Annotated in this window: 107 protein-coding genes (1 of these 107 only partly in view); 55 read left to right on the forward strand and 52 right to left on the reverse strand. The window is 66.0% G+C overall.

All coding sequences use genetic code 11. From position 1 onward, the window contains the following. The first annotated feature begins 1,320 nt into the window (after nt 1–1,320). Nucleotides 1,321–2,559 carry an efflux RND transporter periplasmic adaptor subunit gene (locus tag ACQR1X_RS15745; protein ID WP_410051987.1) on the forward strand — a complete coding sequence of 413 codons (1,239 nt, stop codon included), beginning with the start codon at nt 1,321–1,323 and terminating at the stop codon, nt 2,557–2,559. Between the two features lie 42 nt (nt 2,560–2,601). After that, nucleotides 2,602–5,724, forward strand: a complete 3,123-nt coding sequence (locus tag ACQR1X_RS15750) for an efflux RND transporter permease subunit (RefSeq protein ID WP_434899184.1) — start codon at nt 2,602–2,604, stop codon at nt 5,722–5,724. On the opposite strand, the gene ACQR1X_RS15755 is transcribed toward ACQR1X_RS15750, so the two are convergent. The 7 genes from ACQR1X_RS15755 to ACQR1X_RS15785 form a co-directional block, all read right to left on the reverse strand. Further along, nucleotides 5,721–6,422, reverse strand: coding sequence for a branched-chain amino acid ABC transporter ATP-binding protein (locus tag ACQR1X_RS15755; RefSeq protein ID WP_434899185.1), 702 nt, complete (start codon nt 6,420–6,422; stop codon nt 5,721–5,723). The two genes, ACQR1X_RS15750 and ACQR1X_RS15755, sit on opposite strands and share 4 nt — an antisense overlap. After that, a complete protein-coding gene (locus tag ACQR1X_RS15760; protein ID WP_434892329.1) occupies nt 6,419–8,182 on the reverse strand; it encodes a branched-chain amino acid ABC transporter ATP-binding protein/permease in 1,764 nt (587 codons plus the stop codon). The genes ACQR1X_RS15755 and ACQR1X_RS15760 overlap by 4 nt, the downstream gene beginning before the upstream one ends. Nucleotides 8,183–8,225: 43 nt before the next feature. Next, nucleotides 8,226–9,062, reverse strand: coding sequence for a branched-chain amino acid ABC transporter permease (locus tag ACQR1X_RS15765; protein WP_315801235.1), 837 nt, complete (start codon nt 9,060–9,062; stop codon nt 8,226–8,228). A 62-nt stretch (nt 9,063–9,124) separates the two neighbouring features. After that, entirely contained in the window at nt 9,125–10,288 is a 1,164-nt protein-coding gene (locus ACQR1X_RS15770; protein WP_316215918.1) for a substrate-binding protein, read from the reverse strand. A 46-nt stretch (nt 10,289–10,334) separates the two neighbouring features. After that, nucleotides 10,335–11,210, reverse strand: a complete 876-nt coding sequence (locus ACQR1X_RS15775) for a nitrilase family protein (RefSeq protein ID WP_315801233.1) — start codon at nt 11,208–11,210, stop codon at nt 10,335–10,337. Nucleotides 11,211–11,450: 240 nt separating this feature from the next. Beyond that, nucleotides 11,451–12,074, reverse strand: coding sequence for an ANTAR domain-containing response regulator (locus ACQR1X_RS15780; RefSeq protein WP_315801232.1), 624 nt, complete (start codon nt 12,072–12,074; stop codon nt 11,451–11,453). A 14-nt stretch (nt 12,075–12,088) separates the two neighbouring features. Beyond that, nucleotides 12,089–13,264, reverse strand: coding sequence for a transporter substrate-binding domain-containing protein (locus ACQR1X_RS15785; protein WP_315801231.1), 1,176 nt, complete (start codon nt 13,262–13,264; stop codon nt 12,089–12,091). Between the two features lie 1,007 nt (nt 13,265–14,271). Between ACQR1X_RS15785 and ACQR1X_RS15790 the strand changes: the two genes are divergently transcribed. The 3 genes from ACQR1X_RS15790 (at nt 14,272) to ACQR1X_RS15800 (ending at nt 18,021) form a co-directional block, all read left to right on the forward strand. Continuing rightward, nucleotides 14,272–14,838 carry a DUF6998 domain-containing protein gene (locus tag ACQR1X_RS15790; protein WP_434892330.1) on the forward strand — a complete coding sequence of 189 codons (567 nt, stop codon included), beginning with the start codon at nt 14,272–14,274 and terminating at the stop codon, nt 14,836–14,838. A gap of 446 nt (nt 14,839–15,284) precedes the next feature. After that, nucleotides 15,285–16,367, forward strand: a complete 1,083-nt coding sequence (locus tag ACQR1X_RS15795) for an AI-2E family transporter (RefSeq protein WP_316238789.1) — start codon at nt 15,285–15,287, stop codon at nt 16,365–16,367. Nucleotides 16,368–16,992: 625 nt separating this feature from the next. After that, nucleotides 16,993–18,021 carry a fatty acid desaturase gene (locus tag ACQR1X_RS15800; protein ID WP_434899273.1) on the forward strand — a complete coding sequence of 343 codons (1,029 nt, stop codon included), beginning with the start codon at nt 16,993–16,995 and terminating at the stop codon, nt 18,019–18,021. A gap of 105 nt (nt 18,022–18,126) precedes the next feature. Here the strand turns inward: ACQR1X_RS15800 and ACQR1X_RS15805 are convergent, their stop codons facing one another. Together ACQR1X_RS15805 and ilvD are read right to left on the reverse strand one after the other, a co-directional pair. Beyond that, nucleotides 18,127–18,648, reverse strand: a complete 522-nt coding sequence (locus ACQR1X_RS15805; RefSeq protein WP_434892332.1) for a hypothetical protein — start codon at nt 18,646–18,648, stop codon at nt 18,127–18,129. 286 nt (nt 18,649–18,934) lie between these two features. Further along, nucleotides 18,935–20,776 (reverse strand): dihydroxy-acid dehydratase, encoded by a 1,842-nt coding sequence (ilvD, locus tag ACQR1X_RS15810; protein WP_316183065.1) that lies wholly within the window; start codon nt 20,774–20,776, stop codon nt 18,935–18,937. 313 nt (nt 20,777–21,089) lie between these two features. On the opposite strand from ilvD, the gene ACQR1X_RS15815 reads away from it, so the two are divergent. After that, complete coding sequence (locus ACQR1X_RS15815; protein WP_434899186.1) at nt 21,090–21,455, forward strand: copper resistance CopC family protein; 366 nt, start codon at nt 21,090–21,092, stop codon at nt 21,453–21,455. A 2-nt stretch (nt 21,456–21,457) separates the two neighbouring features. Further along, the gene (locus ACQR1X_RS15820; protein WP_434899187.1) at nt 21,458–23,113 is read left to right on the forward strand and encodes a copper resistance D family protein; all 1,656 of its coding nucleotides are present in this window, start codon (nt 21,458–21,460) and stop codon (nt 23,111–23,113) included. Nucleotides 23,114–23,119: 6 nt separating this feature from the next. Here the strand turns inward: ACQR1X_RS15820 and ACQR1X_RS15825 are convergent, their stop codons facing one another. Then, entirely contained in the window at nt 23,120–23,626 is a 507-nt protein-coding gene (locus tag ACQR1X_RS15825) for a DUF3455 domain-containing protein (protein ID WP_316183068.1), read from the reverse strand. A gap of 99 nt (nt 23,627–23,725) precedes the next feature. After that, the gene (locus ACQR1X_RS15830; protein ID WP_316215922.1) at nt 23,726–24,940 is read right to left on the reverse strand and encodes an NADP-dependent isocitrate dehydrogenase; all 1,215 of its coding nucleotides are present in this window, start codon (nt 24,938–24,940) and stop codon (nt 23,726–23,728) included. A gap of 301 nt (nt 24,941–25,241) precedes the next feature. Between ACQR1X_RS15830 and ACQR1X_RS15835 the strand changes: the two genes are divergently transcribed. The 4 genes from ACQR1X_RS15835 (at nt 25,242) to ACQR1X_RS15850 (ending at nt 29,072) form a co-directional block, all read left to right on the forward strand. Then, a complete protein-coding gene (locus ACQR1X_RS15835; RefSeq protein ID WP_316238796.1) occupies nt 25,242–26,441 on the forward strand; it encodes a TrmJ/YjtD family RNA methyltransferase in 1,200 nt (399 codons plus the stop codon). 295 nt (nt 26,442–26,736) lie between these two features. Beyond that, nucleotides 26,737–27,543, forward strand: coding sequence for a hypothetical protein (locus ACQR1X_RS15840; RefSeq protein ID WP_315801220.1), 807 nt, complete (start codon nt 26,737–26,739; stop codon nt 27,541–27,543). Nucleotides 27,544–27,698: 155 nt separating this feature from the next. Continuing rightward, entirely contained in the window at nt 27,699–28,817 is a 1,119-nt protein-coding gene (locus tag ACQR1X_RS15845; RefSeq protein WP_316183072.1) for a DUF2336 domain-containing protein, read from the forward strand. Between the two features lie 30 nt (nt 28,818–28,847). Next, the gene (locus tag ACQR1X_RS15850) at nt 28,848–29,072 is read left to right on the forward strand and encodes a hypothetical protein (protein ID WP_434899188.1); all 225 of its coding nucleotides are present in this window, start codon (nt 28,848–28,850) and stop codon (nt 29,070–29,072) included. 30 nt (nt 29,073–29,102) lie between these two features. On the opposite strand, the gene ACQR1X_RS15855 is transcribed toward ACQR1X_RS15850, so the two are convergent. Continuing rightward, nucleotides 29,103–29,783, reverse strand: a complete 681-nt coding sequence (locus ACQR1X_RS15855; protein ID WP_315801217.1) for a TetR/AcrR family transcriptional regulator — start codon at nt 29,781–29,783, stop codon at nt 29,103–29,105. 257 nt (nt 29,784–30,040) lie between these two features. Between ACQR1X_RS15855 and ACQR1X_RS15860 the strand changes: the two genes are divergently transcribed. The 7 genes from ACQR1X_RS15860 (at nt 30,041) to cynS (ending at nt 36,854) form a co-directional block, all read left to right on the forward strand. Then, nucleotides 30,041–30,583 carry an OsmC family protein gene (locus ACQR1X_RS15860; RefSeq protein ID WP_315801216.1) on the forward strand — a complete coding sequence of 181 codons (543 nt, stop codon included), beginning with the start codon at nt 30,041–30,043 and terminating at the stop codon, nt 30,581–30,583. A gap of 34 nt (nt 30,584–30,617) precedes the next feature. After that, complete coding sequence (locus ACQR1X_RS15865) at nt 30,618–31,739, forward strand: acyl-CoA dehydrogenase family protein (protein ID WP_434899189.1); 1,122 nt, start codon at nt 30,618–30,620, stop codon at nt 31,737–31,739. 47 nt (nt 31,740–31,786) lie between these two features. After that, nucleotides 31,787–32,662 (forward strand): sulfurtransferase, encoded by an 876-nt coding sequence (locus ACQR1X_RS15870; RefSeq protein ID WP_434880736.1) that lies wholly within the window; start codon nt 31,787–31,789, stop codon nt 32,660–32,662. A 96-nt stretch (nt 32,663–32,758) separates the two neighbouring features. Then, nucleotides 32,759–34,144 carry a CmpA/NrtA family ABC transporter substrate-binding protein gene (locus ACQR1X_RS15875; protein ID WP_316183075.1) on the forward strand — a complete coding sequence of 462 codons (1,386 nt, stop codon included), beginning with the start codon at nt 32,759–32,761 and terminating at the stop codon, nt 34,142–34,144. A 178-nt stretch (nt 34,145–34,322) separates the two neighbouring features. Further along, the gene (ntrB, locus tag ACQR1X_RS15880) at nt 34,323–35,162 is read left to right on the forward strand and encodes a nitrate ABC transporter permease (RefSeq protein WP_316215927.1); all 840 of its coding nucleotides are present in this window, start codon (nt 34,323–34,325) and stop codon (nt 35,160–35,162) included. 246 nt (nt 35,163–35,408) lie between these two features. Next, the gene (locus ACQR1X_RS15885; RefSeq protein ID WP_316183077.1) at nt 35,409–36,314 is read left to right on the forward strand and encodes an ABC transporter ATP-binding protein; all 906 of its coding nucleotides are present in this window, start codon (nt 35,409–35,411) and stop codon (nt 36,312–36,314) included. Nucleotides 36,315–36,365: 51 nt separating this feature from the next. Beyond that, a complete protein-coding gene (cynS, locus tag ACQR1X_RS15890) occupies nt 36,366–36,854 on the forward strand; it encodes a cyanase (RefSeq protein ID WP_315779742.1) in 489 nt (162 codons plus the stop codon). Between the two features lie 67 nt (nt 36,855–36,921). Here the strand turns inward: cynS and ACQR1X_RS15895 are convergent, their stop codons facing one another. Beyond that, nucleotides 36,922–37,245 (reverse strand): DUF1476 domain-containing protein, encoded by a 324-nt coding sequence (locus tag ACQR1X_RS15895; protein WP_316183078.1) that lies wholly within the window; start codon nt 37,243–37,245, stop codon nt 36,922–36,924. Nucleotides 37,246–37,555: 310 nt separating this feature from the next. Here ACQR1X_RS15895 and purC point away from each other — a divergent pair, with 310 nt between their 5' ends. From purC to ACQR1X_RS15925, 6 genes are all read left to right on the forward strand, one after another. Then, nucleotides 37,556–38,323, forward strand: a complete 768-nt coding sequence (gene purC, locus ACQR1X_RS15900; protein ID WP_016843454.1) for a phosphoribosylaminoimidazolesuccinocarboxamide synthase — start codon at nt 37,556–37,558, stop codon at nt 38,321–38,323. Nucleotides 38,324–38,336: 13 nt separating this feature from the next. Beyond that, complete coding sequence (gene purS, locus ACQR1X_RS15905; RefSeq protein ID WP_315801208.1) at nt 38,337–38,579, forward strand: phosphoribosylformylglycinamidine synthase subunit PurS; 243 nt, start codon at nt 38,337–38,339, stop codon at nt 38,577–38,579. A 17-nt stretch (nt 38,580–38,596) separates the two neighbouring features. After that, entirely contained in the window at nt 38,597–39,013 is a 417-nt protein-coding gene (locus tag ACQR1X_RS15910) for a hypothetical protein (protein ID WP_434899190.1), read from the forward strand. Nucleotides 39,014–39,022: 9 nt separating this feature from the next. Next, nucleotides 39,023–39,724 carry a phosphoribosylformylglycinamidine synthase subunit PurQ gene (purQ, locus tag ACQR1X_RS15915; protein ID WP_315801206.1) on the forward strand — a complete coding sequence of 234 codons (702 nt, stop codon included), beginning with the start codon at nt 39,023–39,025 and terminating at the stop codon, nt 39,722–39,724. A gap of 196 nt (nt 39,725–39,920) precedes the next feature. After that, a complete protein-coding gene (locus ACQR1X_RS15920) occupies nt 39,921–41,168 on the forward strand; it encodes a DUF1236 domain-containing protein (protein WP_316216113.1) in 1,248 nt (415 codons plus the stop codon). A gap of 236 nt (nt 41,169–41,404) precedes the next feature. After that, nucleotides 41,405–42,142: a tetratricopeptide repeat protein gene (locus ACQR1X_RS15925; RefSeq protein WP_434885263.1), complete on the forward strand. Its 738-nt coding sequence runs from the start codon at nt 41,405–41,407 to the stop codon at nt 42,140–42,142. A gap of 100 nt (nt 42,143–42,242) precedes the next feature. Here ACQR1X_RS15925 and ACQR1X_RS15930 read toward each other — a convergent pair whose 3' ends face one another. Next, nucleotides 42,243–42,725 (reverse strand): PaaI family thioesterase, encoded by a 483-nt coding sequence (locus ACQR1X_RS15930; protein WP_315801205.1) that lies wholly within the window; start codon nt 42,723–42,725, stop codon nt 42,243–42,245. 198 nt (nt 42,726–42,923) lie between these two features. On the opposite strand from ACQR1X_RS15930, the gene purL reads away from it, so the two are divergent. Further along, nucleotides 42,924–45,134: a phosphoribosylformylglycinamidine synthase subunit PurL gene (gene purL, locus ACQR1X_RS15935; RefSeq protein WP_434899191.1), complete on the forward strand. Its 2,211-nt coding sequence runs from the start codon at nt 42,924–42,926 to the stop codon at nt 45,132–45,134. 293 nt (nt 45,135–45,427) lie between these two features. Here purL and ACQR1X_RS15940 read toward each other — a convergent pair whose 3' ends face one another. After that, nucleotides 45,428–46,624: an acyltransferase family protein gene (locus ACQR1X_RS15940; RefSeq protein WP_316183080.1), complete on the reverse strand. Its 1,197-nt coding sequence runs from the start codon at nt 46,622–46,624 to the stop codon at nt 45,428–45,430. A gap of 429 nt (nt 46,625–47,053) precedes the next feature. Between ACQR1X_RS15940 and ACQR1X_RS15945 the strand changes: the two genes are divergently transcribed. Further along, nucleotides 47,054–47,227, forward strand: coding sequence for a DUF1328 domain-containing protein (locus ACQR1X_RS15945; RefSeq protein WP_009031962.1), 174 nt, complete (start codon nt 47,054–47,056; stop codon nt 47,225–47,227). A gap of 80 nt (nt 47,228–47,307) precedes the next feature. Here the strand turns inward: ACQR1X_RS15945 and ACQR1X_RS15950 are convergent, their stop codons facing one another. Then, nucleotides 47,308–47,673: a DUF427 domain-containing protein gene (locus ACQR1X_RS15950; protein ID WP_316183081.1), complete on the reverse strand. Its 366-nt coding sequence runs from the start codon at nt 47,671–47,673 to the stop codon at nt 47,308–47,310. 255 nt (nt 47,674–47,928) lie between these two features. On the opposite strand from ACQR1X_RS15950, the gene ACQR1X_RS15955 reads away from it, so the two are divergent. Further along, nucleotides 47,929–48,168 (forward strand): BolA family protein, encoded by a 240-nt coding sequence (locus ACQR1X_RS15955; RefSeq protein ID WP_315714834.1) that lies wholly within the window; start codon nt 47,929–47,931, stop codon nt 48,166–48,168. A 38-nt stretch (nt 48,169–48,206) separates the two neighbouring features. Next, nucleotides 48,207–49,409: a low temperature requirement protein A gene (locus ACQR1X_RS15960; RefSeq protein ID WP_315801200.1), complete on the forward strand. Its 1,203-nt coding sequence runs from the start codon at nt 48,207–48,209 to the stop codon at nt 49,407–49,409. Here ACQR1X_RS15960 and egtD read toward each other — a convergent pair. Both egtD and egtB read right to left on the reverse strand, forming a co-directional pair. After that, nucleotides 49,385–50,356: an L-histidine N(alpha)-methyltransferase gene (egtD, locus tag ACQR1X_RS15965; RefSeq protein ID WP_315801199.1), complete on the reverse strand. Its 972-nt coding sequence runs from the start codon at nt 50,354–50,356 to the stop codon at nt 49,385–49,387. The genes ACQR1X_RS15960 and egtD overlap by 25 nt on opposite strands. Nucleotides 50,357–50,410: 54 nt before the next feature. Further along, entirely contained in the window at nt 50,411–51,661 is a 1,251-nt protein-coding gene (egtB, locus tag ACQR1X_RS15970) for an ergothioneine biosynthesis protein EgtB (RefSeq protein WP_315801198.1), read from the reverse strand. A 305-nt stretch (nt 51,662–51,966) separates the two neighbouring features. On the opposite strand from egtB, the gene grxD reads away from it, so the two are divergent. Both grxD and ACQR1X_RS15980 read left to right on the forward strand, forming a co-directional pair. Further along, on the forward strand, nt 51,967–52,305 hold the full coding sequence (grxD, locus tag ACQR1X_RS15975) for a Grx4 family monothiol glutaredoxin (RefSeq protein WP_006609190.1): 339 nt from the start codon (nt 51,967–51,969) through the stop codon (nt 52,303–52,305). Beyond that, on the forward strand, nt 52,302–52,871 hold the full coding sequence (locus ACQR1X_RS15980) for an O-acetyl-ADP-ribose deacetylase (protein WP_315801381.1): 570 nt from the start codon (nt 52,302–52,304) through the stop codon (nt 52,869–52,871). The genes grxD and ACQR1X_RS15980 overlap by 4 nt, the downstream gene beginning before the upstream one ends. 52 nt (nt 52,872–52,923) lie before the next feature. On the opposite strand, the gene ACQR1X_RS15985 is transcribed toward ACQR1X_RS15980, so the two are convergent. The 6 genes from ACQR1X_RS15985 to murI all read right to left on the reverse strand — a co-directional run bounded on the left by ACQR1X_RS15985 (nt 52,924) and on the right by murI (nt 58,285). After that, the gene (locus tag ACQR1X_RS15985; RefSeq protein ID WP_315801197.1) at nt 52,924–53,991 is read right to left on the reverse strand and encodes a threonine aldolase family protein; all 1,068 of its coding nucleotides are present in this window, start codon (nt 53,989–53,991) and stop codon (nt 52,924–52,926) included. Between the two features lie 77 nt (nt 53,992–54,068). Next, nucleotides 54,069–54,623, reverse strand: a complete 555-nt coding sequence (locus tag ACQR1X_RS15990) for a hypothetical protein (protein WP_315801196.1) — start codon at nt 54,621–54,623, stop codon at nt 54,069–54,071. A 200-nt stretch (nt 54,624–54,823) separates the two neighbouring features. Beyond that, nucleotides 54,824–55,441 carry a 30S ribosomal protein S4 gene (gene rpsD / locus ACQR1X_RS15995; protein ID WP_315801195.1) on the reverse strand — a complete coding sequence of 206 codons (618 nt, stop codon included), beginning with the start codon at nt 55,439–55,441 and terminating at the stop codon, nt 54,824–54,826. Nucleotides 55,442–55,658: 217 nt separating this feature from the next. Then, entirely contained in the window at nt 55,659–56,483 is an 825-nt protein-coding gene (locus ACQR1X_RS16000) for an acyltransferase (protein ID WP_315801194.1), read from the reverse strand. Between the two features lie 218 nt (nt 56,484–56,701). Continuing rightward, nucleotides 56,702–57,475: an HpcH/HpaI aldolase family protein gene (locus ACQR1X_RS16005; protein WP_315801193.1), complete on the reverse strand. Its 774-nt coding sequence runs from the start codon at nt 57,473–57,475 to the stop codon at nt 56,702–56,704. A 12-nt stretch (nt 57,476–57,487) separates the two neighbouring features. After that, nucleotides 57,488–58,285 carry a glutamate racemase gene (gene murI / locus ACQR1X_RS16010; RefSeq protein ID WP_315801192.1) on the reverse strand — a complete coding sequence of 266 codons (798 nt, stop codon included), beginning with the start codon at nt 58,283–58,285 and terminating at the stop codon, nt 57,488–57,490. A 1,014-nt stretch (nt 58,286–59,299) separates the two neighbouring features. Between murI and ACQR1X_RS16015 the strand changes: the two genes are divergently transcribed. The 8 genes from ACQR1X_RS16015 (at nt 59,300) to ACQR1X_RS16050 (ending at nt 66,060) form a co-directional block, all read left to right on the forward strand. Next, entirely contained in the window at nt 59,300–59,629 is a 330-nt protein-coding gene (locus tag ACQR1X_RS16015) for an ArsR/SmtB family transcription factor (protein ID WP_315801191.1), read from the forward strand. Next, on the forward strand, nt 59,626–60,105 hold the full coding sequence (locus ACQR1X_RS16020; RefSeq protein WP_315801190.1) for an SRPBCC family protein: 480 nt from the start codon (nt 59,626–59,628) through the stop codon (nt 60,103–60,105). Before ACQR1X_RS16015 ends, ACQR1X_RS16020 begins: the two co-directional genes overlap by 4 nt. A 10-nt stretch (nt 60,106–60,115) precedes the next feature. Beyond that, a complete protein-coding gene (locus ACQR1X_RS16025; protein ID WP_315801189.1) occupies nt 60,116–60,529 on the forward strand; it encodes a GFA family protein in 414 nt (137 codons plus the stop codon). A gap of 339 nt (nt 60,530–60,868) precedes the next feature. Next, entirely contained in the window at nt 60,869–61,273 is a 405-nt protein-coding gene (locus tag ACQR1X_RS16030; protein WP_315801188.1) for a thiol-disulfide oxidoreductase DCC family protein, read from the forward strand. A 20-nt stretch (nt 61,274–61,293) separates the two neighbouring features. Continuing rightward, nucleotides 61,294–61,572, forward strand: coding sequence for a hypothetical protein (locus ACQR1X_RS16035; RefSeq protein ID WP_315801380.1), 279 nt, complete (start codon nt 61,294–61,296; stop codon nt 61,570–61,572). 164 nt (nt 61,573–61,736) lie between these two features. Further along, on the forward strand, nt 61,737–62,498 hold the full coding sequence (locus ACQR1X_RS16040; protein ID WP_315801187.1) for an ABC transporter ATP-binding protein: 762 nt from the start codon (nt 61,737–61,739) through the stop codon (nt 62,496–62,498). Next, nucleotides 62,492–64,858, forward strand: a complete 2,367-nt coding sequence (locus ACQR1X_RS16045) for an ABC transporter permease (RefSeq protein WP_434899192.1) — start codon at nt 62,492–62,494, stop codon at nt 64,856–64,858. Before ACQR1X_RS16040 ends, ACQR1X_RS16045 begins: the two co-directional genes overlap by 7 nt. Nucleotides 64,859–64,860: 2 nt before the next feature. Then, complete coding sequence (locus ACQR1X_RS16050; RefSeq protein ID WP_316215938.1) at nt 64,861–66,060, forward strand: efflux RND transporter periplasmic adaptor subunit; 1,200 nt, start codon at nt 64,861–64,863, stop codon at nt 66,058–66,060. A 25-nt stretch (nt 66,061–66,085) separates the two neighbouring features. On the opposite strand, the gene ACQR1X_RS16055 is transcribed toward ACQR1X_RS16050, so the two are convergent. The 4 genes from ACQR1X_RS16055 to ACQR1X_RS16070 form a co-directional block, all read right to left on the reverse strand. Next, the gene (locus tag ACQR1X_RS16055) at nt 66,086–67,183 is read right to left on the reverse strand and encodes a D-alanine--D-alanine ligase family protein (protein WP_434899193.1); all 1,098 of its coding nucleotides are present in this window, start codon (nt 67,181–67,183) and stop codon (nt 66,086–66,088) included. Between the two features lie 99 nt (nt 67,184–67,282). Next, nucleotides 67,283–67,819, reverse strand: a complete 537-nt coding sequence (locus ACQR1X_RS16060; protein WP_315801379.1) for a thermonuclease family protein — start codon at nt 67,817–67,819, stop codon at nt 67,283–67,285. A 152-nt stretch (nt 67,820–67,971) separates the two neighbouring features. After that, nucleotides 67,972–68,154 carry a hypothetical protein gene (locus ACQR1X_RS16065; protein ID WP_409997892.1) on the reverse strand — a complete coding sequence of 61 codons (183 nt, stop codon included), beginning with the start codon at nt 68,152–68,154 and terminating at the stop codon, nt 67,972–67,974. Between the two features lie 165 nt (nt 68,155–68,319). Next, the gene (locus tag ACQR1X_RS16070) at nt 68,320–68,733 is read right to left on the reverse strand and encodes a hypothetical protein (protein ID WP_315801182.1); all 414 of its coding nucleotides are present in this window, start codon (nt 68,731–68,733) and stop codon (nt 68,320–68,322) included. Between the two features lie 409 nt (nt 68,734–69,142). On the opposite strand from ACQR1X_RS16070, the gene ACQR1X_RS16075 reads away from it, so the two are divergent. Both ACQR1X_RS16075 and ACQR1X_RS16080 read left to right on the forward strand, forming a co-directional pair. Beyond that, a complete protein-coding gene (locus ACQR1X_RS16075) occupies nt 69,143–70,090 on the forward strand; it encodes a sensor histidine kinase (protein ID WP_315801181.1) in 948 nt (315 codons plus the stop codon). A gap of 339 nt (nt 70,091–70,429) precedes the next feature. After that, on the forward strand, nt 70,430–71,443 hold the full coding sequence (locus ACQR1X_RS16080; RefSeq protein WP_315801180.1) for a zinc-dependent alcohol dehydrogenase family protein: 1,014 nt from the start codon (nt 70,430–70,432) through the stop codon (nt 71,441–71,443). Between the two features lie 84 nt (nt 71,444–71,527). Here ACQR1X_RS16080 and ACQR1X_RS16085 read toward each other — a convergent pair whose 3' ends face one another. The 6 genes from ACQR1X_RS16085 to ACQR1X_RS16110 form a co-directional block, all read right to left on the reverse strand. Further along, nucleotides 71,528–72,442, reverse strand: a complete 915-nt coding sequence (locus tag ACQR1X_RS16085) for a DMT family transporter (RefSeq protein ID WP_434899194.1) — start codon at nt 72,440–72,442, stop codon at nt 71,528–71,530. Nucleotides 72,443–72,810: 368 nt separating this feature from the next. Then, a complete protein-coding gene (locus ACQR1X_RS16090) occupies nt 72,811–73,983 on the reverse strand; it encodes a M20 aminoacylase family protein (protein WP_315801178.1) in 1,173 nt (390 codons plus the stop codon). A gap of 193 nt (nt 73,984–74,176) precedes the next feature. Continuing rightward, complete coding sequence (locus ACQR1X_RS16095) at nt 74,177–74,389, reverse strand: hypothetical protein (protein WP_315801177.1); 213 nt, start codon at nt 74,387–74,389, stop codon at nt 74,177–74,179. Between the two features lie 84 nt (nt 74,390–74,473). Beyond that, nucleotides 74,474–76,219, reverse strand: a complete 1,746-nt coding sequence (locus ACQR1X_RS16100) for a CHAD domain-containing protein (RefSeq protein WP_434880720.1) — start codon at nt 76,217–76,219, stop codon at nt 74,474–74,476. Nucleotides 76,220–76,459: 240 nt separating this feature from the next. After that, nucleotides 76,460–77,413 carry an exopolysaccharide biosynthesis protein gene (locus ACQR1X_RS16105; protein ID WP_434899195.1) on the reverse strand — a complete coding sequence of 318 codons (954 nt, stop codon included), beginning with the start codon at nt 77,411–77,413 and terminating at the stop codon, nt 76,460–76,462. Nucleotides 77,414–77,441: 28 nt separating this feature from the next. Next, entirely contained in the window at nt 77,442–78,419 is a 978-nt protein-coding gene (locus ACQR1X_RS16110; protein ID WP_316183096.1) for a TerC family protein, read from the reverse strand. A gap of 556 nt (nt 78,420–78,975) precedes the next feature. On the opposite strand from ACQR1X_RS16110, the gene ACQR1X_RS16115 reads away from it, so the two are divergent. Then, nucleotides 78,976–79,929, forward strand: a complete 954-nt coding sequence (locus ACQR1X_RS16115) for a lipid kinase (protein ID WP_315801173.1) — start codon at nt 78,976–78,978, stop codon at nt 79,927–79,929. A gap of 66 nt (nt 79,930–79,995) precedes the next feature. After that, a complete protein-coding gene (gene ftsH / locus ACQR1X_RS16120) occupies nt 79,996–81,843 on the forward strand; it encodes an ATP-dependent zinc metalloprotease FtsH (RefSeq protein WP_315801172.1) in 1,848 nt (615 codons plus the stop codon). Between the two features lie 279 nt (nt 81,844–82,122). On the opposite strand, the gene ACQR1X_RS16125 is transcribed toward ftsH, so the two are convergent. After that, nucleotides 82,123–82,665 carry a cytochrome b gene (locus ACQR1X_RS16125; protein WP_434899196.1) on the reverse strand — a complete coding sequence of 181 codons (543 nt, stop codon included), beginning with the start codon at nt 82,663–82,665 and terminating at the stop codon, nt 82,123–82,125. A gap of 275 nt (nt 82,666–82,940) precedes the next feature. Here ACQR1X_RS16125 and ACQR1X_RS16130 point away from each other — a divergent pair, with 275 nt between their 5' ends. Then, on the forward strand, nt 82,941–85,373 hold the full coding sequence (locus ACQR1X_RS16130) for a DUF2235 domain-containing protein (protein ID WP_434899197.1): 2,433 nt from the start codon (nt 82,941–82,943) through the stop codon (nt 85,371–85,373). 132 nt (nt 85,374–85,505) lie between these two features. Continuing rightward, nucleotides 85,506–86,270 (forward strand): hypothetical protein, encoded by a 765-nt coding sequence (locus ACQR1X_RS16135; protein WP_434899198.1) that lies wholly within the window; start codon nt 85,506–85,508, stop codon nt 86,268–86,270. Between the two features lie 27 nt (nt 86,271–86,297). Here the strand turns inward: ACQR1X_RS16135 and purB are convergent, their stop codons facing one another. Beyond that, nucleotides 86,298–87,605: an adenylosuccinate lyase gene (gene purB, locus ACQR1X_RS16140; protein WP_434886567.1), complete on the reverse strand. Its 1,308-nt coding sequence runs from the start codon at nt 87,603–87,605 to the stop codon at nt 86,298–86,300. Nucleotides 87,606–87,886: 281 nt separating this feature from the next. On the opposite strand from purB, the gene ACQR1X_RS16145 reads away from it, so the two are divergent. Both ACQR1X_RS16145 and ACQR1X_RS16150 read left to right on the forward strand, forming a co-directional pair. Beyond that, nucleotides 87,887–88,060, forward strand: a complete 174-nt coding sequence (locus ACQR1X_RS16145; RefSeq protein ID WP_315801167.1) for a hypothetical protein — start codon at nt 87,887–87,889, stop codon at nt 88,058–88,060. Beyond that, the gene (locus ACQR1X_RS16150; protein ID WP_316183102.1) at nt 88,057–88,644 is read left to right on the forward strand and encodes a TetR family transcriptional regulator; all 588 of its coding nucleotides are present in this window, start codon (nt 88,057–88,059) and stop codon (nt 88,642–88,644) included. The genes ACQR1X_RS16145 and ACQR1X_RS16150 overlap by 4 nt, the downstream gene beginning before the upstream one ends. A 78-nt stretch (nt 88,645–88,722) precedes the next feature. Here the strand turns inward: ACQR1X_RS16150 and ACQR1X_RS16155 are convergent, their stop codons facing one another. Both ACQR1X_RS16155 and ACQR1X_RS16160 read right to left on the reverse strand, forming a co-directional pair. Continuing rightward, on the reverse strand, nt 88,723–89,370 hold the full coding sequence (locus ACQR1X_RS16155; RefSeq protein WP_316183103.1) for a response regulator transcription factor: 648 nt from the start codon (nt 89,368–89,370) through the stop codon (nt 88,723–88,725). A gap of 10 nt (nt 89,371–89,380) precedes the next feature. Beyond that, nucleotides 89,381–90,739, reverse strand: a complete 1,359-nt coding sequence (locus tag ACQR1X_RS16160; RefSeq protein ID WP_434899199.1) for a histidine kinase — start codon at nt 90,737–90,739, stop codon at nt 89,381–89,383. Nucleotides 90,740–90,934: 195 nt separating this feature from the next. Here ACQR1X_RS16160 and ACQR1X_RS16165 point away from each other — a divergent pair, with 195 nt between their 5' ends. The 4 genes from ACQR1X_RS16165 to ACQR1X_RS16180 all read left to right on the forward strand — a co-directional run bounded on the left by ACQR1X_RS16165 (nt 90,935) and on the right by ACQR1X_RS16180 (nt 94,185). Continuing rightward, nucleotides 90,935–91,714: a MotA/TolQ/ExbB proton channel family protein gene (locus ACQR1X_RS16165; RefSeq protein WP_316183105.1), complete on the forward strand. Its 780-nt coding sequence runs from the start codon at nt 90,935–90,937 to the stop codon at nt 91,712–91,714. Continuing rightward, entirely contained in the window at nt 91,711–92,382 is a 672-nt protein-coding gene (locus ACQR1X_RS16170; RefSeq protein WP_316183106.1) for a hypothetical protein, read from the forward strand. Before ACQR1X_RS16165 ends, ACQR1X_RS16170 begins: the two co-directional genes overlap by 4 nt. After that, on the forward strand, nt 92,379–92,987 hold the full coding sequence (locus ACQR1X_RS16175) for a hypothetical protein (protein WP_316183107.1): 609 nt from the start codon (nt 92,379–92,381) through the stop codon (nt 92,985–92,987). Before ACQR1X_RS16170 ends, ACQR1X_RS16175 begins: the two co-directional genes overlap by 4 nt. A 259-nt stretch (nt 92,988–93,246) precedes the next feature. Next, nucleotides 93,247–94,185 carry a S1/P1 nuclease gene (locus ACQR1X_RS16180; RefSeq protein ID WP_434873140.1) on the forward strand — a complete coding sequence of 313 codons (939 nt, stop codon included), beginning with the start codon at nt 93,247–93,249 and terminating at the stop codon, nt 94,183–94,185. Nucleotides 94,186–94,198: 13 nt separating this feature from the next. Here ACQR1X_RS16180 and ACQR1X_RS16185 read toward each other — a convergent pair whose 3' ends face one another. Next, on the reverse strand, nt 94,199–94,918 hold the full coding sequence (locus tag ACQR1X_RS16185) for an SDR family oxidoreductase (RefSeq protein ID WP_434899200.1): 720 nt from the start codon (nt 94,916–94,918) through the stop codon (nt 94,199–94,201). A gap of 99 nt (nt 94,919–95,017) precedes the next feature. On the opposite strand from ACQR1X_RS16185, the gene ACQR1X_RS16190 reads away from it, so the two are divergent. Then, nucleotides 95,018–95,908, forward strand: coding sequence for a LysR family transcriptional regulator (locus ACQR1X_RS16190; protein WP_434886573.1), 891 nt, complete (start codon nt 95,018–95,020; stop codon nt 95,906–95,908). A gap of 111 nt (nt 95,909–96,019) precedes the next feature. Here the strand turns inward: ACQR1X_RS16190 and ACQR1X_RS16195 are convergent, their stop codons facing one another. Next, a complete protein-coding gene (locus ACQR1X_RS16195; protein ID WP_315801156.1) occupies nt 96,020–96,250 on the reverse strand; it encodes a hypothetical protein in 231 nt (76 codons plus the stop codon). 609 nt (nt 96,251–96,859) lie between these two features. On the opposite strand from ACQR1X_RS16195, the gene ACQR1X_RS16200 reads away from it, so the two are divergent. Both ACQR1X_RS16200 and ACQR1X_RS16205 read left to right on the forward strand, forming a co-directional pair. After that, nucleotides 96,860–97,600 (forward strand): metallophosphoesterase family protein, encoded by a 741-nt coding sequence (locus tag ACQR1X_RS16200; protein WP_434892364.1) that lies wholly within the window; start codon nt 96,860–96,862, stop codon nt 97,598–97,600. 3 nt (nt 97,601–97,603) lie between these two features. Next, nucleotides 97,604–99,061, forward strand: coding sequence for a protein kinase domain-containing protein (locus tag ACQR1X_RS16205; RefSeq protein WP_434899201.1), 1,458 nt, complete (start codon nt 97,604–97,606; stop codon nt 99,059–99,061). An 86-nt stretch (nt 99,062–99,147) separates the two neighbouring features. Here the strand turns inward: ACQR1X_RS16205 and ACQR1X_RS16210 are convergent, their stop codons facing one another. Genes ACQR1X_RS16210 through rpe form a run of 3 tightly spaced genes read right to left on the reverse strand, consistent with a single transcriptional unit; the run spans nt 99,148 to nt 101,226 of the window. Next, complete coding sequence (locus tag ACQR1X_RS16210) at nt 99,148–99,978, reverse strand: bifunctional allantoicase/(S)-ureidoglycine aminohydrolase (RefSeq protein WP_434899202.1); 831 nt, start codon at nt 99,976–99,978, stop codon at nt 99,148–99,150. A gap of 45 nt (nt 99,979–100,023) precedes the next feature. Continuing rightward, entirely contained in the window at nt 100,024–100,509 is a 486-nt protein-coding gene (locus ACQR1X_RS16215) for an ureidoglycolate lyase (protein ID WP_434846362.1), read from the reverse strand. A gap of 15 nt (nt 100,510–100,524) precedes the next feature. Beyond that, nucleotides 100,525–101,226, reverse strand: a complete 702-nt coding sequence (rpe, locus tag ACQR1X_RS16220; protein ID WP_434846361.1) for a ribulose-phosphate 3-epimerase — start codon at nt 101,224–101,226, stop codon at nt 100,525–100,527. A gap of 229 nt (nt 101,227–101,455) precedes the next feature. On the opposite strand from rpe, the gene ACQR1X_RS16225 reads away from it, so the two are divergent. Next, nucleotides 101,456–102,229 (forward strand): EF-hand domain-containing protein, encoded by a 774-nt coding sequence (locus tag ACQR1X_RS16225; RefSeq protein WP_434899203.1) that lies wholly within the window; start codon nt 101,456–101,458, stop codon nt 102,227–102,229. 2 nt (nt 102,230–102,231) lie between these two features. Here the strand turns inward: ACQR1X_RS16225 and ACQR1X_RS16230 are convergent, their stop codons facing one another. Next, nucleotides 102,232–103,230, reverse strand: a complete 999-nt coding sequence (locus ACQR1X_RS16230; RefSeq protein ID WP_315801149.1) for a P1 family peptidase — start codon at nt 103,228–103,230, stop codon at nt 102,232–102,234. A gap of 77 nt (nt 103,231–103,307) precedes the next feature. Next, the gene (locus ACQR1X_RS16235) at nt 103,308–106,082 is read right to left on the reverse strand and encodes a PAS domain S-box protein (RefSeq protein WP_315801148.1); all 2,775 of its coding nucleotides are present in this window, start codon (nt 106,080–106,082) and stop codon (nt 103,308–103,310) included. Between the two features lie 236 nt (nt 106,083–106,318). Here ACQR1X_RS16235 and ACQR1X_RS16240 point away from each other — a divergent pair, with 236 nt between their 5' ends. Continuing rightward, nucleotides 106,319–106,720 (forward strand): response regulator, encoded by a 402-nt coding sequence (locus ACQR1X_RS16240; RefSeq protein WP_315801147.1) that lies wholly within the window; start codon nt 106,319–106,321, stop codon nt 106,718–106,720. 124 nt (nt 106,721–106,844) lie between these two features. On the opposite strand, the gene ACQR1X_RS16245 is transcribed toward ACQR1X_RS16240, so the two are convergent. The 7 genes from ACQR1X_RS16245 to ACQR1X_RS16275 all read right to left on the reverse strand — a co-directional run. Continuing rightward, nucleotides 106,845–107,963: a branched-chain amino acid ABC transporter substrate-binding protein gene (locus ACQR1X_RS16245; RefSeq protein WP_315714776.1), complete on the reverse strand. Its 1,119-nt coding sequence runs from the start codon at nt 107,961–107,963 to the stop codon at nt 106,845–106,847. A gap of 157 nt (nt 107,964–108,120) precedes the next feature. After that, complete coding sequence (locus ACQR1X_RS16250; protein WP_434892370.1) at nt 108,121–108,852, reverse strand: ABC transporter ATP-binding protein; 732 nt, start codon at nt 108,850–108,852, stop codon at nt 108,121–108,123. Next, nucleotides 108,849–109,682: an ABC transporter ATP-binding protein gene (locus tag ACQR1X_RS16255; RefSeq protein ID WP_315801145.1), complete on the reverse strand. Its 834-nt coding sequence runs from the start codon at nt 109,680–109,682 to the stop codon at nt 108,849–108,851. The genes ACQR1X_RS16250 and ACQR1X_RS16255 overlap by 4 nt, the downstream gene beginning before the upstream one ends. Then, nucleotides 109,679–111,007, reverse strand: a complete 1,329-nt coding sequence (gene livM, locus ACQR1X_RS16260; protein ID WP_315801144.1) for a high-affinity branched-chain amino acid ABC transporter permease LivM — start codon at nt 111,005–111,007, stop codon at nt 109,679–109,681. The genes ACQR1X_RS16255 and livM overlap by 4 nt, the downstream gene beginning before the upstream one ends. A 13-nt stretch (nt 111,008–111,020) precedes the next feature. Beyond that, on the reverse strand, nt 111,021–111,938 hold the full coding sequence (locus tag ACQR1X_RS16265) for an ABC transporter permease subunit (RefSeq protein WP_434873148.1): 918 nt from the start codon (nt 111,936–111,938) through the stop codon (nt 111,021–111,023). A 296-nt stretch (nt 111,939–112,234) separates the two neighbouring features. Next, entirely contained in the window at nt 112,235–113,347 is a 1,113-nt protein-coding gene (locus tag ACQR1X_RS16270) for a hypothetical protein (RefSeq protein WP_434838426.1), read from the reverse strand. A gap of 10 nt (nt 113,348–113,357) precedes the next feature. Beyond that, a protein-coding gene (locus ACQR1X_RS16275; RefSeq protein WP_434899204.1) for a glycosyltransferase crosses the window boundary here: on the reverse strand, nt 113,358–113,493 show its final stretch. Its footprint extends 1,835 nt past the window's final position; only the last 136 of its 1,971 coding nucleotides appear in the window; its start codon lies off the right edge, out of view — the gene reads right to left on this strand; its stop codon occupies nt 113,358–113,360.

Here is a 113,493-nt window from a genome sequence, read left to right on the forward strand (position 1 = left end):
GCGTGAAGAACGGCGTCTGGCGCCTATTGCGCTTGATCGTCGAGGCCCTCGTCGACGCCGTCATCCCCAAACCCGACTTGCAAACGTTGCGGGCCGCTGCGCGGAACATTCAACGCCATCTCCAAGAGCCGCCAAGAAAACGAGAATACCAAGCGTTAATTTGGTAAGTTAGCGCCAATGGGGGTCTGTCTCCACGGTCGTTGCTTTCGGAGAGATACCCCTCACCCAATCGCGTTTGTGGACAGGTCGGAGATGCCCTCTCACACAAGGGGAGAGGGCGCTGTATCTCACAGCGCATCCAGGACCTAACTTAAGCTGATAACGGCGCTGCGCGACCTGCCCACCGGCAGAGGTCGCATCATTGGAATTCAGAAATCCGGAAAACTTCGCTCCACTCCAAAATTCCTCTTTCATTTTTTCAGAAATCATGCTCTATTCCGCGCATCCCGCTCCATGAAGAAGGGGCGTAGCGCGCGATCGTCACGACACGCGGGGCGGGGAGCGATGGCTGTGTTCATGCCGCAGCGTAGCTTGGCTACGCGGACGAACGGCGTGGCACGGACGGGAAGGCGTGTGGTCCTGGCGCCCCGACGCTGGCGCTAAGTCCGCGGGTGATGATCCCGCCGACGACGGTGGCTATCAAGCCGGACACCGGGGAGAGCGCGCTATAACCGTGAAAACCATCGCGCAGGGAAGGCCGGGCGTTCTCGGCTGCACCTGTGGTACCTGCCGCCTGCATTCTTTTCGCAGGCGGGCCGCAGGCGCCAGCCGGCGCCTGGCCTTCCCTGCGCCCTCTTCACGAGAGGGTGAAGCGATCGGCAAGAAAATCAGCAAGACTCGGACGCATCTGCGCCGCGAGACTGCGTCTTCATGTGCGCGTCCCAGTCACCTGATCGAGGCTGCCATCGATGATCGCATGGCCGTCAGCCATCGCAGGGCCATGGAAACCATGACTCGATTTTCGCGAACACGCACGACGTTGCGATCTCGCCCGAGCCGGAGCACAAAAGGTGAGGCCGGAGTAGAGGCGTACCCGCGGAGGTTGGCTCATCGACCGGCGACACCGTCCCGGCGATCCGCGGCGCCGTCGATGCGTCCATGGTGCGCCGCGGTGCAACCGCGATTGCCCGGAACGAGCTGAATGCAAGCTGAACGGCTGTCGTTGAACTTTCAAATTTTTAAAGCAAAACAGGGACGAGTTGGGCGATTTTTAGGTTGTTTAAAGCTCCAGTTCCGCACTATTAGCGCCACGATGAGACCGCCAGAGCCGGAATCGTCGACAGATAAAGCGAGCCTATCTGACCAGCCATGGCGTCTGACATGAACCCATCCCCGCAGATGCTCAGCACCAAGCGGCTGCTGATCGGCCTGGCTGCCCTGGCGGTGGCCGGCGCGGGCGGCTATGGCTATACGCAATTCCAGTCGGGATCGGCTGCGAAAGACAATATCGAGCTCTCCAGCCAGTCCAAGCGCAACGGCACCACTTTCACGCCATCGGCGGCGGAATGGGCGACGCTGACGATCGAGCCGGTCTGCGACAAGATTTTCCGTGCCGAGCACGTCACCGAGGGCAAGGTTGCCGTCGACGAGGACCGCTCGACGCCGGTGTTCTCGCCCTATGCCGGCCGCGTCACCAAGCTGTTGGCCCGCCCGGGCGACAACGTCAAGCAGGGCCAGCCGCTGTTCGTGATCGAGGCCGCCGACACGGTGCAGGCCCAGAACGATTTCATTGCGGCCATCACCTCGATGAACAAGGCGAAGTCCGCGCTCGATCTCGCCGACATCCAGTACAAGCGCGCCAAGGACCTGTTTGAAGGCAGGGCCATCCCGCTGAAGGATTTCCAGCAGGCGGAGGCGACCTCCGTTCAGGCCCAGAATGACATGCGGTCGTCACAAACGGCGCTGGAGGCCGCCCGCAACAAGCTGCGCATCCTCGGCTTCACGGATGCCGCGATCACCGATTTCCAGAGCAAGGGCGTGATCGACCGCGAGATCACGATCTATTCGCCGATCGCCGGCACGGTCGTGCAGCGCAAGGTCGGCCCCGGACAATACGTCAACTCCGGCGCGAGCGACCCGGTGTTCGTGATCGGCGATCTCTCCACCGTCTGGCTGACCGCGTTCGTCCGTGAGAGCGATGCGGCGCTGGTGAACATCGGCGAGGAAATCCTCGTCAACGTGCTGGCGCTGCCCGGCCGGCCGCTCAAGGCCAGCATCAACTACGTCGCCGCTTCGATCGACCCGGCGAGCCGTCGGCTGCTCGTCCGGGCGACCATCGACAACAAGGACGGCCTGCTGAAGCCGGAGATGTTCGCCAATGTGACGATCTATTCGCCAGGCGAGCAACCCGCCGTCGCGGTGCCCCGACAGGCGCTGATCTACGAAGGCAACCAGGTTCGCGTCTGGGTCGCCCGTCCCGACAAGTCGATCGAGCTGCGCAAGATCAAGACCGGTCTGATCAATGGCGATCAGGTCGCCGTCGAAAGCAATCTGAGCGCAGGCGAGCAGATCGTCACCAAGGGCAGCCTGTTCATCGATCGCGCAGCCTCGGGCAGCTGAGATGCGCGCCTCCCGCCTGCCTTCCTGAAAGTGCCGATCTGAATGGACCGCCTCGTCGCCATCGCCGTCCAGCGGCGCTTCCTGATGGTCGGAATGTTCGTCGCCGTCCTGATCGGCGGCCTGATCGCGTTCCGCCAGCTCAACATCGAAGCCTATCCCGATCCGACCCCGCCGATGGTTGACATCGTGACGCAGAGCCCGGGTCTCTCGGCCGAGGAGATCGAGCGCTACATCACGATCCCGATCGAAACCCAGGTTGCGGGCATCAAGAACCTGCGCACGATCAGAACGATCTCGTTGTACGGCCTGTCCGACGTCAAGCTGCAGTTTTCGTTCGACTACACCTACGACGAAGCTTTGCAGCAGGTGCTGAACCGGCTGTCGCAGCTGTCACCACTGCCGGGCAACGTCACGCCGCAGATCTCGCCCTTGAGCGCGGTCGGCGAAATCTATCGCTACCGGCTGCGTGGTCCGCCCGGCTACAGCGTGCTCGACCTCAAGACCTTGCAGGACTGGGTGCTGCAGCGGCGCTTCCGCGCCGTGCCTGGCGTCATCGACGTCACCGGCTGGGGCGGCAAGACCAAGACCTATGAGATCCAGGTCGATTTCAACAAGCTGGTCGCCAACGGTCTGACCCTGCCGCAGCTCTTGCAGGCGGTCGGCAACTCCAACATCAATGTCGGCGGCAACACGGTCGAGATCGGCACGCAGTCGGCGGTCGTGCGCGGCGTCGGCCTGATCCGCTCGATGGACGACCTTGCCAATACCATGGTGTCGCAGAGCGGCGGCAATCCGGTGCTGGTGAAGGACGTCGCCAACGTCACGGTGGCGGAGAAGCCGCGGCTCGGCATCGCCGGCCTCAACAACAACGACGATATCGTCCAGGGCATCGTGCTGATGCGGCGCGGCGAGCAGAGTTCGCCGACGATCGCGCGGGTCGAGCAACTGGTCGACCAGATCAACAACTCGACGATCCTGCCGCCGGGCGTGCGCATCGAGCGCATCTACGACCGCAAGGACCTGATCGACACCACGACCCACACCGTGCTGCACAACATGGTGGTCGGCATCGGTCTGATCGTGCTGTTGCAGTGGATCTTCCTCGGCAATCTGCGCAGCGCGCTGATCGTCGGCGCCACGATTCCGTTCGCGCTGTTCTTCGCCGTCATCATCCTGGTGCTGCGCGGCGAGTCGGCGAACCTGCTGTCGGTCGGCGCGATCGATTTCGGCCTGATCGTCGATGCCACCGTCATCATGGTCGAGGCGATCTTCCGCCGGCTGACGCAGACCACGCCATTGTCCGAGGCCGAGGAGAGTCACATCTCGCCAGAGACGATGATGGGCATGAAGAGCCACGCGATCCTGTCGGCGGCCGCCGACGTGTCGCGCTCGATCTTCTTTGCCGCCGCGATCATCATCGCCGCGTTCCTGCCGCTGTTCACCCTGAGCGGCGTCGAGGGCAACATCTTCGGGCCGATGGCGCGCACCTATGCCTATGCGCTCGCCGGCGGTCTGCTTGCGACCTTCACCGTGACGCCGGCGCTGAGCGCGATCATCCTGCCCGCACATGTCGAGGAGACCGAGACCCGGCTGATGCGGCTGCTGCACGCGATCTATTCGCCGGTGCTGCGCTGGGCGGTCGGCAACCGCAATCTGGTGATGATCGGCGCGATCGGTCTCGTGCTGCTGACCGTGGTGGTCGGCCGGCTGCTCGGGCTCGAATTCCTGCCCAAGCTGGAGGAGGGCAATCTCTGGATCCGTGCGACCCTGCCGCCGACGATTTCGCTGCAGGAGGGCAACGCCTACGTCAACGAGATGCGCAAGATCATCCGCGCGCGGCCCGAGGTCGATGCGGTGGTCTCGCAGCACGGCCGTCCCGACGACGGCACCGATGCCGCGGGCTTCTTCAATGCCGAGTTCTTCGCGCCGCTGAAGCCGGTGAAGGACTGGCCCGGCACCAAGGACAAGGATCAGCTTACCGCGGAGTTGCTGAAGCAGCTCGACGACCGCTTCCCCGGCGTCGAGTTCAATTTCTCGCAATATCTGCAGGACAACGTCTCCGAAGCCGTCTCCGGCGTGAAAGGCGAGAACTCGATCAAGCTCTATGGCAATGATCTGCAGGCGCTGACGGATACCGCCAACAAGATCAAGCAGGTGCTGTCGACGGTGCAGGGCATCACCGATCTCGCGGTGTTCACCTCGCTCGGACAGCCGACCGTGCAGATCGACATCGACCGCGCCAAGGCGGCGCGCTACGGGCTCGCGCCTGGCGACATCAACGCCACCATCAAGGTCGCGATCGGCGGCGACACCGCGGGCGATCTCTACGAGCCCGGCTCCGACCGGCATTTCCCGATCATCGTTCGTCTGGCGCCGGAATATCGCAAGAGCGCGGAGGCGATCGAGAATCTGCGCATCGGTGCGCAGGGGCCGAACGGCATTACGCAAATTCCGCTGAGCGAGGTCGCCACCATCAAGCTGGTGTCGGGCGCGGCCTATATCTATCGCGAGCAGCAGGAGCGCTATCTGCCGATCAAGTTCTCGGTGCGCGAGCGCGACCTCGGCAGCGCGATCCAGGAGGCGCAGCAGAAGGTCGCCGAGCAGGTGCAGTTGCCGCCCGGCTCGCATGTCGAGTGGGTCGGCGAGTTCGGCAATCTGCAGGATGCGATCAAGCGGCTGTCGATCGTGGTGCCGATCAGCCTCGCGCTGATCGGCGTGCTCCTGTGGTTCAATTTCGGCTCGATGGCCGATACCTTGCTCGCCATGAGCGTGATCCCGATGGCGATCTTCGGCGGCGTGGTCGGCCTCGTCTTGACCGGAATCCCGTTCAGCGTCTCGGCGGCGATCGGCTTCATCGCCTTGTTCGGCATCGCCGTGATGGACGGCATCATCATCCTGTCGCAGTTCAACCAGCTGATCGACGAGGGTGTCGACCGCATCGAGGCCGTCATCCGCACCGGCGAATTGCAGTTGCGTCCGGTGCTGATGACCTGCGTCGTCGCCGGCATCGGCCTGATGCCGGCCGCGGTGTCGACCGGCATCGGCTCGCAGGTGCAGAAGCCGCTCGCGATCGTCGTGGTCACCGGCATGATGCTGGCCCCGATGGTCATCCTGATCACGCTGCCGGTGCTGATCTCGCTGTTCTCCCGCCGAGGCGTTCGCTAGATCCGCATGTGCTCGTCGATGCGCGCGGCGGAGTCACGGTCGACCGCGGCGGCATCGACGATCTCGCCGCGCTTGAACACGAGGTATCTGTCGCTGATCGAGAGCGCGAACGGCAGATGCTGCTCGACCACGATCATGGAGGTGCCGATCTCGCGCCGGACGCGCACCAGCACCTCGGACAGCCGGTCGACGACGGACGGCTGCAGGCCTTCCGTGACCTCGTCGAGCAGCAGCACGTCGGGCTTCGCCATCAACGCGCGGGCGACGATCAGCATCTTCTGCTCGCCGCCGGACAGCGTGCCGGCCCGTTGGCTCAGCCGCTTGGTCAGCACCGGAAACCAGCCGCCGACCTGCTCGAAACGCGCGGTCATGTCATCGTCCGTGAGCACGCCAAGCCTGAGATTGTCGCGGACCGACAGGTCCTGGAACAGCGCATGCTCCTGCGGCACATAGACCAGCCCCATCTTCCGCTTCAGATGCGGCGCTATCCGCGTCACGTCCTTGCCTGCAAGTCTCACTCGGCCGCGCCAGGCCGGCAGGAAGCCGACGATGGCCTTGAGCAGCGAGGTCTTGCCCATGCCGTTCTTGCCCACGATGGCGAGGGTTTCGGCTTTGCCGAGCGCAAAACCGACATTGCTGATCACCTCCGACGAGCCGTAGCCGCTTGCCAGCTCGTGAACATCCAGAACGCTGCTCATGCGAGGGCCTCCGCATGCGGAACATGCTGTCCGGTGTATATTTCGCGCACCAGCTCGCTGTTCACGACCTCGTCGACCGAGCCGTCGAGCGCGAGGCGCCCCTGGTGCAGCACGATGATGCGCGAGGAGATCTCGCGCACGAAATCGAGATCGTGCTCGACCAGGAGAATGCAGAGCCGGTCGCGGCGGGCGAGGGCGGTGAGGATGTCGGCGAAGCTCTGCCGTTCCGCGCGCGTCAGTCCGGCGGTTGGCTCATCCAGCAGCAGCACGTCGGGCTCGAGCGACAGCACCATCGCGAGCTCGAGTGCCTGCTTGAGCCCGTGGCTCAGATTGCGCGCTTCCTCATCGAGCCGCTCGCTGAGCCCGGAGCGTTCGACGACCGACATGGCTGCAGGCGGCAGCGCCAGCGTCACCGCGCGCGACGTCAGTGCGGGAGGATCAGCATGTGTCCGCGCGACGCGCAGGCATTCTGCGACGGTCAGCGTCTCGAACACCGATGCCGTCTGGAACTTGCGTCCCAGGCCAAACCGAACGACGCGATCCGGCGGCAGCCGTACGATGTCGTGGCCGGCGATCGCGACGTCGCCGGTCGAGCGTTCGCGGCCGTCGGACAGGCAGCGGATCAAGGTGGTCTTGCCAGCCCCGTTGGGACCGACGAGGCTCAGCAATTCGCCGCGATATGCCGTGAACTGCACGCCATCCAGCACTGCGAGACTGCCATAATGCTTGCCGAGCGCGCGAACTTCGATGGCAACGGCGTCCGGATTGCTGACCGCCGTGGCGGCAGCGGCCGGGCGCAGCGTCGTCGCAGTGCGCCGTCCCGAACCGCCGCGCTTGACCAGGCGCATCACAGCGCCAAGCAGGCCGTCCGGGAAGACAAGGATCACGATGATCAGCGCAAGCCCGACGATCAGCTCCCACACATAGGGGAGGCTATTGGCAAGGTAGGCGCTCGCCACCTCGATGCACAGCGCGCCGATCACCGGACCGATCACGGTGCCGCGGCCGCCGAGCGCGACCATGATCACGAGGTTGGTTCCGAAGCTGAAGCTCGCGTTTTCGGGCGCGGCGATACCGCCGAATCCGGCATAAAAGAATCCGGCCAGCGCGGAGACGATCGCGGACAATACCAGCACCGTGATACGCAGCCGCGACGTGTCGATGCCGAGATAGGTGCAGCGTGCGTCGTTGTCGCGCAGCGCCGCCAGCAGACGTCCGGTGTCACTGCGCATCACGACGAGCGCGAGCGTCGCCGTCGCCAGCAATCCGAAACCAGCGAGTCGCAGCCAGGTCTCGATCTCCAGATCGAAGCTTTCGAAGCCGACAAGTCCGCTCGACGAGCCGGTGAATGTGCCGCCGGAATAGAGGATCTGCACCAGCACGATCGGCACCACCAGCGAGATCACGGAGGCGTAGAGCGGCGTCGAGCCAGGGTAGAACGACAGCCAGCCAGTGAAGGCGGCGACAGCGGCCGCCACCACCACGGCTCCGCCGATCGCGGCGCAGATCTGCCAGGGGCCGAAGCCATATTCGGTGAACATGATCGCGAGCGCATAGGCGCCGATGCCGAAGAAGGCGGACTGGCCGAACGTCAGCGTGCCGCAATAGCCCCACATGATGTCGACGGTGATCGCCGCGATGGCGACGAAGCAGGCGCGCACCAGGATGTTCACGAGGTAGGTATCGAGCAGCAGCGGCGCCACGACGATCACGCCGGCGGCGAGCGCGACCAGCAACGCGGGGACGATCAGGAGCGGCATCGCGCGCTTCGTTGGGGACACAGGAGAGGCGAGGGGGCGCGCATCAGGCACGGGCAAAACCCTCCGGGCGGATCCGCAGCACGACGGCGGCGCAGATCGCGATGGTGAGACCGCCGAGGATCGGATTGACGAAGGTCGAAACCAGGACCTGAAGGGTGCCGAGGACCGCGCAGGAGCCGGCCAGCGCCAGCAGCGAGCCGCCGGACACCATGACCAGCATGAACGCACCGATCAGCCAGGGCACGCCCATGTTCGGGTCGACGCTCGACAGCGGCGTGATCAGTGCGCCCGACAGCGCGGCGAGCCCGCTGCCGAGTGCGAAGGTGATCAGCCTGACCCGTGAGGAGTCGACGCCGAGGCCCTGCGCCAGCATCTCGTTCATGATCACGGCCTTGGTCGACAGACCAAGCCGCGTGCCGTTGAGAAGAGCGGTGAACAGCAGGCCGACGATGATGGCCGCGGCGATCATCACCAGCCGGTAGGCCGAATAATCGGCGCCGAACAGATGCACCGTTCCCGAGATCGGCGCTTGCACAAACTGCACCTCGCGGCCGAACATCAGCGTGATGAGCTGCCCGAGCACGATGCCGAGGCCCCAGGTGGCGAGGATCGCATCGAGCGGACGCTTGTAGAGCCGGCGGACGATCACGATCTCCGTCACGCCGCCGCAGACCGCGCCGGCGACGAAGGCGAGCGGCAGGATCAGAAACCACGGCAGGCCCAGTTGCGCGCCGACCAGGGCTGCATAAGCGCCCACGGTCAGGAAGGCGGCATGGGCGAAGTTGATGATCTTCATCACGCCGAACACGATCAGAAGGCCGGCGGCGATGATGAAGAGCATGGCGGCCGTCGTGACGGCATCGAGGGCGACGGTCAGCATGGTCATTCCCGGTCGAGAGGTTGCGGGGCGGACGCGCGTCCGCCCCGCGGGAGCATACGCGATCAGGACTTGCCCGGGCACTGCGCTCCGGGATCGACGTTCGCAAAGCTCTGGATCACCTTGACGCTGCCGTCGGCCTGGACCTGGCCGAGATACATCGTCAGCGGCGCATGGCGCTGCTTGTCCATCTTGATCGTGCCGCGCGGGCCGTCGACCGAGACCTCGGCCAGCGCCTTCAGCACCTTGTCCTGGTCGGTGCTGCCGGCCTTCTCGACCGCCGCCTTGTAGGCGTACACCGCCTCATACTCCGGAACCGACAGATCGTTCGGCGTCTTCAGCTCGGCACCAAACTTCTTGGCCATCGCCGCCAAAAAGGTCTTGTTGGCGGGGGTGTCGATGCCCGTGACGTACGAGGCCGACAGATAGATGCCGGCGGCATCAGCACCCATGCCCTTGGCGGTGCCCTCGTCGACGGCGAGGTTGCCGTAAGGCAGATTCACGCCGGCGGCGCGCAGTTGCTTGGTCAGGGTCACGTTCGGCGCGCCGCCCGCCGTCGAGGTGATCAGCGCGTCAGCCCCGGAAGTCTTGAGCTTGGAGATGATCGAGGTCCAGTCCGAGCCGTCCATCGGCAGATATTCCTCGCCGACCACCTTGCCGCCGGTCTTCTCGATGTAGCTCTTGGTGAAGCCGAGCATGCCGCGGCCGAAGGCGTAGTCGGAGCCGATCAGGAAATAGTTCTTCGCCTTCTTCTCCTTGTTGAAGTAGTCGACGATCGGCGGCACCTGCTGGTCCGGCACCCAGGCGTTGACATACAGATAGGGGCTGCAGGACTTCCCCTCGTAGAACGAGGTGTAGATGTAGGGCGTCTTGCCGCGGGCGACGATCGGCAGGCCGGCGTTGCGGGCCGCGCTGGTCTCCATCGAGATCAGCACGTTGACCTTCTTCTGAAAGATCAGCGCGTCGAATGCCTTCTGGGCGCCGGCCGCGCCCGAGGCGTCATCGGCGACCTCGAGCGCGAGCTTGCGGCCGAGCACGCCGCCCTTGGCGTTGATCTCCTCCACCGCGAGCTCGGCGGATTGCACCACCGACGGTGCAACGACGGAGTTGGCGCCCGACAGGCCGACGGGAACGCCGATCTTGATCGGATCGGCGGCCAGAGCAGGCGAGAGTGCCGTTCCCGCCGCAAGGGCGAGCGCCAGCGAGGTGGTGATCAAACGCGACGTCATCGATTGTCCTCCGTGAATGGTCGAGATGAAAATTGCCGTGGAGCAGTCAGTACCACCCCCGTTTGACCTCGCTGCCGAGCATCTCGTCATAGACATCGGAGCGGCGGTCGCGCAGGACCTGGTTGAAGGCGTTCCAGTTGCGGGCGCGGCGGGCCTCGCCGAGCGAGACGTCGGCGACCACGATCTCCTCCTTGTCCCGGCTCGCGGGACCGGCGACAGGCCAGCCGGTGTAGCTGACGATCAGGCTCTGACCCTCGAACGGCTGGCCGCGCTCGATGCCGACACGGTCGGCGCAGGCGATGAAGATCGAGTTGGAATGTGCGGCGGCCATGGCGAGAATGTTGGCCATCGCCTCGCGGCCCGGCGCCTGGCCGGGGATCGGCACCCAGTTGGTCGGCACGCAGACGATGTCGGCGCCCTGCAGCGCATTGAGACGATAGCTCTCCGGGAACCAGCCGTCGTAGCAGATCGCCATGCCGATGCGGCCGATCTCGGTGTGGTAGACGGGGAAGCCGAGATTGCCGGGCTCGAAATACAGGTTCTCCTCGTTCCACAGGTGCACCTTGCGGAACGTGCCGATATAGCCGTTCGGTCCGATCAGCACGGCGCTGTTGTAGAGCTTGGCGCCGTCGCGCTCGCAGATCCCTGCCACGAGATGCAGGCCGTGCTCGGCGGCGATCTCGCTCCAGGCGGTCACTGCGGGACCGCCTGGAATGGTCTCGGAGGCGGCGAAGGCCTCCTCGCGCGATTTGAATACGTAGCCGGAGGAGGCGAGCTCGGGGAGCACCACGAGCCTGGCGCCTTGCGCCACGGCCTGGTGAATCAGGTCGAGGCTGTGGGCGAGGTTGGTTGCCAACTCGCCGACCATCGGCTGCATCTGGATGCAGGCGATCCGCACTTTGCTGTCGTCATCCGTCGTCAAGGCACGAGTCTCCGTTGCGTTCGCGAGGGTCGCGCGCGCCAAACAAAAAGCCCCCGACTGCGCCTTGCGGCGCAATGCGAGGGCTGCATAGCCTGATGTGAAATGGCCGACCGGCCATTGGCGGACATCCGATGTCCGCGACGTCCTCAAGTAATTCCCATGCTTGATACGAAGTCAACGCCATCGGCTGCAAAAATTTCGGGCCGCGGCTGCCCAGCGCATGAGCGCGGAAACACCCGCTCAGCGCGAGGTCGGCGCATCCAGCACACCCAATCCGCCGAGCGTCTCCTGCGCATTGATGATCGAGATCGCGATATCCGCCATCGCGACGCGCTTCTGCGTCGCCTGCGCGCGGATCAGCTCATAGGCCTCGACCTCGCCGACCTGCTTCAGCCCCATCAGGATCTTCACCGCCTTGTCGACGTCGCGCCGCGCCTTCAAGGTCTCCTCCAGCTTCTGCACCTTGCCCTCGAGCCTGCGCGTGTAGCCGCGCAGCGAGCGCGCGAGCACCAGCGACGACAAGATGCCGAACGAGCGGATCGGCTTGTTGACGACGCCATGCGCGTTGCTGTCGAGCAGCCGCTTCAGGATGGTCGGATTCTCGTAGTCGACGATGGCGATGAAGGTGAGGGGATGCTCGCTGGTGCCTTCCGGAAAGATCATCTCCTCCGAGGTCTCGATCAGCTGGAACACGGTGTCGATGTCGTGCGGGATCGCGGCCGGCGGCGGCCACACGCCGCGCACGTTGCAGCCGATGCGCTTGAGCTGGTCGATCAGCGCATCGCCCTCGGCATCGCGCGGATGGATCACCAGCACGCGCGCGCCGCGCAGCTCCTCGATCAGCCGGCGCACCCCCGGCTTCATGCGGTCATCCGGCCTCATGCTGAGAGCGCCTCTTCGCTCAGCCAGCGGCCACCGATCGGCGAGACTGAAAGATACGGGTCCGGCTTGATCGGGCTTTTACTCTCCCAGACGATGTCGAACTGCCCGTCGGCGCGCACGCGCCCGATGCGCGGCGTGGTCCAGACGTGGTTGTTGTCGGGATCGATCCGCATCGGTCCCTCCGGCGCCTCCAGGCTGAGGCCGAGCGCGGCTTCGACCAGCTTCTGGGTATCGAGGCTGCCCGCCTGCGCCAACGCCAGCGCGAACAGCTTGATCTGCGCATAGGCCGAGGCGCTCCACATGCTGACCGGCTTGTCGGCGCCGAAGGCGGCCGCGAACGCCGCCTTGAAGCGGTCGTTGCTGTCGCGCGCGAGCGTACCGAAATAGCTCGCCGCAGTGAGGTGGCCGGCGCAATATTCGGGACCGATGGCGCGGACCTCGCCCTCGGCCATCGTGAGACTGGCGATAGGCAGCCGCTTCGGGTCGAAGCCGGCCTGCGCATACATCCGATAGAAGCGCTGTGCGGTGCGGCCGACGATGGTCGAGAACACGACGTCGGGCGCGGCATCCCTGATGGCATCGAGGCCGCGCGAGAGCTCGGCATCGGTCGCCTCCATCGCCACATATTGCTCGCCGACGACGCGGCCCGCATAGGACTCGACGAGGTCGCGCATGATGCGGTTGGATTCGCGCGGATAGATGTAGTCCGAGCCGATCAGGTAGACCCGCGGGCCATGCTTGCGCACGATGTATTCGGCAAGCTGGAACGCGTTCTGGTTCGGCGCCGGCCCGGTGTAGATCACGTTCGGCGAATATTCAAAACCCTCGTAGAGCGAGGGATACCACAGCAGGCCGTTACGACGCTCGATCGCCGGCAGCACCGCCTTGCGCTCGGCCGAGGTCGAGCAGCCGAAGATGACGGAGGCGCCGTCCTCGGTCAGCAGCCGATCGGCGAGCTTGCGGAACGTCTCTGGCTGCGAGCCCGGATCATAGGCGATGACCTCGATCTCGCGGCCGAGCACGCCGCCATCCCGGTTGATCTCCTGGATCGCCAGCGCGGTGCCGAAGAAATGCTCGGACTCCGTGACCTCCATCAGGCCGCTGCGCGAGAACAGCACGCCGACGCGCCAGACATCCTTGTCGGATGATTTTGCGGTCGGTCTCGTCGTCATCATCATGCCTCCAGGTCGACGGGCCGGTCGCGCCGGCTCGGAAGCGCTGTTTATTGCGACTCATCGCGCGGTTGGCAACCGGGGCGGAGGCCGCAGACGAGGATCCGGATCAGGACGAGCCGCAGCATCGCCGCGACGCCCAGTGCGTCCGGGTCATGCGATAGGCGGGCCCTCGTGACATGATGAGGGCGCAGGGAATGCCGGGCGCTGGCCGCACCCATGGCCCGCCTGCAGAAAAAAAGCAGGCGGCAGTCACCACAGGTCAGCCGAGACATCCCGGCATTCCCTGCGCGGAGGTTTTAACGCTTATACGCGCTCTCCTCGGTGCACCGGGCTTGTTGGCCACCGTACGCGACGACGCGCTTCTCGCACGCCGCCGCGGGGACACCAGCTTCGGGGTGTCAGGACCACGCGACTTCACGTCCGCAAGTGCATCGTTCGTCCGCACATGATGCGCGCCGATGCCCTCACGTCCACCGCATTGCCGGCCCAACGTATCGTGACGACGCGTACGTCCCTCATCCGGACCGGAACGCGGGCAGCATACGCCTGATTTGCTGATTTTCGGAAGCGATTTATTTTTCGCAAATGCTCTTGAAATCGGCTTAGTCGCTGAGCTTATGGGCGAAATCCGCGCTTCGGCCTACGATCTGGCCGCCCAGCATTTGTCATTTCGGGGCAACCGCGCTGGCGGCTGACCCAGAAATCCACAACCACGAACTGCGGCCGTCGGGCGAGGTCGTCCCAAATTCGTTTTCGATGAACCGATTTGCCAGGGCGCGCTAACTTTCCTATTATCTAATTTTATCGAGTGTTGAGCGTCGCCTAGGTGCGAGCCGGAAGGTGCGAACTCACCATGGACGAGACACGGCCGACATTAAGTCAGGTTCAAATCATTCAATCGCTTGCGGAGGCGCTATCGTGGTTTGAGAAGGAATTGAACTGGGGCGTGGCTCCTGGGGGAGCTGAATCATCTGACTGGAAGGATTGGCGAACTCTATGCCGCGATGATCAACCGCGGACAGATGGCTCTTGATACTAATCAGCGCGGCTACGATGTCGTTTCCGCACTCAATGAGCGTATTTCTGTCAAGACAGTCACCACATCAAATCATGTGTCATTTAATTCGACCACGTTTGATCAGGTTGACCGGATCATCATTTTGCGAGTGAACGTGGATGAAGAAAACGGCATTTCTGTTGAGGAGATTCTTGACGAAGCAGCCGATCTCGCCAGGTCAAGAATGCGCCCCACCGGATCAAGGTTGATTTACGCAATTCCGCAGTCATCCAACCGCCAACGGAGGCCGGTTGAGGAATTGCGGATAACTGCCCGCGCGCACTACTCGGATTTCGAAATTGTCAGATATGAGAGCGGCGCTATCGGTATTTTGCGAGACGGAGTTGCCCAGCCTATCGTTGTTAAGGAGTTCCTTAAGCCCATAGCCGCGGACGTCGGAGTCGAAATAGTCAATGCTCGCGGGGGAAGTAAGAACACTCGGGCTCTGGGAGCCGATGTAATCCGTGCCCTGAATGCCCGAGCAGGCTCTGGAACAAAGTTGAATGAGGCTTGATCGAGCAATGTTTACAGCGCGTCAGTTGGCCGAGGCTGGATCAGCTCGCAACTTTCTAACGAAATTGAATTTAGGTTTGCTCTCATTCCGGGGTAGCCGGGCCAGCGGCTGAGCCCGGAGTCAATATTCATGAACAGCAGTCGCAGGGCGAGGTAAGGGGCACACACAGTTCGCTTCCTCTCGATCGGTCGTGGCTATCGATTCCGGCCTCACGCTGTGCGCGCCCGACCGTGACGAGGCAGCAGGCGTCCCTGACACCGCGCGTGATATGGACTGCGACGCGATGATGGATGTCATGCAACGTGCCGCATCGATCTCGCGACCAGCTTGGAGCCCGAATGGCGCGTTCGCGCGTTGACCCCTGTTGGATTCGGCGATAGCCGACTCGCGATGCTCGAAAGACCACGGCACGCGTCCAGATGTCGCGGCCAGACTGGAAAGTTGACATGCGCAGCTTCGAAGACCGAGTTCTGTTGTTCCTGCTCGTGGTGATCACGCTGATGCTCGGCTGGATCCTGCTGCCATTCTACCCCGCCGTGCTGTGGGGAGTCGTGGGAGCCATCGTGTTTTCTCCCCTCCACCGCCGATTGTCGCGGTCGATGCACGGCAGAGATGGGCTTGCCGCAGCCGTCGCCGTACTGCTGGTCGTCCTGATCGTCATTCTGCCGCTGTCGCTGATCGGGGCGGCGCTGGCGCAGCAGGCCTCCGGTGTCTACGGCCAGGCGCAGTCGGGCCAGTTGGACCTCGGGCAGTATTTCCAGAAGATGCTGGAGGCGCTTCCGACATGGGTGGTCGATCTCCTCAACCGTTTTGGACTTGGCAGCCTGGCCGGACTGAAGGACAGGCTGTCGGCCGGCCTGCTGAAAGGCAGCCAGATGATTGCGGGCCAGGCGCTGAACATCGGCCAAGGGACCTTCGAGTTCTTCGTCAATCTGTTCCTCATGCTGTATCTGCTGTTCTTCCTGCTTCGCGACCAGGAGGCGTTGTCGGCGCGTATCGCCAACGCCATTCCGCTGCGCGCGGAGCAGCGGCACGCGCTGCTGGGCAAGTTCACGGTCGTCATTCGCGCGACGGTGAAGGGCAATCTGGTCGTGGCGCTGGCGCAGGGCGCTCTGGGCGGTCTGATCTTCTGGTTCCTCGGCATCACCGCGCCGCTGCTATGGGCCGTCGTGATGGCGTTTCTGTCGCTGCTTCCGGCTGTCGGAGCAGGGCTGGTGTGGTTTCCGGTCGCGCTCTATCTGCTGGCCACCGGATCGGTCTGGCATGGCGTGATACTGATCGCCTATGGCGCCCTGGTGATCGGGCTTGTCGACAATCTGCTGCGTCCCCTCCTGGTCGGCCAGGACACCAAGATGCCCGACTATGTCGTGCTGATCTCGACCCTCGGCGGGATCGAGGCGTTCGGTCTGAACGGCTTCATCATCGGGCCGGTCATCGCCGCAATGTTCATCGCGATCTGGAACATGTTCTCCGACGCGCGCGGCGATGGGGCGTTCGTGCACGACACCACGCAGGGTACTGGACGATGAGGCACGTCACGATGGGCCGATGACCGCCACCGTGAGGATGACTCGAATTCTGCTCCCGTCATTCCCGGGCAGAAGCGCCAGGGACCGGCCCGGATTCATGACCACCAAAAGGCCGTCATTGGCGGGATCATCGCTGCGCTCGTCTCATCTCGTGCAGTGGTGGCTACGAAGCCCGGGCCCACCCCGCAATAACCCGGAGAAAACAGCGCAGCGCCATATCGGCGCGGCAAACAAGAGGGAATTAACGGATCGTAATCCGCCATCTCCTAGCAATGCGGAGTCCGGCGGGTTACGTTGTACGATCTGTCCTGCGCGCCCTTGACCTCTCTCCTGCGGGCATGTCTCAGACTGCTCTTCCAGACCGGCTCATCGTCGGGCGCACGATGAATCATTTGGCTTCGACCCCCGGTTGAATCCGCGAAAGCTCTGGTTTCGAACACCTGCGGCGGTCCGCAGGGGTCCATTTGGCCGCGGTCGCGCCATGCGCGATCGCCAAGAACACAAGGTGGAGACGACATTGCAGTTCGATCAGCCAGTCGCGATGGCGACTGTGCCGCCCAAGGACCGCGCCACGCTGCGCGCCGGCGACGACGAGGGCCGCGCGGCGGCCGACGCAAGGTACTGGATGCAGATTCTCAGCAGCTATCGCACGCCAAACCGCCTGCGCAGCGTGACCGAGCTGGTGATCACGGCCGTGCCGCTGGTGGCGCTGTGGACGGCCGCCTGGTTCGCGTTCTCGCTCGGCCATGCCTGGGCGTCGTTGCTCATCGCGATTCCTGCCGGCGCCTTTCTGGTGCGTCTGTTCATGATCCAGCACGATTGCGGCCACGGCACCTTCTTCGCCGGGCGTCAGGCGAACGACTGGGTCGGCCGCATCCTGGGCGTGCTGACCCTGACGCCTTACGACTGGTGGCGGCGCACGCATGCGATCCACCACGCCAGCAGCGGCAACCTCGACAGGCGCGGCATCGGCGATATCGATACGTTGACCGTGCGGGAATATCAGGCGCGGTCGAGCTGGGCGCGGCTGCGCTACCGGCTTTACCGCCATCCCCTGGTCATGTTCGTGGCCGGTCCCGCTTACCTGTTCTTCCTGCAGCACCGTCTTCCGTTCGGTCTCATGCGGGCTGGCTGGTCGCCCTGGGTCAGCACGATGGCCACCAATCTCGGCATCGCCCTGGTGGTCGCCGGGCTGATGTGGCTGATCGGCATCCAGGCGTTCCTGGTCGTGCATCTCCCGATCATGCTGCTCGCCGCCATGGCCGGGGTGTGGCTGTTCTACGTCCAGCATCAGTTCGAGCACACCGTCTGGGAGCGGGGCGAGCGCTGGACGCAGCAGCAGGCTGCGCTCTACGGCAGCTCACATTACGACCTGCCGGCATGGCTGCACTGGCTCACCGCCAACATCGGCATCCACCACGTCCACCATCTCTCGAGCCGAATTCCCTATTACCGGCTGCCGGTGGTGCTGCGCGATCATCCCGAACTGCGCGAGATCGGCCGCATCACGCTGCCCGAGAGCCTGCGCTGCGTCCGACTGGTGCTGTGGGACGAACAGCAGCGCCGGCTGGTGTCGTTCCGCGACGCCGGAGCGGGAGCCGGAGCATTGGAGCTTCGGACAAGGACACCGAAGCTCACTGGGTCACAGCCATAGTACGTAGATTAGGCAGGGGCGCGCGAGCGACCTGCCCACATACAAGTTCTGAGCCGGCGGGTTGAGCCGTCAGATGGAAACCCAGGCGCGCCGACCGCGCGCGTCTCAGGCCGCGCCGCTTTGTTTGGCCGGTGCCTGTCGTTGGGCCGGTGCCTGTCGTTGGGCCGCCGACCAGGATGCGTGGAACCAGCCGCCGAGCCCCCAGGGGTGAGTCCGTTCCAACCAGATGAACGGTCCCATCGGCGTTTCAAACTTGCCGGGCTGGGGCCCGACCACACCCCGACCATGCAGCAACTCGCCCTGCCAGCCTTCGTTCTTGGAGCCTTCCGCGCCGACATGAAGCCGGTAGGCCCAGGGCTCGGTGTCCATGATGACGTTGCCCTGCGCCGTCTTCATCCAGGCAATGGTGTCGGCGTGGATCGCACCAAAGGGATGGAAAGGACGGTCCTCGGGGACGCCGACGAACACGCCGACGCCGGTCTTGACCGTCGCGCCGGCGGCGATCGTCACAGGCTCGCCCTTCTGATCGTACAGCACGCCGTGCCAGTTCTGCGATTTCGTGCCCGGCGCAGTGACGATGATCTGGTAGGCGAGGCGCGGCTCGTCGAGGAGTGGCTGTTGTGACATGATCGTCTCCCATCCATGCGGGCCGGACGTGACGGCCGGGACGCGTGCGGCCCTATGCTGACACAGTATCGGCACGGCGCTAGATCGGGCGTTGACCTGAATCAACCATCACGAGTTGAATGCAATTTCAGATTGAGTAAAAGGCTGGTGCGGAGTGTCAGTGGACGCGCCGTGCCCACCGCCCGTCGGTCGTAGTAATCGGCCTCATAGTAGGACGGCAGGCACGCATCTGCCTTCACTCTGCCGAGCGAAGGCAGATGCTTTCTCCGTCCTGCGGGCTAGAGGCTCAATCCCTCACCACGCGCACGGCGCCCTTCGCGGCGCTTGAGGCGAACGCGGCGTAGGCCTTCAGCGCGGTCGAGACCTTGCGGGCGCGCTTGGCCGGCTTCCAGGCCTGGTCCCCCCGGGCCTCCATCGCGGCGCGGCGCCGGGCGAGCTCCTCATCCGACACTGCGAGATGGATGGTGCGGTTGGGGATGTCGATCTCGATGCGGTCGCCGTCCTGCACCAGGCCGATCAGGCCGCCCTCGGCGGCTTCCGGCGAGACATGGCCGATCGACAGCCCCGAGGTGCCGCCGGAGAAGCGGCCATCGGTGATCAGTGCACAGGCCTTGCCGAGGCCTTTCGACTTCAGATAGCTGGTCGGATACAGCATCTCCTGCATGCCGGGGCCGCCGCGCGGGCCCTCATAGATGATGACGACGATGTCGCCGGCCTTGATCTTGTTGGTGAGGATCGCTTCGACCGCTGCGTCCTGGCTCTCCATCACGCGCGCAGGACCCGAGAACTTCAGGATCGAGGCATCGACGCCCGCGGTCTTCACGATGCAGCCGTCGCGCGCGATGTTGCCGGTCAGCACGGCCAAGCCGCCATCCTTGGAATAGGCATGCGCGAGGTCGCGGATGCAGCCCTTCTCGCGGTCGAGATCGAGCTCCTGGTAGCGGCGGTCCTGGCTGAACGCGACCTGCGTCGGCACGCCGCCGGGGGCGGCCATGTAGAAGTTCTTGACGCTCTCGCTCGCCGTGCTGCGGATGTCCCAGCGCTCCAGCGCTGATGCCAGCGAGGCCGAATGGACGCTCGGCAATTCGGTGTGCAGCAGGCCGGCGCGGGCGAGCTCGCCGAGGATGCCCATCACGCCGCCGGCGCGGTGCACGTCCTCCATGTGCACGTCGGCCACGGCGGGCGCGACCTTGCACAGGCAGGGGACCTTGCGCGACAGGCGATCGATGTCGGTCATCGTGAACGGAATCTCGCCCTCATGCGCGGCGGCGAGCAGATGCAGCACGGTGTTGGTCGAGCCGCCCATCGCGATGTCCATGCTCATCGCGTTCTCGAACGCCTTGAAGTTGGCGATCGAGCGCGGGAGCACCGACGCATCGTCCTGCTCGTAATAGCGGCGGGCGAGATCGACGATCAGGTGACCGGCCTCGACGAACAGGCCGCGGCGGTCGGCATGCGTCGCCAGCACCGAGCCGTTGCCGGGCAGCGACAGGCCGAGCGCCTCGGTCAGGCAGTTCATGGAGTTGGCCGTGAACATGCCGGAGCAGGAGCCGCAGGTCGGGCAGGCCGAGCGCTCCATCACCTCGACGTCGGCGTCCGAGACCTTGTCGTCGGCGGCCACGATCATCGCATCGATCAGATCGACCTTGCGCAGCTTGCCCTCGATGTTGACCTTGCCGGCCTCCATCGGGCCGCCCGAGACGAACACCGCGGGGATGTTGAGGCGCATCGCGGCCATCAGCATGCCGGGCGTGATCTTGTCGCAGTTGGAGATGCAGACCATGGCGTCGGCGCAATGCGCGTTGACCATGTATTCGGTGCTGTCGGCGATCAGCTCGCGCGACGGCAGGCTGTAGAGCATGCCGTCATGGCCCATCGCGATGCCGTCATCGACCGCGATCGTGTTGAACTCCTTGGCGACGCCGCCGGCCTTCTCGATCTCGCGGGCGACCAGCTGGCCGAGGTCCTTGAGGTGGACATGGCCCGGCACGAACTGGGTGAAGGAGTTGACGACGGCGATGATCGGCTTGCCGAAATCCTCGTTGGTCATGCCGGTGGCGCGCCACAGGCCGCGGGCGCCGGCCATGTTGCGGCCATGGGTGGAGGTGCGGGAGCGATAGGCGGGCATGACGGGTTTCCTCAGGCGTTCCTCGAAAGGCAATGTTGGTCCGCGGGCCGGCAGGCCGGGCCGGACAGACGGCAATGATGCGGCGAGGCATACAGCGAAGTGCTTGATGATTCGACCCTAAATTTCGCCGTTCCGGGATGCTCCGCGGGCAGGGCCGGCGCGCGGCTGTCCACAGCCGCAGGTCCCCGTTCGGCGCAGTCACGACTTTGTGGCTACGCGGGGAACAGGAAGGGCGCTTAGATTTGAACGGTAGAGTTTTGTTCGACCCGGTCCAGCCCGAACGTTCCCGCCGCAGCCTCCGCCCGCGCGTCCCATGTCGTCCGTCATCCGATTCCGTCACCTGCCGACCCTTGCCGCGCTGCTTCTGGCCGCCCCCGGCGCCGCCTCGGCCCATGCTATCATCGTCTCGTCGCAGCCCGCGGCGGGCGGGACCATCGAGAAGCAGCCGACACTGATCCGGCTGCGCTTCAACAGCCGCATCGATCACGCCCGCTCGCGGCTGAAGCTGCGCGCGCCCGACGGCGCCGAGCAGGCGCTCACGCCGGCCGCCGACGCGCCGGCCGACGAGATCGACGCCGAGGCCAGGGCGCTCAGCCCCGGCACCTGGCATCTGCAATGGCAGGTGCTCAGCGTCGATGGCCACATCACCCGTGGCGACATTCCTTTCAACGTGCGCTAGCCGTGGCGCTCTTCCTCGACATCTTCGGCTATCTCTCGGTGGTGCTGCGCGGCCTGACCCTGCTGGCACAATGCTTCACCGTGGGCGGCCTGGCGTTTCTGCTGTTGCTGCTTCGCCCGCTACAGCAAAGGCTGTCCGCCGACGCGATCGTCGTGGGGAAGCGCAGCCAGCGCTTCCTGCGCCGAAGCGCGTTCGGCTGGTTCGCGGTCGTGCTGGCCTCGCTCGCGGTCAACATGGCGGCGCTGATCGGGACGCTCGACCTGTCGCTCGGCGCGGCGGCGGGCGCCGACTTCGCGCGCTCCGGCATGGCCGTTGCCGCCTGCGCGCTCGGCATCGCGGCGCTCGCTCGGACCGGCAGGGCCGCCTGGCGCGTCGTGGCTCTGGCCGTGCTGGCTGGTGCCGCGCTGCTGCTGCAGCTCAACCTGACGCACGCGGCGAGCCGGCTCGAGGTGCGCTGGCCGCTGCTCGCCGCTGACTTCCTGCACATGCTCGGCGCCGGAATCTGGATCGGCGGCCTGCCGTACTTCCTGATGGCGCTGCACGGCTGCAAGGCGGATGACGATCAGCGCCTGATCGGACGGCGCTACTCGCTGATGTCGATGGTCTCGGTGGCGGCGATCGTGCTCGGCGGCATTGTGATGGCGATCGCCTATCTCGGCTCGTTCGCGGCGATCTACGGCACCGCCTATGGCGTGATGATGTCGGCCAAGGTCGCGATGCTGCTGATGCTGCTCGCGCTCGGCGCCGGCAACTTCTTCGCCGTCGAACGTTTGCGCCGCGGTGATCCCGCAGCACCGCTCTCGCGCATGAAGCGCTTCGTCGAGGTCGAGCTCGGCATCGGGCTGACGGCGCTCCTGACGGCGGGCTCGCTGACCTCGCTGCCGCCCGGCATCGATCTCAGCCAGGACCGGCTGAGCTTAAGCGAGATCGTCGAGCGCGCTGCGCCGCAATGGCCGCGGCTGACGAGCCCCTCGGTCGACCAGCTCACGATCTCGCAGCTGCAGGCGAGGATCGACGCCGCCGACGCGCAGCGCCTGACGGCGCCGCAAGCCTATGTGCCGGGCGAGGGCGTGATCCTGCCGCGCAGCGCCGCCGACATCGCCTGGTCGGAATACAACCACCATTGGGCCGGCATCTTCGTCGTGCTGATCGGCCTGCTCGCGCTGATCGAGCGCTTTGCCTGGGGCGGCTTCGCGCGGCACTGGCCGCTGTTGTTCCTGGTGATGGCGGCGTTCCTGTTCCTGCGCGCCGACGAGATGGCCTGGCCGCTCGGCCCGATCGGTTTCTGGGCCTCGTGGCGCGATCCGGAAGTAGCGCAGCACCGGCTGTTCGTGGTGCTGATCATCCTGTTCGGCCTGTTCGAATGGCGGGTGCGGCTGCGCGGGCAGCAGGCGGGGCGGGCGGCGCTGGTGTTTCCGCTGACGGTCGCCGCCGGCGGCGCGCTGCTGCTGACGCACTCGCACGCCATCGCCAACATCAAGGACCAGCTCCTGATCGAGATGAGCCACACGCCGCTGGCGCTGTGCGGCATCACCGCCGGCTGGGCGCGCTGGCTGGAGCTGCGCATGGACGGCCGCATCAGCCGCGTCGCCGCCTGGGTCTGGCCGGTGGCGTTCGTGCTGGTGGGATTGATCCTGCTGGATTATCGCGAAGCGTGAGGCGCCTTACTGCTTCCGCAGGAACACGTAGTCCGCGGAATAGGCGACGCTGCGGAGTTGCCCGGCGGCGTCGCAGGCGCCTGCCAGCTTGCCGCCGGCCGTGTTGATCCGCTGCACGGTGGTCACATCCGAGAGCACGCCCTTCGCGCCACGATGGGAGACGACCTCGAGCTTCAGCCAGGGGATGTCGTTGTCGGTGGCGCCGACCGCGGTGCCCTGCACGCGGCCGCCGACGATCGAGCCGTCCTGATGCTCCCAGCTCGGGCCGGCGTAGTGCCGGCCGACGGTCTTGCCGTCCTCGAACAGACTGGCGATCGGTTCGCGAAAGGTCCAGGCGAGCTTGCCGTCCTTGTCGGCCTTGCAGTCGTAGACCTGCGCGCCTTCGGCATGCAGCGTCAGCACGGCCTTTTCGCCGGCGGCGACCAGCGCGTCGGGAATCGTGGTCTCTGCGGCGTGGGAGGAGCCGATCTGGGCACCGAGCACCAGCAGAGCGAGCGATGAGGTCAAGCGCATGATCAGGTTCCTCGACGGCAGGAGTGAAACGAAAACGGGCCGCGCTGGCGGCGCGGCCCGTTGATAGGTGACGAAACCAGAAGGCGAAAGTGGGGAAACTTACGCCGCCATCGCCTTGGTCAGGTTCTCGGCGATCTTGTCGAGGAAGCCGGTGGTCGAGAGCCAGCGCTGGTCGGCGCCGACCAGCAGCGCGAGGTCCTTGGTCATGTAGCCGGACTCGACGGTGTCGACGCAGACCTTCTCCAGGGTCGAGGCGAACTTCGCCAGCTCGGCATTGTTGTCGAGCTTGGCGCGATGCGACAGGCCGCGGGTCCAGGCGAAGATCGAGGCGATCGAGTTGGTCGAGGTCTCCTTGCCCTTCTGGTGCTCGCGGAAGTGACGGGTCACCGTGCCGTGGGCGGCCTCAGCCTCGACGGTCTGGCCGTCCGGGGTCATCAGCACCGAGGTCATCAGGCCGAGCGAGCCGTAGCCCTGGGCCACCGTGTCGGACTGCACGTCGCCGTCATAGTTCTTGCAGGCCCAAACATAGCCGCCCGACCACTTCAGCGCCGCGGCGACCATGTCGTCGATCAGGCGGTGCTCATAGGTGATCTTCTTGGCCTCGAACTTGTCCTTGAACTCCTTGTCGTACACCTCCTGGAAGATGTCCTTGAAGCGGCCGTCATAGACCTTCAGGATGGTGTTCTTGGTCGACAGGTAGACCGAGTAGTTCTTGGCGAGGCCCATGTTGAGCGAGGCGCGGGCGAAGTCGTAGATCGACTCGTCGAGGTTGTACATCTCCATCGCGACGCCGGCGCCGGGCGCCCTGAAGACTTCCTTCTCGATCACGGTGCCGTCGTCGCCGACGAATTTCATCGTCAGCACGCCCTTGCCGGGGAACTTGAAGTCGGTGGCGCGGTACTGGTCGCCATAGGCGTGGCGGCCGATGATGATCGGCTTGGTCCAGCCGGGGACCAGGCGCGGCACGTTCTTGCAGATGATCGGCTCGCGGAACACGACGCCGCCGAGGATGTTGCGGATGGTGCCGTTCGGCGACTTCCACATCTCCTTGAGGCCGAACTCCTTCACGCGGGCTTCGTCGGGGGTGATGGTGGCGCACTTGACGCCGACGCCGACCTTCTTGATGGCGTTGGCGGCATCGATCGTGATCTGGTCGTTGGTCTTGTCGCGGCTCTCCATCCCCAGGTCGAAATACTGCAGATCGATGTCAAGGAACGGGTTGATCAGCTTGTCCTTGATGTACTGCCAGATGATCCGCGTCATCTCGTCGCCGTCGAGCTCGACGACCGGGTTGGTCACCTTGATTTTTGCCATGATCGATGGGGCCTTCTTGGGAACAGCGCGCCAGGAATGGAAAGCGCTTGTGAAATCAAGCGCGTCATAGCACTGCTGCACCGCGGGCGGAAGCGCACCCGGTATGCGTCCGGTGCTGATTTTCGCAGCCCGCTCATGCGCTGGGCAGCGGCGGCGAGGCGGCCGGCTGCGGTTTCGCGCAAACCGTAAAATTCTTGGCTAAGCCGATTATTTTGCTTGAGAATTCTCGCCAGCCGGGCCAACGGAGCGGGCAGGGCGCGCGGGCGCGCGCTTCAACCGGATCTGGAAGTCGAGGATTGACGTGTCGGGCACCGACAAAACGAAGGCGGGACTGGAGATCGCGGGCCCGGTGGTGATCCTGGTCGAGCCGCAGCTCGGCGAGAACATCGGCATGGCCGCGCGCGCCATGGGCAATTTTGCGTTGTCCGAGCTGCGACTGGTCAACCCGCGCGACGGCTGGCCGAACATCGCCGCCCAGCGGGCCGCCGCCGGGGCCGACCACATCATCGATCACGTCCGGCTGTTCGACACCCTGCCGGAGGCGATCGCCGACCTCGACCTGGTGTTTGCCACCACCGCCCGCGCCCACGACCAGGCCAAGCCGGTGATGGGCCCGGAGGCGGCCGCGCGGGAGATGCAGGGCCAGATTGCCGCCGGCGGCCGCGCCGGCATCCTGTTCGGCCGCGAGCGGGCGGGGCTGACCAACGAGGAGGTCGCCCGCGCCAACCGCATCATCACCTATCCGGTCAATCCGGGCTTCGCCTCGCTCAACCTCGCCCAGGCGGTGCTGCTGATGGGTTATGAGTGGTTCAAGCTGGTGACATCCGGCGCGCTGCCCTTCGCCATGCCCGAACGCTCGGAGCGCGCCAGCCAGGGGCAGATGGAGGCGTTCTTCGAGAACCTGGTGCGCGAGCTCGACCGGGTCGAATTCCTGCGCCCGCCGGAGAAGCGCGAGACCATGCTGGTCAATTTGCGCAACATCTTCTTCCGCATGGAGCCGTCGCGGCAGGACATCCACACCCTGCACGGCGTGGTCATGGCGATCGCCGAGGGGCGCAAGGGGCCGGCCAAGGGCGGCGTGCTCGACAGCGAGCAGGCGACGCGCCTGCGCGCGCTGATCGCCGAGCAGGGCACTGTCGCCAACCTGCCGGATTCGCGCGGCTCGCTGCGCGGGCTGGCGCGGCTGCTCCGCCGCAACCCGACCGACGCCGAGCGCGCGCTGTGGCACGCGCTGTCGCGCGACCGCCGCTTCGCCGGCCAGTTCAAGCGCCAGACCCCGGTCGGTCGCCACATCCCCGATTTCGTCTCCTTCATCCACCGTCTGGCCATCGAGCTCGTCGGCCCCGACGAGAGCGAGGGCGTCGTCGCCGACCGCAGCGCACGGCGGGCGTGGCTGGAAAGTCGCGACTATCGCGTCACCGAGGTGAAGGCCGCGGATGTCGAGGCGAATCTGGAAGCCGAGCTGGTGCGGCTGCAGGCGCTGATCGGCGCAGCCAAGTAGTCGCCGACGGTCGCATCGCGTGCCGCGTGGCGGCTATCAATGGCTTCGCGCATCCGTCCATCGCGCGCAATTGCCGATTGAGTTGTCGCGCGGCTCACACGGCCCTGGCAATTCATCCGCGCCCCGGCGGGCCTCGAGTCTGCGATCCCGTTTACACCGGCTGAACGATGATTTGCGAACGCAATTCCAGATTGTGGTTCGTCCGATCGGTTCTGGTTAGATCGCAGCACAAAGAGCAAGACCTAAGGGGGCATTCATGGCTACGCGACGATGGCGCTCGTTTTTGAGTTGTGCGTTGATCACCGGTTCGATCTTCGGCTTGTCGGCGAGCGCCGAGGCGGCGGCACCGAAGCGGTGTACGACCGCGGCCGATCTCGGCGCCGACGAGCGCATCGCCGGCTGCACTGTCGTGATCGAGCACGGCAAGCCGGCGACGCCGCAGGTGATCGAAGCCCGTTTCGCACGCGCCGGCGCCTATTTCCGCAAGGGAGATGTCGAGCATGCGATCGACGACTACAAGATCGTCATCGAGCAGTCCTCGGCCGGTCTTCTTGCCGCATTCGATCGCGCCGGCCCCGATCTGCGCGAGAGCGAGCCGCAGCCGGGGTCGGGTTTCGGGCGGGCGTTCGGTCGCAATGGCTACCGCGCGCAAGCCTATCGCGCGCTGGGGATCGCAAGCTTCCAGGCGGGTCTCCTGGAGCAGTCGCAGGACGACTTCCGATGGCTCAGCGAGATCGATCCCAACAATGCCGATGCGGCCTTGTGGCTGGACCTGGCGCGCCGCCGTGCCGGGCTCGCGAGCGAGCTTGCCGACCACGCCAAGCGGCTCGACATGGGCAAATGGCCGGCGCCGATCGTCCGCCTGTTTCTCGGCCAGGAAACGCCAGAGGCCGTGCTTGCGGCGGCGGACCGCGGTGCTCCCGCCACGCGCCAGGCACGGCGCTGCGAGGCGAGCTTCTTCGCCGGCGAGTTGATGCTCCACCAGGGTCGCGAGGGCGACGCCATGCAGCTGATCGACCGGGCTCTCGCCGAGTGCCGGTGGACGTCGCGCGAACGGTCGGTCGCCGAGGCCGAGGCGCGCGCGCTCCACGTCATGCCGTAGACAGCATGCGCGTGCGCGCATGCTTAACGCGCACGCGCGCATTTGAGTGAAAATGCCCGGTCAAATCCGCACGCGGCGGGTTACGGAACGCTCGGGTTCGAACGGTATGATCTGCGCATTGCCCTTCCATTGTTGCAGCGGTGCGGCCTTTCATCATGAACGAAACCAGATCGGTGTTGCGGGACCTCGAGGATGCGATCGCGCGGGGGACCGCCGACAGCCGGGAGCGCGCGCTGTGGCATGCGACCGACCTGCTGATCGCGGGACGGTATTGCGAGGAGGAGATCGCCACCTTCGGCGAGGTCATCGGCCGGCTGGCTGACGAGATCGAGGTCGAAGCGCGCGCCAAACTCGCCGATCGCCTCGCCAGGATCGAATATTCACCGGCCAGCGTCATCCGCAAGCTCGCCTTCGACGACGAGATCTGGGTCGCCGGCCCGGTGCTGCGCGAATCCGAGCGGCTCGATGACGCCACGCTGGTCGAGAACGCCAGCACCAAGAGCCAGGACCATCTGCTCGCGATCGCCGAACGCCGAACGCTGAGCCCGGCGGTGACCGATGTGCTGGCGACGCGCGGCAACCGCGCCGTCGCCACGGCGGTGGCGCGCAACCAGGGCGCCCAGTTCTCCGGCGCCGGATTCCTTCACATGGTCAAGCGCGCCGAGAACGACTCGATCCTCGCCGAGCATCTCGGCCGCCGGCTCGACATCCCGCGCCATCTGTTCCAGCAGCTCATCGCCAAGGCCTCGGACGATGTCGGCAAGCGGCTGGCCGGCGAGCGCCCTGAACTGCTCGGTGAAATCAACAGCTCGGTCGCCAACATCGCCGGCGACCTGCAGTCGAAGTTCGGGCCCGGCTCGCGCAACTACTTCGTTGCCAAGCGCACCGTGACGATCCAGCACCGCCTCGGCAATCTGCACGAGAGCACCATCGCCAGCTATGCGACGGCGCACAAGGTCGAGGAGGTGACGATCGGCCTCGCGCTGCTGTCGGGACTGCCGGTCGACGTCGTCGAGCGCGCCTTGTTCGACCGTAACCGAGAGATGCTGCTGATGCTCGCCAAGGCGCTCGGCTTCACCTGGGATACGATGATGGCGCTCGCCTTCCTCGGCGCCCGCGAACATCGCATCACGGCCGGTGAATTGCAGGAGCTGGAGCGTGACTATGCCAAGCTCCAGTCGCAGACGTCGCGCAGCGTGCTCGAATTCTATCAGTCCCGCAAGAATCCGGGCAAAGGCGGCAAGGCGTCCACGCCGCGCGCGGCGGCGTATTGAACCTGCAGCGACGGACGGAGGTGATCGCGGATGAACGGCACGGAACTCCCTCTTCGCAGAGAGCAGCGGATCGGCCATCGCGAGACGCCTGCGGACCGCGCGGCGGCCGATGCGGCCTGGCATGTACTCGAAGCGGCCAACGAGCTCGGTGATGAGGCTGCGGTCGCGGCCTGCCGCCGCGTCATCGATGCCAGCCTCAACGGCGCGTGCGCAGACCGGACCGACCTGAAGCTGGTGACGGAGTATTTCCGCTAATCCAGACGCTCGGTCGCGGAGCAGGGCGGCTCACGCCGTCGCGAGCTGCGGGTTCGCCTTGCTGTTGCGCTGTGCCGCCTTCAGCTTCGCCGGCTCGATCAGCGCCTTCGCGGCCAGGCCGGCCGTGTCCGCGACCTCGGGATTGCGTGACACCATGGCCGCCACGATCGCGCCGTCGATCAGCAATGCGAGCTGATGCGAGAAGCTCTCCGGCTCGGCGGCGCCCATCTCGCGGGCGAGCCTCTCGATATGCGCCAGCACCACCTTCTTGTGGCGCATCGCGATGGTGCGAAACTGCTTCTGATCCTTGTCGTGCTCGCCGACCGCATTGATGAAGGGGCAGCCGTAGAAGCGCTCTTCGCCGAACCAGCTCTTCAGCGCCGGAAAGATGCGTGCCAGCTTGGTCTCGGCGTCACCGCCGCCGCTCTCCATTTCCGCGATGAACCATTCGCGCCACTGTTTGCCTTCGCTTTCGAGCACGGCGGTGACCAGCGCGGTCTTCGAGCCGAACAGCTTGTAGAGCGTGGTCTTCGCGGTGCCGGCCTCGCTGATGATCGCATCGATGCCGGTGGCATTGATGCCGTTCTTGCAGAACAGCCGCGTGGCGGCGCCGAGCAGACGGCCGCGCGCGGATTCGTCATCGCCGGCCGCGATCGTCCTCGCGATCGCCTGCTTCTTGCCGGTTTGTTTGCCCGCAACTGACTTTGCCATGCCTGCAAGCTTAATCGCTGTGCGCGTGAGTCAGCAAGACCGCTGACGTGCGCGAGGCAGCGTTGCGCGCAATTTGGTCTCCGAGGGCGGCATTCTGCACCGCGCTTGGGCAACGGAGGGGACGCAGCGGGTCGCCGCTTGCCGCGATGATCGCGTAAGCCGCGAGGATCACTCCGGCTTTTGATTTTCGGCCTCTCTGGCACGCTTCGTGCAGGATACAGACCGTTCGGTATCCTCATCCCAGGGAGAGAAATGAGATGACCGCTGTGGTTCAGAAGACGGCGCTGACGGGCTGCCTCGCGCCCATCGACAGAGGTGGGCTCGAGCAGCTCATCGTCAACGGCAAGGCCAACCCCAAGGTCATCAAGACCCTGAAGTGCAAGACCGTCGCCGAGGGCAAGTTCCGCCACGCCAACTACATCCGCAACCTCGCGCCCTACATCGTCGACGAGCCGCCGGGGCTGCTCGGTGACGACACCGCGCCCAACCCGTCGGAAGCCTCGCTCGCCGCGCTCGGCTCGTGCCTGGCCGTCGGCCTGCACGCCAATGCGGTGCATCGCGGCTGGATCGTCAACAAGCTCGAGCTGGAGCTCGAGGGCGATCTCAACATCACCGCAGTCTGGGGCACCGGCGACGTCAGCGAGAAGCCGGTCGGCTTCACCGACGTCCGCGTCAAGGTCGACATGGAGTGCGAGGGCATTCCGCAGGAGGAGGTCAAGGCGCTGATCGATCACGTCAAGAAGTGGTCGCCGGTCGCCAACACGTTTACCCGCCCCGTCAATCTCGAAGTCGGAATCTGATCGGCCCGGGGGCCTGCGAGTAGCGGAGGACGTCATGGGTTCACTCGGACAGCATCTGGCAGTCGACAGCGCGGGCGTGATGCCCGTGCCGTCGACCGTGGAGCAGGTCACGGCGATCGCGCGCAAGGAGCTCGCGCCGCTGGCCTCTGGCATCGACGCCGGGACGGTGTACCCGGCCGACGTGCTCCGCCGCTTCGGCGAGGTCGGCGCGTGGAGCAGCCACGTGCCGGACAATGGCGCGGCGGATCTCAACTGCGCGATCGACGCCATCGGCGCGATCGGCGAGGTCTGCGGCGCCTCTGCCTTCATGGCGTGGTGCCAGAACACGCTGGTCTGGTACATCGCCAACTCGCCCAACAAGGCGCTCGTCGACCGTCTGCTCGACGACGCCGCGAGCGGCCGGTTGCTCGGTGGCACCGGCTTGTCGAACCCGATGAAGAGCTTCTTCGGCATCGAGAAGCTCAAGCTGAAGGGCCGCAAGGTCGAGGGCGGCTACGTCGTGCGCGGCGTGCTGCCCTGGGTCTCGAACCTCGGACCGGACCACATGTTCGGCACCATCTTCGAGCGAGAGGACGCGCCGGGCGAGATCGTGATGTTCATCGCCGACTGTTCCGATCCGGCGGTGACCCTGCAGCCATGCCAGCCGTTCCTGGCGATGGATGGCACCGGCACCTATGGCATCCAGTTTCGCGACCTGTTCGTGCCGGACGAGCTGATCCTGGCCGATCCCGCCGGTCCTTTCGTCAAGAAGATCCGCGCCGGATTCATCCTGCTGCAGGCCGGCATGGCGCTCGGCCTGATCAAGGACTGCATCAAGATCATGCAGGAGGTCGAGGCGCCGCTCGGTCACGTCAACCGCTATCTGCCGCAGCAGCCGGTCGATTTCAGCGCGCTCGCCGATGAGCTCGCAAAGGAAACTTCGGAGCTCGCCAGCGATCCGTTCAACACCGACGAGACCTATTGGCGCAAGGTCGTCGCGCTGCGCCTGCGGGCCGGCGAGGCCAGCGTCGCTGCGGCTCATGCCGCGATGCTCCATTGCGGAGCCCGCGGCTACCTCAAGGGCAATCGCGCCGAACGTCGCCTGCGCGAGGCCTATTTCGTCGCGATCGTGACCCCCGCGACCAAGCAGCTCCGCAAGATGCTCGCCGACGGCTGACGCCGGCGAGAACGGCAACCAACAAATCCTACCAGGAGAGGCCTGCCATGACGGACGTTCTGATTACTGCCGGTGAACTCGCCGAGTTCATCAAGACCGAGCCGTGTGTCGTGATCGACACCCGCAATCCCGATGCCTATGCCGCGGGACATCTTCCCGGCGCGGTCAACGTCCACGAGATCTTCACCTATCTCGCGACCTCCACGCCGGAAGGCATCACGGAGCTGAAGACGAAGTTTGCCGATGCGTTCGGCGCCGCCGGCCTGTCGGGTGCGGAGACCGCCGTGGTCTACGAGCAGTCGATGAACTCCGGCTTCGGCCAGTCGTGCCGCGGCTATTTCCTGCTCACGATGCTCGGCTATCCCAAGATCAAGGTGCTGCATGGCGGCTACGACGCCTGGGTCGCCGCCGGCATGCCCGTGACGACCGACGTGCCGTCGCCGGCGAAGGCATCGTTCAGCATCGTTCCGGAGGCGGGGAGCATCCTGATCGACGCCAAGGCGATGCTGGCCGCCGTCGGCAATCCCGCGATCGCGATCCTCGACGTCCGCGATGTCGACGAATGGATCGGCGATTCCTCCTCGCCCTACGGCAAGGATTTCTGTCCGCGCAAGGGCCGCATCCCCGGTGCCGTCTGGCTCGAATGGTACCGCATGATGAAGCCGACCGGAGAGGGGCCGCGCTTCAAGTCGAAGGACGAGATCCTCGCCGAATGCGCCACCGTCGGCATCACCGTCGACACGCCGGTGTATCTCTACTGCTTCAAGGGCGCGCGGGCCTCGAACACCTTCCTGGCGCTGAAGAACGCCGGCGTGAAGGATGTGCGGATGTACTTCGGCTCGTGGAACGAGTGGTCGCGCGATCCGTCGCTGCCGATCGAGGAAGGTCTTCCGATGCCGGCGATGACCAGCAAGGCGGCATAGAAGCTGCATGTTGAGCACGTCCGGCCGCTGAAAAACGCGGCCGGATGAGCAGTTCGAAGGCGCTGATAGCGCAGGTGTGACAAAGGGGCGCAGCACATGTCGATTTTCGATGATCCGTTCGATGCCGATTCACGCGTGAATGCCGGTTGTATCTGCGGCCAGCATCGCAGCCCGGCCGAACATGAGCACGCCATGCTGGCGCTGCGCTGCGAGCCCGTGGCGGAGTCCACCGAGAAGCGCTACGAGAACGTGGTCGCGTCCGCCGTGCTGCGCGCGGTGTTTCCGCAAGCTGCCACCCGCCGCGCGTTCCTGAAGTCGGTCGGCGCCGCCACCGCGCTCGCTGCCGTCTCGCAATTCTTTCCGCTGAAGACGGCGACTGAAGCTTTCGCCGAAGCGGGCGCGCCGGAGAAGAAGGATCTCAAGGTCGGCTTCATCCCGATCACCTGCGCCACGCCGATCATCATGGCAGCGCCGCTCGGCTTCTATGCTAAGGCCGGGCTGAACGTCGAGGTCGTCAAGACCGCCGGCTGGGCCGTGATCCGCGACAAGACCATCAACAAGGAATACGACGCCTCGCACATGCTGGCGCCGATGCCGATCGCGATCTCGCTCGGCCTCGGTGCACAGCCGATCCCGTTCACCGTGCCCGCGATCGAGAACATCAACGGGCAGGGCATCGTGCTGGCGATGAAGCACAAGGACAAGCGTGACCCGAAGGACTGGAAGGGCATGAAGTTCGCCATTCCGTTCGACTATTCGATGCACAATTATCTGCTGCGTTACTATCTCGCCGAGCACGGCATCGATCCCGACACCGACGTGCAGCTGCGCTCGGTGCCGCCGCCGGAGATGGTCGCGAACCTGCGCGCCGACAACATCGACGGTTTTCTCGCGCCTGACAACATCTGCCAGCGGGCGATCTTCGACGGCGTCGGCTTCCTGCACGTGCTGTCGAAGGAGATCTGGGACGGTCACCCCTGCTGCAGCTTCGCGGCGAGCCGCGAGTTCATCACGACGGCGCCGAACAGCTTCGCGGCGCTCACCCGCGCCATCGTCGATGCCACCGCGTACGCGTCGAAGGCCGAGAACCGCAAGCAGATCGCGGAGGCGATCGCTCCGGCGAATTATATCAATGCGCCGGTGACCGTCATGGAGCAGGTCTTGACCGGCACCTACGCCGATGGCCTCGGCGGCGTGAAGACCGATCCGAAACGTGTCGATTTCGATCCGTTCCCGTGGCAGTCCTTCGCGGTGTGGATGCTGACGCAGATGAAGCGCTGGGGGCAGATCAAGGGCGACGTCGACTACAAGGCGGTCGCCGAGCAGATCTATCTCGCCACCGACACCCGCAAGGTCATGATCGACATGGGCCTGACGCCGCCGAAGGACTCCTACAAATCGTTCTCGGTGATGGGCAAGCCGTTCGATCCGACCAAGCCGGACGACTACGTTGCCAGCTTCAAGATCAAGAAGGCGTCGTGATGGGAGCGATGGGCACGCTGCCGGCCACACCACCGGTGTCGTCCTCGCGAACGCGGGGACCCATACGCCGTAACCTGGCTTGTGGCAGGAGCAGTAGCGACAATCTTATCCATCCATTGATTTCGGTGGTTATGGGTCCCTGCGTTCGCAGGGATGACGCCGGTGGTGGAGCGACGGCATGACCGCCTCACTTCGTCTGCGCGCCGCCGTCGTCTCAATCGTGCTGCTCGCCGTCTTCCTCGGCGCCTGGCACATCGCCACGCGCAGCACCGGCACGGCTGCCAACATGAGCCCGGAATACGCCAAGCTGATGGGCATGACCGCGACGCAAGGCAAGTCGGCGATGCCCGGGCCGCTCGATGTCGGCGCCAAGCTGTGGGAGCATCTCCGGCGGCCGTTCTACGACAATGGCCCGAACGACAAGGGGCTCGGCATCCAGCTCGCCTTCTCGCTGGGGCGGGTCATGCTCGGCTACCTGATCGCGGTCGCGGTCGCGATCCCGCTCGGCTTCCTGATCGGCATGTCGCCCTTGATGAGCAAGGCGCTCGATCCGTTCATCCAGATTCTCAAGCCCATCTCGCCGCTCGCCTGGATGCCGCTGGCGCTCTACACGATCAAGGATTCCAGCCTGTCGGCGATCTTCGTGATCTTCATCTGCTCGGTCTGGCCGATGCTGATCAACACCGCCTTCGGCGTCGCCAGCGTGCGCAAGGAGTGGATCAACGTCGCGCGCACACTTGAAGTCGGGAATTTCCGCCGCGCCTTCACGGTCATCCTGCCGGCTGCGGCGCCGACGATCCTCACCGGCATGCGGATCTCGATCGGCATCGCCTGGCTCGTCATCGTCGCCGCCGAGATGCTCGTCGGCGGCACCGGCATCGGCTACTTCGTCTGGAACGAGTGGAACAACCTCTCGATCACCAACGTGATCATTGCGATCCTGATGATCGGTCTGGTCGGCATGATGCTCGATCAGATCCTGGCCCGTGTCGCGCGGCTTGTGACGTTTCCGGAGTAGGGGGATGACGGTCGTGATCCCAAGCAGAGCGGCCGTCTTACCTCTCCCCGCTTGCGGGGAGAGGTCGGATTGCATCGTAGATGCAATCCGGGTGAGGGGGTACAGGTCCATCCACGGACACTCCCGGCGCGTGTGCCCCGAATCATCTCTTTCCATAGGCACCTTTCGTGCGGCTGCCCCTCACCCCAACCCTCTCCCCGTGAAGAACGGGGAGAGGGAGCGCACCGTCCTCGCGGAGTCTGCTCGATGACCTCAGACAAGTTCATCTCCATCGAGGGCATCGCCAAGCGCTACGACGGGGCGCGGAGCACGACGATCTTCGAGAACCTGTGGCTCGCGATGGCGCGCGGCGAGTTCGTCTGCGTGATCGGGCATTCCGGCTGCGGCAAGACCACGGTGCTGAATGTTCTTGCCGGCCTCGACGCACCGAGCGAAGGCGCCGTCATCGTCGACGGCCAGGCCATCGAAGGCCCGAGCCTCGACCGCGCGGTTATCTTCCAGAGTCATGCGTTGCTGCCATGGCGGACGGTGCTCGGCAATGTCACCTATGCGGTCTCCTCGAAATGGCGCAAATGGGATCGCGCCAAGGTCAAGGCGCATGCGCTGAAATATATCGAGCTGGTCGGGCTTGCCGGCTCCGAGCACAAGCGTCCCTCGGAGCTGTCCGGCGGCATGAAGCAGCGCGTCGGCATCGCGCGGGCGCTGTCGATCACGCCGAAGATCATGCTGATGGACGAGCCGTTCTCCGCGCTCGATGCGCTGACGCGCGGCACCCTGCAGGACGAGGTCCGCCGCATCTGCGTCGAGACCGGGCAGACCGTGTTCATGATCACCCACGACGTGGACGAAGCGATCTATCTCGCCGACAAGATCGTGCTGATGACCAACGGTCCCGGCGCGGTGCTGGCGGAGATCGTCGAGAACCCGCTGCCGAAGGACCGGCTGCGCGGCGACCTGCATCGTCATCCGCTGTACTACGCGCTACGCAACCACATCATCGATTTCCTGGTCAGCCGCAGCAGGACCTTCACCGCGGAGGTGCCGGATCACGATCCGCGCAAGGTGCCGGTGGTGAAGATCGGGCGCACCGAGCCGGCGATCGTTGCGTCCAAACCGGTCGAGAGCGATACGCCGCTGGCGGTCGCCCGCTGACGGCCAGCCGGAACAAACCCATCAACGAAGACCCATCAAGGGAGACCAAGCATGAAGCGATCCGACCTCACCGAGAAGCTGCTCGACATCAAGCGCGAGAAGGGCTGGAGCTGGAAGTACATCTGCGAGACGATCGGTGGCTATTCCGAGGTGCTGATCGTCGGCGCCATTCTCGGCCAGATGAAGCTGACCAAGCCGCAGGCCGCCAATGCGGGCGAGCTGTTCGGCCTGTCGAAGTCCGAGATCGCGATGCTGAACGAGACGCCGATGCGCGGCGAGGGCGTGCAGATGCCGCCGACCGATCCCCTGATCTATCGCTTCTACGAGCTGGTGATGATCAACGGGCCGGCCTGGAAGGAGCTGATCCAGGAGGAGTTCGGCGACGGCATCATGTCGGCGATCGATTTCGACATGGTGATGGAGCGCCTGCCCAATGCCAAGGGCGACCGCGTCAAGATCACGATGTCGGGCAAGTTCCTGCCGTACAAATATTACGGCGCCAGCGGCAACGTGCCGGAGTACGGTTTCAAGGAAGAATAGGCGAATAGGGAGTGGCGAATAGGGATCTTCTTGCCCTATTCGCTACTCGCCATTCGCAACTCGCCCGTTATTGTCCCGCCTTGACCTGCGCCACGGCGGTCGACAGCAGCTCGCTCATCTTCGCGCGCACGTCCGCCTCGGTGACGGCGGCGCCCTTGGCGTTGAGGTCTCCCAGCACCTTGCGCAGCACGTCGGCATCGCCCGCTTCCTCGAAATCGGCCGCGACGACCTCCTTGGCGTAGGCGTCGGCGTCAGCGCCGGACTTGCCGAGCTTTTCGGCGGCCCACAGGCCGAGCAGCTTGTTGCGGCGGGCTTCTGCCTTGAACTTCAATTCCTCGTCATGGGCGAATTGCTTCTCGAAGGCGTCCTCGCGCTTGTCGAACGTGGTCATGGTCGGAACTTCCAGTGTTGCCGAAGAGGGTTAACCGCGCAGGCGGTTGCGGGGCGGTGGCCGCACGCCTAAATAATTGGAACATCTTGCCAATACAACGGGTACGAGGCCGCAGGGAAGGGCGGTAAAACTCCGCCCCCGAGGTCTGGATCGATTGTGCTCGGGACACCAATGAGATAGGTTTCCCACAGGCCCGGTTCCTGTTCTGTTTCCGTCCGTCCGGGCCCTCGCGGCAGCTCCGTCGTGGTCCTGTCCAAAGTCATCCGGAGCCCACCATTTCATGGATTTCAACAAAACACGGTACATCCCAATGAGCCGTCGGCGTCGCATTTATGAAGGCAAGGCCAAGGTCCTGTACGAAGGCCCCGAGCCGGGCACCCTGATCCAGCACTTCAAGGACGACGCCACCGCCTTCAATGCCAAGAAGCATCAGGTGATCGAAGGCAAGGGCGTCCTCAACAACCGGATCTCGGAGTACCTGTTTCAGCACCTCAACGACATCGGGGTCCCGACTCACTTCATCCGCCGGCTCAACATGCGCGAGCAGTTGATTCGCGAGGTCGAGATCGTCCCGCTCGAGGTCGTCGTGCGCAACGTGGCGGCGGGCTCGCTGTCGCAGCGCCTGGGCATCGAGGAAGGCACCCAGCTGCCGCGTTCGATCATCGAATTCTATTACAAGAACGACCAGCTCAACGACCCCATGGTGTCGGAGGAGCACATCACCGCGTTCGGCTGGGCGACCCCCCAGGAGATCGACGACATCATGGCGCTGGCCATCCGCGTCAACGACTTCTTGACCGGCCTTTTCCTCGGCATCGGCATTCGTCTGGTCGACTTCAAGATGGAGTGCGGCCGGCTGTTCGAGAACGAGATGATGCGGATCATCGTCGCCGACGAGATTTCCCCCGATTCCTGCCGGCTGTGGGACATCAAGTCGAACGAGAAGCTCGACAAGGACCGCTTCCGTCGTGATCTTGGCGGCCTTCTGGAGGCCTATACCGAGGTCGCCAAGCGGCTCGGCATCCTCATCGAGAACGAGCGTCCGGCGGGCTCCGGCCCGGTCCTGGTCAAGAGCTAAAAGGGATAAAGACGTGAAAGCGCGTGTCACGGTGACGCTGAAATCCGGCATCCTCGATCCGCAGGGCAAGGCGATCGAGGGCGCCCTCAAATCGCTCGGCGTCAACGGCGTCGCGTCCGTGCGCCAGGGCAAGGTGTTCGACATCGAGCTCGCCGGCGCAGACAAGGCCCAGGCGGAGGCGGCCCTGAAGGCCGCCGCTGACAAGCTGCTCGCCAACACGGTGATCGAGAATTACCGGGTGGAGCTGCTGGGGTAGGGCGCTGAGGGGGAGACATGATCCGCCGAAACGAAGTCAGACTGGGCGTCGCGGCAGTTGGTCTCCTTCTATCGGTATCGATGGCGAGCGCAGCGGCTCCGGTCACTATGGACGGATGGCGCTACACCGCTGGACCGAACGGCCTGCATGTCTTCGTATGCGCACGTGTCGACTGTGTGCCTGGGTCTCGGCTTGTTTGCCAAAGCAAGCCGCCCCATTCGGCGCTGCTTCCGGGCATCTTGCGCAAGTGGGATGAGATGGCCGCTGAGCTCTCGGGCGAGCCGCCCGAGGTGCGAACGACGAGCCACAGACTCTCCGGTATCGTCAACAGCGCTACATCACAATACGTTTTGATCAGTTCGTCGAACGACGAATACGCCAGCCGAGCCAATCTCGCGCGATTCGAGAAGGCTCTGCAGGAAGCCAGCAAATAGGTCGCAAGCATGAAATCCGCCATCCTCGTCTTCCCCGGCATCAATCGCGAGCGCGACATGGCGCGCGCGCTGCGCATGATCTCCGGCCATGAGCCGGCGATGGTCTGGCACGCCGAGACGTCGCTGCCGAAGGGCACCGATCTCGTCGTCGTCCCCGGCGGCTTCTCCTATGGCGATTACTTACGCTGTGGCGCGATCGCGGCGCGGGCGCCGGTCATGGACGCGGTGCGCGATCACGCCGCCAAGGGCGGCCTCGTGCTCGGCGTCTGCAACGGCTTCCAGATCCTGTGCGAGTCCGGCCTGCTGCCGGGCGTGCTGATGCGCAACGATAAGCTGAAATTCATCTGCAAGGACGTGCATCTGCGGGTCGAGCGCTCGGATTCTCCGTTCACCCGCGGCTACAATGCGGGACAGGTCATCCGCGTGCCCGTCGCTCACGGCGAGGGCAATTATGCGGCCGACGAGGAGACCTTGAAGCGGCTCAATGGCGATGGGCGCGTGCTCTATCGTTACTGCTCGGCCGATGGCGAGGTTGGCGACCTCAGCAACATCAACGGCGCTGCGCATTCGATCGCCGGCATCGTCAACGAGAACGGGAATGTGCTCGGCATGATGCCGCATCCCGAGAATCACGTCGAAGACATCATGGGCTGCACCGACGGCCGTGGCCTGTTTGCCGGCCTCGTCGCCCATCTCGACCGCGCGGCCTGACGCCGTTCATCGAAATCGTTCCGTAGTTTTTTCTCGCGCCGTCCGGCAACGCCGGGCGGCTGTTTGCGTTGTCCGCCCGATTCCACGGGACAGGAACCAAGGAGGTTCTGTTATGACGACGAAACATTGGCTGGGAACGGCCGCGATCATTCTGGCGATCGGCACGGCATCAGGTGCCGCATCGGCGCAGTCCGAGATGAAGCGCGAGGGTGGCGCCGCTGCCCCGACCGCACGCGAAGCGATCCGGCCCGGCAGCGAGGCCAAGAGCGCTGGCGCGGCCGTGGAACACGGCGCGTCGGAGGCGAAGCAGAGCGCGCAGGGTCGCAGCGAGCCGTCATCGGCCGCGCGCGAGCAGGCTCAGGAGCGCTCGGCGCACGATGCGAAGCAGAGCGCGGAGCAGAGCAAGGGCGAGCGCGGGCCGGACTCGGCACAGCGCGAGCGCGACGCCAAGGACAGCGCCGAGAGCAAGTCGCAGGCCGACAGCAAGCAGGCCGACAAGCAGTCTGACAGCAAGAGCAAGGCTGAGTCGAAGCAACAGCAGGGACGCGCCGACGAGCCGCGCAAGGGCGAGGATCGCGCCGCCGAAACCAAGTCGGGCGCCACGGATCGCAAGTCCGACCGCGAGGCCGAGCGCAGCGGCAGCGACAAGAGCCGGCAAAGCCAGGACGAGCGCAAGGCCGGCACGTCGGACCAGGCGGCCGACAAGCAGACCGGCCGCAGCAAGCAGGCCAATCAGCCGGGCGCAACGGACAGCAAGAGCACGACCGCGCAGCAGAACCAGCAGACCGGTCCGGCCGGTGCCGCTGCGGGCAAGCCGGACGCGACCGGGCAGGCCAGCAACCAGACCCAGACCAACAACACCCGCTCCAGCACGCAGGTTTCGGTCAACGAGCAACAGAAGACCCGCGTGGTCGACCAGCTCAAGCGTGATCACGACTTCGACCGTGCCCGCACCGACATCGACATCCGCATCAACGTCGGCGAGCGCCTGCCCGAGCGCGTGCGGCCGCGTCCGCTGCCGTCGGACATCGTCACCATCGTTCCGGAATATCGCGGCTACGAGTACACCGTCGTGCATGACGAGATCGCCATCGTCGATCCGCGCAGCCGCGAGATCGTCGATGTCATCCCCCAGGACGGCATGCGCGCCGATCGCGGCTATGAGCGCGGCGGCTACGGCGTGAGCTCGACCCGCATCGTGCTGTCCGACGATCAGCGCCAGATCCTGCGCCGCGCCGCGACCGAGACCGGCACCGTCGGATCGACGACATCGTCATCGACCTCGTCCGGAACGAGCTGCCTGAGCCTGCGCCGGGTGCCCGATGAGCTCGCGCGCAGCAATCCGGAGCTCGCCAACTACCAGTATCTGGCGATTGGCGAGCAGGTCGTGCTGGTCGACCCGCGCGATCAGAAGGTGGTGCAGGTCATCGACCAGCAGCAATAGCGGCGTGGCGATACGACGGCGGCTCGAGGGCGGGGGCGCGACGCGCTTCCGCCCTTCTTCGCGACAGGATCGCCTTCCGTACGGCCATCGAACGAGCCTTGCTCCGCTGCTCGAACCGGCCGTTGTCCTCATGCGTCAAACCGGCATCGTCAATTGAGCTGGCTCGGACGGGATTGTCGGCCGCGCGCGGCCACGCTATCAACGTTGGCGTGTAGGGATTGGCCGTGGGGACCGCCGTGCCGGTTGCACTCGTCATTATACTTCTTCAGATATCGCTGATCTATCATGCGTCGCGGACCGGGCGGATGCAGCCCTGGGCGTTCATCATCTTGTTGGTCCCCTTGATCGGCGCGCTCGCCTACATCGTCGTCGAGCTGGTGCCGGAATGGCTGGGCAGCCACGACGTCCAGAAGGCGCGCAAGCGCGTCGCCAACAAGCTGGACCCTGAGAAATACTATCGTGAGTTGTCGGATCGCGTCGCCGTGACGGATACGATTGCCAACCGCGCCGCGCTCGCCGAGGAATGCGTCGCCGTCGGTCGCTATGACGAGGCCGAGCAGCATTACGATCACATCCTGAGCCTGCCGATGGGCCACGAGCCGCTGTTCGCGCTCGGCAAGGCCAAGGCGCAGTTCGCGCGCCGCCGCCCCGCGGATGCGCTGGCGACGCTAGACGAGCTGCAGAAGGCCTGGCCGGACTACAATTCGGCCGAGGCGCATCTGCTTTATGCACGGGCTTTGCAGGAAGCTGGCCGCACCGATGAGGCCATCGAGGAGTACCAGGCGCTGCTGGACTATGCGCCGGGCAGTGAGGCGAAGGTCCGCTACGGCAGCTTGCTCAAGCTGGTCGGCCGGATCGATGAAGCCAAGGTCGTGTTCACCGAACTGCTGATCCAGATGAAGCGCGCGCCGCGCCATGTGCGCAAGGCGCAGGCCGAGTGGATTTCGATCGCCGAGAAGCAGCTGGCGGGGTGAGGCCGTAGCCTGGATGAGCGCAGCGACATCCGGGTTCACCGAGGGAGCGCGTGAGATCCCGGATATCGCTGCGCTCATCCGGGCTACAAATCAAATCAGGCTACGGCGAGTTCGCTGCCTCCGGCGTCCGCCGCTTGACGCGCTTGATGGTCCCTGAGAACGAGAACAGCGGCTTGGTGCCGGAATGCAGCATGCCGCGCAGGAAGATCAGCGACGCGCCGGCGCGGGTGACCTCGCCGGTGGCCTCGATCAATTCACCCTCGCGCGCGGCGTCGAGGAATTCGGACGAAAACGAGACCGTGACGCCCGGGCCCTGCATGATCGGCGCGGCGAAGGCGAACAGGCAGTAATCCGCGAAGGTCATCAGGCAGCCGCCATGGACGTTGCCGCCGCCGTTCAAATGCTTCTTCTCGACCCGGAAGGCGCAGCGGATCGAACCGTCGTCCTCCATCCGGTGCCAGAACGGTCCGGTATGGGATTCGTAGCTGTCGCGCATCCAGGTGCGCCAGCCGGCGAACTCGCCGTCGGTCGCGATATGGATGCCGGGGCGGTTCTCGAAGGCGGAACGGGTCAGATCGTGCACGTGCAAGGGCCTTTAACTGTTGATTTACCGTCTTAAATCCGATTGGCCGCCAATCTGCAAATATCCCGCTTGGCGGGTCCGGGCCAAAGCTCTGGACAGGGCGGAATAGGGCCGTAAAAGGCCTTTTCCGCTTCTGCCTCTGTATCTATGAAGCAGGGTTTAAGGGACCAGCGGCCCACGGGGCAAAGGCATTTCTCCATGCGCAATGAACCGCAGATCACCCCCGAGCTCGTCGCCGCCCACGGCCTGAAGCCCGACGAATATGAGCGCATCCTGAAGCTGATCGGGCGGGTCCCGACCTTCACCGAGCTCGGCATCTTCTCGGCGATGTGGAACGAGCACTGTTCGTACAAATCGTCCCGCATCCATCTCAAGGGCCTGCCGACCAAGGCGCCCTGGGTGATCCAGGGCCCCGGCGAGAACGCCGGCGTGATCGACATCGGCGACGGCCAGGCGGTCGTGTTCAAGATGGAGAGCCACAACCATCCGAGCTACATCGAGCCGTACCAGGGTGCCACGACAGGCGTCGGCGGCATCCTGCGCGACGTGTTCACCATGGGCGCACGCCCGATCGCCTGCCTGAACGCGCTGTCGTTCGGCGCGCCGGAGCATCCGAAGACGCGGCATCTGGTGTCCGGGGTGGTGGCCGGCATCGGCGGCTATGGCAACTCGTTTGGCGTTCCGACGGTCGGCGGCCAGACCCGCTTCCACACCCGCTATGACGGCAACATCCTGGTCAACGCGATGGCGGTCGGCCTCGCCGACGCCGACAAGATCTTCTATGCGGCCGCCTCCGGCGTGAACATGCCGATCGTCTATCTCGGCTCCAAGACCGGCCGCGACGGCATCCACGGCGCCTCGATGGCCTCGGCCGAATTCGACGACTCCTCGGAGGAGAAGCGCCCGACGGTGCAGGTCGGGGATCCCTTCGCCGAGAAGCTGCTGCTCGAAGCGTGCCTCGAGATCATGGCCGCCGACTGCGTGATCGCGATCCAGGACATGGGCGCGGCCGGGCTGACCTGCTCGGCGGTCGAGATGGGCGCCAAGGGCGACCTCGGCGTCGATCTCGATCTCGATGCCGTGCCGACCCGCGAGATCGGCATGAGCGCCTACGAGATGATGCTCTCCGAGAGTCAGGAACGCATGCTCATGGTGCTGAAGCCCGAGAAGGAGAAGGAGGCGGAAGCGATCTTCCGCAAGTGGGGGCTCGATTTCGCGGTGGTCGGCTACACCACGCCGAGCAAGCGGTTCGTGGTGAAGCATGGCGGCGACGTCATGGCCGACCTGCCGATCAAGGAGCTCGGCGACGAGGCGCCGCTGTATGATCGCCCGCACGTGGCCTCATCGGCGCTGCCGGTGATCCACGCCCGCGAGGTCAAGCCGCCCCTGGCCATCATCCCGGCGTTGGAGAAGCTCGTCGCAACGCCCGATCTGTGCTCCAAGCGTTGGATCTGGGAGCAGTACGACCATGTGATCCTCGGCAACACCGTGCAGCGCCCGGGCGGCGATGCCGCCGTGGTGCGCGTGCAGGACGGGCCGAAGGGGCTGGCGCTCACCGTCGACGTCACGCCGCGCTATTGCGAGGCCGACCCGTTCGAGGGGGGCAAGCAGGCCGTCGCCGAAGCCTGGCGCAACATCACCGCGGTCGGTGGCCGGCCGCTTGCGATCACCGACAATCTCAATTTCGGCAACCCGGAACGGCCCGAGATCATGGGCCAGTTCGTCGGCTGCCTGAAGGGCATTTCGGAGGCCTGTCGCGCGCTCGACTTCCCCGTCGTCTCCGGGAACGTCTCGCTCTACAACGAGACCAACGGCCGCGCGATCCTGCCGACGCCCTCGATCGGCGGCGTCGGCCTGCTCGATGATTTCACCAAGTCGGCGAGCATCGCCTTCAAGGCCGAGGGCGAGGCGATCCTGCTGATCGGCGAGACCCATGGCTGGCTCGGCCAGTCGGTCTACCTGCGCGACGTCTGCGGCCGCGAGGAGGGCGCTCCGCCGCCGGTCGACCTGGCCGCGGAGAAGCGCATCGGCGATGTCGTCCGCGGCATGATCCATGCGGGCACGGCCACCGCGGCCCACGACCTCTCCGACGGCGGACTTCTGGTTGCGTTGGCCGAGATGGCGATGGCCTCCGGCATCGGCGCGCGGCTGCTGGCCGCGCCTGCCTCGATCGTGCCGCATGCCTATTGGTTCGGCGAGGACCAGGCGCGCTATCTCGTGACGGTGCCGGAGACCGAGGCTGGCCGCGTGCTCGCCAAGATGCGCGGCGCCGGCGTGCCGTGCACGCGCATCGGCACGACAGGCGGCACTGCGCTGGCGATCGCCGGCGAGGCCTCGGTGGAAGTGGATACGCTGAAGAGCCGGTTCGAGAGCTGGCTACCAGAATATATGGGCGGGGCGGCTGCCTGACACACCGTTGTCGTCCCGGACAAGCCACGGCGGCGCACCGCGCCGACGTGGCGCCGATCCGGGACCCACTCGGTGTACGGAGTAGTCGGCGGGACTGGTCGTTGACCTGCGCCAACAACAAGATCTTGCGGTTATGGGTCCCTGCGTTCGCAGAACGACAGCGGAGTCCGTTGTCAGCGCGGTGCCTTTCCACGCGCTCATTGCGAGCGCAGCGACGCAATCCAGAGCTCCGGCGGGAGGTTGGATTGCGTCGTCGCTGCGCTCCTCGCAATGACGGAGGAGGCAGGACCGTCCTACAACACGTTCTTCGCCCCCGGAATCTGCCTGAGCACCCAGGTCGCGCCCCAGCTCAGCAGCATGCTGCCGACAAAGGCGATCGTCGCCTTGGCGATGGCGGGCAGGCCGAAGTCGAACAGCCAGTACTGGATCCACAGCACGATCGGATAGTGCACCAGGAACATGCCATAGGCGTCGGCCTGCATGCGATCGAGCACGGAGAATTCCGAGCGGCGGTTGTTGAGGAAATAGGACAGGATCGCAAACAGGATCGCGGCGCTGAAGATGACGAACAGGAAGCCATAGGCTGCCTCGTACCATTGCGGCAACACGGGGGGATTGCCCAGCACCTGGCGCTTGATCGTGATGAGCACCCAGAGCAGCGCATAGGGCACCAGCGTAACCACGATCCAGGCCCCGAGTCCGCGCTGCGACATCTGCCCTTCTGCGGCCAGCAGGCCACGTTCGACATTGGCCGAGCCGATGCCAGCCCCGACGTAGAAATAGGCGGCGTAGAGCAGGACGCGGCTGGCCTGCACCGAGAGCGGTCCGGCTTCAAACCAGAACGTCGGGCCGAAATAGAGCCGGGACGGGATGTAGAGTCCGCCCGTGATCAGCAGGAAGGCAAAGAAGAAGTCGCGCGGATGCTCGAAGGCGCGCTGCGACAGCCGATTGATCGGATCCAGCAGGCGTGGCGAGACGCGGTACAAAAGGGCTGCCGAGGTGTCGAACGCCAGCAGCACCCAGATGAACCAGATCGGCCCGCTCGGCCATGGACCGACCGTGACCGTCTTCCACCAGAAGGCAGCGAAGGTGGCGTCCGGATTGGCGCGCAGCTCGATCGCGTAATAGGCAAGCGGAATGACGGTCAGGGCTGCGATGGCGAACGGCAGGCCAAGGCGCAATAGCCGGTCACGCAGGAACTGCAGCGTCGACTTGTGAGCAAGGCCCGACCACACGAACAGGCCCGACAGAAAGAAGAACATGGCCATGAAGAAGCTGTCGGTGGCCAGCACGATGGCATCGAAGCCGAGGAAGAACGTCGGATCGGTGTGCCCGAAATAGGTATACGGAATCACGGCGTGGTGGAGCAGCACCACCAGCGTCAGGAATGTCCGGGCGTGATCGAGCGCGGCGTTGCGCGCCCGGGCGCGCGGGCGGGCCTGAAGCTCGATCTTCGCGGCCGCCGCCGATTGTGTAACCGATATGACCATACGCCCCCCGGCGTCGCTGCTGCCCGGCCCGTGCAGCGGATGGGACGTTCGCATCCCCCTCGCCGCGGGGCGTCATGCAAACGTCGTCCAAGGCTGCGCGAGCCGGAATGAGTGGATGAGCTCGTGTGACCTATGGCACCGTCATTCGCTGGAGTCGCCCGCAAGCGGGCGAATGACGGCGCCGGACTACCAGATGTCGTCTTTGGTGCTGCAAATCAGCAAGTGCCGCGGTCCGCAAGCCGGTTTCTCACACATGCCGATTTCCGCTCCCGATATCCTTACGAACCGACGACCTATGAAGTTACGGCCGGGACGGTCGTGGGTTGCGCATTTCTTCGGCGCCGGGACCGATGGCCGAAGGAACCGGTTCCCCGCCTCATCGTTAGTGAGGCGCCGCGCCGGCACGGCGCAGAACCGGAGGACCATACCGTGACACTTCTCAAATGGGCGCTGCTGTTCTTCGTGATCTCGGTGGTGGCCGGTATTCTCGGCTTCACCGGCATCTCGGCAGCTTCCGCCGACATTGCGCGGATCCTGTTCTATATCTTCCTGGTGATCTTCCTCGTGCTCCTGATTCTCGGGCTTACGATTTTCAGAGTGTAGCACGCCATCAGGTCAGTGATCGAAACAACCGCCGCGCCGGTATCGCCTCGCGCCCGCCGCGCGGCGGGCTGTCACCGGGTTCAATCAGCTGCGACCTCCTCGATCCGCACCTTGTCCGGATAGAACGCCAGGTGGCCCGAGATCTCGGTCATCGCCGGGAAGGGCGCCTCGTAGCTCCAGATCGCATTGTCCAATGTCTTGCCGTTGGCGACGACGCTGAAATAGCTCGCATCCCCCTTGTACGGACAATGGGTGACACGATCAGTCTTCTGCAAGGCCGCCATGTTGGCGTCGGCCCGCGGCACGTATTGAACCGCGGGGTAGCTCGCTTCCTTCAGCGTCAACGCGCGGGTCGTGTCGGCAATCACGACGCCGTCGGCGATCACCCGTACGCGTTTTGGGTTGGGGGTGACGGTGATCGGATGATCCGGTCCTGGAAGCTTCATGTCGTCGTCCTCCCGATTCGGCCTTTTGGGTGCGTCACCCAGTCCGACGTATCTCGTCTGATCCCGGTATATAGTGGTTCCGCGCGTGACCTCGAAAGCGGTTCGCGCTAGATTTCACTATCACGGTCCCGCGAGAATGCCTTGATTCGCCGTGCTCGGCGGGCCACTGATGGGAGCTGCAGCCAAGCCGCGGGCCCTGCGGGCTACATCGTCTACGGGATGCGGCGCCGGCCCGACACAAGGAGATGCACCGGGATGCCCATGGATGCCCACGATATCGAGCAGATGATCAAGTCTGCCATCCCTGACGCCCAGGTGACGATTCGCGATCTCGCTGGCGACGGCGACCACTACGCCGCGACGGTGATCTCGGAATCGTTCCGCGGCAAATCCCGCGTGCAGCAGCACCAGCTCGTCTATCAATCGCTGCGCGGCCAGATGGGTGACGTGCTGCATGCTCTGGCGCTGCAGACCGGGGTGCCGGACCAGCGCTGACCATTCAGGGGCAGATCGCGCAGCACGCATCCGGGGAGATGGCGGTGGACAATCCGCGTGGTGCGCTGTTTCGCGTCATCGAGCCGAACCGGCACAGCCGGGTCACGTTCGTCGAGCTGTTCTTCGATCTCGTCTTCGTCTACGCGGTCACGCAGATCTCGCACTATCTGATCGGCCATTTCTCGCCGCTCGGCGCCGCCCAGACGGCCGTTCTGTTTCTCGCGGTCTGGTGGGTGTGGGTCTACACCGCCTGGGTGACCAACTGGCTCGATCCCGAGAAGGCGCTCGTCCGAGGTCTCTTGTTCGCGCTGATGCTGGCGGGCCTCGTTCTGTCGATGTCGATCCCGCGGGCGTTCGAGGACCGCGGCCTGTGGTTCGCCATGGCCTACGCCGCCATGCAGGTCGGCCGGACCGCGTTCTGGCTGACCGCGACGCCGCCGCAGCGATTGGCCGTCCGTCGCAACGCCGCCCGCATTCTCTCCTGGCTCAGTGCCTCCGCAGTGCTCTGGCTGCTCGGCGGCCTTGCCGAGGGCCCGGCGCGGATGGGGCTATGGGGGGCGGCGCTCACCCTGGAATATGTGTCGCCGGCCGTCCGCTTCTGGGTCCCCGGGCTGGGTGCATCCACCGTCGAGGACTGGATGGTCGAAGGCGGCCACATGGCGGAGCGCTGTGCGCTGTTCATCATCATCGCGCTCGGCGAATCCATCGTCGTCACCGGCGCGACCTTTGCCGAGCTCGACTGGACCGGAGCCAACATTGCCGCCTTTGCCAGTGCCTTCATCGGCACGGTGGCGATGTGGGCGGTGTATTTCAACCGCGGCGCTGAGGCGGGATCGGAGGTGATTTCGCAGTCGGCGCAATCCGGGCTGATGGCGCGCTCGGCCTACACCTACCTGCACATGCCGATCGTCGCCGGCATCATCGTTTCGGCGGTATCGGACGAGATCATCCTGAAGCACCCCCTCGGGCATACCGGCCTGAATACGGCGGCGACAACGATCGGCGGTCCGTTCGTGTTTCTGCTCGGGACCATCCTCTTCAAGTTCAACATCCGCGGCTTCCTGCAGCTGTCGCACGGCGCTGGCCTGCTGGCGCTGATCGGGCTCGGCTGGTTCGCGACCGAACTGTCGCCGCTCGTGCTATCAGCGCTGACGAGCGCGCTGCTGGCGATCGTCGCGCTGTGGGAGACGCTGTCGCTGCGGTCGAAGCCGGAGCCTCACGCCTCGGCGACGAGCGCCTGAACCGAGAACATTTTTTCCGCATCCGTCCACACGGTCTGGACTTTCCAGCCGGAGCCGCGGGCCAGCGCGCCGAAGCGCTCGATGCTGTATTTATAGCTGTTCTCGGTGTGGATGCTCTCGCCGGCCCGGAACGAGAGAGTGGTGCCGAGCAGCCGCACGGTTTGCGGCTTTCGTGCCACCAGATGCATCTCGATGCGGTGCTGCTCGCGATTGTAGATCGCGCGGTGAACGAAGGCGGACAGGTCGAAATTGCCGCCGAGCTCCCGGTTGATCCGCAACAGCAGATTGAGATTGAAACGCGCGGTCACGCCGGCGGCGTCGTTGTAGGCGGCATGCAGGACGCGCTCGTCCTTCTCCAGGTCGACCCCGACGATCATCAGCGCGCCGGTCCCCAGGATCTCGCGTGCCGAGCGCAGGAACCGGCACGCCTCATGCGGCTCGAAATTGCCGATCGTCGATCCCGGAAAGAAGCCGACCTTCGGCTTGCCTTCGATGGCATCAGGCAGTTTGAATGCGGTGGTGAAATCCGCGATGACCGGGTGCACGGCCAGCTGCGGGAAGTCGCGGCGCAGGCTGTCGGCCTGTGCGGTCAGGAACTCGCCGGAAATATCGACCGGCACGTAGGCCGCGAAGCGGCAGCTCTCCAGCAGCAGCCGCACCTTGGTGGTGGCGCCGGCGCCGAACTCGATCAGCGCAGCATCGTCGGGAATGACCGCCGCGATCTCGGCGCCGCGATCCCTGAGGATGCCGAGCTCGGTGCGCGTCGGGTAGTACTCCGGCAGGCGCGTGATCTGCTCGAACAGGTCTGATCCGGCGGCGTCGTAGAAATATTTCGGCGATAGCTGCTTGGGCTGCTGGGTGAGGCCTGCGACTGCGTCTGTCGCAAAGGCCGACGTCTTGTCGTCGGGGAGATGGGCATCGAGCAGCGCGTTGACGTGCACGTTCATGATACTCTCCTGGACGCGCACACGCGCGACTGTCGGGCAACGAATGCTGATAGCTCAGGCGTAGTCCGCGAGCCGGAGCCCGGTGAATTGCCAGCGATGATGTGGATAGAAGAAGTTGCGATAGGTGACGCGGCTGTGGCCCGCCGGCGTCGCGAGCGATGAGCCGCGCAGCACCAGCTGATTGACCATGAACTTGCCGTTGTACTCGCCGAGCGCGCCTTCCGTGGCACGATAGCCGGGATAGGGGCTGTAGGCGCTGCGGGTCCACTGCCAGACAATGCCGAAGGCGTCGCTGAGCTGGTTGCCGCGCGCGGCGACCTCCCACTCCATCTCGGTCGGCAGATGCTTGCCGCGCCAGCGTGCGAATGCGTCGGCCTCATAGTAGCTGACGTGGCACACGGGTGCATCCGGATCGACCGGCCGCAGCCCTCCCAGCGTCATGATGCGCCATTCGCCCTCGACCTTGTACCAATGGCCGGGCGCCTGCCAGCCCTCGCGACTGGCGGCGGCGAAGCCGTCCATGAGCCAGAGCGTGGCGGTCCGGTAGCCGCCGTCATCCATGAAAGCGAGCCACTCGGCATTGGTGACGAGATTGCGCGCGATGCCCACCGGCCCGACGAGTGCGCGATGGGCTGGCTCCTCATTGTCGAAATGGTAACCATCACCGGCGTGTCCGACGGTATGGATGCCCTCGGGGAGGTGAATCCAATCCGCGCCCCGGCCTGCCGGGGCAGGAAAGGTCCAGGATGGATCATAGGCCGGGGCCGTCGGGTTCTGCGCGAATGCGTGCAGGATGTCGGTCAGCATCAGCTCCTGGTGCTGCTGCTCGTGATTGAGGCCGACCTCCACCAGCGGCGCCACAGCGGCCAATGTGGCAGGCTCGGCGCTGCCCAGGAAGTCCGCCATCGCCGCGTCGACGTGTTGCCGATATGCCGTGATGTCGGCCACGCCCGGCCGGGTGATCAGGCCGCGCTCGCCCCGCGTGTGGCGCGGGCCGGCACTGACGTAATAGGAATTGAACAGGAACGCGTAATCGGCGTGAAAAGGGATATATCCCCGGCAGTGCTCGCCCAGCACGAACTGCTCGAAAAACCAGGTCGTATGGGCGCGATGCCATTTGGCCGGACTGGCGTCCGGCATCGACTGGATGACCTGATCTTCCGGGCTCAGCGGCGCCGCACGCCGCTCGGTCTCGCCCCGAACGGCGAGGTACGCCTCGGTCAGGCGCCCGGCGAGGGAGCCGGACCCGGTCTGAAGCGTATCAGTGTCGGGGATGGAGGCCGTAGCGGAGGCAGAACTGGTCACGAGGGTCTCCGTTTGCCAGCAGAAAACGATGTTCGACGGAACAAGTTCCTTTCGACAGTTCGTCCTAAATAGGGGCTTGGTTACGGGATGAAACCCTCGTGGCGGCTATAATATTGCTGCCGTCAGCCTATGGTCCGGCCGGGGGGCCTGGGTCGCGGGCCGATCCTCGGCATTTTACTTTGGCTGAACAACGGTTTGCGCTACATATAGAAGAGTGGCGATCGGCTGCGGGCGAAATCCGTCCGATGGCGATCAGCGCGGACCGAGCCCCAGGCGTTCCTTGAGGCGCCCTAGAGGAAGCGAAGATGAGCATTGAGCAATTCATTGACAATGAAGTGAAGTCGAACGACGTCGTCCTGTTCATGAAGGGGACGCCGCAGTTTCCGCAGTGCGGATTTTCGGGCCAGGTCGTGCAGATCCTGGACCACGTCGGCGTCGGCTATAAGGGCCTCAACGTTCTCGAATCCGCCGAGCTGCGCAACGGCATCAAGACGTTCTCGAACTGGCCGACGATTCCGCAGCTCTATGTGAAGGGCGAGTTCGTCGGCGGCTGCGACATCGTCCGCGAGATGTTCCAGAGCGGCGAGCTGCAGCAGCTGTTCACCGACAAGGGCATCCCGGTCGGCACGGCGGCCTCCGCCTGAGCTATCCGGTCCGAAAGATCGGCACGACCCGATTCGAGGTCGTCGTCACCGACATCACCAAGCTCGGCGTTGACGCCATCGTCAACGCCGCGAACACGTCTCTGCTCGGCGGTGGTGGCGTCGACGGCGCGATCCACCGTGCGGCGGGACCCGACCTCGTCATGGAATGCCGCATGCTCCATGGCTGCAAGACTGGCGAGGCCAAGATCACCAAGGGCTACCGGTTGCCCGCCCGTCATGTGATCCACACGGTCGGCCCGGTCTGGCAGGGCGGCGACCGCGGTGAGCCGGAGCTGCTGGCCTCGTGCTACCGCCGCTCGATTGAGCTGTGTCACAACCACCTGCTGTGTTCCGTCGCCTTTCCCGCAATCTCGACCGGCATCTTTCGCTTTCCCGCTGATCGCGCCGCCTCGATTGCGGTCGCCACTACGATCGAGGCCATCAGCGGCGAAACCTCGCTGTCGCAGATCGTGTTCTGCTGCTTCTCCGAGGCGAGCGCCGAGCTGCACGACGAGGCGTTGAGTAAGGCGATCGAGAGCCGCGCTCGCAAGGGGGCGCCGCGATAACGGCGGCCGCCTGTGTGGCCGGCTGGTTTACGCAGCCCTCGCGTCATGATCGTCATGCGCCGCGCACGATCTCCCTGACATGGCCGATCGCTTCCTCAATCATAGCGGCTGACACGTCGAGATGCGTGCAGGCACGGATGCGGCCGTCCATCATCGCCAGCAGCACACCGCGCTTGCGTAGTTCACTCACCATCTTGTCGCCTGACACGCCGGCGCCGTCGGGCTTGAAGAACACCAGATTGGTCTCGGGCTCCTGCACCTCGACGCCCTGGATCTGCGACAGCCCGCGCGCCAGCGCCCGCGCATTGGCGTGATCCTCGGCGAGCCGGCCGACGTGATGATCGAGCGCGTAGATGCAGGCCGCCGCGACGACGCCGGCCTGGCGCATCGCGCCGCCGAGCCGCTGCTTCCAGCGCCAGACCTCGTCGATGAAGGCGGCGCTGCCGGCGAGCACGCCGCCGATCGGCGCGCCCAGTCCCTTGGAGAAATCGATCCAGGCCGAGTCCCAGCCCGCGGTCATCTCTGCCGCGGGAATGCCGGTGGCGACGGTCGCGTTGAGCAGCCGCGCGCCGTCCATATGCGTCGCCATTGCATTCGCCTTGGCGATCTCGACGATCTCGTCGAGATCAGCCTTCTTCCAGATCGTGCCGCCGCCGATATTGGCGGTCTGCTCGACGCTGACCACGGTCTGCGGCGGCTGGTAGCGGCTGCGCGGATGCAGCGCGGCGCGAAAGGTCTCCGGTGTGAACTGCCCGTCGGGGCCCTTCAGCTGCGTCACCTGGAAACCACCGAGCGCCGCATGCGCGCCGCCCTCGCGCGAGATGATGTGCGCGGTCTCGTGCGCCAGGATCTCGTCGCCCGGCCGGCAATGCACCAGCGTCGCCGCGACATTGCACATCGTGCCCGACGGCATCAGCACCGCCGCCTCCTTGCCGAGCAGCGCGGCGACGCGGGCGGTGAGCGCGTGCACGGTCGGGTCGTCGCCGATCTGCTCGTCGCCGACCTCGGCCCGCGCCATCGCCTCGCGCATCGCCGGCGTCGGGCGGGTCTGCGTGTCCGACAACAGATTGACGCGCACGGGCGGCGCCTTGGGATCGCGCGGGGGCGGGGTGTAATACATCGGCAGTCCTCGTTCGCTTATCACGACCCGACCTTACCCAACTCGTACCGCTCCCGCAAAACGCTCCTCCTCGCGAGCTACGCCGCGCGCGGCGGATTGAGCCAGATGTCCGGCCGCCGCAGAGGCCTGCTCTCGATCGGCTCGGCGACCAGCGGCGGCGCCGCGGTGCAGTCGAACACCCAGGGTTCGAGCGGGCTCTGCCGAGACGGTGAAAGCAGCAGCACGGCGCCCGGCCGCTGCCGCTTGACGTTCCAGCCCATGTTCACCGCGGCCCAGCCCACCAGCATGGTGTGCCATTCGTCGGTGAGCTCGCGCGAATCGTCGAAACAATGGAGGAGCTCGAGCGCGTAGGGATCATGGCGAAGCTGCGCATCGGCAAAGGTGAGCCCGGTCCCGACATGGCGGATCACATGGGCTGTCGCATCGGACTGGACGTGCCAGCAGGAGCGTTCGAGCAGGTCGAAGACCGTCGAGGGATAGAGGCCGTCGTTGAACCGGTAGCGGACGCCGGAGGTCCGTGCGCGTAACGGTGGAGCGCTGAGCGGCGGCGCCCGCAACGGCGGCAGAGGCGGAGCACCGACCGCATCGGTCGGCAACGCACCAAAGATGATATTGCGCCTGTTGAACTCCATGGCGAACGCCCCGCTACTTTACAACTGCAGACAGTGAATCACGGGACGGATTCCCTGTCAGCCCAGGTTGGGGCGAATTCGTGGCAAGTGTGGCATTCGGGAATCGGTTCGCCGCATCCGAAACCCCAAAAAGCAAAGGCCCCGGCGCGTGCCAGGGCCTTCGGATTATCAGATGGTGCCGGACCGCGGTCCGGTCAAGATCAGCGCGAGTAGAACTCGACGATCAGATGCGGCTCCATCTGCACCGCGAACGGCACGTCCGACAGCGCCGGGATGCGGATGAACTTCGCGGTCATCTTGCCGTGATCGGCCTCGATGTAGTCGGGCACGTCACGCTCGGCGAGCTGGCTCGCTTCCAGCACCACGGCGAGCTGCTTCGAGGCTTCCTTGACCTCGATCACGTCGCCCGGCTTGACCTGGTAGCTCGCGATGTTGACCTTGCGGCCGTTCACCTTGATGTGGCCGTGGTTGATGAACTGGCGCGCGGCGAACATGGTCGACACGAACTTGGCGCGGAACACGACGGTGTCGAGACGGCGCTCGAGAATGCCGATCAGGTTCTCGCCGGTGTCGCCCTTGAGACGGCCGGCCTCGACATAGATGCCGTGGAACTGGCGCTCGGAGATGTTGGCGTAGTAGCCCTTCAGCTTCTGCTTGGCGCGCAGCTGCACGCCGAAATCGGACAGCTTGCCCTTGCGGCGCTGGCCGTGCTGGCCGGGGCCGTATTCCCTGCGGTTGACGGGGCTCTTCGGGCGGCCCCAGATGTTCTGGCCCATGCGGCGATCGATCTTGTACTTCGCCTCACTGCGCTTAGTCATCGCGTCCTCTTCAAGTCTTTCGTTCGGGTTTGAGGAAACGCGCCCTCCTGTGTGTCCGGGAAATCCGGTCCACCGACAGACCCCTCCCCAAAGCATGAAGGGAGAAGGCCACGGGTCGCGAAACGCAACGCGGGCCGAAAGCGGCCCGCGAGCAGGGGGTTCTTAGGCGAGAAACTGCCGGCTTGTCAAACCGCAACGGCCGCTTTTGCCGGCAAAATCACCCTTTCGGCCCCTTCAGGACGGTCATTTTCCGCCGCCCCGCCTCGCATCCCAGGTCGGCTTCCGCCGGACTGCGCCCGGGAACCGGGCAGGCCCTCAGCTCGGCTGCGATCTCGCCATTCAGCACCTGCTCGAGTCGGATCGCGGTCCGGGCGATCATGGCGCCGTCGGTAACCCGGTGGTCCCAGCGGATCAGGATGGGAATCGTCTGGTCGGGCTGGACGACGTCGTAATTGATGATGAACGGTCCCGGGCTCAGGGCGTGCAACTGGCCGCCTCCGCAGGCGGCGATGCTGGTGACGGAGAAATTGCCGAACCAGTTGGCGCGCTGGCGGCCGAAATTCAGCCCGACCCACCAGGCGAACCGGCGCAGCGGCAGCGGCAGCCGGGTCGCGCGCATGATCTTGCGGAACATGGCGACGTCGTCGACCGGCGCCTCCTTGCCCTGGCGGATCAGGGCGTCGATCTCGGCCAGCGACATGGCCTCAGGCCCGGAGACGCGCTGCGGCAGCACGCAATCCTCGCCATTCTCGACCCGGGCAATGGTGACGGTGGCGACGCTGCGCGGCAGCTCGTAAAGGCAGCGCCGCGGCCACCCGGTGTAGAGCGTGCGCAGGACCGGCTCGTCACGGGCGACCAGGGCGAACGCCTTGACGAAGATCGCGGCGAAACCGGGCGGGTGGACGGCCGCGGCGCGGGCCTCCAGCAGCGGACCGATCTGGATCGTCCGGGCCAGCGACACGAACGGCACGCCGCGCGAGGCATGCATCAGATCGATGATCAGACGGCGGTGCAGCGAAATCGGCCTGGTCGTTCCGCGCATCCTGAACCTGTCGCTCCCGTTTGTTGTGCTTGGCCTGATCCGGCTCCCCCGGCGGCGGCTGCTGTTAACACCGCAGGCCGGGTTACGGAAGCGCCGCTCTAGGGCGCCGGTGCGGCCAGCGGCCCGAACATGGCCAGCGACGTGCCCAAAATCGTCTTCTTCGTCATGGGCTTCTCCCCCAATCCTGTTTTTCGTTTGGAACGTGAAGCGGCCCTGAATCAGCGCTTGATCCCCTCGAAGCTTGCGGCAATGCCGCGCTGGAACAGGGACCAGTCGAAGCCCAGCGCCAGCGCCAGGTAGCCGCGCGCGATCATCGCATTGGCCTGCTCGGCGTTGCGCGCCGCCCCGCCGATCGGCACGCCTGACTTGATGATCCCGGCCTCGGCGCGCGCGATCAAGGATTTCACTGCGGGATCATCGAGCTGGCCGCGCTTGTTGATCGAGGTGGCCAAGTCGCCGGGGCCGATCACCGCGATGTCGATGCCGGGCGTGGCCATGATCTCGTCGATGCGCTCGACCGCCTCGACATGCTCGATCGTCACCATGCAGATCATGTCGTCATCGGCCGTCGCCATGTAATCGGCCATCGACACGTTCCAGTGGAACGGCGCGTGGAACGGACCCCACAGGCGGTCGCCGCGGGGTGGGTAGCGCACGCTGCGCACCGCCTTCTCGGCGTCCGCTCGGCTCGAAATCATCGGGAAGTTGATGCCGAGCGCGCCGAGGTCCATCGGCGCCTTCGCCAGATGCGGCTCGTTGGCGGCGATCCGCACCAGCGGCACGCAGGGCGTGCCCGCGGTGGCGGTGATCATCGCGTGCGCGGTGGAGAGATCGATCGGCCCATGCTCGAGGTCGACGATGATCCAGTCGAGCTGTTGCGCCATGATGCGCACGGTCTGGATGCTCGGGATGGTGGCGATGGCGCCGAACGTCGGCCGCTTGTCGCGCCAGGCCTGCTTGAGGCGGTTGAGCGGTTGGGGCGGTGCGGACATCGGCGGTCTCCGTCAGGCCGGGACGCGGCCGCCGAAATAGGGCGTGAGCGCGCGGCCGAGCTGATGTGGCTTGTTCGAGGTGAAGATCATGGTGGCGCCGCCATCGTCGGCGTCGCCAGCCGGGGGGCCCAGCAGGTCGACGACGCGGCGCGCGATCGCCGGTGCCGGATCGATCCAGGTGACGGGCCAGGGCGCCAGGCGTTCGAGCCGGTCGAGCAGCAGCGGATAATGCGTGCAAGCGAGCACGACCGTGTCGGTTCGATCAGCGGGATCGGCGGCGTCGCCCACGAAGCAGGGTGCGATCTCGGCGGCGATGGCCGCGTCGCTGACCTGCGTTCCGCTGAGCGCGGCCTCCGCCAGTGACGCAAGCTCCGGCGAGCCGACCAGGGTGACGTTGCAGCCTTGCGCAAAATCGCGGATCAGCGCGTGGGTGTATTCGCGCTGCACGGTCGCCTTGGTGCCGAGCACGGAGACGCGCCTGGTCTTTGACTGCGCGCAGGCCGGCTTGATCGCCGGCACGGTGCCGACGAAGGGCGTCGGGTAGGCGGCCCGCAGCGGCGCCAGCGTCTGCACGGAGGCGGTGTTGCAGGCGATCACGACGAGGTCGGGCCGGTGCGCGGCGATCAGCTCGCCCATCAGCGGCACCACGCGGGCGACCAGCGCCTGCTCGCTGTGATGGCCGTAGGGAAAGAAGGCGTCGTCGGCGACATAGACGTAGTGGGCGTCAGGCCGCGCCCGCACCACCTCGCGAAGCACGGACAGGCCGCCGAGGCCGGAGTCGAACACGAGAATCGTAGGGCGATGGGTCACGCGGCGAGTGTACCGGAATGGGAGGGGCGATTCAGTCGGTTTTTCTGCGGGGTTTGGCGGCAGTGAGGCGCTTGGGTGTGTTCCAGCGGCAGAAGGGAAGGTTCAAAAACGCGCATGTGGGCCAAGCTGGCCATCCAGAAACCGATGTCCTCCCGGCGAACGCCGGGATCCATGACCACCGGCGGAAATTGGCGCCAAGGCCGTCCGCTCCAGCGTGCCTCAAACAACCGCCGCGGCGTAGGGGTCCCGGGTCGGCGCCGCGCCAACGCTTGCGCGTTGCCGCAGCTTGCCGGACGACAGCGGAAATGAAAGCGACATTGCGAGCGCAGTGTTCAGCCCGGAGACGTCGCTGACGGGTGTTCGGGGACATAGTTGACAGTTGTGGGGTCGCGCAGATCAATCGCTGCGCTCCTCGCAAGGACGGCGGTGAGACATGGGCAAAACATGCATTCTCATTCTCGCACCCGCTTTCGCGTCCGAGTGTTGCTCATCTGGTCGCCCTCCTAACAATGAGGGCGCGGGAAAGGCCGGGTGCCGGTCGCACCCATGGCCCGCCTGCGAAAAAAATGCAGGCGGCAGGAACCACAGGTACGGGCCGGATCATCCCGGCCTTCCCCGCGCAATGGTTTGAACGGCTTATACGTGATCTCCCCGGGGATCGGCTTTCTTGCCCCCGTCGCCAGCGCGCTCGTCGAACTTGCAGCGCCAGCTTGGCATCAGCACCGGGATGCCAGGACCACACGACTTCGCCGTACGCATCGGATCGTTCGTCGGCATGATCGCTCACGCTGCAACCCGACACGCCCACCGCATCCCGCACCCAACGCTCGTGACGATCGCGATGCGCCCCTCAATCGGGGCGGGACGCGATACCATAGCATTGAATTCTGAAAAACGGAAGATAAAAATTCGGATTTTCTGGCGGCGCCGTCCAGCGGGAGCATACGAGCCGCGATTGGCGTCACGTATAATATTAGTGTTGACTAATTGATTAGTGGTTGCTATTGCTTCCGCATGATCCAGTCTGAACCCATCACGGCCGTCATGCGCGCGCTGGCCGATCCCACCCGGCGCGCGGTGTTCGAGCGCATCGTCGCGGCCGACGAGATCACCGTCGTCGAGCTCACGCGCGGCAGCACCGTCACGCAGGGCGCCATCTCGCAGCATCTGAAATCCCTGAAGCAGGCCGGCCTGGTCTGCGAGCGCCCCGAGGGCCGCAAGGTCTATTACCGCGCCGAGCCACGCGGCCTGGAGCCGCTGGCCGACTGGATGAGCCATTACGGCGTGTTCTGGCGCGACCGCTTCGCCAATCTGAAAAAACTGCTGAAGGACATCGATCCATGAACCAGGCCGTGAACGCGGACACGCAGGCCATTGTCGTCGAGGACATCTTCCCGCATGCGCCGGAGGTCATCTGGAAAGCCCTGACCAATGGCGAGCTGATCGGCCGCTGGCTGATGGCGCCCAAGGGTTTTGAGCCCGTCATCGGCAATCGCTTCACCTTTCAGACCACGCCGGCGGGCCAATGGGACGGCACCATCCACTGCGAGGTGCTGGAGGTCGTGCCGAACGAGCGGCTGTCCTACGCGTGGAGGGGCGGCCATGACAGCAATGTCGGCTACGGCGCGAAGCTGGAGACGGTGGTCACCTTCAGCCTGTCCAGAGCGGACACGGGCACGCGCCTTCGCCTCGTGCATTCCGGCTTCGTGCTGCCGGCCAACGAGACGGCGTATCGCAAGATGGGCGAGGGCTGGAAGACCGTCGTCAAGAAGCTCGATCAGGTCGCCGCCGAGCAGGCGTCACCGCAGCGGTCGCACTGAGGAGAGCAACATGACCAATTCCTATGTCGGGGGCTGCGCCTGCGGGGCGGTGCGTTACGAGATCAAGGGCGAGCCGGCGGTCATGCTGGATTGCCAATGCCGGCAATGCCAGCGCGACAGCGGCACCGGCCATCAGTCGCACCTGACCTTCGTCGCGGCGGAGGTGAAGGTCGACGGCGAGGTGTCGCATTTCCAGACCATCGGCGATGGCGGTACGGTGAAGCGGCGGGCGTTCTGCCAGACCTGCGGCTCGTCGATGCACCTGACGTTTCCGGCGATGCCCGATGTGTTCATCGTCACGCCCGCAAGCCTCGACGATCCCAGCCGCTACCGGCCGCAACTGGTGTCGTGGACCGCCGCCGGACATCCCTGGGATCACCTCGATCCGGCGCTGCCGAAATTCGAGAAGATGCCGCCGCGGTGAGTGGGGCGCCGCGGCGACGGGGCTGGATTGCCACCGCAAAGCTCTCGTCAACTGCGCTTGAGGTGTTGCGCGGATCGTTTCCGAATCGTCATGGCCGGGCCTGTCCCGGCCATCCACGTCGTCCTGCGCGCTCCGAACGACGTGGATGCCCGGGACAAGCCCGGGCATGACGGAGTAACAAATGGACGGTCGTTATGGCCGCCTGGTCCATTCTTCAAATGCGATAGCCTTGACTATCACCCGCTCCTCCCAATGAAATTTGACGAGCCACAGACCCGAAGCGCCGGCGCGGACGTTCAGGGCTCTGAGGTTTGAGCTGGTGTTTTGGAGGAGATCTGCATGGCGCCAGAGCCTGCACAATCGACCGTGTACTTCGATGGATCCTGTCCGCTGTGTCGAGCGGAGATCGGCTATTACGGCCGGACCGATCAGGCGGGTGCGCTGTGTTTCGTCGACGTCTCCGAACCAGGCGCGGAAACGCCGGATGGCGTGACCCAGCAACAGGCGATGGCGCGGTTTCATGTGCGTGCCAGTGACGGGCGCCTGCTCTCGGGCGCTGCGGCGTTCGTCGAGATCTGGCGCCGTCTGCCGCGTTGGTGCTGGGCGGCGCGTGTGGCCTCGATGCCGGGCGCGCTGGCGGTCCTGGAGTTCGGCTACAGGCTGTTTCTTCCCGTGCGGCCATTGATCTCGCGCGGCCTGGGCCGCATCCTGCAGCGTGGGAAGCAGGAGGGACGCGGAGCGTGACCGGGCAGGCTGGCGGCACGATGTCGCGCTTTCTCAACTGGTTCTTCCGCAATCGCGCGACCGGCGAGATCACGATCGCCCAGATGCCGAACCCGGCGCTGTGGATCGTGTTGGTGGGAAGCCTCGTGGGCTGGGCCTTGCACCCGCCGGGTCGGACGGGCGCGAATCTGGATTGTCTGGTGAAGGCCGGTCTCGTCGTCTGGGCCGTCGATGAGCTCGTGCGCGGCGTCAATCCCTGGCGCCGCTGTCTCGGGGCCGCCGTGCTGATCTACGAGGTCTCGACGTTGGGATGGACGTGAGCAGATGTGTGTGACGCGCCCCGATGATGTCGGTCGCTTGATATGCATCAACCGGCAAAGACGGCTGCTGACCGATTGTGGGCTATGAAGTCGTCCGGCCTCGATGGCATGGAGGTGTCTCGGGCGTTCTGCGTAGGCCTTCGCCGGACAGGAACTGCGGCCTCATGAGTCCGACCACGATCAACGACGCGAGCGCTGCCGCGCGTCCGGAGCATCCGGGTGCCGCACCCGTGTTTCGCGCCCGCAAGCTCTCCAAGACCTACCGCATGGGCGAGGTCGAGGTGCATGCGTTGCGCGACGTCGATCTCGACATCTACGAGGGCGAGTTCGTGGTGCTGCTCGGCCCCTCGGGATCCGGCAAGTCGACCTTGCTCAACATTCTCGGCGGGCTGGACAGCCCGACCTCGGGCGAGGCGCAGTGGCGCGATCATCAACTGGTCGGCGCCGGCGATGCCGAGCTGACGCGCTACCGGCGCGAACATGTCGGCTTCGTGTTCCAGTTCTACAACCTGATCCCGAGTCTGACGGTGCTCGAGAACGTCGCGCTGGTCACCGAGATTGCCGACAGGCCGCTCGATCCGCGCGAGGTGCTCAAGCTCGTCGGGCTCGAGCGGCGGATCGACCACTTTCCCTCGCAGCTCTCCGGAGGCGAGCAGCAGCGCGTCGCGGTGGCCCGCGCCATGGTCAAGGCGCCCGACGTGCTGTTGTGCGACGAGCCGACCGGCGCCCTGGACTACGAGACCGGGAAGGTGGTGCTCGCCGCGATCGCGCGTGCCAACGCGCAGCTCGGGACGACCACGATCATCATCACGCACAATGCGGCGATCGCCGGCATGGCCGATCGCGTGCTGCGGCTCGGCGGCGGGCGCATCGTCGGCGAGGAGCGCAATGCACGGCGGCTGTCGGCCGAGGAGGTGCATTGGTGAGCCTGCTGGACCGCAAGCTGTGGCGCGACATCGGTGCGATGCGCGGGCAGGTGATCACGATCGCGCTGCTGGTGGCGGCCGGCGTCGCGGTGTTCGCAGGCTCGGTCTCGACCTATCTGTCCCTGCGCGACGGCTGCGAGCAGTTCTATGCCGATGGCCGGTTTCCGCAGATCTTCGTCACGCTGAAGCGGGCGCCGCTGGCGCTGGTGCCGCGACTGAGCTCCATCGCCGGCGTGGTCGCGGTCGAGCCGCGCATCGTGCGCGAGGTGATCGTCGACTGGCCGGCGGCGTCGCAGCCGGTCTCGGCGCGCCTGGTGTCGCTGAGCCGCGCGGGCGACGAAGCGCTGGCGCGTTTGCATCTGCGGCGCGGCACGGCGCCCGAGCCGGGGACCGCGCGCAGCGCCGCGGTCAATGAGGCGTTTGCCGAGGCCAATGGCGTCAATCCGGGCGACGACATCCGCGTGCTGCTCAATGGCCGCGTGCAGGGCTTCCGGGTCTCCGGCATCGCCTTGTCGCCGGAATATGTCTACGCGGTGAAGCCGGGATTGCCGATCCCCGACGATCGTCTCTACGCCATCCTGTGGGTCGACCGGAGCGCGGCCGAGGCCGCCTTCGATATGAAAGGGGCGTTCAACGACGCCGTGATCGCGCTCGCCCCGGGCGTCGATCCCAAGCCCGTGATCGAGGAGCTCGACCGGCTGCTCGAGCCCTATGGCTCGATCGGCGCGATCGCGCGGCGCGACCAGCCGTCGAACCGCTTTCTCGAGGACGAGTTGAACCAGCAGAAGGTGATGTCGATCACCATCCCCATCATCTTCTTCGGTGTCGCCACATTCCTGCTCAACGGCGCGCTCGGGCGGCTGGTCGCCGCGCAGCGCGAGCAGATCGCGGCGCTGAAGGCGCTCGGCTTTCCGACGCTGCGGCTCACCTTCCATTATCTCAAGCTGATGCTGGTGATCGTGCTGATCGGATCGGCGCTCGGCATCGCCGGCGGCGTCGGCTTCGGCCATGCCATGATATCGAGCTATCAGGGATTCTTCCGTCTGCCCGAGCTGCCATTCCGGCTGGCGCCCTGGGCGGCGGTGGCCGGCGTCGCGATCAGCGTCGCGGCGGGCGCGCTCGGCGTGGTCACGGCGCTTCAGGAGGTCGTCGGCCTTGCGCCGGCAGAGGCGATGCGGCCCGCGATGCCGCTGGGGTTCCGCCGCTCCTGGATCGAGCGCATCGTGCCCGGCACGGCGTTCGGCGCGCGGCGGATGATGATGCTGCGCAACGTCGCGGGGCGGCCGTTCCGTTCGCTGTTCACCATCATCGGCATCGCCTTCGCGGTGCCGATGATGGTGCTCGGGATCTTCTGGCGCGACGCCATCGGCGAGATGATCGAGCTGCAGTTCAACCTGGTCGAGCGCGGCAACGCCACGATCACGTTCATCCATCCGATGGACCGCGCGATCCTGCGTGACCTGGCGCGCCAGCCCGGCGTGCTCGCGATCGAAGGCCAGCGCATCGTTCCGGTGCGGCTGCGGGCCGGGCATCAGAGCTACCTCACCTCGGTGATCGGACTGGCGGCCACCGACGAGCTGCGCCGGCCGCACGATTCCGCACGTCGCCCGATCGTCGCGGCGCCCGACGGCATCACCCTGACCCGGCGCCTCGCCGAGCGGCTGGCGCTGAGCGCGGGGCAGGTCGTGACGGTGGAGGCGATGGAAGGCCGCCGCCGGCGACGCGACCTGCCGGTGAGCGCCATCGTCGACGAGGCGATCGGGATGGCGTCCTACATGGATATCGACACGCTCAATCGCTTCACCGGCGAAGGCGCGGTGATCTCGGCGGCGAGCCTCCATGTCGAGCCGGCGGCGCTGGCCGCGCTCGGCGCGAGGTTCAAGAGCATGCCGAAAATCGAATCCGTCACCATGAAGGCCTACACCCTCGCATCCTTCATCGAGAAGATCGCGGGCCTCGTGTTCGTCACCGCCGCCATCCTCACCGGCTTCGCCGCGATCATCACCGTGGGCGTGGTCTACAACAGCGCCCGCATCAGCCTGCAGGAGCGCGCCTGGGAGCTCGCCAGCCTGCGCGTGCTCGGCTTCACCCGCGGCGAGGTCGCGGGCATCCTGTTCGGCGAGTTCGCGCTGGACATCGCGGTCGGGATTCCGCTCGGCCTGTTGCTGTCGCACGCCATCATCGGGCTGATCGCGCGGCTGCATTCCAGCGAGAGCTTTCAGATCCCGGGTGTGATCGCGCCGCGGACCTACCTGATCGCGACCGCGGTGGTCTTGGCCAGCGCCGCGATCAGCGCCATCATCGTTCGCAGGAGGGTGGATCGGCTCGATCTGGTCGCGGCCCTCAAGACCAGGGAATGAGCATGCCCCCCGTTTTGCGCCGCGTCGTCATCGTATCGAGCGTTCTGGCCGCGGCCGGCATCATCGCCTGGATGGTGATGCCGGGTCCGGTCCCGGTGGAGACGGCCGCGGTGACGAAAGGGCGGTTCGTTGCCACCGTCGATGACGACGGCAAGACGCGGGTGCGCCAGCGCTACGTCGTGGCGGCGCCGCTCGCCGGCCGTCTCGGGCGCATCCGCTTCAAGGCCGGCGACCAGGTCAAGGCCGACGACGTCGTCGCCACCATCACGCCGGCGCCGGCACCGCTGCTCGATCCGCGCTCCCGCCGCGAGGTCGAGGAGCAGCTCGGCGCGGCCGAAGCCAATGTCGAGCGGGCCAAGGAGGTGGTGGCGCGGGCGCAGGCGCAGAGCGCGCAGGCGAGCGCTGATCTTGCGCGCACCATGGCGCTGGCCGCCAGCGGCGCTGCGACGGCGCAGGCGCGGGAGCGCGCCGAGCTCGCGATGCGGATTGCCGAACGTGACCTGCGCGCCGCCGAATATGCCGACCATGCCGCCGAGCACGAGCTCAGTCAGCTCAGGGCGATGCTGGCGCGCTACGGGAGCAACACGGATACCGACGCGCCCGCGGATAGCTGGAACGTGACCGCACCGGTCGGCGGGCTGGTGCTGAAAGTGACCCAGGAAAGCGAAACGACGGTGCAGCCAGGCGCGGCGCTGCTCGAGCTCGGCGATCCCCGTGATCTCGAAGTGGTCATCGACGTGCTCAGCACCGACGCGGTCGAGATCCGTCCCGGCGCCGAGGTCACGATCGATCGCTGGGGCGGGGCAGGCCGCCTGTCGGGCCGGGTTCGCCGGGTCGAGCCGGCGGCCTTCACGAAGATCTCCACGCTGGGTGTCGAGGAGCAGCGCGTCAACGTGCTGATCGACATCGTCTCGCCGGCCGAGCAATGGCAGCGGCTCGGCGATGCCTATCAGCTCGATGCGCAGATCGTCGTCTTCACGCAGGAGGACGCGACCATCGTTCCGACCGGCGCGCTGTTCAAGCGCGGTGACGACTGGTCGGTGTTCGCGCTGAAGGATGGGCGCGCCGAGTTGCGCACCGTCCGGCTCATCCGGCGCTCGGGCCGGTTCGCCGCCGTGGCCGACGGCGTCGCCAGCGGCGATGTCGTGATCATCTATCCCAGCGACCGGGTCGCCGCCGGCGTCAAGGTGGCGCCGCGCTGACCTGCGGCGGCCGCAGAAGCGTTCCTCAGCGCTGCGACGCCAATTCTCTCAGCCGCGCATGCCGCGCCAGCGCATGCGCGATCAGACGATCCATCAGCGCCGGCTGGGGCAGGCCGGTGGCCTCCCACATCTTCGGATACATGCTGATGTTGGTGAAGCCCGGCAGGGTGTTCACCTCGTTGACATAGACCTCCTCGCCGCGGACGAAGAAGTCGACGCGCGCGAGACTCTCGCAGCAGAGCACGCCGAACACCTCGGTGGCCATCTTGCGGATGCGCGCGGCGAGCGCAGGTTCGACCTGCGCCGGGACGTGCAGCGAGGCGCCGGATGCGTCGGTGTACTTGGCTTCATAGGAATAGAAGCCGTGGCTGTCGGCGGGCACGATCTCGCCGAGCTCGGAAGCCGCCACCTTGCCGTCGGGATGCTCGAGCACGGCGCATTCGATCTCGCGCACCGGGCTGATGCAGCGCTCGATCAGGATCTTGCCGTCGAAGCGCAGCGCGAGGCGGCAGGCAGCGTCGAACTCCGCTTCGTTGCGCGCCTTGGAGATGCCGACGGAGGAGCCGAGATTGGCCGGCTTGACGAACAGCTCGGGCGAGCCCATCGCGGCGACCGCCGCTTCATAGCTCACCGCCGATGCGGCGGTCATCGTGACGAACGGCACGATCGGCAGGCCGGCGTCGCGCAGCAGGCGCTTGGCGACGTCCTTGTCCATCGCCGCCGCCGATCCCATCACGCGGCCGCCGACATAGGCGACATCGGCGAGCTCCAGCGCGCCCTGCACGGTGCCGTCCTCGCCGTTCGGACCGTGCAGCACCGGGAAGACGACGTCGAAGGCGAGCTCGCGCAGGGGCCCGTCGCCGATGACCAGCGCGCGGCCCCGGCCGGCCGGCAGCAGCACGATCTGCGGGCCGTCCGCGGGCACTGTCAGGGCCGCGCCTGTGCCGTCATTCGCGGCGTCGGCCAGCACCCAGCGTCCCTCGGTGGTGATGCCGATCAGCGTGACGGCGTAGCGGCCGGCATCGAGCGAGCGGACAATGTTGGCCGCCGAGGCGCGCGAGACGTCGTGCTCCGCCGAGCGCCCACCGAACAGGATCGCCACGCGCGTCTTTGTCTCTGTCATCGTCCTCGTCCAGCCCTGGTCCTTGCGGTGCGCGACCGTACAGCGAGACGCCGAGGCGTGGCAATTGAGCCGTTGTGCCGGTGGACAAGGCGGCGCCACTCAACGCCAGCCGATCCCGCCGTCCGAGCACACCGCCGTCGTTCCACCTGAATGCATGCAGCTGCGATAGAGCGGCGGCTCGGTGAAGCGGCCCGACCAGATGCCGCGGCCGGCGCGGCGGGCGGCGCGCTGATCGGCGGTGTAAACGCCGCGCGAATATTGCGGCTCCTCGACCGCGAGCCCGCGCGCCACCATGAACTGGCCGAGATCCGTCGCGCCGGCTGCGCAGCGCGCGACGATGCGGCCGTAGCGATCGCCATCGACCGGCAGGCAGCGCAGAACCTTGCCGCGCGTGAACGCGTCCAGCGTGTTGGCGGCCAGCGCGCCGCAACGATATGGCTTGCGGTCGCGGCCGCGGCAGAGCTGCGCGCTTTCGGGCGCGTCGATGCCCCACAGGCGAATGCGCTCGCCATGAATGTCCAGCGTGTCGCCATCGACGATGCTGACGCGGCCGACGAGCTCGGCGGCTGCGGCGGGGAAGCTGAGGAGAAGCGGCAGAACGAGGCAGGCGAGGCGGGGGAGGAGACGTCGCAAGATCGGCACCTGTGGCGCTGAGAGGGGCGTGATCGCTCGCTGCGCGAATCGATCGCGGATCATCCCGATCTATAGCGAAGTGGAGTTGCGCGATTGTGTGGCGAGCACCGCGACAGCAGCGGAGCGCAATCGGAGCAGGTCGTCGCGAGAGCGGTTCAGCGAAGGCCGGCGTCCGCGTGGCTGTCGGGTGCGCGCGCCGCGCGTTCGACCTCGGCGGCGAGCATGCTCAGATGCTCGGCCAGGCGCGCGAACAGCTCGCGCTTGTCGCGGTCGGTGGCGAGATCACGAATGAGGGCGCATTCTGCCGCGTCGGCCCGCAGCTTGTCCGGCTGGGTCATAAACTCTGACATGTTCCGCTTCCCTGCCGCGCCGGCAACAGTTCAGAACGGTGGATCTTCATGTTTGTTCCGGGTGTCGATGTATTTTTGCGAGTGCAGCGCTCGGTCCTGATCGGAGTACCTCCGCGGATCAGAGGCGACACACGACGCGCGCGGTTCGACTGTCTATCGTTCACCGGGCCACCATGTCGAGGCCGGATGTGCGGCCGAGATCTTGGTCTCGCGCAATGCCACCAGCGCGCTGCGCTTGTAGGGATGACCGCGAAGCCGCGAACAGTCCTGGCAGCGCATGTAGCGCTCGAGCTCATGGATCGGCGTCGTCTTGGCGCGCCTGATGACGTCGAGCGCGACCGTCTGATTGGTGTCGCAGCCGAGGCAGCGCACTTCGAGATAGTAGTAGCCCGCGTTCAGCGCATCGCCGAGCAGCGGCGACGGCTGCGCCGGTCCCTTGTAGCCGAGCATGCGCTTGTTCCAGGCGTCGCAGGCCAGACGATCCGCTTCCTTGCGTGCGCGCGCGGCCTGCTCCTGCGCGATGCGGATGCCGGCACCGTAGAGTCTCTCGCGCGATTTCGTCGTCATGGTCGCATGATCGACGCTGCGGCGCTCAGCGGCAAGCCGCTAGGATTAGCGCAACAAGAGGCGCTGGATACAAGCTCTCTTACGTGCAGCGCTCCGATACCATCGCCAATCAGTTCGTCGGCGCGGCCTGCGACGAACTGATCGTGCAACGTCCGGCATTCGTGCTACTCAGACGCGACGCGGAGTAGCACCGATGCCCTCGAGCAGCCCCGATGCAGCGCGCTTCACGCTATGCAGTGACGCATGTCTGTCACGATTGAATGGTGGCTTCTCCCACGGCGCGGCATGACGCGGTCCGGCGATGGTAAAAGGGACGGCTGAACGCAACGACACTGCAAAAGTTCCTAAAATTTTTGCACCTGAGTGGCAGTTCCTTCAGCTTGTTCCCGGCGGCGTCGGGCGATAGACGTTGCGCTCGGGGTCAGTCGTGCGAGTGGGTCAGCGTTTCTCAGATTGGATCGGTCGGGGCAGACAGTGGTCGGCGACCACGTTTCTGCTCACCACGTTTGCTGTCGCGATTTCGACCGCAGGCCGGATCGGGTTGGATTTCGCCGGCGCGACGCTGCCCTACGCGACCTTCTATCCCGCGGTCGTGTTCGCCGCGCTGCTCGGCGGCATTCCCGCGGCCATTTTTGCCGCCTGGCTCTCGGCCACAGTGGTGCTGGTGGGCTTCACCGACCGTCCTGATCATACCGAGGCGGTCAACCTCGTCGGGTTCCTGAGCACTGCGGCGCTGATCATCTGGCTTGCGCATCTCTGTCGCGGCGCGCTGATCGAGCTGAAGCGCAGCGAGCATGCGCGCGAATTGCTGCTCGGCGAGCTGAGGCATCGCGTGAACAATCAGCTCGCGCTGTTTCAGGCGATCGTCAGATCGAGCCTGTCGGGCGAGGATCGCGCCAAGGGAGAAGCGATCGCGCTGCGGCTCGATGCCGTCGCGCGCGCCAACAGTCTGGCCTGGTCGGATCACCGCCTGATGACCTTGCGCATGCTGCTCGACGTCGAGCTGCAGCCGTATCGCGCCTCCGGCGCGGTGACGGTCGAGGGGCCGGACATGCCGCTGGGGCCGGAGGCGGTGCGCAACCTCGCGCTGGTGTTTCACGAGCTCGCGACCAACGCCGTCAAATACGGCGCGCTGCGCGGCCCGGGCGGACGGCTCGAGCTGCAGATCGCGCAGGAAGGCGGCCGGGGCACCGTGGCCTGGCGCGAACTCGGTCCGCACCCGATCGAGCCGCCCGGGAAAGAGGGGTTCGGCACGCGCATGATCCGGGCGAGCCTTGCGGCGATCGGCGGCAGCATCGAGCAGGATTATCGCGACGAAGGTCTGGTCTGCCGGATCAGGTTCGAAGCGGCGATGTGACGGCGTGTCGTCGGTCGGTGTGCGGTTCCTCGCAGGCGTCGCATGTCTCGCGGCGCGCGGCATGGCTGCGATGCGAAACGCGCAGCAGCGCTGCCGCGTATGTGTTCGATGGAACGACGCGACATGCTGCTGCTGGCTGGATTGCTGCTGCTCTCGATCACCATCACCTGGGTTGGCACGGAGTATGTGCTGAACCATGTCGTGATCCCGCTGATCGATGACTGAGGGCCGCGTCGTTTGTCCGTCGCGCGGAACGCACTCGGCTTGATCGCCGGCACGAAACGCTTCACCATTCCCGTCAGAACAACAAGGCGGCGCCGCAGGGGCGGGAGACATCCGATGCAATGTTACGAGCTGCAGGGGCCCGGCGGAATCGATGCGCTGGCGCTGGTCGACAAACCGGTGCCGCAGCCGGGGAGAGGCGAGGTGCTGGTGCGGCTGACCGCGGCGAGCATCAACTATCGCGACCTGCTCACGGTGAGGGGCGGCTACGGCTCGCGGCAGAAATTTCCGCTGGTGCCGCTGTCCGACGGCGCGGGCGTGGTCGAGGCGGTCGGTGAGGGTGTCGCGGCGTTCGCGGCCGGCGACCGTGTCATCGGCAGCTTCTTCGAGAGCTGGACCGGCGGCGAGCCGAGCGAGGCGAAGATGCGCGCGGCGCTGGGCGGCGCCGTCGACGGCACGTTGACGCAGTATCGGGTGTTTCCGATGCAGGCGCTGGTGCGGACGCCGGCGCATCTCACCGACATCGAGGCTGCGACCTTGCCCTGCGCCGGCGTCACCGCCTGGAGTGCGGTGATCAAGCTCGGTGGCATCGGGCCCGGCCAGACCGTGCTGACGCAAGGCAGCGGCGGCGTCTCGATCTTCGCGCTGCAGATCGCGAAGATGGCCGGCGCGCGGGTGATCGCGACGTCGTCGAGCGAGGCCAAGATCGCGCGGCTGGCGGCGCTCGGCGCCGACGTGACGCTGAACTACAAGCAGGTGCCGGACTGGGGCAAGAAGGCGCGCGAGATCACCGGGCAGGGCGTCGATCTCGTGGTCGAGGTCGGCGGCGTCGGCACGCTGAACGAATCGATCCGCGCCACCCGGATCGGCGGCACCATCGCCTTCATCGGCGTGCTTGCCGGCGCCCCGGCCTCGGAGCTGCGGCTGCCGCTGATGGTGATGCAGCAGCAGCGGCTGCAGGGCGTCACGGTCGGCGCGGTCGATGATCTCCAGGCGCTGGCGAACGCGCTGGCGCTGCATCAGGTGAAGCCGGTGGTCGATCGCGTGTTTCCGTTCAGCGAGGCACGCGAGGCGTTCCACTACATGGCGAGCGGCGCGCATCTCGGGAAGGTCGCGATCGCGATCGGGTGAGGCGTGGTTTGCTCGCTCCGCGTAGCCCGGGCGAGCGAAGCGACCCCGGGCAACCGTCCCCGCATGTCGCTGCGCTCATGCGGGCTACGACGCTTCCCGATCTTTCGTGACCGCCTTGCGCACCGGCATCGTCATTGCGAGCACGCCGATGATGATGCAGCCGAGCCCGATCCACGCCGTCGGCGCGAGGTGCTCGCCGAGGCCGGCGACGGCGATCGCAACGCCGATCGGCACCCGCAGATAGGATTGCGCGGTCGCGCCGATCGAGCCGAGCGTCTGCACCAGGCGGAAATAGATCACCATCGCGGCGGCGGTCGAGACGGTCGCGAGCGCGGTCAGCGCCAGCACCGAGCGCAGCGACGGTGCCAGCGCCCATGGATGGTCGACGACGAGCGCGACTGGTATCAGCACCGCGGCGCCCGACAGCAGCGATCCCGCGGCCGGCAGCATCGGATCGAGCCCCTTGAAGCTCTTGCCCAGGATCGCAGCGCCGGCATAGCAGATGGTGGCGGCGACGATCGCGAGCTGGGCCCATAATTGCTGGCCAAGCCCGTGCAGCGCCTCGACGCCGACGATGAGGCTGGTGCCGGCGAGGCCGGCCGCGACGCCGATCAGCTTGCGCAGCGTGACGGGCTCGTGGCGCGTGACCAGCGCGGTCAGAAGGAAGGTGAAGATCGGCGAGGTCGCGTTCAGGATCGTGGCGAGGCCTGCCTCGATGGTGCGCTCGGCCCACGCGATGAGGGTGAATGGAACGACGCTGTTGAGGCCGGCCTGGATCAGAAAGCGTTGCCAGATCCTGCGCTCGCGCGGCCAGGCGAGGCCGCGGCCGCGGATGATCGCGGCCAGCAGCAGCCCCGCAATCAGCGTGCGCGCGGCGATCAGGGTCAGTGGCGGGATCGTCTCGACGCCGATCCTGATCAGGGTGTAGGAGGCGCCCCACAGGGTGGAGAGCAGAAGCAGGAGGGCGAGGTCTCGGAGGAGGTCGGAGCTGCGCTGCATATGGGCCTCGCGGACGGAGAGGGAGCCCTTCTCCTAGCCGCTGGCCGCGCGCGACGTTTCGATAGGGAGCGAACTGTTCCCTTGGAGTTCGAAGCGCACGCCAGTCTGGTTCGCGCACTGCGCCCCTGGATCGCTTCGCTGGCGCTCGCGATGTCGGAGCTTGGAGGGCTTCCGGTGCCCACCACCGGCGTCATTGCGAGCGAAGGAATCCAGTCTGTAGGGTGGGCAAAGGCGCGGCCGTGCTGTTTCGTCGCGTGAGATCGTGGTGGCGCCGTGCCCACCATCTCGCCGCGGAGAATGCCGCGCGACGGTGGGCACGCTGCCGCCTTCGGCGGCTGCTTTGCCCACCTTACGTTTTCGTCAGCCGATCAGTTCGCCGGCATGCTCTTCTCGACCAGCTTCACCCAGTACGACGCACCGGCGCTGAGGATGTTGTCGTTGAAGCGGTAGGCCGGATGGTGGCACTCGTTGCCGGGACCCATTCCGAGGAACACGAACGCACCGGGGCGGGCCTCCAGCATGAAGGCGAAGTCCTCGCCGCCCATCAGCGGAATGGCGCGGTCGTTGACGCGCTCCTGGCCAGCGATCTCGCGGGCGACGTCGGCGGCGAAAGCCGCCTGCGCAGGGTGGTTCATCGTCACCGGATATTTGCGCTCGTAGATCGCTTCCGCCGAGCCGCCATAGGCGCGCGCGGTGGCTTCGGTGACCTCGACGATCCGCTTCTCGACGAGATCGCGGATCTCCGGATCGAGCGTGCGCACGGTGCCGAGCATCTCGACCGTCTCGGGGATCACGTTGAAGGTGGTGCCGCCGTGAATCGAGCAGACCGAGATGACGGCGGATTTCAATGGGTCGACGTTGCGGGCGACGATCGATTGCAGCGCGTTGACGATCTGCGAGGCGATCAGGATGCTGTCGATCGCCCGGTGCGGGCCGGCGCCGCCATGGCCACCCTTGCCGGTGACCTTGATGTGGATCGCGTCGGCCGAGGCGAGCATCGGTCCGGGCGAGATCTCGAAATGGCCTTCGGGGACGCCCGGCATGTTGTGCATGCCGTAGACCTCCTGGATGCCCCAGCGCGTCATCAGGCCGTCGTCGACCATCGCCTTGCCGCCGGCGCCGCCTTCCTCGGCCGGCTGGAAGATGACGATCGCCGTGCCGTCGAAATTGCGGGTCTCGGCGAGATATTTGGCGGCACCCAGCAGCATCGCGGTGTGGCCGTCATGGCCGCAGGCATGCATCAGGCCCGGCGTCTTCGAGGCGTAGGGCACGCCCGAGGTCTCCTCGATCGGCAGCGCGTCCATGTCGGCGCGCAGGCCGATGGTCTTGCCGGAGGCCGACTTGCGGCCGCGGATCACGCCGACCACGCCGGTGCGGCCGATGCCGGTCACGACCTCGTCGCAGCCGAATTCGCGCAGTTTGTCGGCGACGATGCCGGCGGTGCGATGCACCTCGTACAACAGCTCGGGATGTTCGTGGAAATCGTGGCGCCAGGCGGCCATTTCGTCGGAGAGAGCGGCAATGCTGTTGAGGATGGGCATGAGGACCGGATGACTCGCTGAAGTGGAATGGGACGCTGCAGTGATGCGGCCAGACCGGCCGGCAGCACCGCGCTGTCACCGACTATGACCCGGTCAAAAAAGCCAGGCAAGTTGCGCCCGGCCATGGTGCCATGCGCAGATGCGCGGTCATCTCGACCGACCATGCCGGTCGTTCCGGATTTCGGAACGGGAGTCAGGCGAGCGGAGCGGGGGCCGGCACGCGCGGGTATTTGTGCTCGGGCGGCACCTCCAGCCGGAAGGCCCGCAGCTTCGGCTCGTCCCACGCCGCCAATGGCGTCCCGCAGACGCCGCAGTCGAACCGGCCGGCCGAGCCGACCGCGGATGTCGATTCCGCGATCTCGTAGGCGGCACGGCAATGAGGACACGTCACGCTGGATATCTTCATGGGATCACGCTCCTACATCTCTCGCCCGGATGTCTTGAACCAGATCAATGCGGTCCATGAACCGACGTCATCGGCCTCCGGTCGTCACGCCTCCTCGGCCTCCCACGGCGTCGGCGCCTTGGTGAAGGCGCGCCACGCCTCGCGCAGCGGCTCCTCCACGCCCGCCATGGCATGCGACTGCCAGCCGGTGATCGCGGCGGCCGCGATCGCCGCGTCGGTGGAGGTGGTGCCGAGGGTCTCGATCACGCCGGCGGTGACCGCCATGTCGTTGTAGTGGCCGAGCTGCTCCTGGAAGCCGGCGAGCGTTCTCGCGTATTTCTTCGCCGATTTGCTGGCGCCGTAGAGCGGCAGCAGGAAGTCGATGCTGTAGCGCAGCTTCTTCAGCGCAAGACGCAGCCGGTGGCGGCGCTCGGCCGGCAGCTTCTTGAAGCGGCGACCGCGCTTGAGCACCTTCTGATGGCGCTCCGACAGGACGGGCCCGGCGAAATCGATCGCGGGCGCGGCGAGGCGTCGGAGATCGTCGGGGGAGACGTCGTTGCGCCAGCCGCGGGTCTCGATCCATTCGCCGAGGCCGAGCACGAAAGCGGCGCAGCGGCGCTCGGCAATCGCGATGCGCAGCGTGCGATAGGCGAGCTCGCGCCGCCGCTCGGCGAGCGCCCGGAGCGAGTCGAAGCCTGCGACCGTCGGGCAGGCCTCGGCGATCTCGGGCAGCGTATCGGTCAGGAACACGTCGAGGTCGCGCGCTGCCGAGAGGCTCTGCGCCAGCCAGCGCGCATCCGCCTCGAGGCCGTCGAGCCTCGCCGAGGTCCCGAGCGGCCGCATCAGATGCAGCGCGGCGCGCAGGCGGCGCAGCGCCACCCGCAACTGATGCACGCCTTCCGGATCACGGCCGTCCTCCGCCGCAGGCATCGCCTGCAACAGATGATGCAGGCTGCCGCGCAGGACGATCGCAAAGCTCTCGTCCAGCGACACCGCTGGATCGAGGCACGGCTTGCGCGGCTTCTCGGCGCCGGGAGCCTTGCCCGTGGCGAGATCGAAACCGCGCGCCGACTTGCTGCGGATCGAAGGCCGGATCGCTCCGTGATCGCCGATGCGCTGTGCGATCTCGTAGATGGCGGCGGGGTTGCCGCTCTTGAGCTCCAGCTCGATCTCGCTCACGATCTCGCTGTGCTCGGCGGCCTTGATGACGCCGCTGTCGAACGCGATCTCGATGGTCGCGCCGGGCACGTCGAGCATGCGCGCATGGCGATGCACGTCGGCCGTGAACACCGCTTCGAGCGTTGCATCGGCCAGCGTCGCGCGCAGCTCCTCCGGCAGCAGCGCAGCCGCCAGCGCCGGATCGGGCGCCAGCGAAGACACATTCGCCTCCCATTCGCCGCGCTTGAGCGGATCGTCGCAGTGCTGCGCCTTCACGGTCTGCACGAAGCGCGAGCCGCTCTGGCGCACCCGCAAGGTGAAGCCGTTCTTCCACAGCGTGCGCTTCGGCGTGTCGTAGTAGACCGAGGTCAGATGCTTGCGCGAGCCCTTGTTGCGCGCATGCGCGATGACGACCGGCGCGTTGTTGAAGCCGGCGAGCTGATCGGGTGGGACGAGAAGCTTCAGCTCGATCTCGTGGCCGCTGCCGGCCGCCGGATCCGGCAAGGACGGCGCCGCGGCGTCCACGCTGGGCGCCGTGGCATCACCCTGCGTGACCGCATGATCGGCAAGGTGCTGCGCAGTCAAGCTGTCGGCGGCGCCGCCGGGATCGCTGCTCGCCGACTCGCCACCCTCCCGCACGCCGACCGCATGGCCATCGCCGTGGATCGACGCCGGTGCGTTCGAATCGGGCATGTGTCGATTCTGTAACCGTTTAGTGACAGTCATCTCTCGTATAGCTGCAGCCGGCACAAAGGGACAGTGGCATTTCTCGCAGGGCGTCGATGATACGCGACGCGTCGGCGCTTACCGGTCGCATTTTTTGTTGCCGCTTCAATGACAAGTGCTCGCGCTTGCGCGGACAGGCGCTCACGGAGATATGTCCGTCGCAGCCGCAATGCACCGTCGCGCGGCCGCGCTGCCACAGCGGGAACTTCAGATCGAGCCGGTGAGCATGAAGCGCGTGGCGACGAAGACGGCGGCTGCGGTGGTCGCAATGCTCGCGGCGGCCACGAGGCCGCGGCCGCGACGCGCCAGCGCGCGGGAGCGCTCGCGGGGATCCTGCGCCGGATCGTAGGATGCGCGCCGGCTGCGGCGGTGGCGCACCGCCTGCACCCAGAGGGCCAGCGCGGCGATGCCGGTTGCCACTGCAAACACGGTTGTCACGCCGGCGGCAAAGCCGAGATCGACACCGATGCTTTCCAGCATGGCCCGCAGTTGCACCGCAAGCCGTGCCAGGAGAGTTGCGGCATAATCGGCCGCCGCGGCGCCGGTGTAGAGCAGAACGGCCGTCCAGACCACGGCGGCCATTGCAATCAGGATCGACACCAGCACCGCGAGGCCGTCGCCGGCCATGAAGCCGATCGAGGCGGCGATCAGCGCCAGCGCCGGCATCACGTTGCCCATCGGGATAGGCAGGATGATGGTGACGGCCATCAGCAGCAGCGGCAGCGCGAGCAGCATCCGCGCCGGCCGGCCGGTCAGCCAGACCAGCCGGTCCTCGCGCAGGCCGCGTTCGGCATAGCCCGCCCAGTCCAACCCGGCGCGGATGATCTTGCGCAGCAGCCGCTGCGGCACCGGCCGGCGGCGCAACTGCTCGGGCAGCCACAGCCGCTCGGCGCCGAACAGGATCTGCAACGCGACCAGCGCGACAAACGTGCCGAACACCATGCCGAACGGGCCAGGCAACGGGATCAGCGCCGGCAGGGTCAGCAGCAGCAGGGTCAGGCCGAGACCTTCCGACTCCAGCCGGTCGAACAACTCGCCGATCGACGGCTGCTCGGACCGCACCGTGCGGGCGATCGCGAGCAGCCGGCGGCTGATCGGCCCGTTGTGACGGCGCGGCGCCGAGGAGTCCTCATCGTCGGATGTGACATCATTCATTGCCACGCAGCAACCTCATGTCCTCTGACCTGCCTCACTTCATCGGCTCGACCGCAGGCCGCGTCTTCCACAGCGAGTAGGCGATGCCCGCGCCGAGCAGACCGAAGGTGATGCCGAGCGAAATGGCGGGCGGAAACTTCTCGAGCCCGAGCAGGTCGGCCAGGAAGATCTTCGAGCCGATGAAGATCAGCACCGCCGCCAGCGCCAGCTTGAGATATTGGAAGCGATCGACCATCGCGGCGAGCGCGAAATAGAGCGCGCGCAGGCCGAGGATCGCGAAGATGTTCGAGGTGTAGACCACGAACGGGTCGGTCGAGATCGCGAAGATCGCGGGCACCGAGTCGACCGCGAAGATGACGTCGGCGAACTCGATCAGGATCAGCGCCAGGAACAGCGGCGTCATGAACCAGGTCGGCTTGCCGCGCGCGTCAGGCTGGCGCACGAAGAAGCGCTCCTCGTGCAGGCGGTCGGTGACGTCGAAGCGGCGGCGCATCCAGGCCAGCGCCGGATTGGCGCCGACGTCGTGCGGCTTGTCCTTGAACACCAGCATCTTGACGCCGGTCGCGACCAGGAACAGCGCGAACAGATACAGCACCCAGCTCGCCTGGGCGACGATCGCGGCGCCGAGGCCGATCATGATCGCGCGCAGCACGATCACGCCGACGATGCCCCAGAACAGCACGCGGTGCTGATAGGCGCGCGGGATCGCGAAATAGCTGAAGATCATGGCGATGACGAAGACGTTGTCCATCGCCAGCGCCTTCTCGATCGTGAAGGCGGTGAGATAGGCGGTGCCGGCCTCGGCGCCGAGCTGCCACCACACCCAGGCGCCGAAGGCCAGGGCGAGCATGATGTAGACGGCGCTCATGACGAGGCTCTCGCGGACCGAGATCTCGCGCGTCTTGCGATGGAGGATGCCGAGGTCGAAGACGAGGAGGGCGAGCACGATTGCGAGGAAGGCGAGCCACATCCAGACGGGCTTGCCGGCAAACGCGATGAACAGGAATTCCACGACGGGTCCTCTTAATCAGGCCGGTGAGATTGATGTCAGGTCCGACATCGTGAGCGCACCGGCAGCTTCACCAGAGGGGCCCGGACCAGGGGTAGGCGACGGACGTAGGTGTCTGCCGATTGGTTTTCAAGAGCCCGCGGTTTGCGTCAACGTTCAGCAAGATGAACGGCGAGGTGCGACAGAGTGTCTGCCACCCCCGCAGGCGTCTTGCAGGCGGGCGTCGGTCAACTAATTCCAGAGGACCGGAGATCCGGGCCCCTCTGATAGTCCCCGGGACTATGATGTCGGACTCTCTTTCATGACCGATACCGCTGACGGTATTGCGCGCTTTGGAGCGCGGAGGAGTTTGACGAGATGCGGCCACACGCGTCGCTTGTAGCTATCGGCCCTCGCGGCTCTCGCCCCCCACTTCACCATCCCGACAATCGTCATCTGCGTGCCTTCCGGAATCCTCCGGTTGGGGCCGGGATCGTGATGGAACCGGAGTGCCTGCTCGCCACTTTGTATGGAACCCGCGCGCCGAGGCGCGCTGGCATCTTGTGTACGGGAGACAATCGTGACCACGGGGGGTGACCAGGTATCGATCGCGAAGGCGCCGCCGTCGCGCCCCGCCGTGGCAACGCGCCGCCTCCTGATGATCATCAACCGCGGCAGCCGCTCCGGCGGCGAGGCGGCCGGCATTGCCGTGTCGCGGCTGAGCGCGGCCGGCTATGATCTCGTGATCTCGGCACCGCATAGTCCGCGCGAGGTGGCGCCGTGGATCGAGGCCCATGCCGACGACGCGGAGGCGGTCGTCGTCGCCGGGGGAGACGGCAGCCTGAACGCGGCTGCGCCGGCGCTGGTCAGGACCGGCCTGCCGCTCGGCATCATTCCGGCCGGCACCGCCAACGACCTTGCCCGTACGCTCGGCCTGCCCCAGGACATGGAGGCCGCGGTCGACGTGATCGCCGCCGGCCATCGCCGCCGGATCGATCTCGGCGAGGTCAACGGCCATCCGTTCTTCAACGTCGCCAGCCTCGGCCTGAGCGCCGAGCTCGCGCGTCAACTGACCAAGGAGACCAAGCGCAGGTTCGGTCGGCTCGGCTATGCGGTCACGGCGCTGAAGGTGCTGACCAATGCACGGCCGTTCCGCGCGATGATCGTGTCGTCCGACGGCGCGGTGCGCGTCAAGACGCTGCAGATCGCGGTCGGCAATGGCCGCTACTACGGCGGCGGCATGGCGGTCGACCACCGTGCCGAGATCGACGATTCCCACCTCGATCTCTATTCGCTGGAGATCGGCCGCGTCTGGAAGCTCTTGGCGATGGCCTATGACTTCCGCAGGGGCCGCCACGGCCTTTGGCAGGAGGTGCGCGCATCGCGCGACACATCATTCGAGATCCGCACCCGGCGACCGCGCCCGATCAATGCCGACGGCGAGCTCGTCACCTTCACGCCGGCGCGCTTCTCCGTGCTGCCGCGCGCGGTGGCGGTGTTCGTGCCCAAGGCCGCAGCGCAGGACCGCACCTGAGGGCGGCGCCGGATGATCCGCAGGTTGCGGCCGCCCGTTTTCGACTGATCACCGATCGAGAGACCCATGACCAAGCAGACCCGCTTCAATCTCTGGTACGCTGTTGTCGCGATCTTCGTCGCGATGATGATCCACAATGCGTGGACGAGCTATCGCCAGGTCGCCGTCATTCCCTACAGCCAATTCCAGGATCTGCTCAACGCCGGCAAGGTGAAGGAGGTCGGCGTCTCCGAGAACTATCTGGAAGGCACGCTGAAGGAGCCGCTGCCGAGCGGGCAGACGCGCTTCGCGACCACGCGCGTCGACCAGGAGTTCGCCAAGGAGCTCGCCAAGGCCAATGTCACCTTCACCGGCCGGGTCGAGAGCAACATCCTCGGCGACATCCTTTCGCTGGTGATGCCGATCGCGCTGTTCTTCGGCGTCTGGTACTGGCTCTCGCGGCGGATGATGGGCGGCGCTGGTGGGCTCGGCGGCGGCCTGATGCAGATCGGCAAGAGCAAGGCCAAGGTCTATGTCGAGGCCAACACCGGCGTCCGCTTCGAGGACGTCGCCGGCGTCGACGAGGCCAAGGACGAGCTGCGCGAGATCGTGTCCTTCCTGAAGGATCCGAAATCCTATGGCCGGCTCGGCGGCCGCATGCCCAAGGGCGTGCTGCTGGTCGGCCCGCCCGGCACCGGCAAGACCTTGCTCGCCAAGGCGGTCGCGGGCGAGGCCGGCGTGCCGTTCTTCTCGATCTCGGGCTCCGAATTCGTCGAGATGTTCGTCGGCGTCGGCGCGGCGCGCGTGCGCGACCTGTTCGAGCAGGCGCGCGCCAAGGCGCCGGCGATCATCTTCATCGACGAGCTCGATGCGCTCGGACGCGCCCGTGGCATGGGCCCGTTCGCGGGCGGCCATGACGAGAAGGAGCAGACCCTCAACCAGCTCCTGGTCGAGCTCGACGGCTTCGATTCCTCCACCGGCCTCGTGCTGCTCGCGGCGACCAACCGGCCGGAGATTCTCGATCCGGCGCTGCTGCGCGCCGGCCGCTTCGACCGCCAAGTGCTGGTCGACCGTCCCGACAAGCCTGGCCGCATCCAGATCCTCAACGTGCATCTGAAGAAGGCGAAGCTCGCCGCCGATGTCGATCCGGAGAAGGTGGCGGCGCTGACGCCGGGCTTCACCGGCGCCGATCTCGCCAACCTCGTCAACGAGGCGACCCTGCTGGCGACGCGGCGCGGCGCTAACGAGGTGACGCTCGACGATTTCAACAACGCGATCGAGCGCATCGTCGCAGGGCTCGAGAAGCGCAACCGGCTGCTCAATCCGAAGGAGCGCGAGATCGTCGCCTATCACGAGATGGGGCATGCGATCGTGGCGATGAGCCTGCCGGGCACCGATCCCGTGCACAAGGTCTCGATCATTCCGCGCGGCGTCGGCGCGCTCGGCTACACCATCCAGCGTCCGACCGAGGACCGCTTCCTGATGACGCGCGAGGAGCTCGAGAACAAGATGGCGGTGCTGCTCGGCGGCCGCGCCGCGGAGCTCGTGGTCTACGGCCATCTGTCGACGGGCGCCGCGGACGACCTCCGCCGCGTTACCGACATCGCCCGCTCGATGGTGACGCGCTACGGCATGTCGGAGCAGTTGGGCTCGGTCGCCTATGAGCGCGACAACCAGTCGTTCCTGGCGCCGGGCGCCTCGCGCAGCGCCGACTATGGCGAGGCGGCCGGCGACGCGATCGACGCCGAGGTGCGTACCATCGTGACCGCAGCGCTCGAGCGCACCCGCAAGCTGCTGCAGGACAAGCGCGACGTCCTGGAGCGCGCCGCGCGCCGGCTGCTGGTCAAGGAGACGCTCGATGAGAGCGAATTGGCCGCGCTGCTGAAGCAGGACCAGCGCGCCGGCGATCTCGTCGTGGCAGCGAAGCCGATCTAATGGGTCTCCTGCTCGTCGGTTGATCGATGAGCATGACGGGCGAGAGTGATCATTCTACGACGAGATGCGCAATGCAGTGCCCTCTCCCCTTGTGGGAGAGGGCATCGCTGTCCTATCGACGCGCACGATCGGGTGAGGGGTTCTCTCCGCGCGCGTCGCTTGTGGAGGCATACCCCTCACACGATTGCGGCTGCCGCACTGTCCTACATGCCCTCTCCCACAAGGGGAGAGGGCACTGCATCTAACAGCGCTGCGCTCATCCGGGCGACGCGCCTACGCTCACCGCCGCGGCCACATCCGGGCCAAGGTCTCGTCCTTCTTGACGAACGCGTGCCAGAGCGTGGCCGCGATGTGCAGGCCGACCACGAGATAGACCAGATAGGCCAGCGTATCGTGCGTAACCTCGCCGGCACGGGCGATCGCCTTGTCGCCGGCGAACAGCCGCGGCCAGCTGAAGATTCCGAAATAACGCAGCGAATAGCCGCCGGCCGACGAGAACATGTAGCCGGTCACCGGCATCACCAGCAGCACGGCATAGAGCGCCCAGTGATTGAGCTGCGACAGCGCGCGGACAACCGGACCGAACGCCGCGGGTGCGGGCGGGGCGCTGGTGCGGGCCCGCACGATCAGCCGGGCGATCGCCAGCAGAAACAGCGTGATGCCGAGCGACTTGTGGATTTCCAGGAGCTCGCGCCGTGGCGACGTCCCCGCCGGCTGCAGCCCGCAATACAGGCCGATCAGCATGGCCGCGATGAAGAGCAGGGCGGTGGCCCAGTGAATCCATCGCAGCAGGGGATCATAGGCGGTCGTCGTCTCGATCATATCCGGGTCTCGCACGCGCAAAGGAGCGGCCTGCATAAGACCACGCTGGCGCGATGTCGAAGGATCAGAGGTCGACGTCCTCTCGCACGACAACTGGATGAGGGTCTCTCTCGATCATTTCTGGGTGATGCGAGCTGCGCGGAGACGGTCGCTGCTGCGATCCCGAGAGCAATCTGACAGGCCGAGCAGCCCAAGTCGCTCGCGCGGGGATTGCGCCTTGCTTTTATTACAATTGGGTCCCAAGCTCCGCTCCGGCATTCTGGTCGGGGGGCCTCATGTCCAACTCTGCTGCGAGAAACATAGTGCTGCTGTCGGATGGGACCGGCAACAGTGCCAAGGCCTTGTTCAAGACGAATGTCTGGCGGCTGTTCCAACTGCTCGATCTGCGCGATCCCAGCCGGCAGATCGCGTTTTACGACGACGGCGTCGGCACCTCGTCGTTCAAGCTGTTCGCTGCGCTCGGCGGCATCTTCGGATTCGGCCTGAAGCGCAACGTCATTGCGCTCTATAGCTTCTGCTGCCGCAACTACCGGCCTGGCGATCGCATCTACTGCTTCGGCTTCAGCCGCGGCGCTTTCACGATCCGCATCGTGGCGGCGATGATCGCGGGGCAGGGGCTCGTTCCCTACAACAACAATGACGCTGATCTGGCACGGTTCGCCGCCGATGCCTATCGCCGCTACCGCCGGCGCTACAACAGCGGCATCCTCCGCTATCTCGGCAGGATCGGCCTCGATCTCCGCGGGATCCGCGATTGGGGAATCCGCAAGCTGCGCAGCTGGCGTAACCTGCCCCCCGAGCCGCCGCCCATTCAGGTGGAGAGCATCCATTTCGTCGGCATCTGGGACACGGTCGACGCCTATGGCGGTCCGATCGAGGAGATGACCCGTGCCATAGATTATTGGATCTGGCCGCTGTCGATGCCAGACCAATTCATGAGCTCGAAGGTCCATCGCGCCTGCCATGCGCTCGCGATCGAGGAGGAGCGCGATGCGTTCCGCCCGGTGATCTGGGACGAGCGCTACGTGTGGGGGCGTGACGAGGCGGTGCCCGGCCGGAGTGACAAGAAGGACTGGCTGTTCGGCATCGATCACGATCCACGCAGCGAGGCCGCGAAACGCGCCGACCCGCCGCCGCATCTGCGCACCGATCTGCCGGCCAGTGACCGCGAGCGCATCAGCCAGGTGTGGTTCACCGGCGTGCACTCCGACATCGGCGGCGGCTATCCGCAGGATGGTCTGTCCTATGTGACGCTCGACTGGATGCTGGACCGGGCTCAGGCCTATGGTCTCGTCTATCTCGACGAGCGGCGCAGCCTGCTCTACGACCCCGAGATCGATCCGCTCGATAAGCTCAACGACTCGCGAAAGGGGCTTGCGGCCTATTACCGCTATAAGCCGCGCAATCTGCGCGAGATCTACGACGCGCCGCCGTACAAGCTCTCGCTGCGTTACGATATCAGGCGCATGAAATGGCTGCTGCATTCGCCGTTCAAGCCGCAGACGGAGCTTCTGGCCGGCGATCTGCATCCGAGCCTGCCACAGCCGCCGTTGCCGCCGGTGAAGCCTGTCATCCACCACACCGTGTTCGAACGCATCCGGTCGGGCACCGATCATTATGCACCGGTCGTCGTGCCGGCCAGCTACCGCGTGACCGACGACTCGGGCACATCAGTCGATGCGCTGCATCCGTGCGATCAGGGACGCGCGCGGATACGTGTCCAGGACGATGTCTGGAGCTGGGTGTGGCTGCGCCGCGTGGTCTATTTCACGACCATGTTCGCGCTGCTGTTCGTCGCGGCGATCCCTTATTTCGTCATCTACTGGCCGCGATTCCTCTACGTCCCGCTGCACGTGGTGGGCGATCCGGTGGTCAACGCGGCCGCTGCGTTCCTGCCGAAGTTTCTCGATCCCTGGTTCGTCGCATTCCGGGATTCCCCAGGGTTCCTGCTGATCGGAGTAGCCGTGGCCCTCGGCCTGACGGCGTGGGGCACCTCCCTGCAGCGAACGATCCGCGACGCCGCACGCATCGCCTGGAACGATCCGTCACGGCACACGCCGGTGACCGGCTGGCGCGCGACCGTCTATTCGCTGCGTCGCCAGGGCTGGTATGTTGCCGGTTTCTATCTGCTCAAAACGTGGATCTTCCCGTTCGCCATCATGTTCTGGCTGTTCTGGTGGCTGGGGTTCGGCGCGGCCAATACGGCCGGGCTGTTCTGCAAGGAGACGTTGAGGCCGACCGAGGTCGAGCAGACAGAGATCGGCGCATACCCTGGTGGAAGCATTCGGCCCGTGTTCGAGACGCGGCACCATTGCTATCCGACGGCGCTGACCGTGGCGCAGGGCGAGACCTATCAGATCGTGCTCGACGTCGGGGAGGCATGGAGCGACGGCGGCATCCCTGCGACTCCGGCCGGCTTCGGTTACGGCACCTGGACGCAGCTGCCGGGGATACCCTTCAAGCGGCTGATCTGGTCGAACTGGTTCGCGCCGATCGTGCGGGTGGGCAGCACGGGGCTCGAGGAGCATCTCCCGGCTTTCCAGCAGGAAACGCCCGGCAGCCGCCGCTGGACAGCCAGGTTCACGGCCCGCAGCGATGGGGAGGTGTTCGTCTACGTCAACGACACGTCCATCCTGTTTCCTTGGCTGTTGTATCGATTCTACTTCAACAACAAGGGTAGTGCGGTCGTCTCGTTGAAGAAACTGTAGCTGCGCGCGCCGTCAGGTCTGGCATCGCCACGTCGAGCGTGACGACGTCGCGCTGTGGATGTGTGCGGCACGGACTGGCGTCGGCGCGGGGACAGGGTAGGATGCAGGCAAAGGTCGCCTGCGAGGAGTGCCATGACCCGACGAAGCTGCACCGGATGGATCGCACGCCTGGCGCTCGCCGCCGTCACGTTCGCCGGTGCCAGCGCCCATGCCGCCGAGCGGACGATGTCCTGGGAGAGCGGCTGCCGTTTCACGGTCCGGTACGATCCCGCCAAGCACGACGAGACGCGGCTGCGCAACACCGTGCGTCTGCTGTTCGGCCCGTCCGATTTCGACTCACCGGGCACGTTGCCGGCGTTCGATCCGAAGGCGGTCGCCGCGCTCGACCCCGACAAGATCGATCGCGCCTGCAAGGCCACGCTCGACGCCGCCGCGCGGCTGGAGTTCATCGCGCTGCCCGGTGTCGACGACTACCGCCGCGCCAGGGTGGCGGAGCTGAAGGACAGCTGCGATTTCGAGCTGGCACAGACCCGCGGCTTCAAGACGCCCTCGGCATTGCGCGACTATCAGCCTGCCGCCGCCTGCGCACGCTTCGTCGACGCGATCGAGGGCAAGACCGACCTGCAGCAGATGTTTCGCCAGACCGTCGCGCAGGGCTGCGCCAACAACGCCAGCCCGCAGGCCTGCAACGCCCGCTATTCTGCCGAAGCCCAGAAGGTGGACGGGCAGGAGCGCATGCGGATCTACCTCGTCAATTTCGGCTGGACCAATTGCGCTGTCAACTACAACCTCCGCAACACCGGCGCCAAGAAGATGGAGGCGATGCGGAGCGCGCTCGAGACTCAGTTTCGGAAGATGTTCAAGGTCAAGCAGGACAAGTGCGAGGAGGCGGACTGACGCGACGTCCGCCTGCCCGACACGGGATCACGCCTCCCCGAACACGCGCTTGAAGATCGTGTCGACGTGCTTGAGGTGGTAGCCGAGGTCGAACTGCTCGTCGATCTCGGCATCTGTGAGATACTTCTTCACCTCGGCATCGGCCTTGAGCAAGGTGCGGAAGTCGCCTTCGCCGCGCCAGACCGGCATCGCGTTGCGCTGGACGAGCTTGTAGGAGTCCTCGCGGCTCGCCCCCTTCTGGGTCAGCGCGATCAGCACGCGCTGCGAGTGCACGAGGCCGCCGAGCTTGTCGAGGTTCTTCTCCATGTTGGCCGGGTAGACCAGCAGCTTCTCGATCAGGCCGGCGAGGCGCATCAGCGCAAAGTCGAGCGTGACGGTGGCGTCGGGGCCGATCATGCGCTCGACCGAGGAGTGCGAGATGTCGCGCTCGTGCCACAGCACGACGTTCTCCATCGCCGGGGTCACATAGGCGCGCACCATGCGGGCGAGGCCGGTAAGGTTCTCCGACAGCACCGGGTTGCGCTTGTGCGGCATCGCCGACGAGCCCTTCTGGCCCTCCGAGAAGAACTCCTCGGCTTCGAGCACCTCGGTGCGCTGCAGATGGCGCACTTCGGTCGCCAGGCGCTCCACGGACGAAGCGATGACGCCGAGGGTCGCAAAGAACATCGCGTGGCGGTCGCGCGGAATCACCTGCGTCGAGATCGGCTCTGGCGACAGGCCCATCGCCTTGGCGACGTGCTCTTCCACCCGCGGATCGATCTGGGCGAAGGTGCCGACGGCGCCGGAAATCGCGCAGGTCGCGACCTCCTTGCGGGCGGCGACCAGGCGCTCGCGCGCGCGGGAGAATTCGGCATAGGCATAAGCGAGCTTGAGGCCGAAGGTCACCGGCTCGGCGTGGATGCCGTGCGAGCGGCCGATGGTCGGCGTCATCTTGTGCTCGAAGGCGCGCGTCTTCAGCGCCGCCAGCACGCGGTCGAGATCGGCGAGCAGCAGGTCGGCGGCGCGGGTGAGCTGGACGTTGAGGCAGGTGTCGAGCACGTCGGAGGAGGTCATGCCTTGGTGCACGAAACGCGCCTCGGGGCCGACGATCTCGGCGAGATGGGTCAGGAAGGCGATGACGTCGTGCTTGGTCTCGCGCTCGATCTCATCGATGCGGGCGACGTCGAAGGTGGCGTCCTTGGCTTTGGCCCAGATCGTCTTGGCGGCGTCCTTCGGGATCGTGCCGAGTTCGGCCAGGGCGTCCGCCGCATGCGCCTCGATCTCGAACCAGATCTTGAACCGGGTCTGCGGCTCCCAGATCGAGGCCATTTCGGGACGGGAATAGCGGGGGATCATCGACGGCGCTCCGAGGCGGGAGGGAAGGTGGGCGGGACCAAGCGTCCGCGCCGACATTTTACGCCGCGCTTTACCAGAGCGGCCGGATCGACACAAACGGCGGTCTTTCCGGCCGGTTGGCTTGCCGGCTCAGGATCATAATACCATTTTTTGAAAATCGCGCTGACAGATATTGAAATCTGTCAGCGCGATGGTGTATATCCATCTTGCCATCTTGCTTAAGACCAACCTGCACTGTCTGACCTTGGGTTCAGCGGTTTCAACTGCGAAGGACCGCTTCGATGAAGATTGAAAAGCGATTGTTGCACTCACAATTTCAGGACTGGCTGAATCTCCAGGTCGCGCGTCACCTGGAGGCCCAGGCCGCCAAGTTCCGCGCGCCGTCGTCCGCCGATCGGGCTGAGACGATCCAGATCAAGGCGCATACGTCCGACGCCGATATGGTGCACGCATGAATGAGGCCGTGGTTCTGACATCCGAGCGCATCCTCGAAGTCACCGAGGATGTGTTGCGCCGGTACGGGCTCGCCAAAGCGACGGTCGTCGACGTCGCGAGAGCGCTCGATGTCAGCCACGGCTCCGTTTATCGTCACTTTCCCAGCAAGGCCTCGCTGCGCGAGGCGGTTGCCAAGCGCTGGCTCGAGCGGGTCAGCGCGCCGCTGGCGCAGATCGCGGCGGAGCCGGGCCCCGCGCCGGCGAAGCTGGAGCGCTGGCTGCGCGAGCTGTTCGGCGCCAAGCAGAAGCGGGTCTGCGAAGATCCGGAGATGTTCGCGACCTATCTCACCCTGGCGCGCGAGGCGTGCTCGGTGGTCAAGGCGCACAAGCAGAACCTGATCGCCCAGGTCGAGGGCATGATCGCGGAGGGCGTCGCGCAGGGCGCGTTCGACGTCGCCGATCCAAAAGTTGCGGCCGCCGCGATCTTCGATGCGACGAGAAGTTTTCATCATCCGGCCCATGCCGACGAGTGGAGCGAGTGCACCTGCTCGGCCCGAGCCGATGCGGTGCTGACGTTGTTGTTGCGCGGGCTTGCGGCGCGTTAGCCAAGCGTAGCCCGCATGAGCATAGCGACATGCGGGTTCAGACGTTGAGTGCGTGAGACCCCGCTGCGCTCATCCGGGCTACAGATCCGTCAGCCCGCTGGTCACCGCCAGCCGCACGAGCTGCGCATCTGTCTGCAATCCCGTCTTCGCCTTCACCAGATAATGATAGTTCTGCACCGTCTTGACGCTGAGGTGCAGGTTCGCGGCGATCTGCTCGGTGGTCAGGCCCGAGGCGAACTGGCGCAGGATCTCGATCTCGCGTTCGCCCAACCGGTCCAGCACGGTCTGCTGCGGATCGAGGCTGTCGGCGGCCAGCACATGGGCGACGTCGTCGCTGAGCGCGCGCCCGCCGCTGATCACCATGCGGATGGCGCGGACCAGCGCCGACGGCTCGCTGCTCTTGGTAACGAAGCCGCCGGCCCCGGCGGCGAACGCTGCCTTCACCAGCGGCGCCTCGCCATGCATCGAGAACACCAGGATGCAGGCGCGATTGTCGCGGGCACGGATGTTGCGGATCGCCTCCAGCCCGCTGGCGCCCTTCATCGAGATGTCGAGCACGACCACGTCGGGCGCATGCGCCTTGAACGCGGCATAGGCCGCCGCGGCGCTGTCGGCCTCGGCGATGACGCGAAATCCCTCCTGGCTCTCCAGCACGCGGCGATAGCCTTGCCGGACCACCGGGTGGTCGTCGACCAGCAGGATCGAAATGCCTGTGCGCTCGGGCATCCCCGTTATCTCAGGCGGCCAGTGGAATTGTCGCGGAGACGCTGAGCCCGCGCGCGGCCGGGCCGATCGACAGCGAGCCGCCGACGGCGGCGATGCGCTCGCGGATTCCAGTCAGGCCGAAGCCGCGCGATTGCGCCAGCAATGTCGCATCGCCGCCGCCGTCGTCCTCGACCGAGATCACGAGCGCGCTCTCCGGACCCTGACGGCGCTCGACCCGCAACGACACCTCGCTCGCGCTGGTGTGGCGGAGCGCATTGGTCAGGCATTCCTGCGCCATGCGATAGGCGGTCACCGCGACCGGGCCCTGAATGTCGGCGAGATCGCCGTGCAGGGCGAGCCGGATCGCGGGTCGCGCGGCATGCTGATAGTTCTCGGTCAGCGCGATCAGGCCGGCGGCGAGGCCGAGCTCCTCGGTGAGCGGACGGCGCAGCCGGCTCAAGGTGCCGCGCAGGCAGGCCATCAGATGGCTGACGGACTGCGTGATCATGCGCGCATCCTGCGCGACCTGATCGTTGCGGCCGCTGCCGGCGCTCTCGATCGTCGAGGCAAAGGCGAGGATGGCCGTGAGGTTCTGCCCGAATTCGTCGTGCAGCTCGCGCGCCAGCGCCCGCCGCTCCTCGTCGCGGATGTCGAGCAGGCGCTCGGTGAGCGCGGCGCGCTGCTCGTTGGCCTGCGCCAGCCGGTCGCCGAGCTCGCCGACGGCGCGGCCGATCATGGCGAGCTCCATCGAACGGAAGCGCGGCAGTGCGGGGCGGTGGTCGCCCTCGGCCATCCGCTGCAGGGCCTGGACGATGCTGCGCGCCGGCGCCAGCGCATGCGCGATCGCCAGCGAGGCCAGCACGCCGATCGCGATCGCCATCGCCAGCGCCACGCCAAAACTGTCCTGGATGCGCAGCCAGGCGAGCTGGATCGCCGCATCGGGATCGGCGATCGCCGAAACGGTTCCCGCCGTGGTGGAGCGCGCGCTGATCGGCTGCGCGACCGCCGCGTGATCGCCGAGGACGGCTTCCACGGCGCCTGAGAACCAGCGCGGCGGCGCGGCGCCGAGGCCCTTGCTCTGGCCGCACAGCGGCTTTTCGAAGGCGGCCTCGGGCTTGAGCTGCACGCAGATGCCGGGCGCGATCAGCTTCATGGTCTCGGTCGTGCGCCAGTCGGGCAGCGGCAGCAGCCGCTCGCGCGACCGGTTGCCGCGCAGCAGCAGCTCGCGCCAATACAGCGCCTCCAGCGCCTGCGAGACTCGGTCGGCCGATGCCGCGGTGGCGCGGTCGACGCTGCGATAGGCGTCGACGGTGACCCATACGGCCGCGGCGGCCAGACACAGCAGCACGATCAGCGCGAGGCGCGCAATGAGCTGGAGCACGAGACGCATGCGATCCTCTCCACGGCTTTTGCCGCAGCGTAACAATGGGCTGCTGCTCCGCCAAGTAAATGCACTGCAGCAAGCCGCAGGTTGGGAAATTTTCCCGAGCGCCTCGAGGCAGATGTCTTTGGACGCTGTTCCGCCGCTCTGCTTAACTCCCTCTGCGAAGCGCCGAACGAAACGGCGCGCATCGGGAGGTCTTGCATGAGCGTGATCAGCAGTGCCGATCGGGTGGAACCTGCGCGCGATAGCGCCGAGCGCGGGCCGCTGCTGCTCTGGATGATCTTCACCGGCCTCACGATATTCGCCGCCGTGGTGCTCGCCCGCTACGGCTATTTCCACCTGATGGTCGCCTCAGACCGCACCTACATCTCCAGCGTCATCGCCGTGCTCTACGTCGTGACCTGCTGCCATTGCTTCTGGCGCACCAGAGCGATCGCGCGCGAAGCGGATGCAGCGCGGCGCTGCCGCGCCGTGCTGATCGGGCCCGATGCGGCGCGCGCGCTCGAACCTGATGCTCAGTTGCTTCCCAAAGGGCTCGTCACCAACCACATCCGCAGCCTCGTCACCAAGGCGCAAACGCAAGGGGCAGGGCGTCTTGACCAGACCTTGCTGCTGCGGACGCTCGCCGACCGCCTGCGCGGCTCCAACGGCTTCGGCGGCTTCGCCTCGGACACGCTGATGAAGCTCGGCCTGCTCGGCACCATCATCGGCTTCATCATCATGCTGGCGCCGATTGCCGGTCTCGACATCAACGACAAGCTGGCGATGAAGTCCTCGATGGGATTGATGAGCGACGGCATGGCGGTGGCGATGTACACGACGCTCGCCGGCCTCGTCGGCTCGATCCTGGTGCGCATCCAGTACTACATGCTGGATGCGGCGACCGGGCGCGTGTTCTCGGACGCGGTCATGCTCACCGAGACGCGGGTGACACCGCGGCTCGAGCGCGCGATGGATCGCGCGCCGGAGCAGGACGCATGATGGACGATTTCGGACTCTATCCGCGCGAGGAGCAGTTCGACCCGTTCAGCGTGATGCTGTTCAAGGCGTTGCAGATCGTCGCATTCTTCTTCTTCATCGCGGTGCTCGCGATCTCGCCGGACGCCAAGGACGGCAAGGTGGACAGCAAGGCCGAGTTCCTGATCACGATGGACTGGCCGGACAACCATCCCGACGATCTCGATTTGTTCGTGCAGGACCCCGTCGGCAACATCGCCTGGTACCGGCATCGCGAGGCCGGCTTCCTCACGCTCGATCGCGACGACCGCGGCGGCGCCAACGATTTCATCCTGGTCAACGGCCTGAAGATCCCGTCGCCGATTCGCGAGGAGATCGTCACGATCAGAGGCATCGTCGCCGGCGAATACACCGTCAACATCTCGCATTTCCAGAACGTCAGCGGCGCGCCGGTCGAGGCCACGGTGAAGGTGCAGAAGCTCAACCCGACCGCGCAGGTGATCTTCGACGACAAGGTCGTGCTCGACCATTCCGGCGACGAGAAGACCGCGCTGCGCTTCAAGCTCAATGCGGAAGGCAAGGTGATCGACGTCCAGCGGCGGCCGAAATCGCTGCTGGAGACGTTCCGGAATGTCCGCGCCAACGGCGCCGACCTCGATCCCAAGACCGGCGTCAGGATGATCAGGCGATGATGAGCAATCTGCAGACCGTCATCGTCACGCTGTCCGTGTGCTATGCGCTGATCGGCGCGCTGCTCTTGCTGGTGCTGGTCTATGCAAGGCTGCCGTGGCAGGTGAAGGCGGTCGCAGTGATCGTCACCAGCGCGTTCTATGTCGGCAGCTTCGTCGGCGCCCGCGGCCTGCTCGGCTGGGCCAGCGTCGACCGGCTGCCGCGGAGCTTCAAGGTGCTGCAGGTGCGGATCGTCGATCCGCACTCCGTCGAGGGCGATCCCGGCGCGGTCTATCTGTGGGTCGAGGCGCTGGACGACGACAACCGTCCGAGCGGCGTGCCGCGCGCCTATCGCATTCCCTACAGCGACACACTTGCCGACAAGGCCCAGCACGCCGCCGACCAGATCGCGGCGGGCCATCCGCAGGGCGGCCGCGCCGCTGATTTCGGCACCGGCGACGGCGGCGTCATCGACGCCGCGCGCGAATACATCCTGCCGAAGACCATCATCGAGACCGCCGGCGGGGATCCCTCCACCGGCGAGTTCAAGGCCGCCAAGAACGCCGGCGACGGCGTCTCGTTCACGCCACTTCTGCCGCCGCGCATGCCGCCGAAGGACGAGCAGTGAACGGGGCGACGCGGAAGAGCCTCCCAGCGGAGAGTCGATAACTCGCCACCGTCATTGCGAGGAGCGAAGCGACGAAGCAATCCAGGGTCCAGTTCGCAGCCCTGGATGCTTCGCTGCGCTCGCAATGACGGCGGAAAATGACCGCGGTGCAAGCGGTGAAATTGCCAACTTTCTCCATTCAAGCTAGGCTCAGGATCGTCTAGTAATCCAGCCGAATGCGCGTTTCATTTGTTGATTGAATCTCGAGGGGGGCTTCGCGATGCGTAAGCTGATGATTGCGTTTTTGGCCCTGATGTTGTGGCCGGCCGGACCGGCTCTGGCCTGGTGGGACGAGGGCCACATGCAGATCGCCTATCTGGCCTACAAGAAGCTATCCCCGGCGACGCGGGACCGGGCCGATGCGCTGCTCAAGCTCAATCCCGACTACCCCAGCTGGGTTGCCGGCGCGCCTGCGGGACAGGAGAAGCTATACGCTTTCGTGCATGCGGCGACCTGGCCGGACGACATCAAGATGAAGCCGGACTATTACGACGATCAGGTGACGGATTCGACAGCGAAGCAGCTGGTGCCGTACGGCCACCTCAAGCATCAGTATTGGCACTACAAGGACGCGCTGTTCTCGGCCGACGACACGCCGCTGCCGCGCCCTGATGCTGTGGATGCGGTGTCGCAGCTCAAGCTGATGATCGCCAAGCTGCCGGCGAACACCGACGCCTCGGAGCCGCTGCGTTCGTACAGCCTCAGCTGGAGCATCCACCTCGTCGGCGATCTGCACCAGCCGCTGCACGCCATCGCCCGCTATTCGTCCGCGCTTCCCGACAAAGGCGGCGACCGCGGCGGCAATGAGGAGCAGGTGATCGCCGCCAACGGCGAGACGCAGAATCTGCACGCCTATTGGGACGGCATCTTCGGCGGCTATTCGACCGTGTTCGGCGCGATCTTCGACGCCGACCAGCGCGGAGGCCTGTCGACCGTCACGCCCGACGCCGGCAAGGCGCAGATCATCGACCCCGCGGTGTGGGCGCAAGAGAGCTTCGATCTCGCCAAGACGGTGGCCTATGCCTCTCCCGTTCGCACGGACAAGCAGCCGGTCGAATTGACCCGCGAGTACGAGACCAACGCCCGCGACCTTGCCCGCAAGCAGGCCGCGCTCGCCGCTGCGCGGCTCGCCAACCTTCTCGAGGTGGTGTTGCGGTAGAGCCGCCTGCGCCTCACGGCGCCCGCGTCGGACGAACGACGATCTCGTTGACGTCGACATCGTCGGGTTGCTGGATGGCATAGCGCACGGCGCGGCCGATCGCGTCCGGCTGCAGGGCAATCGCGCGGTAGCTGCGCATCATCTCGGCTGCGGTCTCGTCCGTGATGGTGCTGGCGAGTTCGCTCTCGACCACGCCCGGATGGATGCAGGTGACGCGCAGCTTGTCATTCTCCTGCCGGAGCCCGTCCGAGATCGCCCGCACGGCGTGCTTGGTCGCGCAGTAGATTGCGGCGGTCGGCACGACCTGCAGAGCGCCGATCGAGGCGATGTTGATGATGTGTCCGGAGCCGCGGGCCAGCATGCCGGGCAACACCGCCGCGATGCCGTTCAGCACGCCCTTGATGTTGACGTCGACCATGCGATCCCACTCGTCGACCTTCATCGAGGCCATCGGCGAGAGCGGCATGATGCCGGCATTGTTGATCATGACGTCCACGTGCCCCCACATCGCGCGCGCAGCCTCGGCAAAGGCCGCGACCTCGGCGCGGTTGGTCACATCCAGCGCCCGAACCTCGGCGGTTTGGCCGGCCGCGTGCAGCTCGGCGGCGAGCGCCTCGAGCCGATCCAGGCGGCGCGCGCCCAGCAGCAGCCGCGCGCCCGTGGCGGCCAGCTCTCGTGCGATCCCAGCGCCAATGCCGCTCGAAGCTCCGGTAATCAGGATGACCTTGTCCATGTTCAACTCCCGTCAGTTGGTGACGGACGGAAGCTAGTTTGCCGGCATTGTCACGACAATTTGCCCAATAATTGTCTCGGTGGTAAGCGAGTCTAACCAATGCGGATCGACAAGAACATGATCGAGCTGTTCGTGGCAGTCGCCGAGGCCGGGAGCTTCCGCCTTGCCGCGGACCGTCTGGGCGTGACGCGGTCTGCCGTCAGCCAGGCCATGGGCAGGCTGGAGGACCATCTCGGGATTTCCCTGGTCAGCCGGACGACCCGCAGCTTCAGCCTGACCGAGGCGGGACGCCGTTTCTATGCCGATGTCGCGCCGGCGATCGGCGCGCTGAATGCCGCCGCCGAGCAGATCGGCGACAAGGCCGGGCCGCCGTCCGGCCTGCTGCGGCTGGCCGTGTCCTCCATCGCCGAGCGCTTCATCTCCGGGCCATTGCTGGCCTCGTTCATGCAAACCTGTCCCGCGATCGAACTGGACATCACCATCACCGACGACACCTTCGACATCGTCGCCGAGCACTACGACGCGGGGGTGCGCCTCGGAGAAGTCATCGCGCAGGACATGATCGCTGTCCCGGTGTCCGGAGATCAGAGGCAGCTGGCCTTCGCCGCACCGAGATATCTGGAAGAACACAGCGCGCCGGCGCACCCGCGCGACCTGATTCATCATGCCTGCATCGGCTGGCGGCCCGCTCCGCTGGTCGCGCCCTATCGCTGGGAGTTCACCGAAGCGGGCAGGGACTTCAATGTCGAGGTGAAGCCCAGCCTGACGACCAACGACATGTCGTTGATGATCCGCACCGCATGCGCGGGCGGCGGCATCACCTTCGGCATGGAGGAGACGTTCCAGCCCTACGTCGCGCGTGGCGAACTGGTGCCTCTGCTCGAAAGCTTTTCCGCGCCGTTTGCCGGATTCTACCTGTACTTTCCAAGGCGCCGGAACCTGGCGCCCAAGCTCCGCGCGCTCATCGACCATGCGAGGCGGGGACTATGACAGCAGCGAGGTCTTCATCATCGTGTAGCCCGGAAGAGCGAAAGCGATATCCGGGTTCACCGACAGAGCGCGTGAGACACTCGACTGCCGCTTCCGGCGTGGGCGCACGGACTACGACTCCTCCTCCTCAAAGAGGTCGGGTTCGCCAATCCAATTGATGACGATCTGCTTGGCAACCTGCTTGTGTCCCCAAGGAGATGTCAGCCCGACATCATAAATATGCAGGTGATTTCTGTTTTGCGTCTTAAGTCTAGTCAATTGATCTATCAACACATCGACGCCGTCGGTATCGACCATCAGATCGACACCACCAAGTACTTCGTTCCAAACAGCGATAATCATCGGTTATTCCGGAGCGTGAGACGCGGGAACGGATTTCGCCGTGTAGCAAGCGCCATCCAAGAAATCTATTTCATTTTTTCAGAAATCATGCTGTACGCTATCATCCCGTCCCGAGCAGAGGGGCGTAGCGCGCGATCGTCACGACACGTGGGGCGGGGAAGCGATGGACGCTGGGCTGGCGTGAGACGAGCGCTTGGCCTGCGGACGTGAAGTCGTGTCGTCCTGGCCTCCCGGTGCCGAGGTCAAGCTGACGCCAGCGCTCGCGCGCTGCGTCAATGACGGGGTCAACAAGCCGGTCCCCGGGGAGATCACGATATAAGCGTTAAAACCGTCGCGCGGGGAATGCCGGATGTTCGGCTGAACCTGTGGTGACTGCCGCCTGCGTTTTTCTGCAGGCGGGCCATGGGTGAGGCCTTCACCCGGCATTCCCCGCGCCCTCTCGCTTGTCGATTGGGCACCGCGATCGCAAAGCTCGGGCGTGAGCCGCCGCGAGAACGAAAGACCGCGCGTCAACCGCCAGCGCTCAAAACCCTTGCCCGGCCCGGCCGGTTTGATGTTGCTCAAATTCCGTGCGAAGCCCGCTTGTACGGTTGAACCGGGAGGAACGGCGTGCTGCTTGCGATTTTCACCGATATCCATGCCAATCGGCAGGCCTTTGCGGCGTGCCTGGAGGCGGCGCGTGCGCGTGGCGCGGATCGTCTCATCTGCCTCGGCGACATCGTCGGCTATGGCGCCGATCCGGAATGGTCGGTCGACACCGTCATGGAGATCGTCGCCGAGGGCGGGCTGGCGGTGCGCGGCAACCACGACAATGCCGTCTCGGTCGCGAGCGAGACCATGAATGCCGAGGCGCAGGCAGCCATGGAATGGACGCGCGGCCGGCTCAGCGCCGAGCAGCGCCGCTTTCTCGCCGAGCTGCCGATGAGCATCGGTGACGACGACCGGTTGTTCGTGCATGCGGAGGCGTCCAGCCCGCCGCGCTGGCGCTATGTGCAGTCGTCGGCCGATGCCGCGCGCAGCATGATCGCCACCGAGGCGCAGGTGACGTTCTGCGGCCACATCCACCGTCCGGCGCTATATTCGATGTCCGCCACCGCCAAGATGACGAGCTTCACCCCGACCGCCAACATGCCCATTCAGCTGTTGCGCGGCCGGCAATGGCTGGCCGTGGTCGGCTCGGTCGGCCAGCCGCGCGACGGCGATCCGGCCGCGTCGTTCGTGACCTTCGACACCAAGACCCGCGAGCTGACCTATTGCCGCGTGCCCTATGACGTCGACGCGGCGGCGCAGCGCATTCGCGACAACGGCCTGCCGCCCTGGCTGGCGCAGCGGCTCTCGATGGGGCGGTAGAGCATGCCAAGAGCGAAACTTCAGCCGGGCGTCGTGATCGACGGCTTCACGGTCGGCGAATGTGTCCATTCCGGCGGCATGGCGACGCTGTGGAGCGTCGCCCATCCGGACATCGACCGGCCCATCCTGATGAAGGTGCCGCGCGTCTCCGAGGGCGAGGATCCCGCGGCGATCGTCAGCTTCGAGATGGAGCAGATGATCCTGCCAAAACTGTCGGGACCGCACGTGCCGGCCTGTTTCGGCACCGGCGATTTCGCCACCCAGGCCTATGTCGTGATCGAGCAGATTCCGGGCGAGACGCTGTACAAGCGGCTGCCCGAGCTGCCGCTGGCTTACGAGGAGGCGCGGGTGCTGGTCGCGAAGATCGCGACCGCGCTCGCCGATATTCACCGGCAGCACGTCATCCATCACGACATCAAGCCCTCCAGCATCATGTTCCGGCCGTCGGGGGAGGCGGTGCTGATCGACTACGGCCTGTCCTGCCACAAGCACTTGCCGGATCTCTTGCAGGAGGAGTTCCGCCTGCCTTACGGCACGGCGCCCTACATGGCGCCCGAGCGCATGATGGGCACGCGCAGCGATCCGCGCAGCGACATCTTTTCGCTCGGCGTGCTGCTCTACTTCTTCACCACCGGCGTGCGGCCGTTCGGCGAGACCGAGACGCTGCGGGGCATGCGCCGGCGTCTCTGGCGCGATCCCTATCCGCCGCGGCAATTGAAGCCGGACTATCCACCGTGGCTGCAGGAGATCGTGCTGCGCTGCCTGGAGATCGAGCCGGTCTGGCGCTACCCGACCGCGGCGCAGCTTGCCTTCGATCTCGGCCATCCCGACCAGGTCAAGCTCACGGCGCGCGCGGAGAAGCTCAAGCGCGATCCGATCACCACCGTGTGGCGGCGCCGCTTCAACCGCGGCCTGGTGCAGCCGGAACAGAAAGCATCCGATGTCGCGGTGCAGATCGCCTCCAGTCCGATCGTGGCGGTCGCGATCGACACCGCGGAAGGCGGCGAGGAGCTCAACGGCGCGCTGCGGCTCACCGCGCAGCGCATCCTCGCGACCTTGCCTGCGGCGCGGCTCGCCTGCGTCAACGTGCTGAAGCTCGGGCGCCTCACCATCGACCGCACCCTGGACGAGGAGGGCAACAACAAGCACATCGACCGCATGGTCGCGCTGAAGCACTGGGCGACGCCGCTCAAGCTCGACGCCAGCCGGCTGACGGTGCATGTGCTGGAGGCCGTCGATCCGGCCGCCACCATCATCGAGTTCGCCGAGGCCAACCAGGTCGACCACATCATCATCGGCGCCCGTCGCGATTCGGTGCTGCGTTCGCTGCTCGGCAGCGTCTCGGCGAAGGTCGCCGCGGAGGCGGGGTGCACTGTCACCGTCGTCCGCACACGCCACGCCGCGCGAGAGGCGGATGATGAGGATGACGACGCGCCGGGCAAGGCCGTATCGGGGACGTGAGGCGTTAGAGTTGAGATAGAAGTCCGGTTCCGATCGCGCGTCCTACGAGGTCCGGCGTTGCCGGAGCATTCGCGGGCCCGCGCCCCTCACCGGAACGGGCGCAGCTTCATGTGGCGGTTGGCGTCCTTGTAGAGCAGATAGCGGAAGCGGCCGGGTCCGCCGGCGTAGCAGGCCTGCGGGCAGAAGGCGCGCAGCCACATGAAGTCGCCGGCCTCGACCTCCACCCAGTCGCGGTTGAGCTTGTAGACCGCCTTGCCCTCGAGCACGTAGAGCCCGTGCTCCATCACATGCGTCTCCAGGAACGGGATCACGGCGCCCGGTTCGAAGGTGACGATGTTGACGTGCATGTCGTGGCGGACGTCGAGCGGATCGACGAAGCGGGTGGTGGCCCAGCGGCCGTCCGTGCCGGGCATGCCGACGGGGGCGATCGTCGCCTCGTTGGTGACGAAGGGCTCCGGCGCGGCGATGCCGGGGACGGCCTCATAGGCCTTGCGGATCCAGTGGAAGGTCGCAGGCGCCGCGCTGGCGTTCTTCAGCGTCCACCTGCAGGAGGGCGGCAGGAAGGCGTAGCCGCCCTTGGCCAGGCGATGCTCGGTGCCGGCGACGGTCAGCGCGATCTCGCCCCCGACGACGAACAGCACGCCCTCGGCTTCCGGATCGGGCTCCGGCTGGGTGCTGCCGCCGCCGGGCGACACCTCGACGATGTATTGCGAGAACGTCTCCGAGAAGCCGGAGAGGGGACGCGCGATCACCCAGGTCCGGGTCTTGTCCCAGAACGGCAGCGCCGAGGTGACGATGTCGCGCATCACGCCCTTCGGGATCACGGCGTAGGCCTCGGTGAACACGGCGCGTCCGGTGAGAAGATCGGTCTGCGGCGGGTGGCCGCCCTGCGGCACGAAGTAGTTCGGCTTGTCCATCGTCGTCTCTCCTGCGCGCGGATCGGCACGCCCGCGCGCCATGATTCAGGGGATGCTCAGGAACAGCGGCTGGTCGAGCCACAGCTCCTCGAGATTGTCGGGACTCATGCGGTCGACCACCATGAAGCGCGAGGCCTCGTCGAACACCAGCAGCGGATGATGCCAGACGTTGCGCGCGTAGTTCACGCCCTGGCGTCCGCTGGCGGCGAAGGCGCGGTAGCTCGCGGGATCCCGCGGATCGGCGCAGACCAGCACCAGCCAAGGCCGGTCCTGCAGTGGCATGAACAACTGGGTGCCGAGCGGATGCCGCTCCATCAGCCTGATCTCGATCGGGAGCGGCCGCGGCTTGGCCTCGAACAGGCTGATATTGACGTCGACGCCGCCCGAGGTGACGTCGATGGCGGCGAGGCCGTTGCAGCGGCGGGCAAAGCCCTGGTTGATGTCGATGGGCTGGGCGCCATCGGTCTCGACGACGTCGCCGAAGGCGGCGAACGCGGCTTTCGTCAGCGGCTGCGGCGTGAGCGCGTGCATCCCGCCTCGCGTGCCTCAGATCGCTTCGCCGCGCGCCAACGTGGCGGCGCTGCGGATCGCGGAGATGTTGCTGCGATAGGCCTCCTCCGTGCCGCCCTTGAACACGGCGGAGCCTGCGACGAAGGCGTTGGCGCCGGCGGCGGCGAGCGCGCCGGCATTGTCGCGGCCGACGCCGCCATCGACCTCGATATCGATCGGCCGGCCAGCGGTCATCGCCCGCAGATCCTGGATCTTGCCGATCGCCGAGGGGATGAATGCCTGGCCGCCGAAGCCGGGGTTGACCGACATGATCAGCACGAGGTCGACGAGGTCGAGCACGTATTCGATGACGTTGAGCGGCGTCGAGGGGTTGAGCGAGACGCCGGCCTTCTTGCCGAGCGCGCGGATCGCCTGCAGCGAGCGATGCAGATGCGGGCCGGCCTCGGCATGGACCGTGATGTGGTCGCAGCCGGCCTTGGCAAAGGCTTCGAGATAGGGATCGCACGGCGTGATCATCAGATGCGCGTCGAAGATCTTGGTGGTGTGCGGGCGCAGCGCCTTGATCACGTCAGGGCCGTAGGAAATGTTCGGCACGAAATGGCCGTCCATGACGTCGAGATGGATCCAGTCGGCGCCGGCGGCATCGACGGCGCGAACCTCCTCGCCGAGCTTGGAGAAATCCGACGCCAGGATCGAAGGCGCGATGACGAGCGGACGCGGCGTGAAGGGCTGGGTCATGGACGGCTGTTCCAGTGCGATCGGGATTGTCGCCGTATCATGCGGGCGCGGTTGCGGCAACGTGGGCAGGAAAAATCTGCCGGGCGCGGCATGAAGTGCCGGGTTCAGGCGTCAGCAACGTGGCGCAATATCCCGACATATCAGCGGTTTGGCGGTGGCACGGCGATTGCGAGGGAAGGCGCAGGATTGTTGTCGCCGCGGCTCATAGCGGCCTTCTCGGAGTTTCGCCATGTGGGGTCTTGCACTGGGGGCCGCGTCGTCGGTCCTGGATGGACTGCAGTCGCTGGGATCCACCAAGTCCGGTTCCGGCAAATCGGGCAATTCCGGCGGTGGCCTGTTCAGTCTGAACGGCGGCGGCTCGAGCAACTCGGGCAATTTCAGCCCATGGTCGAGCTCCGGCAGCAGCAGCTCCGGGCAGATCGCGCCGGAGACGATGAACGCGTTGCTGGCGGCGCAGAGCCAGTCGGGATCGTCGACATCGGCGAGTTCTTCGACCAACCCACTGCAGGACCTGTTCTCACAGGTCGACGGCGATGGCGATGGGCAGATCACGAAGTCGGAATTCGAGAACGCGCTCGGCGCCGGTGGCACCAACCTCGCCAATGCCGACAAGGTGTTCGGCAAGCTCGACAGCAACGGCGACGGCAGTGTCAGCATGGACGAGCTGACATCGGCGCTGAAGGGGGCGGGAAGCGGTCGTGGCCATCATCATCAGGCCGGCTCTGGCGGGTCGGGCAGCAGCGGCAATTCGTCGGGAGCAGGAGCGGATGCGCTGATGCAGGCGCTGTCGGGCGCCTCGAGCTCCTCGTCCACCAACAGCGACGGGTCGACCACCACCACGATCACCTACGCGGATGGCTCGAAGGTGACGCTGACGACGCCGGCGGCCACCACCGCGTCCAGCGCTGCGACCTCGTCCTACAACATGATCGAGAAGCTGATCCAGCGGCAGTCCAACATGCTGTCAGCCTCCACGTCTTCTACGACCGCGATCAGCGCGTAGGCTCAGCTGCCGAAGCGGCCTTGCCAGGACGGCAGCGCGCCGGCGAAGGGCAGCGGCCTCGCGTGATAGACGCCGCGGGCGATCGCGCGCGCCAGGACGTTGGCCGCGACCATGCCGAGCTCGCTCAGCTCGACCAGCGGCTCGATCGGCCTGGCGCAGGTCGCCGCCGCGAACACGATGTCGCCGTCGAGCGGCAGATGCACCGGATAGATCGCACGCGCCATGCCGGTCTGCGCCATCATCGCGAGCCGCTTGGCCTGCGCCTTGGTCAGGACGGCGTCGGTCACGACGAGGCTGATCGTGGTGTTCTCGGAGGCCGACGCCGCCGGGCCGCCCTTGATGCGCATCGCCAGCATGTCCGGCGTGAAGGCGGCCGGCAGGCCGCGGCCGCCGAACTCGCCGTCGACCTCGTACGGCGCTGCCCAGAACCACGGACCGTCGCCGACCGTGACGCTGCCGACCGCATTCACGACCGCGACGGCCGCGACCTTGATGCCGCCTGTCGTCGTCGCTGACGCCGAGCCAAGTCCGCCCTGCAGGTTGGCGGTGGTGGCGCCGAGCCCGGCACCGACGCTGCCGAGCGCGAAGGTCGTGTCGGCCGCCGCTGCGGCCGCATAGCCGAGCTCGCGATAGGGCGCGTAGCGACCCCAGGCCTTGTTGCCGCCGTTCAAGAGGTCGAACATGATCGCGCCGGGGACGATCGGGATCAGCGCGTCGCGCACGGCAAAGCCGCGCCCCTGTTCCGCCAGCCAGGCCTGGATGCCGCTCGCGGCCTCCAGCCCGAACGCCGAGCCGCCCGACAGGGCAATGGCGTCGACCCGTTCCACGGTATTCGCAGGATCGAGCAGAGCGTCCTCGCGCACCCCAGGCCCGCCGCCGCGGATGTCGATCGCGGCGACCGCCGGCTGATCGAACAGGATCGCGGTGACGCCGGATGCGAGCGCCGCGTCATCGGCGTGTCCCACGCGCACGCCAGGGATGTCGGTGAGGAGGTTCTGCACGGTCGCCCTCGCTGCAGGTGATGATGCCGGATGGATAGCGCGGCCGACGCGGCGGCTCAATGCAACAGCGCGCTGCTTCATCGCTCCAGCGCGATGCGGATCATGCGTGCGAGCTCGGGCTTGCGGTAGGGCTTGGGCAGCAGCAGCACGCCGGCGTCGAGGCGGCCGTGATGCACGATCGCATTCTCGGTATAGCCCGAGGTGAACAGCGTCCGCAGCGACGGCCGCCGCGCGCGGGCGGCATCGGCGAGCTGGCGGCCGTTCATGGCGCCGGGCATGATGACGTCGGTGAACAGCAGGTCGATCTCCGGATGGCGCTCCAGCACGTCGAGCGCCTCGGCGGCATTGGCTGCGGCCAGGGTGGTGTAGCCGAGGCTGCCGACCTGGGCGATCACGTGCTGGCGTACCAGCGGATCGTCCTCCACGATCAGGATCGTCTCGTTGCCGCCGCGCGCGTCCGGCGCCTGCAGGCCCGCGCTGGCGGCCGGAGCGGACGCCGAGTGCGGCAGATACAGCTTGATCGAGGTGCCGTGGCCGACCTCGCTATAGATCTTGATATGGCCGCCCGACTGCTTGACGAAGCCAAACACCATGCTGAGGCCGAGGCCCGTGCCCTTGCCGGTGCCCTTGGTCGAGAAGAACGGATCGAACACCTTCTCGAGATAGGCGGGCGGGATGCCGCAGCCGGTATCGCTGACAGCGATCATCACGTAATCGCCGACGGCAACCTCGCTATGGGCGTCGGCATAGTCCTGGTCGAGCGCGACGTTGGCCGTTTCCAGCGTCAGCTTTCCGCCCTGCGGCATCGCATCGCGTGCATTGAGCGCGAGGTTGACGATCGCGGTGGCGAGCTGGTTCGGATCGGCCAGTGCGGTACATGGATCGGAGCTGAGCGTGCGCTCGATCTCGATCTGCGCGCCGAGCGTCGGCTGCAGCAAGGCTGCGGTCTCGTTCAACAGCGCGTTGACGTCGAGATCCGTCGGCTGCAGCGGCTGCTTGCGGGCGAAGGCCAGCAACTGCCGCGTGAGCTGCGCGCCGCGGTCGGCGGAGTCGTCGATCAGCTTGGCGACGGAGGCGAGCTCCGGCCGGTCGGACACGGCGTCGGCAAGAATGCCGATGCTGCCGGTGATGACGGTGAGGATGTTGTTGAAGTCGTGGGCGACGCCGCCGGTGAGCTGCCCGACCGCCTCCATCTTCTGCGCCTGGCGGAATTGCGCCTCGGCGGCGCGCTTCTCGGTGAGGTCGCGGCCGACGAAGAAGTGGCGCTGCACCGGGTCCGACCAGCTCGCCATCCAGTTCAGGACGACGCCGCGGCCTTCCTTGTGCAGGAGCTGCGCCTCGAAATTGTGGACGTCGCGGCCGCGGCGGCAGGCGCGCATCTGGCTACGGACCGCCTCGAGCTCGGGCGGAAAGACGAAGTCGCTGGCATTGCGGCCGACCATCTCCTCCGGCCGGTAGCCGAGCACGTCCACCGCGCTCGGGCTGACCTGCATCAATTGTCCGTAGGAGTTGGCCACCAGGATCAGGTCCTGCGAGGTCTCGAAGATGCGGCGGCGCTCCTCGGTCTCACGGGTCAGGGCGGTTCGGGTGCGCTTGCTCTCGGTGATGTCGCGCGCGACCTTGGAGGCGCCGACGACCGCGCCACGCGCGTCGAGAATCGGGGACACGCCGAGCGACACTTCGATCTCGTGGCCGTCCTTGTGGCGGCGGATCGTCTCGTGATGCTCGATGTTCTCGCCGTCCCCGATCCGGCTCAGGATGCGATCGACCTCACTGCGTCGTTCCGCGGGCACGATCAGGCCGATGTCGTGGCCGAGCGCCTCGTCTGCGCGATATCCGAACAGGTGTTCGGCAGCGCGGTTCCATGACGTGATCTTGCCCTGCAGCGTCAGCGTGATGATGGCGTCGCTGGAGGATTCCACCACGGCGCTGAACAGCCGCTCGCGCGCGATGAAGCGTGCCCGCTCGCTCTCGCTCTCGCGGCGCTGCCGTTGCAACAGCCGCGTGAGTCTTGCCTGCAGACTGACATTGTCCGCGAGCAGGACGCCAAGCACGAAGCTCGCTGCCAGCAGGCCGTAGATGCGCCCTGCGTAGTAGCCGAGGTCGAATCGGGCGGCGTTGAGCAGCGAGGAGAGCGAGAGATCGAACAGCCAGGCGCACAGCACCACCATGACCCAGAGGTCGAGAATGCTGTGCGGCCGGCGCAGCGCCAGCACGAGCAGGGCAGCCGACGTCACGCACCAGATGGCGCCGACCACGATCTTCAATGCCGGCGTGGCAGCGTCGGCGCGGACGAGCGCGGGCAGCGCTGCATCATGGGCGATCACCGCCCAGGTCAGTGCCGCAAGCGCGATCGCCACGCCGAGAATGGCGACCGACAGCGACAGCGCGACGGATTTGACGGGTGTCGGATGGACACGGTCGTGCAGCGCATAGGCGAGAACGAACAGCGGGAACGCGCCGTGCCAGATCATGTAGATCCACACCGCGGTCTGCGGCCCTGCGTCGAGCAGGCCGCTGTGAGAATACAGCCCCGGAAACACCAGCGTATGCAGCAGCGACGCCGGCGCGGTGAACAGGTAACCGGAGGCCAGCCACAGCAGTGGTCGGGAGCGCAGCAGCACGAACTGGGAGAACAGCAGGAACGCAGTGATGAGATCGTTCAGCGCCAACGCCGATTGGTAGCTCGCGACGAACGCAGGCACTGCCGGCAACTGCACCTTTGCAAAGGGAGCGGCAGCGGCAAACAGCAGGGTCGAGATCGCAATCGCAGCCAATGCTGCGATCTGGTCTCGGCGCGTCGCGGTGGACGTCGACAGAAGGACTTCGCGATGATCCTCGATGCTCTGCATCTCCAGGAATCCTGCGCAACAGAGCCAACGTGCAAAACGCGGCGGCCACCACTTGTGCGCGATAAAAATCAATGTTCTAATGAAGGTTGTATGGTACCAGATCGAGACGTTCTGTAGAATGAGTCGATAGTAGAAGTAACTGCACCTTTACCGCTAATGAGATAAATATACCGGTAGTTGTGCTCGATTTCCTTCGATGTTGTAGGCTGTCCAACGGAAAAATTCTGGAGAAGTTGATGCCACGGATTCTGGTGGTCGACGATCAGAAGGATGTGCGCGCCATGATCTCCATGGTGCTGCGCGTCAATCAGTTCGACGTGGTCGAAGCGGGAACCGCCGCGTCCGGACTGCAGCTGTTCCGCGACCAGGCATTCGATGCGGCCATCGTCGACATCTATCTCGATGATTCCAATGGGCTCGATCTCATCGGTAGCATGCGTGCGCTGGTTCCCGACGTGCCGGTGGTCGCCGTCTCCGGTATGAACGCCTTCGATGGCGCATCGATGTCGGACGAGCTGACCCGTGTCGTGTACTTGCAGAAACCGTTCCGCCCGGCGGAGCTGATGCGCGCCGTCGAAACGGCCCGGTCGGCAGTCGCGGCGAAGGGGGCCGCATCGCTTTCGGCCTGTGCCGGCTGAGCCGGCCTGCTACTTTCTCTCCGTATGACGGAGTTTCGCAATTTCCTTCAGGCGCTTCGACAAAACGCCCCGGTCGATGACCGGGGCGTTTGCATCCAGCTGATGGTCGAAGCGGGAGTTCCTATCAGGATCCCTTGCCGCCGAGCTCGGCGTAGCCGCCCTTGGCGTCCCATTTGTAGACGACGTAGTCGATCTGCTTGATGTCGCCCTTGGCGTCGAAGCCGAGCTTGCCCAGCACCGTGTCCCACTCGCCGGCCTTGATGGTGTCCATCACCTTCTTGGCGTCGGTGGTATTGGCCTTCTTCACCGCCTGCGACCAGACCTGGATCGCGGCGTAGGTGTAGAGCGTGTAGCCCTCGGGATCGATGTTCTTGGCCTTGAACTTGTCGACGATCGCCTTCGCGCTCGGCTTGTTGCGCGGCTCGGGGCCGAAGGTGAACAGCGTGCCTTCCGCGGCAGGACCGGTGATCGAGGCGAACTCCTTGTCGTTCATCGCGTCGCCCGCCATCAGGATGGTCTTGAGACCCTGGTCGCGCATCTGGCGCAGGATGAGGCCGGCTTCCTGATGATAGCCGCCGACATACACGAGATCGATGTTGTCACGCTTCAAGCGGGAGACGATCGCGTTGAAGTCCTTGTCGCCCTTGTTGTAGGACTCGAACATCTTCTCGGTGACGCCGGCCTTGTTCAGCGCCTTCTTGGTCTCGTCAGCGAGACCCTTGCCGTAGGTGGTCTTGTCATTGAGGATCGCGATGTTCTTGCCCTTGAAGTTCTTCGCGATGTAGTTGGCGGCGACGAGACCCTGCTGGTCGTCGCGGCCGCAGACGCGCGCCACGTTCCACAGCTTGCGCTCGGTGAACAGCGGGTTGGTCGAGGCGGGCGTGATCTGCAGGACGTTGCTGTCGGCATAGGCCTCGGAGGCCGGGATCGACGACGACGAGCAGAAATGGCCGGCGACGAACGGAATGCCGGAGCCGGCGAGCTTTTCGGCAACCGAGCGTGCCTGCTTCGGATCGCAGGCATCGTCACCCACCTGCAGTGCGAGCTTCTTGCCGAGCACGCCGCCGGCGGCGTTGAGGTCGGCCACCGCCATCTCGGCGCCGTTCTGCATCTGGCGGCCGAAGGCCGATTCACTGCCGGTCATGGGGCCGGCCACGGCGATGTTGATGTCTTCGGCGAAAGCTGCGGTCGAGAGCGCCAGCGATGCGCCCAGAGCCAAGCCGATGAGTTTGAGTGGTTTCATGAGAAATCCTCGCGGGGGGTAGGTCGACACGGAACGGCCCGAACGGCGGGCCGCAGACCGCGCGCATTGTGGCTGATTTTCCGGCGAAGTCACCGGCAATTTTTGACCACACCTACGAAGGACTAAGGCCATTCTGGCCGGGTTTTGAGGGCCCGCCTCAGTGGCGGCCGCCCTCAAGATAGGCGGCGCGGATCTCCGGCCGCTGCAGCAGCTCGGTGCCGGTGCCCGACAGCGTAATCATGCCGTTGACCAGTACGTAGCCGCGATGGGCGAGCTTCAGCGCATGATTGGCGTTCTGCTCGACGATCAGCACGGTGAGGCCGTCCTGGCGGTTGAGTGTCCGAATGGCGTCGAAAATCTGGCGGGCGATCAGCGGCGCCAAGCCGAGCGAGGGCTCATCCAGAAGCAGCAGGCGGGGCCGGCTCATCAGCGCGCGCCCGATCGCAAGCATCTGCTGCTCGCCGCCGGACAGCGTGCCGCCGCGCTGGTCCATGCGCTCCTTCAGCCGGGGAAACAGCGCGAAGACGCGCTTCAGCGTGGCGGCCCGCTCGGCGTCGGTCGTCTCGCCGGCATCGGCGCCCATCTGCAGGTTTTCCGCCACGCTCATGCGCGGAAAGATGCGGCGTCCCTCGGGCGACTGTGCGATGCGCAGCCGCGCGATCTGATGCGTCGGCACCTGCGTGATGTCGTTGCCGTCATAGACGATGTGCCCGGAGCTCGCGCGCGGGCGGCCGAAGATCGACATCATCAGCGTCGACTTGCCGGCGCCGTTGGCGCCGATCAGCGCGACGATCTCGCCGGGCTGGATGTCGAGATCGACGCCCTTCAGCGCTTCGATCTTGCCGTAGGACGCGCGAAGATTGCGGATCGCGAGCAGGGACGCACTCACGCCTCGGCCTCCATCACGGCTGCGGCCTCTTCCTCATCGGTGCCGAGATAGGCGGCGATGACCTTCGGGTCGTCGCGGATCTCGCGCGGCGTGCCCTCGGCGATCTTGACGCCGTAGTCCATCACGACGACGCGGTCGGAGATTTCCATGACGACGCTCATGTCGTGCTCGATCAACAGGATCGACGTGGCGTGATCGGCCCGGATCGACAGCAGCAACTCGCTCAGCGCCGCGCTCTCCCGCGCGTTGAGGCCGGCGGCCGGTTCGTCGAGGCAGAGCAGGGCCGGCGAGGTGCACATCGCGCGCGCGATCTCCAGCCGGCGCTGGTCGCCATAGGCCAGATTGCCGGCCGCGTCGTCGGCGCGGTCGATCAGACCGACGCGCTTCAGCCAGAACACCGCATTGTCGATCGCGCTCTGCTCGGCCGCGCGCCACGAGGGCACGCCGAGCAGCCCGAGCAGCGTCATGCCGGACGCGCGCATCAGCGCGTTGTGCTGCGCGACCATCAGGTTCTCGAGCGCCGTCATGCCCGGAAACAGCCGGATGTTCTGGAACGTCCGCGCCACCTTGGCCTGTTTGGAGATGTTGAAGTCCTTCAGCTTCTGCATCTCGAACTGCGCGCCGTCATCATGGGTCAGGCGGATGACGCCTGACGTCGGCTTGTAGAAGCCGGTGATGCAGTTGAACACGGTGGTCTTGCCGGCGCCGTTGGGGCCGATCAGGGCCGTGATCTGCGTGCGTTGTGCGGTGAACGACAGCGCATTGACGGCGACGATGCCGCCGAAGCGCATGGTGAGGTTTTCGAGTGCGAGAATGGGAGCGGAGCTCATCCGTGGCCTTCCTTGACGAGGTCCGAAGAGATGCTCTTGGATTTTTCCAGGAATACGGTCGGCGCGCGATGGCCGACAATGCCGCGGGGACGCCAGATCATCACCAGCACCATGGCGAGACCGAACACCAGCATGCGGTAGTCCTCGAGGCTTCTGAACAGCTCGAAGCCGCCGATCATGGCGAGCGCCGCCAGCGCCACGCCGAGCTGCGATCCCATGCCGCCGAGCACGACGATGGCGAGCACCAGCGCCGATTCCTGGAAGGTGAAGGATTCCGGGCTGATGAAGCCCTGGCGCGTCGCGAAGAAGGCGCCGGCGAAGCCGCCGAACATCGCGCCGGTCGCAAATGCGGTCAGCTTGGTGGTGGTGATGTTGATGCCGAGCGCGCGGCAGGCGACCTCGTCCTCGCGCAGCGCTTCCCAGGCGCGGCCGATCGGCAGCCGGCGCAGCCGGATGGTGACCCAGTTGGTCAAGAGCGCGAGCGCCAGGATCAGATAGAACAGGAAGACGATGCGATGCGTCGGCGAGAACGGGATGCCGAGCATCGACGCAAGGCCGCCTTCGCCCGGTGTGAGCGGAATGCCGAACAACGTCGGTCGCGGAATCCCGGAGACGCCGTTGGGACCGCCGGTCACGTCCTGCCAGTTGATGAGGACAAGGCGGATGATCTCGCCAAAGGCCAGGGTGACGATGGCGAGGTAGTCACCGCGCAGCCGAAGCACCGGAAAGCCGAGCAGCACGCCCCAGAATGCGGCGAGGATGCCGGCGAGCGGCAGGCAGATCCAGAACGACAGGCCGAAGGTGGTCGAGAGCAGGCCGTAGGAATAGGCGCCGACGGCGTAGAACGCGACGTAGCCGAGGTCGAGCAGGCCGGCGAGACCGACCACGACGTTGAGGCCCCAACCCAGCATGACGTAGGTGAGGACCAAAATGCCGAGGTCGAGGATGTAACGCTGATTGTAGAAGATCACCGGCACCAGGAGGGTGAAGATCAGCAGCGCCGGCGCGAGATAGCGGCCGGCGACCGACATGCCGCTCTGCACGGACGGCGGAACGAAGCTGCCGAGGCCGCCGCGCGGTCCGAGCCATAGCCGCAGCAGCTCGACCACGATCGAGCCGACGAACACCGCCGCAACCAGGCTGGCGAGGTCGCCGAAGCGGGTCCAGTATACGAGCTGGCCGCTCTGGCCCGCTTCGGTGCGGACGCCGACCATCAGGGAGAACAGGCCGAGAGCGACCAGTGCGCTGAGAAAGGCCTTCCTGAGGATGAAGGCGGCTCCAACCGGTTCGGAGCCTTTCGACGAGGCGGGAAGGGACGCGCTCACGCGGACTCCATCTTCAGACTTTTTCGACTTCGGGCCGGCCGAGCAGGCCGGTCGGCAGGAAGATCAGCACCACGATCAGGATCGAGAACGCCGCGACGTCCTTGTACTCCACGGAAAAATAGGCCGACCAGAACGTCTCGATCAGTCCGATCGCGAGGCCGCCGAGCATCGCACCCGGCAGCGAGCCGATGCCGCCGAGCACCGCCGCCGTGAACGCCTTGATGCCGGCGACGAAGCCCATGAAGAAATCGACCAGGCCGTAATACAGCAGGTACATCATGCCGGCGACGGCAGCGAGCGCCGCGCCGATCACGAAGGTCATCGAGATCGTGCGGTCGACGTCGACGCCGAGCAGTGCCGCCATGGTCTGATCCTGCTCGCAGGCGCGCATGTCGCGGCCGAGCCGCGTGCGGGATACCAGCCAGGTGAACAGCGCCAGTAGAACGATGGTGGTGATGACCACCACGATCTGGATGTTGGAGAGCTGGACGACGAAGCCGCTCGCGCCCTCGTGCAGCGTGTAGCCGCCGGTGATGATCGGCGGCACCGGCTTGACGCGCGCGCCCTGCGACACCTGCGAATAGTTGGTGAGCACGAACGACATGCCGATGGCGGACAGCATGGGCGCCAGGCGGAACGAGTGCCGCAGCGGGCGATAGGCGACGCGTTCGATGGTCCAGCCATAGAGCGCCGTGATGGCCATCGACACCAGCAGCACGATCAGCAGGACCACCGGAACCGCAGTCAGGCCCAGCGATACCAGCACCAGGAAGGAGATCAGCGCGATGAAGCCGCCGATCATGAAGATGTCGCCATGGGCGAAATTGATCATGCCGACGATGCCGTAAACCATGGTGTAGCCGATGGCGATCAGGCCGTAGATCGAGCCGAGGACGAGGCCGTTGATGAGCTGTTGCGCGAAATAATCCATGAACTGCCGTGGGTGAGACTGCCGATACCGGTTCGCAACGCGGCGGGGGCCTTGCAGAGCGGGTGCTGGTATGCCTGGAGATGCACCCGCGCCCAAGGCGACGCGTGCGGCAGTACTAACAGCTAGGAACCGGGTGCCGCAACAGCGTGCAGTGCCACAATTGCGGGCTTATCCCGCCTCCTTTGATGGCGCGGTTCCCCTGCCTTCCTCGGGGCCGGCCGTCGCCATCAAACGAACGCCAGGGAACCCAGCACCGAGCGCCGAAAAGGGGGGGTCTCGCACTGGTTGCGGCGCCGCTATATGCCGCTACCGCTGTCTTCCGGCGGCCCAGGCACTTTCCCCATCAGCTTCGACTGAAGCCGGACCAGGGCGTCGCGCAGCCGCGTCGCCTCGTCGTACCGGGTTTCCCGAGCCAGCAGGCCGGAGAACGGATCTTTCACCATGGTCTCGGCGCCCTGGGCGAGACGGCGCATCGGCGTCGCCACCCATTGCGCGGCGAAATTGAGCAGGACCAGAATCGAGAACACGCCGCCGGCAACATTGAACCAGAACGAGCGCACCAACTGGCGGGTCGGGGCCATCGCGGCAACGGCGTCCTGCCGGACCAGGACGGACCAGCCGAAGCTCGGCAGATCGGCGTAGCCCACGGTGGGGATGGTGACGGTGAAATAGTCCTTGTCGTCGGGCCATCGCTCGATGAGCGCGACCGAGGCCCCGCGGCTTGCGGCCTGCGCCGAGCCGATCGTCAGTTGCTTGCCGACGAGATCCGGCGGCCCGAACAGCACGATACTTTCGCGCGACAGCAACACCAGGTCGATGTTGCGCGACGCCAGCGCCGCGACGGATTCGATCACCCATTTCCAATCGACTTGAGCCCCGATGACGCCGCCGGGAGTGCCGTCGCGCATCAGCGGAGCCGACATGGCAATGAAGCGGTACGATCCCGAAGCGGTCTGCGACAACCGGTCTAGCGCCTCCGACTCGTGGGCATCAACAGCCGTCGGCGTCCCGAGACCCTGCCGGAACCAGCGCATGTCGGCCACGCTTCGTCCTTCCAGCATCCGGTCCTTGCTCGCGATCACCTTGCCGCCGGGGTCGGCGATGCCTAGCCAGGCATAGCGCGGCTCGAGCTCGCTCACGAACTGGATCTGTCGGCGCGCCTCGGCGACGTCGGCTGGGTCGATGATCGCGGCGAGCCGCGACACGTCGCTCCACGTGCCGTACATCTGTCGCGCCAGCAGGTTTGTGCTGAGCTCACCGCGGGTCCTCAGCTGCTCGATCGCGAGTTCCTCGCCGCGCCGCTGCAGAGACGCCGAATAGAGGATGGCAACGGCCAGCGCCGTCACGAGGATCAGCATCGCGCCGCCGAGGAACACCGTAGTCTGTAAGCTCCACCGTCGCCTGGTCATCGTGTTCTCCTCAATCGGCCACGGCTCGCGCGAGTTCTTTCAGCATGCGGCCGAGATCGCCGCTGTCGGCGCCCGGCACTCCACTTGCCGTGTGCAGGCGCTCGATGATCTGGGCACGCTGCTGCGGCGTTACCCCAAATATGAGC

Origin of the sequence: Bradyrhizobium sp. HKCCYLRH3073, assembly GCF_051167995.1 — a bacterium.
Classification (GTDB): Bacteria; Pseudomonadota; Alphaproteobacteria; order Rhizobiales; family Xanthobacteraceae; genus Bradyrhizobium.

Coding starts and splice junctions, on each gene's coding strand:
- ACQR1X_RS16265 (WP_434873148.1), bottom strand. CDS start 111,938: ATGGATTATTTCGCGCAACAGCTCATCAACGGCCTCGTCCTCGGCTCG.
- ACQR1X_RS15875 (WP_316183075.1), top strand. CDS start 32,759: ATGTCGATTTTCGATGATCCGTTCGATGCCGATTCACGCGTGAATGCC.
- ACQR1X_RS15770 (WP_316215918.1), bottom strand. CDS start 10,288: ATGACGTCGCGTTTGATCACCACCTCGCTGGCGCTCGCCCTTGCGGCG.
- purC (WP_016843454.1), top strand. CDS start 37,556: ATGAGCCGTCGGCGTCGCATTTATGAAGGCAAGGCCAAGGTCCTGTAC.
- ACQR1X_RS16050 (WP_316215938.1), top strand. CDS start 64,861: ATGCCCCCCGTTTTGCGCCGCGTCGTCATCGTATCGAGCGTTCTGGCC.
- ACQR1X_RS15950 (WP_316183081.1), bottom strand. CDS start 47,673: ATGAAGCTTCCAGGACCGGATCATCCGATCACCGTCACCCCCAACCCA.
- ACQR1X_RS16225 (WP_434899203.1), top strand. CDS start 101,456: ATGTGGGGTCTTGCACTGGGGGCCGCGTCGTCGGTCCTGGATGGACTG.
- ACQR1X_RS16255 (WP_315801145.1), bottom strand. CDS start 109,682: ATGAGCTCCGCTCCCATTCTCGCACTCGAAAACCTCACCATGCGCTTC.
- ACQR1X_RS16215 (WP_434846362.1), bottom strand. CDS start 100,509: ATGCACGCGCTCACGCCGCAGCCGCTGACGAAAGCCGCGTTCGCCGCC.
- ACQR1X_RS16035 (WP_315801380.1), top strand. CDS start 61,294: ATGTCGCGCTTTCTCAACTGGTTCTTCCGCAATCGCGCGACCGGCGAG.
- ntrB (WP_316215927.1), top strand. CDS start 34,323: ATGACCGCCTCACTTCGTCTGCGCGCCGCCGTCGTCTCAATCGTGCTG.
- purB (WP_434886567.1), bottom strand. CDS start 87,605: ATGATCCCCCGCTATTCCCGTCCCGAAATGGCCTCGATCTGGGAGCCG.
- ACQR1X_RS15990 (WP_315801196.1), bottom strand. CDS start 54,623: ATGGAGTTCAACAGGCGCAATATCATCTTTGGTGCGTTGCCGACCGAT.
- ACQR1X_RS16055 (WP_434899193.1), bottom strand. CDS start 67,183: ATGACAGAGACAAAGACGCGCGTGGCGATCCTGTTCGGTGGGCGCTCG.
- ACQR1X_RS15845 (WP_316183072.1), top strand. CDS start 27,699: ATGAACGAAACCAGATCGGTGTTGCGGGACCTCGAGGATGCGATCGCG.
- ACQR1X_RS16195 (WP_315801156.1), bottom strand. CDS start 96,250: ATGATTATCGCTGTTTGGAACGAAGTACTTGGTGGTGTCGATCTGATG.
- ilvD (WP_316183065.1), bottom strand. CDS start 20,776: ATGCCCGCCTATCGCTCCCGCACCTCCACCCATGGCCGCAACATGGCC.
- ACQR1X_RS16150 (WP_316183102.1), top strand. CDS start 88,057: ATGAATGAGGCCGTGGTTCTGACATCCGAGCGCATCCTCGAAGTCACC.
- ACQR1X_RS16085 (WP_434899194.1), bottom strand. CDS start 72,442: ATGCAGCGCAGCTCCGACCTCCTCCGAGACCTCGCCCTCCTGCTTCTG.
- ACQR1X_RS16160 (WP_434899199.1), bottom strand. CDS start 90,739: ATGCGTCTCGTGCTCCAGCTCATTGCGCGCCTCGCGCTGATCGTGCTG.
- ACQR1X_RS15870 (WP_434880736.1), top strand. CDS start 31,787: ATGACGGACGTTCTGATTACTGCCGGTGAACTCGCCGAGTTCATCAAG.
- ACQR1X_RS16065 (WP_409997892.1), bottom strand. CDS start 68,154: ATGACCCAGCCGGACAAGCTGCGGGCCGACGCGGCAGAATGCGCCCTC.
- ACQR1X_RS16030 (WP_315801188.1), top strand. CDS start 60,869: ATGGCGCCAGAGCCTGCACAATCGACCGTGTACTTCGATGGATCCTGT.
- ACQR1X_RS16080 (WP_315801180.1), top strand. CDS start 70,430: ATGCAATGTTACGAGCTGCAGGGGCCCGGCGGAATCGATGCGCTGGCG.
- ACQR1X_RS16125 (WP_434899196.1), bottom strand. CDS start 82,665: ATGATCGAGACGACGACCGCCTATGATCCCCTGCTGCGATGGATTCAC.
- ACQR1X_RS16040 (WP_315801187.1), top strand. CDS start 61,737: ATGAGTCCGACCACGATCAACGACGCGAGCGCTGCCGCGCGTCCGGAG.
- ACQR1X_RS15830 (WP_316215922.1), bottom strand. CDS start 24,940: ATGGCAAAAATCAAGGTGACCAACCCGGTCGTCGAGCTCGACGGCGAC.
- ACQR1X_RS15885 (WP_316183077.1), top strand. CDS start 35,409: ATGACCTCAGACAAGTTCATCTCCATCGAGGGCATCGCCAAGCGCTAC.
- ACQR1X_RS16235 (WP_315801148.1), bottom strand. CDS start 106,082: ATGCAGAGCATCGAGGATCATCGCGAAGTCCTTCTGTCGACGTCCACC.
- ACQR1X_RS15765 (WP_315801235.1), bottom strand. CDS start 9,062: ATGCTGACCGTCGCCCTCGATGCCGTCACGACGGCCGCCATGCTCTTC.
- ACQR1X_RS15855 (WP_315801217.1), bottom strand. CDS start 29,783: ATGGCAAAGTCAGTTGCGGGCAAACAAACCGGCAAGAAGCAGGCGATC.
- rpe (WP_434846361.1), bottom strand. CDS start 101,226: ATGACCCAGCCCTTCACGCCGCGTCCGCTCGTCATCGCGCCTTCGATC.
- ACQR1X_RS15755 (WP_434899185.1), bottom strand. CDS start 6,422: ATGAGCAGCGTTCTGGATGTTCACGAGCTGGCAAGCGGCTACGGCTCG.
- egtD (WP_315801199.1), bottom strand. CDS start 50,356: ATGAACGTGCACGTCAACGCGCTGCTCGATGCCCATCTCCCCGACGAC.
- ACQR1X_RS15850 (WP_434899188.1), top strand. CDS start 28,848: ATGAACGGCACGGAACTCCCTCTTCGCAGAGAGCAGCGGATCGGCCAT.
- ACQR1X_RS16190 (WP_434886573.1), top strand. CDS start 95,018: ATGCGGATCGACAAGAACATGATCGAGCTGTTCGTGGCAGTCGCCGAG.
- ACQR1X_RS15910 (WP_434899190.1), top strand. CDS start 38,597: ATGATCCGCCGAAACGAAGTCAGACTGGGCGTCGCGGCAGTTGGTCTC.
- ACQR1X_RS16130 (WP_434899197.1), top strand. CDS start 82,941: ATGTCCAACTCTGCTGCGAGAAACATAGTGCTGCTGTCGGATGGGACC.
- ACQR1X_RS16070 (WP_315801182.1), bottom strand. CDS start 68,733: ATGACGACGAAATCGCGCGAGAGACTCTACGGTGCCGGCATCCGCATC.
- ACQR1X_RS15805 (WP_434892332.1), bottom strand. CDS start 18,648: ATGTCACAACAGCCACTCCTCGACGAGCCGCGCCTCGCCTACCAGATC.
- ACQR1X_RS15860 (WP_315801216.1), top strand. CDS start 30,041: ATGACCGCTGTGGTTCAGAAGACGGCGCTGACGGGCTGCCTCGCGCCC.
- ACQR1X_RS16170 (WP_316183106.1), top strand. CDS start 91,711: ATGATGGACGATTTCGGACTCTATCCGCGCGAGGAGCAGTTCGACCCG.
- ACQR1X_RS15920 (WP_316216113.1), top strand. CDS start 39,921: ATGAAGCGCGAGGGTGGCGCCGCTGCCCCGACCGCACGCGAAGCGATC.
- ACQR1X_RS15825 (WP_316183068.1), bottom strand. CDS start 23,626: ATGCGCTTGACCTCATCGCTCGCTCTGCTGGTGCTCGGTGCCCAGATC.
- ACQR1X_RS15940 (WP_316183080.1), bottom strand. CDS start 46,624: ATGGTCATATCGGTTACACAATCGGCGGCGGCCGCGAAGATCGAGCTT.
- ACQR1X_RS16155 (WP_316183103.1), bottom strand. CDS start 89,370: ATGCCCGAGCGCACAGGCATTTCGATCCTGCTGGTCGACGACCACCCG.
- cynS (WP_315779742.1), top strand. CDS start 36,366: ATGAAGCGATCCGACCTCACCGAGAAGCTGCTCGACATCAAGCGCGAG.
- ACQR1X_RS15800 (WP_434899273.1), top strand. CDS start 16,993: ATGCAGATTCTCAGCAGCTATCGCACGCCAAACCGCCTGCGCAGCGTG.
- ACQR1X_RS16185 (WP_434899200.1), bottom strand. CDS start 94,918: ATGGACAAGGTCATCCTGATTACCGGAGCTTCGAGCGGCATTGGCGCT.
- ACQR1X_RS15785 (WP_315801231.1), bottom strand. CDS start 13,264: ATGACGACGAGACCGACCGCAAAATCATCCGACAAGGATGTCTGGCGC.
- ACQR1X_RS16100 (WP_434880720.1), bottom strand. CDS start 76,219: ATGCCCGATTCGAACGCACCGGCGTCGATCCACGGCGATGGCCATGCG.
- ACQR1X_RS16145 (WP_315801167.1), top strand. CDS start 87,887: ATGAAGATTGAAAAGCGATTGTTGCACTCACAATTTCAGGACTGGCTG.
- ACQR1X_RS16020 (WP_315801190.1), top strand. CDS start 59,626: ATGAACCAGGCCGTGAACGCGGACACGCAGGCCATTGTCGTCGAGGAC.
- ACQR1X_RS15795 (WP_316238789.1), top strand. CDS start 15,285: ATGCGCAGCTTCGAAGACCGAGTTCTGTTGTTCCTGCTCGTGGTGATC.
- ACQR1X_RS16180 (WP_434873140.1), top strand. CDS start 93,247: ATGCGTAAGCTGATGATTGCGTTTTTGGCCCTGATGTTGTGGCCGGCC.
- ACQR1X_RS16245 (WP_315714776.1), bottom strand. CDS start 107,963: ATGAAACCACTCAAACTCATCGGCTTGGCTCTGGGCGCATCGCTGGCG.
- ACQR1X_RS15865 (WP_434899189.1), top strand. CDS start 30,618: ATGGGTTCACTCGGACAGCATCTGGCAGTCGACAGCGCGGGCGTGATG.
- ACQR1X_RS15960 (WP_315801200.1), top strand. CDS start 48,207: ATGGCGGTGGACAATCCGCGTGGTGCGCTGTTTCGCGTCATCGAGCCG.
- ACQR1X_RS16090 (WP_315801178.1), bottom strand. CDS start 73,983: ATGCCCATCCTCAACAGCATTGCCGCTCTCTCCGACGAAATGGCCGCC.
- ACQR1X_RS15760 (WP_434892329.1), bottom strand. CDS start 8,182: ATGCCGCTCCTGATCGTCCCCGCGTTGCTGGTCGCGCTCGCCGCCGGC.
- ACQR1X_RS15745 (WP_410051987.1), top strand. CDS start 1,321: ATGAACCCATCCCCGCAGATGCTCAGCACCAAGCGGCTGCTGATCGGC.
- ACQR1X_RS16240 (WP_315801147.1), top strand. CDS start 106,319: ATGCCACGGATTCTGGTGGTCGACGATCAGAAGGATGTGCGCGCCATG.
- ACQR1X_RS16135 (WP_434899198.1), top strand. CDS start 85,506: ATGACCCGACGAAGCTGCACCGGATGGATCGCACGCCTGGCGCTCGCC.
- ACQR1X_RS16025 (WP_315801189.1), top strand. CDS start 60,116: ATGACCAATTCCTATGTCGGGGGCTGCGCCTGCGGGGCGGTGCGTTAC.
- ACQR1X_RS16095 (WP_315801177.1), bottom strand. CDS start 74,389: ATGAAGATATCCAGCGTGACGTGTCCTCATTGCCGTGCCGCCTACGAG.
- ACQR1X_RS16210 (WP_434899202.1), bottom strand. CDS start 99,978: ATGGACAAGCCGAACTACTTCGTGCCGCAGGGCGGCCACCCGCCGCAG.
- ACQR1X_RS16000 (WP_315801194.1), bottom strand. CDS start 56,483: ATGCGCGGAACGACCAGGCCGATTTCGCTGCACCGCCGTCTGATCATC.
- ACQR1X_RS16165 (WP_316183105.1), top strand. CDS start 90,935: ATGAGCGTGATCAGCAGTGCCGATCGGGTGGAACCTGCGCGCGATAGC.
- ACQR1X_RS15985 (WP_315801197.1), bottom strand. CDS start 53,991: ATGTATTACACCCCGCCCCCGCGCGATCCCAAGGCGCCGCCCGTGCGC.
- ACQR1X_RS16205 (WP_434899201.1), top strand. CDS start 97,604: ATGCCAAGAGCGAAACTTCAGCCGGGCGTCGTGATCGACGGCTTCACG.
- ACQR1X_RS15955 (WP_315714834.1), top strand. CDS start 47,929: ATGCCCATGGATGCCCACGATATCGAGCAGATGATCAAGTCTGCCATC.
- ACQR1X_RS15895 (WP_316183078.1), bottom strand. CDS start 37,245: ATGACCACGTTCGACAAGCGCGAGGACGCCTTCGAGAAGCAATTCGCC.
- ACQR1X_RS15780 (WP_315801232.1), bottom strand. CDS start 12,074: ATGAAGCCGGGGGTGCGCCGGCTGATCGAGGAGCTGCGCGGCGCGCGC.
- ftsH (WP_315801172.1), top strand. CDS start 79,996: ATGACCAAGCAGACCCGCTTCAATCTCTGGTACGCTGTTGTCGCGATC.
- grxD (WP_006609190.1), top strand. CDS start 51,967: ATGAGCATTGAGCAATTCATTGACAATGAAGTGAAGTCGAACGACGTC.
- purL (WP_434899191.1), top strand. CDS start 42,924: ATGCGCAATGAACCGCAGATCACCCCCGAGCTCGTCGCCGCCCACGGC.
- ACQR1X_RS16005 (WP_315801193.1), bottom strand. CDS start 57,475: ATGTCCGCACCGCCCCAACCGCTCAACCGCCTCAAGCAGGCCTGGCGC.
- rpsD (WP_315801195.1), bottom strand. CDS start 55,441: ATGACTAAGCGCAGTGAGGCGAAGTACAAGATCGATCGCCGCATGGGC.
- ACQR1X_RS16015 (WP_315801191.1), top strand. CDS start 59,300: ATGATCCAGTCTGAACCCATCACGGCCGTCATGCGCGCGCTGGCCGAT.
- purQ (WP_315801206.1), top strand. CDS start 39,023: ATGAAATCCGCCATCCTCGTCTTCCCCGGCATCAATCGCGAGCGCGAC.
- ACQR1X_RS15750 (WP_434899184.1), top strand. CDS start 2,602: ATGGACCGCCTCGTCGCCATCGCCGTCCAGCGGCGCTTCCTGATGGTC.
- ACQR1X_RS16175 (WP_316183107.1), top strand. CDS start 92,379: ATGATGAGCAATCTGCAGACCGTCATCGTCACGCTGTCCGTGTGCTAT.
- ACQR1X_RS15815 (WP_434899186.1), top strand. CDS start 21,090: ATGTCGTCCGTCATCCGATTCCGTCACCTGCCGACCCTTGCCGCGCTG.
- ACQR1X_RS16270 (WP_434838426.1), bottom strand. CDS start 113,347: ATGACCAGGCGACGGTGGAGCTTACAGACTACGGTGTTCCTCGGCGGC.
- ACQR1X_RS15790 (WP_434892330.1), top strand. CDS start 14,272: ATGATCAACCGCGGACAGATGGCTCTTGATACTAATCAGCGCGGCTAC.